The 115343-nt window shown below is 34.9% G+C and carries 94 protein-coding genes and 1 pseudogene (1 of these 95 cut by a window edge); 57 read left to right on the plus strand and 38 right to left on the minus strand.

Translation table 11 applies throughout. From position 1 onward, the window contains the following. The first annotated feature begins 256 nt into the window (after nucleotides 1-256). The 3 genes from metN (at nucleotide 257) to metQ (ending at nucleotide 2826) form a co-directional block, all read left to right on the plus strand. Nucleotides 257-1288, plus strand: coding sequence for a methionine ABC transporter ATP-binding protein MetN (gene metN, locus BD847_RS03560; protein ID WP_115886894.1), 1032 nt, complete (start codon nucleotides 257-259; stop codon nucleotides 1286-1288). After that, nucleotides 1281-1934, plus strand: a complete 654-nt coding sequence (locus BD847_RS03565; protein ID WP_115886895.1) for a methionine ABC transporter permease MetI — start codon at nucleotides 1281-1283, stop codon at nucleotides 1932-1934. Before metN ends, BD847_RS03565 begins: the two co-directional genes overlap by 8 nt. Before the next feature lie 73 nt (nucleotides 1935-2007). Further along, entirely contained in the window at nucleotides 2008-2826 is an 819-nt protein-coding gene (gene metQ / locus BD847_RS03570) for a methionine ABC transporter substrate-binding lipoprotein MetQ (protein ID WP_115886896.1), read from the plus strand. Nucleotides 2827-2899: 73 nt separating this feature from the next. Here the strand turns inward: metQ and BD847_RS03575 are convergent, their stop codons facing one another. The 4 genes from BD847_RS03575 to BD847_RS03590 all read right to left on the minus strand — a co-directional run bounded on the left by BD847_RS03575 (nucleotide 2900) and on the right by BD847_RS03590 (nucleotide 19512). Continuing rightward, nucleotides 2900-4369, minus strand: coding sequence for a glycoside hydrolase family 130 protein (locus BD847_RS03575; RefSeq protein WP_115886897.1), 1470 nt, complete (start codon nucleotides 4367-4369; stop codon nucleotides 2900-2902). A 241-nt stretch (nucleotides 4370-4610) separates the two neighbouring features. Next, entirely contained in the window at nucleotides 4611-6542 is a 1932-nt protein-coding gene (locus BD847_RS03580; RefSeq protein ID WP_115886898.1) for an OmpA family protein, read from the minus strand. A gap of 11 nt (nucleotides 6543-6553) precedes the next feature. After that, complete coding sequence (locus BD847_RS03585) at nucleotides 6554-7525, minus strand: PorP/SprF family type IX secretion system membrane protein (protein WP_394336439.1); 972 nt, start codon at nucleotides 7523-7525, stop codon at nucleotides 6554-6556. Then, nucleotides 7507-19512, minus strand: a complete 12006-nt coding sequence (locus BD847_RS03590) for a PKD domain-containing protein (protein WP_115886899.1) — start codon at nucleotides 19510-19512, stop codon at nucleotides 7507-7509. The genes BD847_RS03585 and BD847_RS03590 overlap by 19 nt, the downstream gene beginning before the upstream one ends. A gap of 361 nt (nucleotides 19513-19873) precedes the next feature. Here BD847_RS03590 and BD847_RS03595 point away from each other — a divergent pair, with 361 nt between their 5' ends. The 5 genes from BD847_RS03595 to BD847_RS03615 all read left to right on the plus strand — a co-directional run bounded on the left by BD847_RS03595 (nucleotide 19874) and on the right by BD847_RS03615 (nucleotide 25578). Then, nucleotides 19874-20464, plus strand: coding sequence for a 5'-methylthioadenosine/S-adenosylhomocysteine nucleosidase family protein (locus BD847_RS03595; protein ID WP_115886900.1), 591 nt, complete (start codon nucleotides 19874-19876; stop codon nucleotides 20462-20464). Nucleotides 20465-20727: 263 nt separating this feature from the next. Then, nucleotides 20728-21063 (plus strand): hypothetical protein, encoded by a 336-nt coding sequence (locus BD847_RS03600; protein ID WP_244201551.1) that lies wholly within the window; start codon nucleotides 20728-20730, stop codon nucleotides 21061-21063. A 102-nt stretch (nucleotides 21064-21165) separates the two neighbouring features. Continuing rightward, nucleotides 21166-22821 (plus strand): peptidase domain-containing ABC transporter, encoded by a 1656-nt coding sequence (locus tag BD847_RS03605; protein WP_115886902.1) that lies wholly within the window; start codon nucleotides 21166-21168, stop codon nucleotides 22819-22821. Between the two features lie 2 nt (nucleotides 22822-22823). Beyond that, complete coding sequence (locus BD847_RS03610; protein ID WP_115886903.1) at nucleotides 22824-24179, plus strand: HlyD family secretion protein; 1356 nt, start codon at nucleotides 22824-22826, stop codon at nucleotides 24177-24179. After that, nucleotides 24160-25578 carry a TolC family protein gene (locus BD847_RS03615; RefSeq protein WP_115886904.1) on the plus strand — a complete coding sequence of 473 codons (1419 nt, stop codon included), beginning with the start codon at nucleotides 24160-24162 and terminating at the stop codon, nucleotides 25576-25578. Before BD847_RS03610 ends, BD847_RS03615 begins: the two co-directional genes overlap by 20 nt. Nucleotides 25579-25668: 90 nt before the next feature. Here BD847_RS03615 and BD847_RS03620 read toward each other — a convergent pair whose 3' ends face one another. From BD847_RS03620 to BD847_RS03665, 10 genes are all read right to left on the minus strand, one after another. Then, nucleotides 25669-26115: a copper resistance protein CopD gene (locus BD847_RS03620; protein ID WP_115886905.1), complete on the minus strand. Its 447-nt coding sequence runs from the start codon at nucleotides 26113-26115 to the stop codon at nucleotides 25669-25671. Nucleotides 26116-26170: 55 nt separating this feature from the next. Further along, nucleotides 26171-26863 (minus strand): anaerobic ribonucleoside-triphosphate reductase activating protein, encoded by a 693-nt coding sequence (locus tag BD847_RS03625; RefSeq protein WP_115886906.1) that lies wholly within the window; start codon nucleotides 26861-26863, stop codon nucleotides 26171-26173. After that, nucleotides 26841-27008 (minus strand): anaerobic ribonucleoside-triphosphate reductase, encoded by a 168-nt coding sequence (gene nrdD, locus BD847_RS21035; protein WP_208641783.1) that lies wholly within the window; start codon nucleotides 27006-27008, stop codon nucleotides 26841-26843. The genes BD847_RS03625 and nrdD overlap by 23 nt, the downstream gene beginning before the upstream one ends. After that, a complete protein-coding gene (locus tag BD847_RS03635) occupies nucleotides 26989-29112 on the minus strand; it encodes a ribonucleoside triphosphate reductase (protein WP_115886908.1) in 2124 nt (707 codons plus the stop codon). The genes nrdD and BD847_RS03635 overlap by 20 nt, the downstream gene beginning before the upstream one ends. 11 nt (nucleotides 29113-29123) lie before the next feature. After that, on the minus strand, nucleotides 29124-29855 hold the full coding sequence (gene ric, locus BD847_RS03640; RefSeq protein ID WP_115886909.1) for an iron-sulfur cluster repair di-iron protein: 732 nt from the start codon (nucleotides 29853-29855) through the stop codon (nucleotides 29124-29126). A 36-nt stretch (nucleotides 29856-29891) separates the two neighbouring features. After that, entirely contained in the window at nucleotides 29892-31403 is a 1512-nt protein-coding gene (gene nadB, locus BD847_RS03645) for an L-aspartate oxidase (RefSeq protein WP_115886910.1), read from the minus strand. 30 nt (nucleotides 31404-31433) lie between these two features. After that, nucleotides 31434-32366, minus strand: a complete 933-nt coding sequence (gene nadA, locus BD847_RS03650) for a quinolinate synthase NadA (RefSeq protein WP_115886911.1) — start codon at nucleotides 32364-32366, stop codon at nucleotides 31434-31436. Nucleotides 32367-32554: 188 nt separating this feature from the next. Further along, the gene (locus BD847_RS03655) at nucleotides 32555-34552 is read right to left on the minus strand and encodes a TonB-dependent receptor domain-containing protein (RefSeq protein WP_244201552.1); all 1998 of its coding nucleotides are present in this window, start codon (nucleotides 34550-34552) and stop codon (nucleotides 32555-32557) included. Between the two features lie 60 nt (nucleotides 34553-34612). Then, nucleotides 34613-35464 (minus strand): hypothetical protein, encoded by an 852-nt coding sequence (locus tag BD847_RS03660; protein ID WP_115886912.1) that lies wholly within the window; start codon nucleotides 35462-35464, stop codon nucleotides 34613-34615. Between the two features lie 72 nt (nucleotides 35465-35536). Next, on the minus strand, nucleotides 35537-35908 hold the full coding sequence (locus BD847_RS03665) for a hypothetical protein (protein WP_115886913.1): 372 nt from the start codon (nucleotides 35906-35908) through the stop codon (nucleotides 35537-35539). A gap of 124 nt (nucleotides 35909-36032) precedes the next feature. On the opposite strand from BD847_RS03665, the gene BD847_RS03670 reads away from it, so the two are divergent. Genes BD847_RS03670 through BD847_RS03700 form a run of 7 tightly spaced genes read left to right on the plus strand, consistent with a single transcriptional unit; the run spans nucleotide 36033 to nucleotide 42708 of the window. Beyond that, on the plus strand, nucleotides 36033-36509 hold the full coding sequence (locus tag BD847_RS03670; protein WP_115886914.1) for a c-type cytochrome: 477 nt from the start codon (nucleotides 36033-36035) through the stop codon (nucleotides 36507-36509). Nucleotides 36510-36544: 35 nt separating this feature from the next. After that, a complete protein-coding gene (gene nosZ / locus BD847_RS03675; RefSeq protein WP_115886915.1) occupies nucleotides 36545-38518 on the plus strand; it encodes a Sec-dependent nitrous-oxide reductase in 1974 nt (657 codons plus the stop codon). A 54-nt stretch (nucleotides 38519-38572) separates the two neighbouring features. Next, complete coding sequence (locus BD847_RS03680) at nucleotides 38573-39577, plus strand: nitrous oxide reductase accessory protein NosL (RefSeq protein ID WP_115886916.1); 1005 nt, start codon at nucleotides 38573-38575, stop codon at nucleotides 39575-39577. 31 nt (nucleotides 39578-39608) lie between these two features. Then, a complete protein-coding gene (locus BD847_RS03685) occupies nucleotides 39609-40841 on the plus strand; it encodes a nitrous oxide reductase family maturation protein NosD (RefSeq protein ID WP_115886917.1) in 1233 nt (410 codons plus the stop codon). Next, complete coding sequence (locus BD847_RS03690) at nucleotides 40838-41560, plus strand: ABC transporter ATP-binding protein (RefSeq protein WP_026729682.1); 723 nt, start codon at nucleotides 40838-40840, stop codon at nucleotides 41558-41560. The genes BD847_RS03685 and BD847_RS03690 overlap by 4 nt, the downstream gene beginning before the upstream one ends. A 10-nt stretch (nucleotides 41561-41570) precedes the next feature. Continuing rightward, a complete protein-coding gene (locus BD847_RS03695) occupies nucleotides 41571-42311 on the plus strand; it encodes an ABC transporter permease subunit (protein ID WP_244201553.1) in 741 nt (246 codons plus the stop codon). Between the two features lie 25 nt (nucleotides 42312-42336). Further along, nucleotides 42337-42708 carry a group III truncated hemoglobin gene (locus tag BD847_RS03700; protein ID WP_115886919.1) on the plus strand — a complete coding sequence of 124 codons (372 nt, stop codon included), beginning with the start codon at nucleotides 42337-42339 and terminating at the stop codon, nucleotides 42706-42708. Between the two features lie 138 nt (nucleotides 42709-42846). Here BD847_RS03700 and BD847_RS03705 read toward each other — a convergent pair whose 3' ends face one another. After that, nucleotides 42847-43443, minus strand: coding sequence for a Crp/Fnr family transcriptional regulator (locus BD847_RS03705; protein ID WP_115886920.1), 597 nt, complete (start codon nucleotides 43441-43443; stop codon nucleotides 42847-42849). 308 nt (nucleotides 43444-43751) lie between these two features. On the opposite strand from BD847_RS03705, the gene BD847_RS03710 reads away from it, so the two are divergent. The 15 genes from BD847_RS03710 to BD847_RS03780 all read left to right on the plus strand — a co-directional run bounded on the left by BD847_RS03710 (nucleotide 43752) and on the right by BD847_RS03780 (nucleotide 62219). Continuing rightward, entirely contained in the window at nucleotides 43752-44390 is a 639-nt protein-coding gene (locus BD847_RS03710) for an NAD(P)H-binding protein (RefSeq protein WP_115887336.1), read from the plus strand. 141 nt (nucleotides 44391-44531) lie between these two features. Further along, on the plus strand, nucleotides 44532-46517 hold the full coding sequence (locus BD847_RS03715; protein ID WP_115886921.1) for a GAF domain-containing hybrid sensor histidine kinase/response regulator: 1986 nt from the start codon (nucleotides 44532-44534) through the stop codon (nucleotides 46515-46517). A gap of 74 nt (nucleotides 46518-46591) precedes the next feature. Next, nucleotides 46592-46957: a response regulator transcription factor gene (locus tag BD847_RS03720; RefSeq protein WP_115886922.1), complete on the plus strand. Its 366-nt coding sequence runs from the start codon at nucleotides 46592-46594 to the stop codon at nucleotides 46955-46957. Then, nucleotides 46957-48171 (plus strand): tetratricopeptide repeat protein, encoded by a 1215-nt coding sequence (locus BD847_RS03725; RefSeq protein ID WP_115886923.1) that lies wholly within the window; start codon nucleotides 46957-46959, stop codon nucleotides 48169-48171. Before BD847_RS03720 ends, BD847_RS03725 begins: the two co-directional genes overlap by 1 nt. A 2-nt stretch (nucleotides 48172-48173) precedes the next feature. After that, nucleotides 48174-48995, plus strand: coding sequence for a HEAT repeat domain-containing protein (locus BD847_RS03730; protein WP_115886924.1), 822 nt, complete (start codon nucleotides 48174-48176; stop codon nucleotides 48993-48995). 11 nt (nucleotides 48996-49006) lie between these two features. Next, nucleotides 49007-50437 carry a glycosyltransferase family 2 protein gene (locus tag BD847_RS03735; RefSeq protein WP_115886925.1) on the plus strand — a complete coding sequence of 477 codons (1431 nt, stop codon included), beginning with the start codon at nucleotides 49007-49009 and terminating at the stop codon, nucleotides 50435-50437. A 52-nt stretch (nucleotides 50438-50489) separates the two neighbouring features. Next, a complete protein-coding gene (locus BD847_RS03740) occupies nucleotides 50490-51620 on the plus strand; it encodes a DUF4861 family protein (protein WP_115886926.1) in 1131 nt (376 codons plus the stop codon). Nucleotides 51621-51876: 256 nt separating this feature from the next. After that, a complete protein-coding gene (locus BD847_RS03745) occupies nucleotides 51877-52239 on the plus strand; it encodes a BlaI/MecI/CopY family transcriptional regulator (protein ID WP_115886927.1) in 363 nt (120 codons plus the stop codon). Then, nucleotides 52236-54248: a M56 family metallopeptidase gene (locus BD847_RS03750; RefSeq protein WP_115886928.1), complete on the plus strand. Its 2013-nt coding sequence runs from the start codon at nucleotides 52236-52238 to the stop codon at nucleotides 54246-54248. The genes BD847_RS03745 and BD847_RS03750 overlap by 4 nt, the downstream gene beginning before the upstream one ends. Nucleotides 54249-54531: 283 nt before the next feature. Beyond that, on the plus strand, nucleotides 54532-54828 hold the full coding sequence (locus BD847_RS03755) for a hypothetical protein (protein WP_147298493.1): 297 nt from the start codon (nucleotides 54532-54534) through the stop codon (nucleotides 54826-54828). Between the two features lie 83 nt (nucleotides 54829-54911). After that, a complete protein-coding gene (locus BD847_RS03760; RefSeq protein WP_115886930.1) occupies nucleotides 54912-59291 on the plus strand; it encodes a CusA/CzcA family heavy metal efflux RND transporter in 4380 nt (1459 codons plus the stop codon). 4 nt (nucleotides 59292-59295) lie between these two features. Then, nucleotides 59296-60432: an efflux RND transporter periplasmic adaptor subunit gene (locus BD847_RS03765; RefSeq protein WP_115886931.1), complete on the plus strand. Its 1137-nt coding sequence runs from the start codon at nucleotides 59296-59298 to the stop codon at nucleotides 60430-60432. A gap of 189 nt (nucleotides 60433-60621) precedes the next feature. Continuing rightward, complete coding sequence (locus BD847_RS03770; RefSeq protein WP_115887337.1) at nucleotides 60622-60816, plus strand: hypothetical protein; 195 nt, start codon at nucleotides 60622-60624, stop codon at nucleotides 60814-60816. Between the two features lie 145 nt (nucleotides 60817-60961). Next, complete coding sequence (locus BD847_RS03775) at nucleotides 60962-61597, plus strand: hypothetical protein (RefSeq protein ID WP_115886932.1); 636 nt, start codon at nucleotides 60962-60964, stop codon at nucleotides 61595-61597. Nucleotides 61598-61772: 175 nt separating this feature from the next. After that, complete coding sequence (locus BD847_RS03780) at nucleotides 61773-62219, plus strand: hypothetical protein (protein WP_115886933.1); 447 nt, start codon at nucleotides 61773-61775, stop codon at nucleotides 62217-62219. Between the two features lie 71 nt (nucleotides 62220-62290). Here BD847_RS03780 and BD847_RS03785 read toward each other — a convergent pair whose 3' ends face one another. From BD847_RS03785 to BD847_RS03795, 3 genes are all read right to left on the minus strand, one after another. Next, nucleotides 62291-63898, minus strand: coding sequence for a class I SAM-dependent methyltransferase (locus BD847_RS03785; protein WP_115887338.1), 1608 nt, complete (start codon nucleotides 63896-63898; stop codon nucleotides 62291-62293). A 202-nt stretch (nucleotides 63899-64100) separates the two neighbouring features. Beyond that, nucleotides 64101-65474, minus strand: a complete 1374-nt coding sequence (locus BD847_RS03790) for a sensor histidine kinase (RefSeq protein ID WP_115886934.1) — start codon at nucleotides 65472-65474, stop codon at nucleotides 64101-64103. A gap of 324 nt (nucleotides 65475-65798) precedes the next feature. Then, the gene (locus tag BD847_RS03795; protein WP_115886935.1) at nucleotides 65799-66173 is read right to left on the minus strand and encodes a cupin domain-containing protein; all 375 of its coding nucleotides are present in this window, start codon (nucleotides 66171-66173) and stop codon (nucleotides 65799-65801) included. 410 nt (nucleotides 66174-66583) lie between these two features. On the opposite strand from BD847_RS03795, the gene BD847_RS03800 reads away from it, so the two are divergent. From BD847_RS03800 to BD847_RS03820, 5 genes are all read left to right on the plus strand, one after another. Continuing rightward, nucleotides 66584-69511 carry a glycoside hydrolase family 2 protein gene (locus BD847_RS03800; protein ID WP_115886936.1) on the plus strand — a complete coding sequence of 976 codons (2928 nt, stop codon included), beginning with the start codon at nucleotides 66584-66586 and terminating at the stop codon, nucleotides 69509-69511. A gap of 112 nt (nucleotides 69512-69623) precedes the next feature. Then, nucleotides 69624-70412, plus strand: a complete 789-nt coding sequence (locus BD847_RS03805; protein ID WP_115886937.1) for an SDR family oxidoreductase — start codon at nucleotides 69624-69626, stop codon at nucleotides 70410-70412. A gap of 811 nt (nucleotides 70413-71223) precedes the next feature. After that, nucleotides 71224-72210: a BstXI family restriction endonuclease gene (locus BD847_RS03810; RefSeq protein WP_115886938.1), complete on the plus strand. Its 987-nt coding sequence runs from the start codon at nucleotides 71224-71226 to the stop codon at nucleotides 72208-72210. A gap of 188 nt (nucleotides 72211-72398) precedes the next feature. Beyond that, nucleotides 72399-73667 carry an MFS transporter gene (locus BD847_RS03815; protein WP_115886939.1) on the plus strand — a complete coding sequence of 423 codons (1269 nt, stop codon included), beginning with the start codon at nucleotides 72399-72401 and terminating at the stop codon, nucleotides 73665-73667. Between the two features lie 94 nt (nucleotides 73668-73761). Next, nucleotides 73762-74838 carry a Ppx/GppA phosphatase family protein gene (locus BD847_RS03820; RefSeq protein ID WP_115886940.1) on the plus strand — a complete coding sequence of 359 codons (1077 nt, stop codon included), beginning with the start codon at nucleotides 73762-73764 and terminating at the stop codon, nucleotides 74836-74838. 205 nt (nucleotides 74839-75043) lie between these two features. Here BD847_RS03820 and BD847_RS03825 read toward each other — a convergent pair whose 3' ends face one another. Both BD847_RS03825 and BD847_RS03830 read right to left on the minus strand, forming a co-directional pair. Further along, nucleotides 75044-76309: a hypothetical protein gene (locus BD847_RS03825; protein ID WP_115886941.1), complete on the minus strand. Its 1266-nt coding sequence runs from the start codon at nucleotides 76307-76309 to the stop codon at nucleotides 75044-75046. A gap of 75 nt (nucleotides 76310-76384) precedes the next feature. After that, nucleotides 76385-76762, minus strand: coding sequence for a hypothetical protein (locus tag BD847_RS03830; RefSeq protein WP_115886942.1), 378 nt, complete (start codon nucleotides 76760-76762; stop codon nucleotides 76385-76387). 621 nt (nucleotides 76763-77383) lie between these two features. On the opposite strand from BD847_RS03830, the gene BD847_RS03835 reads away from it, so the two are divergent. The 3 genes from BD847_RS03835 (at nucleotide 77384) to BD847_RS03845 (ending at nucleotide 81042) form a co-directional block, all read left to right on the plus strand. Beyond that, a complete protein-coding gene (locus BD847_RS03835; protein WP_244201554.1) occupies nucleotides 77384-78610 on the plus strand; it encodes a glycoside hydrolase family 88 protein in 1227 nt (408 codons plus the stop codon). 62 nt (nucleotides 78611-78672) lie between these two features. Then, complete coding sequence (locus BD847_RS03840) at nucleotides 78673-79959, plus strand: DUF2264 domain-containing protein (RefSeq protein WP_115886944.1); 1287 nt, start codon at nucleotides 78673-78675, stop codon at nucleotides 79957-79959. A gap of 42 nt (nucleotides 79960-80001) precedes the next feature. After that, entirely contained in the window at nucleotides 80002-81042 is a 1041-nt protein-coding gene (locus BD847_RS03845; RefSeq protein ID WP_115886945.1) for a LacI family DNA-binding transcriptional regulator, read from the plus strand. A 2-nt stretch (nucleotides 81043-81044) separates the two neighbouring features. Here BD847_RS03845 and BD847_RS03850 read toward each other — a convergent pair. Then, nucleotides 81045-81341, minus strand: a pseudogene (locus BD847_RS03850) (helix-turn-helix domain-containing protein); the annotation flags it as partial. Nucleotides 81342-81377: 36 nt separating this feature from the next. Then, on the minus strand, nucleotides 81378-82310 hold the full coding sequence (locus BD847_RS03855) for an NAD-dependent epimerase/dehydratase family protein (protein ID WP_115886946.1): 933 nt from the start codon (nucleotides 82308-82310) through the stop codon (nucleotides 81378-81380). Between the two features lie 438 nt (nucleotides 82311-82748). On the opposite strand from BD847_RS03855, the gene BD847_RS20790 reads away from it, so the two are divergent. Together BD847_RS20790 and BD847_RS03860 are read left to right on the plus strand one after the other, a co-directional pair. Further along, nucleotides 82749-82904 (plus strand): hypothetical protein, encoded by a 156-nt coding sequence (locus BD847_RS20790; protein ID WP_167443814.1) that lies wholly within the window; start codon nucleotides 82749-82751, stop codon nucleotides 82902-82904. Nucleotides 82905-82978: 74 nt separating this feature from the next. Further along, nucleotides 82979-83491 (plus strand): PRC-barrel domain-containing protein, encoded by a 513-nt coding sequence (locus tag BD847_RS03860; RefSeq protein ID WP_115886947.1) that lies wholly within the window; start codon nucleotides 82979-82981, stop codon nucleotides 83489-83491. A 153-nt stretch (nucleotides 83492-83644) separates the two neighbouring features. On the opposite strand, the gene BD847_RS03865 is transcribed toward BD847_RS03860, so the two are convergent. The 4 genes from BD847_RS03865 to BD847_RS03880 are packed head-to-tail and all read right to left on the minus strand — an operon-like array spanning nucleotide 83645 to nucleotide 85930. Continuing rightward, nucleotides 83645-84517 carry an alpha/beta fold hydrolase gene (locus BD847_RS03865; RefSeq protein ID WP_115886948.1) on the minus strand — a complete coding sequence of 291 codons (873 nt, stop codon included), beginning with the start codon at nucleotides 84515-84517 and terminating at the stop codon, nucleotides 83645-83647. A 38-nt stretch (nucleotides 84518-84555) separates the two neighbouring features. Then, nucleotides 84556-85110, minus strand: a complete 555-nt coding sequence (locus tag BD847_RS03870) for a carboxymuconolactone decarboxylase family protein (RefSeq protein WP_115886949.1) — start codon at nucleotides 85108-85110, stop codon at nucleotides 84556-84558. Nucleotides 85111-85128: 18 nt separating this feature from the next. Beyond that, nucleotides 85129-85695: a cupin domain-containing protein gene (locus tag BD847_RS03875; RefSeq protein WP_115886950.1), complete on the minus strand. Its 567-nt coding sequence runs from the start codon at nucleotides 85693-85695 to the stop codon at nucleotides 85129-85131. A gap of 13 nt (nucleotides 85696-85708) precedes the next feature. Continuing rightward, nucleotides 85709-85930 (minus strand): 2TM domain-containing protein, encoded by a 222-nt coding sequence (locus BD847_RS03880; protein WP_115886951.1) that lies wholly within the window; start codon nucleotides 85928-85930, stop codon nucleotides 85709-85711. Nucleotides 85931-86148: 218 nt separating this feature from the next. Here BD847_RS03880 and BD847_RS03885 point away from each other — a divergent pair, with 218 nt between their 5' ends. Next, the gene (locus BD847_RS03885) at nucleotides 86149-86724 is read left to right on the plus strand and encodes a Crp/Fnr family transcriptional regulator (protein ID WP_115886952.1); all 576 of its coding nucleotides are present in this window, start codon (nucleotides 86149-86151) and stop codon (nucleotides 86722-86724) included. Nucleotides 86725-86794: 70 nt separating this feature from the next. Here the strand turns inward: BD847_RS03885 and BD847_RS03890 are convergent, their stop codons facing one another. From BD847_RS03890 to BD847_RS03900, 3 genes are all read right to left on the minus strand, one after another. Then, nucleotides 86795-87580 carry a DJ-1/PfpI/YhbO family deglycase/protease gene (locus BD847_RS03890; protein WP_115886953.1) on the minus strand — a complete coding sequence of 262 codons (786 nt, stop codon included), beginning with the start codon at nucleotides 87578-87580 and terminating at the stop codon, nucleotides 86795-86797. Nucleotides 87581-87634: 54 nt separating this feature from the next. Further along, complete coding sequence (locus tag BD847_RS03895) at nucleotides 87635-88405, minus strand: putative quinol monooxygenase (protein ID WP_115886954.1); 771 nt, start codon at nucleotides 88403-88405, stop codon at nucleotides 87635-87637. Between the two features lie 420 nt (nucleotides 88406-88825). Continuing rightward, nucleotides 88826-89392 (minus strand): Crp/Fnr family transcriptional regulator, encoded by a 567-nt coding sequence (locus BD847_RS03900; RefSeq protein WP_115886955.1) that lies wholly within the window; start codon nucleotides 89390-89392, stop codon nucleotides 88826-88828. Nucleotides 89393-90016: 624 nt separating this feature from the next. Between BD847_RS03900 and BD847_RS03905 the strand changes: the two genes are divergently transcribed. The 14 genes from BD847_RS03905 (at nucleotide 90017) to BD847_RS03970 (ending at nucleotide 102239) form a co-directional block, all read left to right on the plus strand. Then, on the plus strand, nucleotides 90017-90328 hold the full coding sequence (locus BD847_RS03905; protein ID WP_115886956.1) for a hypothetical protein: 312 nt from the start codon (nucleotides 90017-90019) through the stop codon (nucleotides 90326-90328). Between the two features lie 349 nt (nucleotides 90329-90677). Beyond that, on the plus strand, nucleotides 90678-90980 hold the full coding sequence (gene ureA, locus BD847_RS03910; protein WP_115886957.1) for an urease subunit gamma: 303 nt from the start codon (nucleotides 90678-90680) through the stop codon (nucleotides 90978-90980). Nucleotides 90981-90996: 16 nt separating this feature from the next. After that, a complete protein-coding gene (gene ureB, locus BD847_RS03915; protein ID WP_115886958.1) occupies nucleotides 90997-91368 on the plus strand; it encodes an urease subunit beta in 372 nt (123 codons plus the stop codon). Continuing rightward, nucleotides 91365-93086 (plus strand): urease subunit alpha, encoded by a 1722-nt coding sequence (ureC, locus tag BD847_RS03920; RefSeq protein ID WP_115886959.1) that lies wholly within the window; start codon nucleotides 91365-91367, stop codon nucleotides 93084-93086. The genes ureB and ureC overlap by 4 nt, the downstream gene beginning before the upstream one ends. Before the next feature lie 83 nt (nucleotides 93087-93169). Next, a complete protein-coding gene (locus BD847_RS03925; protein WP_115886960.1) occupies nucleotides 93170-93757 on the plus strand; it encodes a hypothetical protein in 588 nt (195 codons plus the stop codon). Continuing rightward, nucleotides 93757-94260, plus strand: a complete 504-nt coding sequence (gene ureE / locus BD847_RS03930) for an urease accessory protein UreE (protein WP_115886961.1) — start codon at nucleotides 93757-93759, stop codon at nucleotides 94258-94260. The genes BD847_RS03925 and ureE overlap by 1 nt, the downstream gene beginning before the upstream one ends. 1 nt (nucleotide 94261) lies before the next feature. Continuing rightward, the gene (locus BD847_RS03935; protein WP_115887339.1) at nucleotides 94262-94951 is read left to right on the plus strand and encodes an urease accessory protein UreF; all 690 of its coding nucleotides are present in this window, start codon (nucleotides 94262-94264) and stop codon (nucleotides 94949-94951) included. Nucleotides 94952-95006: 55 nt separating this feature from the next. Beyond that, nucleotides 95007-95645, plus strand: coding sequence for an urease accessory protein UreG (gene ureG / locus BD847_RS03940; protein WP_111376005.1), 639 nt, complete (start codon nucleotides 95007-95009; stop codon nucleotides 95643-95645). A 4-nt stretch (nucleotides 95646-95649) separates the two neighbouring features. Next, nucleotides 95650-96447, plus strand: coding sequence for an urease accessory protein UreD (locus BD847_RS03945; protein WP_115886962.1), 798 nt, complete (start codon nucleotides 95650-95652; stop codon nucleotides 96445-96447). A 7-nt stretch (nucleotides 96448-96454) separates the two neighbouring features. Continuing rightward, nucleotides 96455-97153 (plus strand): hypothetical protein, encoded by a 699-nt coding sequence (locus tag BD847_RS03950; protein WP_115886963.1) that lies wholly within the window; start codon nucleotides 96455-96457, stop codon nucleotides 97151-97153. Between the two features lie 33 nt (nucleotides 97154-97186). After that, nucleotides 97187-98080: an urea transporter gene (locus BD847_RS03955; protein WP_115886964.1), complete on the plus strand. Its 894-nt coding sequence runs from the start codon at nucleotides 97187-97189 to the stop codon at nucleotides 98078-98080. Nucleotides 98081-98091: 11 nt separating this feature from the next. Beyond that, nucleotides 98092-100134, plus strand: a complete 2043-nt coding sequence (locus BD847_RS03960) for a TonB-dependent receptor (RefSeq protein WP_115886965.1) — start codon at nucleotides 98092-98094, stop codon at nucleotides 100132-100134. 12 nt (nucleotides 100135-100146) lie between these two features. Then, nucleotides 100147-100950, plus strand: a complete 804-nt coding sequence (locus tag BD847_RS03965) for a DUF2490 domain-containing protein (RefSeq protein ID WP_115886966.1) — start codon at nucleotides 100147-100149, stop codon at nucleotides 100948-100950. A gap of 62 nt (nucleotides 100951-101012) precedes the next feature. After that, the gene (locus BD847_RS03970) at nucleotides 101013-102239 is read left to right on the plus strand and encodes a RidA family protein (protein ID WP_115886967.1); all 1227 of its coding nucleotides are present in this window, start codon (nucleotides 101013-101015) and stop codon (nucleotides 102237-102239) included. A gap of 300 nt (nucleotides 102240-102539) precedes the next feature. On the opposite strand, the gene BD847_RS03975 is transcribed toward BD847_RS03970, so the two are convergent. Then, nucleotides 102540-103424, minus strand: coding sequence for a helix-turn-helix domain-containing protein (locus BD847_RS03975; RefSeq protein WP_115886968.1), 885 nt, complete (start codon nucleotides 103422-103424; stop codon nucleotides 102540-102542). 345 nt (nucleotides 103425-103769) lie between these two features. Here BD847_RS03975 and BD847_RS03980 point away from each other — a divergent pair, with 345 nt between their 5' ends. Together BD847_RS03980 and BD847_RS03985 are read left to right on the plus strand one after the other, a co-directional pair. Then, nucleotides 103770-105194, plus strand: a complete 1425-nt coding sequence (locus BD847_RS03980; RefSeq protein WP_115886969.1) for an amino acid permease — start codon at nucleotides 103770-103772, stop codon at nucleotides 105192-105194. Nucleotides 105195-105338: 144 nt separating this feature from the next. Continuing rightward, the gene (locus BD847_RS03985; RefSeq protein WP_115886970.1) at nucleotides 105339-106520 is read left to right on the plus strand and encodes an MFS transporter; all 1182 of its coding nucleotides are present in this window, start codon (nucleotides 105339-105341) and stop codon (nucleotides 106518-106520) included. Between the two features lie 305 nt (nucleotides 106521-106825). On the opposite strand, the gene BD847_RS20795 is transcribed toward BD847_RS03985, so the two are convergent. The 8 genes from BD847_RS20795 to BD847_RS04020 all read right to left on the minus strand — a co-directional run. Next, nucleotides 106826-106990: a hypothetical protein gene (locus tag BD847_RS20795; RefSeq protein ID WP_167443816.1), complete on the minus strand. Its 165-nt coding sequence runs from the start codon at nucleotides 106988-106990 to the stop codon at nucleotides 106826-106828. Nucleotides 106991-107107: 117 nt separating this feature from the next. After that, nucleotides 107108-108058, minus strand: a complete 951-nt coding sequence (locus BD847_RS03990; RefSeq protein WP_115886971.1) for a polysaccharide deacetylase family protein — start codon at nucleotides 108056-108058, stop codon at nucleotides 107108-107110. Between the two features lie 204 nt (nucleotides 108059-108262). Continuing rightward, the gene (locus tag BD847_RS03995; RefSeq protein ID WP_115886972.1) at nucleotides 108263-109630 is read right to left on the minus strand and encodes an alginate export family protein; all 1368 of its coding nucleotides are present in this window, start codon (nucleotides 109628-109630) and stop codon (nucleotides 108263-108265) included. 2 nt (nucleotides 109631-109632) lie between these two features. Then, complete coding sequence (locus BD847_RS04000) at nucleotides 109633-110646, minus strand: MBL fold metallo-hydrolase (protein ID WP_115886973.1); 1014 nt, start codon at nucleotides 110644-110646, stop codon at nucleotides 109633-109635. Nucleotides 110647-111004: 358 nt separating this feature from the next. Beyond that, nucleotides 111005-112768, minus strand: coding sequence for an amidohydrolase (locus tag BD847_RS04005; protein ID WP_115886974.1), 1764 nt, complete (start codon nucleotides 112766-112768; stop codon nucleotides 111005-111007). A 212-nt stretch (nucleotides 112769-112980) separates the two neighbouring features. Continuing rightward, nucleotides 112981-114000, minus strand: coding sequence for an alpha/beta fold hydrolase (locus tag BD847_RS04010; protein WP_115887340.1), 1020 nt, complete (start codon nucleotides 113998-114000; stop codon nucleotides 112981-112983). Nucleotides 114001-114038: 38 nt separating this feature from the next. Continuing rightward, a complete protein-coding gene (locus tag BD847_RS04015; RefSeq protein WP_115886975.1) occupies nucleotides 114039-114836 on the minus strand; it encodes an alpha/beta hydrolase in 798 nt (265 codons plus the stop codon). Between the two features lie 193 nt (nucleotides 114837-115029). Beyond that, on the minus strand, nucleotides 115030-115343 hold the final stretch of the coding sequence (locus BD847_RS04020; RefSeq protein WP_115886976.1) for a sigma 54-interacting response regulator. 1636 nt of this gene lie beyond the right edge of the window; the window shows 314 of its 1950 coding nt (coding positions 1637-1950); its start codon lies off the right edge, out of view — the gene reads right to left on this strand; the stop codon is at nucleotides 115030-115032.

Below are 115343 nucleotides of genomic sequence, written 5' to 3' on the forward strand. Positions count from 1 at the left end.
AATAGTAGTCTATTATTTTGATAGGTTAATGAAAGTTTTTGAGTTTTTTGCATCAGAATTAAAAATATCTCTTTAAATTTGCAACGTCAATGAGAAAAAATACCCAGAATATGAATTATTGTAAATATAGCATGCGTATGTGCTGTGCTTTTTTTATGGTATTTAATGATCTGGCTTCTATATAAAATAATGTAATTTATTTCGAAAAGCCTTTCATGCAAATTTGAAAGGCTTTTTTGTTTTTAATTGAGTAAAAATGATTGAATTAAAAAATGTAACCAAAACGTTTCACCAGAAAGACAGGATTGTTACTGCCTTATCAGACGTTTCGTTAACGGTGCCACCAGGAAAAATTTTTGGTGTTATCGGGACTTCAGGGGCAGGAAAAAGTACCTTGATCAGATGCGTGAATTTACTGGAACGACCTACATCAGGCGATATAATTGTTGATGGAAAAGCGCTGATGCAATTATCTAATGCAGAACTAGCTATTGAAAGAAGACAAATCGGAATGATTTTTCAGCACTTTAATTTGCTTTCATCGCGTACTGTTTTTGAAAATGTGGCTTTTCCGTTGGAATTGGCGGGAACTCCTAAAACCGAAATCAAAACGCGCGTTCAGGAATTATTGCAATTGGTTGGTTTGGCTGAAAAAGCTTCCGATTATCCTGCAAGTCTTTCAGGCGGTCAAAAACAAAGAGTTGCCATCGCTAGAACTTTAGCTAATAATCCGAAAGTTCTTTTGTGTGATGAAGCCACTAGTGCGCTTGATCCGGCGACAACGCGTTCAATTCTGAATTTAGTAAAGGACATTAATAAACGTTTGAATATTACGGTTTTATTGATCACACACCAGATGGAAGTTGTAAAATCGATTTGTGATGAAGTTGCTGTAATAAGCCACGGAAAATTGATAGAGCAGGGAAGTGTTGGTGAAATTTTCGCAGATCCAAAACACGAGCTGACTAGAGAATTTATTTCGTCTTCATTACATCTTGATATTCCTGCTGTTTATCAAGAAAAATTGCAAAAAGAAAATAATGGAAATCTCAATCCTTTACTAAAACTGGAAATGACAGGGAAATCAGTAAATGAGCCTGTAATTTCAGAAGTTTCGAGATTATTTGATACCGATTTTAAAATTGTAAGCGCACAAATGGATCAGGCCGGTGATGTCAACTTTGGAGTAATGCTGATTGAATTATCAGGAAAACGTGAAAATTTTGATGCTGCTATTCAATATTTCAATTCAAAACATATTAAAACAGAAATTATAGGTTATGTCTGATTCAATTATAGATTTATTACTAAAAGGAACATGGGAAACCATTGTGATGACTTTTGTATCCGGTTTTTTTGGTTTTTTAATCGGACTTCCAACAGGAGTTTTACTTTTCCTGACCCGAAAAAATCAAATTTTAGAGCAACCCGTTTTAAACAGAACATTATCCGTTTTTGTGAATATTTTCCGTTCGATTCCGTTTATTATTTTAATCGTTTGGATGATTCCGTTTACAAGAGCTATTGTAGGAACTTCTATTGGAGTTAGTGCGGCATTGGTTCCGTTAAGTATTGGCGCAGCGCCATTTATTGCCCGATTGGTCGAAAACAGTCTTTTAGGTTTGCCTTCAGGATTAATTGAAGCTGCACGTGCATTGGGAGCAACACCATTTCAAATTGTTTATAAAGTATTGCTTCCTGAAGCATTGCCTTCTTTAATAAACGCTGCTTCTATTACTTTGATCACTCTTGTTGGTTACTCGGCAATGGGCGGTGCAGTTGGTGCGGGCGGTTTAGGACAGGTGGGTTATCAATATGGATATATTGGTTATGATGCTGTAACGATGAATTCGGTATTGGCCTTGCTTGTAATTTTGGTATTTCTTATTCAGTTTGCCGGAGATGCGTTGTCAAAACGTTTTGATCATCGATAGAAGTTAGTCGAAAAGTCGAAAGCTGTAAATAGAAAAAAGAAAAAAGAATAAAGAAAATTTAAAAAATATAAAAATGAATACTAGATTAAATAGTTTAAAAATTGCCGGAATTTTGGTTTTGGCACTTGTTTTATCAAATTGTGGAAATGATAAAAAGAACGATCCTCATTTTATTAAAGTTGGAGTAGCTTCAGGTCCTGAATTAAAAGTTGCAGAAGCGGCAAAAAAAGTAGCAAAAGAAAAATACGGATTAGAAGTAGAATTAGTTGCTTTTAATGATTATGTAATTCCAAATGAAGCATTAAGTCAGGGCGATATTGATGCGAATGCTTTTCAGCATAAACCTTATTTGGATGAACAATCTAAACAGCGTGGTTACAAGCTAGCAATTATCGGAAAAACGTTTGTATATCCAATTGCAGCTTACTCAAAGAAAATAAAAAACCTTTCTGAATTGAAAAATGAAAGTACTATAATTATTCCAAATGATCCGACAAATGGTGGTCGTTCGCTATTACTTTTGGAGAAAAACGGTTTATTAAAATTAAAAGCGGGTGTCGGTTTATTGCCTAAAGTTACAGATATAATCGAGAATCCTAAAAACTTGAAAATATTAGAATTAGAAGCGCCTCAATTGCCACGCGCTCTTGATGATGCCAATGTTTCAATTGCGATTATCAATAACACTTTTGCTTCTCAGGCTGGCTTAGTTCCTTCTCGCGATGCCTTGTTTGTAGAAGATAAAGATTCTCCTTATGTAAATCTTGTAGTAAGTCGTGAGGATAACAAAAATGAAGAAAAGGTAAAACAGTTTTTACAGGCTTTTCAATCAGCTGAAGTTGAGCAGGCTGCTCTTCGTGAATTTAAGGGGGGAGCTGTAAAAGGCTGGTAGTCTTATCATTTTTAATATAAAAAACACAAAAAGCCCGTTGAGGGCTTTTTGTGTTTTAAAGAATAAATTAAATTTATTTATTGCTGTTTTTTAAGGCATCTAAAAGCTCAATCATATCGACAACTGCATAAGTTGAGGAATAATCCGAAACTGCGTACGGAAGTATTAAACTGTTATTGTGAATCATGGCGCCACAAGAATAAACGACATTTGGTACATAACCTTCGCGTTCGTCTTCTAAAGGAGAAAGTAATGGTTCGTTAAGTCTTCCAATTTCTTTAGACGGATCGTCCAGATCAAATAATGATGCACCAATGCAATAACGACGCATTGCGCCCACACCGTGCGTGATTACAAGCCAGCCTTCTTCTGTCCAAAGTGGTGATCCGCAATTCCCTATATGTGTAAATTCCCATGGATATCTTGGTTCCTGCAAAAGCGTGGGATTATTCCATTGCGTAGCTCGTTCCGAATACATAATGTAATTATTGACACCATCAATTCTGGCGAGCATGGCATACTTTCCTTTTATTTTTCGTGGAAACAGGGCTAGGTTTTTATTTTGTGCGCCGGTACCATGCAGCGGCATTACTCTAAAGGTATAAAAATCTTCAGTAGAAATCAATTTTGGTAATATAGCATGTCCATTGTACGCGGTGTAAGTGGCCATGATTCTTGTTGAATTATCATCATCGGTAAAGCGTACAAAACGGGCATCTTCAATTCCGCGGCTTTCAGATTCTGATATTGGAAAAATAACGCGCTCCGTAATATCAGCATCGTGGTTAAACTGCAAATCATAAAAAGAGTTGGCTAGCCAGATGATTTCTTCAAGAGCTATTCTTCTTTCCTGACGAATTGTAGGGTCAGCTAAAGCCGTATTTACAATGTTTTTAAGAACGACAAATTCAAAATCATTTGGCAAATCCTGCATAATTTGTTCAATGTATTTGTCTTTGGTATGCATTTCAGACAACTTAGTCAGAAATCGTTCTTTATTTAAGAGTGTTTTGTGTTCAATTTCGGCCTTATCGATTTGATGACCGATTTTCATAATCTGCAAATCATTGTTTTTATCCAGAATTCCTCTTCGAAAAACAATAGATGAAATATGACCTTCACCCGTGGCACGAAAGGAAAGAATAACTCTTTTTTCTCCCGCTCCAAGTCCGGATTGATCAAAGTCTTCTACAATCGACGGATTAAAAATCGCCGCAGATTCTATAGCATATTCCATTGTACAATAAGAACCTATAAGCATTTTTCGATTAAGAGTCAGTTCTTCATAATTGATTTGCATGGCTTCGATTAAAGGTCTTATTATTTCGCAATGCCTGAAAAAGATAGCTGAAATATTTCGGTGTCTTCTGGCGAACTCACGAAGTGTCTGCTCTAAAGTTTCGGATACTTGTTTTTCGTTCAGCGTCATAATGCGACCAACCATTTGTTGGGTTCGTTCGTCGCCATTCATAAAATATCGCGCAACAACTCTTCTGGAATCTGGGGTAAATTTTATATTTTTTCGGACTACTGATACTCGCATAGGTATATTTTTAAATTATAAAAAGAAGCACATTGGTAAAATTATACCAGAGAAGTTGTGCTGGTGTTTTGCAAAAAGGTGAAAGTGTATTTGTTTTAAACAGAAAAACAATGCAAAATAGTATTGCTACAACAAGTTAATAAAAAAAAACGTCATAAATGTTATAAATCTGTTACAATGCAAAAACTCCATTACAGAATAATGGAGTTAGAGTGGTTGAATATTGTTTAAAAAAGTTGACCTATTGAATTTTTGTAATAATAAATTCGCTTCGTCTGTTGACCTGATGTTGTTGTTCAGTACAAGGTACACCATTAGAACAATTATTAAGCAGCTGAGTTTCACCAAACCCAATGGCACTTTCAATTCGTTCAGGCGCAATTCCTTGTGAAATGATGTAATCGCGGGTTGCTTTTGCTCTGCGATCTGAAAGTTCAAGATTATATTGATCATTTGCTCTCGAATCGGTATGCGATTCAATTTTAATAACCATATTTGGGTACTGCGTCATCAATAAAACAATTTTATTTAATTCGATAGCAGCATCATAGCGAATATCTGATTTATCAAGATCAAAGAGTATAATTCCGATTTTTATTTTTAAAATACCATCTTTACGCTCAATAAGGGCAGGATCAAGCCCGATGGGAACTTCAGTAATTCCGGAATTAGAAGGTATTATAACTGTTTTAGAAGCCGGTTTGAAGTTGTCTTTGAATCCTTCGATGATATATGTTGTGTTGCAATTTATGTTATCATTGAACTCAAATCGGCCATCAATTTTTGAAACCGTTTGCTCTATAGTCTCATTTTCACTGTTTTTTAGCGTAACTATGGCCCCAGGAATTTTGTTGTTTGAAACAGCATCAAAAACATAGCCCTCAACAGATTGTGCGCAGCTTCTTTCGAAAGAGTAAATATCATCATCGCCCTTTCCCGTGTTTCTGTTGGAACATACAAAACCTTTATTTGTTTCTTCTCTTATAATGAAGCCAAAATCATCCATACTACTGTTTAGCGGAGCACCGAGATTTGCAGGATCATCAAAAACACCATCAGTTAATCTACTTTCGAAAACATCAAGTCCGCCAAGTCCCAGAAATCCGTCAGAGGCAAAATACAAAGCCAGGTCAGTGATAAAAGGAAACATTTCGCGGCCGCTGGTATTTATTTTATCACCCAAATTTTTTGGATTTGAATATTGGTTTTCTCCCAAAATATCAACAACAAAAATATCTGTCGATCCAACTGTTCCTGGCATATCAGAAACAAAATAAAGCTTTTTCCCGTCTTTACTGACTGAAGGTTGTCCAACGGAATAGCTATCACTATTAAAAGGAAGTTCTTTCACATTTCCCCATTTTACGGTTCCATTATCGCCTTCAGTTGCAGTGGCAGAGTAAAGTTTTAAATTATTAACACCTTTACTGTCTCTTTTTAATTTTCCGTTGTAGTTGTTTCGGGTAAAATAAATGGTTTTTTCATCTGGAGAAAAGGCGACACAAGCCTCGTGATACTGCGTCGAAATTTCTTTTCCAAAACGTTCTTTAAAAGTGACATTGGTCTGAGAAGGACTTATTTTTCCGAGTTGTAATTTTAAATAAGGCTGATCGTTCCAACCGTAATTTGCTGTTTTTATGAAAGAGGAATCCGATGAGGTAGAGTAGACCAAATTATCTTTATAAAACATTGGAGCGAAGTCAGAATAAGCCGAATTGATTTCTAAATTTTCAAGAAGAAAATGCGGTTTTATTCTTTTGATGTCTTCGAGCGTCACTTTTTTTAATGAAAAATTCTGCGCTCTGGAATCGGTTGATTTCTTTTTCTCAGAGAAATTAACCATCCATTTTTTTGCAAGTTCATAATTTTTGATTCCCTGCAAAGACTGCGCATAACGAAAGTAATATTCAGATGAAACCTCATTTGGGTATTCAGCAAGGAGTTTTCCGTACCATTTGCTGGCATTTTCCATTTGTGTATTAAAGTAATGAGCATCGCCGGCACGCTGAAGAATTTCCTTAGAAACATCACCATTTTTTATAGATATCTCATACAATCTTGCAGCTTCGATGTAATACATTTTATCGAATAAAACATCGGCTGTTTTGTCTTTTGTTTGCGAGCAGACTATTTGAACAGCCAGAAGGATAAGTATAGTAAATCTTCTTTTCATAAATTTCAGTATTAGAAGAATCTTGGTGATTTTAAACCTTTTTTGCGAGAAACCAATTCAAAACGCAGGACAATTTCATGTGTACCACTGTTGTAATTTTGCAATTCTGTAGTCGAATAATCATAGGCATAACCCACCATCAACTGAGGTGCTATTTGTATCGATGCCAATGCACTAATAGCATCTGAAGTACGATAAGAAACCCCAAGTGTAAAAGCATCGTTGAACATAAAATTGGCCGAGAAATCTGCAATTATTGGTGCTCCGGCAACATATTTTACAAAAGCTGCCGGTTTGAATTTTGTATGTGCAGAAAGATCAAAAACAATTCCTCCAATAAGGTAAAGGTGCATTCTTTCATTTACAAGATCATCGGCTATATCATCATAATTGTATCGTTCTCTGGTCATAAAATTAGGAACAGAAATTCCGATATAATCGCGTTCTCCGTGCCAGTATAATCCGGCACCAACGACAGGCAGGAATTTATTGGTAATATTTTCACGAAATTGAACATCCGGATCTCTGTGACTTCCTTTGGTCCAGTCGATATTGATAACGCGTCCACCACCTTTTATACCAAAAGACAACTTATGCGTTTGACCGGAAGGAATTGTATAAGAGAAATTACCATCTATATATTGCTCTTCCGAAGGGCCAATTTTTTCGCTGACCACAGATAAACCAAGTCCAACATTTTTTCCAACAGGTGTATCCAATGTAAAAGACTGCGTATCTGGAGCGCCATCGAGACCAACCCATTGCGTTCTATATAAACCAGTTATTGTCATATGTCCTAACGAACCCGCATAAGCCGAATTGACAGTAAGCGTGTTATACATATACTGCGTGTACTGTGGTTCTTGTTGTGCAAATGCTCCGCAAGCAGAAAGCATTATTATAGTCGTGAAAACCTTTTTTATATTTTTAATCATAGCCAATTCTTTTTTGGTTATTCCTAATTTTATTTTAAATAAAGCCATCCAGAGGTTTTTGGAGAACCATCGCCGAGATCAAGAATATAGAAGTAAGTGCCTTCAGGAAGCGTTTTGGCAGATCCTTCTGCTTTTCCGTCCCATGTATTGTCGTAACCCTGTTTATAGTAAACTATATTTCCCCAACGGTTAAATATCTCCAGTTTATTATTAGGATATTGGGTGATACAATCAATATAGAAAGTGTCGTTTTGACCGTCGTCATTTGGAGAAAATTCATTCCATATTTTTAAGCAATTAGGTGATACTGTCGCACTGTCTTCATTATTAGTTGAATTAGTATCAATTTGATCCATAGAATTCAGATGAGCGATATTCAAATAATCTTTAAAATCAACTACTTTGACATTTAATGTCAGCACTTGGCTTTCTTTTGGGAGAACACTTGGAATTGTCCATATTCCGGTTGTACCGTTATAAGTACCAGATGTTGCTGTGGCACTTTCTAATTCGTAACCTTTTGGCAGCAGATCTTTTACCTCAACATTTGTTGCTGTTAAATTTCCTAGGTTTTCTGCAGTAACAGTAAAAATTACACTGCTATACATTGGAACATCCGTTTTATCGACTTCTTTATTTATTGCAATATCAGTCGATGGAATGTTGATGAATTCTGAATCTTCATCATCTTCACTTTGGTCTCCGTTATCGTTGTTTGGCTTACTGTCAGGATCAAACTGATTAGAAGCAGTAACCTGTGCCATATTTAGATAATCGTTATGATCAAGCCCAGTAGGATTAGCAACTGTAACCTGATACGTTAATGTTATGCCGCCAATAGGAACGGTCAGGTTGTCCCATTTTATGGTATTGTTACTGAAGATTCCTCCGTTGCTTATATTTGTAATATTTCGATAACCTAACGGAATTATATCATCAACATTAACGCCGGTTGCTGTACTTGGTCCTTCATTATTAAGCTGAAGCGTAAATGTTATAACTTCATCGACATTTGCATTTTTGTTGCTTACCGTTTTGTCTAAACTCAAGTCGGCAACAGCGATGTTAATTTGAAGACTGTCATAATCATCTTCGGTTACAACACCATTATTTGGAGTCGAGTCCGGATCCGGTAGATTACTTGCTATAATTTCGGTAGTATTGGTATATTCTCCCGCTGCGCCAGTTGGAGGGTTTACTGTTGTATAAATATCCAACGATTCATCATTACCAGCTGTGACAACTCCGACATTCCAGACACCGGTTATATAATTGTAAAGACCGCTGGTAGGAGAACTGGTTACGTACTTGAATCCAGGAGGCAATAAATCCTTAACAGATACACCGCTTGTGGTTGCCGGACCGTCATTTTTAACTGTTACAGTAAAAATAACGGTAGATCCAACATCATAAGTTGCATTGGCATTTAATGCTGTTTTACTGATTGACAAATCAGCCATAACAATTACCGGTGTCACAAAAATACTGTCATAATCATCCTCAGTAACAACGCCGTTTCCTGGTGTACTATCAGGATCAAATTGATCGGAAGTCATTATTTCAGCAATATTTAAGTATTCGTTTAAAGTATTCGTTGGAACTTTTACCAATGCATTTATCAATAAAGTATGACTGTTTCCTGATAGAATAGTTCCCGGTGTCCAAATTCCGGTCGTAGGATCGTAACTTCCGGATGTTGAATTGTAAAATAAGTACTGATAACCTGGCGGAAGAATATCTTTAATTGTTACACCAGTTGAGGTACTAGGTCCATCATTGGTAACTGTAATGGTAAATGCAATTTGTGATCCAATCGCAGGAGTAAGGTTATTGCCAACAACGCTTTTTTCTATCGAAAGATCTGTTACAGCAGGAACAGGTGTAACTAATTGTGCATCCTGATCATCTTCTCCTGCCACATTGTTATTTGGTGTACTGTCAGGATCATGTTCATTTGAAGAATAAATCTCTGCCGTATTATTGTAATCTCCAGTTCTGTTTACCTTAACGCCGACCAATAAAGTTTCTGATTCTCCATTCGGAATTGTACCAATATTCCATACTCCGGTTGAATTGGCATATTGTCCTGTTGTGGCGCTATAAACTACATATTCATAACCGCTTGGAAGTAGGTCTTTTACTGATACTCCAGTCGCATCATGCGGACCGCTATTTCTCACTGTTATCTCAAATGTTACCGTTGCACCAAATATTGGATTTAAATTACCTCCAACAACGAATTTTGTAAGAGATAAATCGGCAACAGGAGCAATAGGAGTAGTAGTCGCAGTTGCATAATCATCTTCAGTTACAACTCCATTGTTTGGAGTTGAATTTGGATCCAGCAGATTGCTTGCTGTAACTTCAGCAACATTATTATACGGGCCGTTCGGGTTTACAACAGCGGTAATTTGCAAAGTTTGAGCGTCACCATTAATTAAAGAGCCAATAATCCATTTTCCGGTAGTTGCATTATAAGTTCCTTTGGTAGCTGTATAACTGCCGAAAGTATATCCTGTAGGTAGTAGATCAGTGACTTCAACACCTGCAGTATCTTGAGGGCCGTTATTTGTTATAATTACTTCAAAAGTAACAGACGAACCTATCAACGGAATGGCATTATTTACCGTTTTGGTTAAAGATAAATTAGCCGATTGTGCAATTGGAGTTGTTGTGGCAGTTGCATAATCATCCTCAGTTGCAACTCCATTATTTGGGGTCGAATCAGGATCGGGAAGATTCGCGGCTGAAATCTCTGCAATATTGATATAATCACCAGTAATGTTGGCTGTTGCAGTTATTTGGAGTGTTTGAGACTGGCCATTATTTAAATTCCCAATTGTCCATATTCCTGTTGTTGAATTATATGTACCTGTTGAAACTGTAAATTCATTAAAGGTATATCCTGTTGGAAGTAAATCTGTTACCTGAACACCGGTATTATCCTGTGGACCATTATTTGTAACTACAACTTCAAAAGTAACCTGTGCACCTACAAGTGGTGTCGCATTATTTACTGTTTTAGTAAGAGACAAATCAGATGATTGCTGTATAGGAGCAGTTGAAACTTCTGCATAATCATCTTCAGAATTAGATCCATTGTTTTGAGTTGAATCTGGGTCAGAAATATCACTTGCCGTTACTTCGGCAGAATTAAGATATGTTCCGGTAGAATTTACAGTTGCAGTAATTTGTAACGTATAAGAGCCTCCATTGGCAATACTTCCAACTGTCCATAAACCAGTTGAATTGTTGTAAGTTCCGGTCGTTGCACTGTAAGAATTAAATGTATATCCTGTTGGAAGTAAATCGGTAACTGTAACCCCGGTTGTATTTTGTGGGCCATTATTCGTAACTACAACTTCAAAAGTAACCTGTGCACCTACAAGTGGCGTCGCATTGTTTACTGTTTTGGTCAGAGATAAATCGGCAGACTGTGCTATTGGTGTTGTAGTTGCAGTTGCATAATCATCTTCAGTTGTAACACCATTATTTGGTAACGAGTCAGGATCTTCAAAATCTGCTGCCGTTATTTCAGCAATATTTAGATAATCTCCAGTTGCATTTACTGTCGCTGTAATTTGCAAAGTTTCAGATTTTCCATTAATTATATTGCCAACTACCCATAAACCTGTTGCGGGAGTATAAGTTCCTGTTGAAACTGTGTATCCTGTGAGAGTATATCCGGAAGGAAGTAAATCTGTAACCTCAACATTTTCGTTATCATCTTTTCCACTATTGGTTATTATGACTTCAAAAGTAACTTGAGAACCCACCAAAGGCGTAGCATTATTCACTGTTTTGGTAAGAGATAAATCAGAAACTGGTGGTGGAGGAGGTGTATCCGCTCTTGTAGCAACTCTCGCAATTGCATAATCATCTTCTAATATCGCTCCATTGTTCGGTGTTGAATCTGGATCAGAAAGGTCTGCAGCAGTAACTTCGGCTCTATTTATAAAGTTTCCGACAGCATTTGCTATAGCTGCGATTTGTAATGATTCTGATTGGCCATTTCTTAAATTTCCAATGTTCCACAATCCTGTTGTTGCGTCATAAGTTCCTGTTGATACCGTATATCGGGTAAAAGCAAATCCTACAGGCAGTAAGTCGGTCACCTGAACGCCTGTATTGTCCTGAGGTCCGCTATTAGTGATTACCAATTCAAACGTAATCTCAGTATCAACAATCGGATTTGTATTGTTGACTGTTTTAGTTAATGATAAATCAGATGACAGTGCTGTTGGCGTTACCGTTGCAGTTGCATAATCATCTTCGGTTGTTACACCATTATTAGGAGTTGAATCAGGATCTTGTTGATTTGCGGCAGTTACTTCAGCAAAATTTAGATAATCTCCAGTTGCATTTACAATAGCAGTAATTTGTAATGTTTGTGAAGTTCCGTTATTTAAATTTCCAACACTCCATACACCGGTTGTCGAATTGAAAGTTCCTGTTGAAACCGTATATCCGCTAAAAGTATATCCTGTTGGAAGCAAATCACTAACCTGAACTCCGGTATTATCCTGCGGACCACTATTGGTTACCACAATTTCAAAAGTAACTGTAGAGCCAACTAAAGGAGTCGCATTATTTACGGTTTTGGTTAAAGATAAATCTGATGCCTGACTTGTTGGCGTTACCGTTGCAGTGGCATAATCATCTTCGGTTGTAACCGCATTATTAGGAGTCGAATCAGGATCTTGCTGATCTGCGGCAGTTACCTCTGCGATATTTAAATAATCTCCAGTTGCATTTACAGTAGCAGTAATTTGCAGTGTTTGTGAAGTTCCGTTATTTAAATTTCCAACACTCCATATTCCGCTTGTTGAATTGAAAGTTCCTGTTGAAACTGTATATCCGCTAAAAGTATATCCTGATGGAAGTAAATCAGTTACCTGAACTCCAGTATTATCTTGCGGACCATTATTGGTTACCACAATTTCAAAAGTTACGCTGGATCCAATTAATGGTGTCGCATTATTTACGGTTTTGGTTAAAGATAAATCTGATGCCTGACTTGTTGGTGTAACTGTTGCAGTTGCATAATCATCTTCGGTTGTAACACCATTATTTGGAGTTGAATCAGGATCAGGAAGATCACTTGCTGTTACTTCAGCAGAATTTAGATATGTACCAGTTGAGTTTACTGTTGCTGTAATTTGCAATGTCTGTGTGGCACCATTAAGTAAAGCTCCTGCAGTCCATAGTCCTGTTGATGGATTATAACTTCCGGAAGTTGAGGTGTAAGAAACATAAGTATATCCGGATGGAAGTAAATCCGTTACCGTTATGCCAGTTGTAGCTTGTGGTCCAGCATTGCTTACCTGAATACTAAAAGTTACCTGTGAACCTACTAAAGGAGTTGCATTACTTACTGTTTTAGTAATTGATAAATCAGCAGATTGTGGAACTGGAACTGTTGAAACTTCTGCATAATCGTCTTCTGTATTAACTCCGTTGTTTGGAGTTGAATCAGGATCCGAAAGATCAGCTCCGGTCACTTCGGCGCTGTTTGTATAATTTCCTGTAGCGTTTACAGTTGCAAGTAATTGCAATGTCTCAGAATCTCCATTAACTAAATTTCCAACATGCCAAACACCTGTAGCCGAATCATAAGTTCCAGTTGATATTCTATATCCGGTAAAGGTGTAACCTGACGGTAATAAATCAGTAACCTGAACAGCATTATTATCTTGTGGACCATTATTGGTCACAATAATTTCAAAAGTAACTTCAGAACCTACAACTGGAGCGGCATTATTCACGGTTTTAGTTAGAGACAGATCTGATAATTGTGGGACAGGAACTGTTGTTGCAGTGCCATAATCATCTTCAGTTGTAATTCCGTTATTTGGTGTTGAATCAGGATCTGGTGTATCGCTGGTGGTTACTTCAGCAATGTTAGTATAATCTCCTGTAGCGTTTACAATAGCAGTTATCTGTAAAGTTTCAGATTCTGTATTTTTCAGTATATCCAATGACCATATACCAGTTGTACTATCATAAGTTCCGCTTGTAGCATTGAAACTACTATACGTATATCCGGAAGGAAGTAAATCTGTAACCGTTACATTTGCAGCATCCTGAGGTCCACTGTTTGTGGTTATAATTTGGAATGTGACAAATGATCCCACAAGTGGAGTAGGATTACTAACGGTTTTTGTTAAAGATAAATCTGCCGCAGGTTGTATTGGTGTAATTGTAGCACTATCTTCATCATCTTCACTTTGGTCACCATCATCATTATTTGGAGCACTATTAGGATCCGGCAGACTACTGGCTGTAACTTGAGCAGTATTTACATAATTTCCTGTCGGAAGTACTTTAACATCAATAATAAGAGATTCTGAAACGCCAGAAGCAATAGTACCAACATTCCATATTCCAAAAGTATTTTCATAAAGACCGGCTGATGAGCTATAATTTACAAATTCATAACCAGAAGGTATAAGATCTTGAACAAGTACACCTGTTGTTGTATTTGGTCCACTATTCGTAATGATAAGTTCAAAGGAAATCTGACTTCCAATTACGGCACTTGTGTTTCCGGTAACGACTCTTTTGATAAGCGATAAATCAGCTGTTGGGCCAATAAAAGTAAATGGAGCGTTATCTTCATCGTCCTCGCTTTGATCTCCGTCATCGTTATTTGGTACACTATCCGGATCAGCGAGGTCACTTGCCGTTATTTGGGCAGTATTAAGATAACCGCCTAATGGATTTACAATAGCTCTAAATGTTAAGTTCAAAGTTCCTGCATTAGCTATCGTCAAACCTTGCCAGGTAATAGTTGCTGTTGCAATATTATAAAATCCATTATTTGATACCGAACCGGGAATTAAGGTGAAGCCTTCAGGAATAACATCTTGTACGCTAACTCCGGTCGCATTTCCAGGACCATTATTAAGGACTGTAACTGTAAATTCTACCTCATCTCCCGCAGCTCCACTTGTTGGCGCAACGGCTTTAGTAAGTTCTAAATCTGCAGATTTTAAGGTTATGTTGGCACTAGCCATATCATCTTCAGGCAATCCGTTACCAGGCGTACTATCGGGATCTTTTTGTTTTGCCGTTTGTATTTCGGCGGTATTAATATAATTTGATAAAGTAGATACTACGTTCACTTTAGCTGTAATTTGTAAAGCAAGAGAGTTTCCGTTATTTAGATTACCAACATTCCAAATACCTGTCGCATTGTTGTATTTTCCACCACCATTGTCACTTACATAGGTATATCCTGGCGGCAAATGATCTGAAACCGTGATGCCGGTCGCATTATTTGGACCACTGTTTGTAACTCGAATGGTAAAAATTACATTATCATTAATACTAACAGAAGTAGGAGAAACCGTTTTTTGAAGAGATAAGTCAGCTACATCCAGAATTATGGAGGCGCTATCCTGATCATCCTCAGTGGCGATACCATTGTTTGGTGTACTATCAGGATCAAATTGATCAGAAGCGATAACTTCTGCACTGTTTACATATGATGCTATAGGTGAAATTGTGGCTTTAAAAGTTAAATGCAAAATGCTTCCACTCGGAATTGTGAGACCAGTCCAAGTGATTGTATTATCTCCGACATTATATTGTCCTGCCGAGGTAACAGATCCCGGAACAATGATAAATCCGGTTGGAATATGATCTCGTACTGCAACGTTGGTTGCAGTAACGGTGCCACCTTGAGCATTATTATTGTTATAAACGTCTATATTGAAAGTTACTATATCGCCAACGCTTCCTGTGGTAGGTGTTACAGTTTTTGTTAATTCAAGATCTGCAACAGCGAGTATTGTAAGTCTCATCGTATCTGTTGATGGTGGACAATTTCCATTAGTAACACTCCATTGCAAAGTATAAATACCCGGAATAGTTCCGGTAACCGCTGAAGTTGGACTTGTAGGATCAGTAAATCCTATTGTGCTTGGGCCTGCAGTTTGTGTCCAGTTTCCTGTTCCTACAGTTGGCGCAACGGCATTTAGATTAATTGGTGTAAATTGAGGAACAACTTGATCAATGCCTGCATTAGCCGTTGATGGAGTGTCGTATACCGTTATTGTAACGGAATCAGTAGAAGTACAACCATTATTATTTACTGTAGTAGTGGTCCATTTAAAAACATAAGTTCCAGGAACAATTCCCAACATTAAAGAAGTTGGACTTTCTGGTGATGCAATATTAGCAGGTGGTCCCGAAGTCTGAGTCCATGTTCCTTTTCCTGATGTAACAGGTACGGCATTCATACTGAAACTGTCTACATCGCAATATTCCTGATCGGGTCCTGCATTAGCGATAGATGGTGGTGTATCATTAAAGATTATGGTTACTGTATCTGATGATGGCTGACATAGAGATGGACTAGTATGAGGTCCATTGGTAACCGTCCAAGTTAAGACGTAAGTACCAAGTATTACATTAGATAATGTTGTAACAGGGCTATTCGGATTGTTAATAATAGCATTTGAGCCCGCAGGCTGAGTTGTTATGGTCCATGTCCCGATACCAACCGCTGGCGGTACGGCAGCAGTTTGATAGCTGGTTTGACACGCAACAGTATCATCAGGACCTGCATTTGCAGTGCTTGGTGGTGCATTCATCTGAATTCTAACAATGTCAGAAAGTGTTCGGCAATTATTACTTTCAAAAACCCATTCCAGAATATAAAGTCCTGGAGTAGTCATTTTTGAGATAGTAGTTGTCGGCAAGTTTTCATCATCAATCTCGGCTTGACTTCCAGCGGGCTGATTGACAAAACGCCATACAGCTGTCGTAACATCTGTTGGTGGAGCGTTTCCAGCCATATTTACTACTCCAACAACCGGAAGGTCATCAATACATAAAGTTTGATCAGGTCCTGCATTAGGATCAATGCTTGCACCGCTGTAAATGGTAACATTTACAGAATCGGATGTTCCAGCGCAAGATGCACCATTAGGAAATGTTGTTGGAATAGTTGTAAAAGTGAAAACATAACTATTGCCCGGCACAACAGTTGCATTAGCAATATAACTGTCAGAAGGCGATTGTGTAATGACAACGTTTGGTGAAGGTTCTGTTTTGCTTGTAAGTGTCCATGTTCCTCTTGAGTTGTCACTTGCCTTAAGTTGGATACTCGTAACATCACAAGCGGTTTGATCGGGACCCGCATTAGCAGCAGGATCTACAATAACAATCATATCATCAAAAGAACCTGAACATAAAAAGATACTTTTTGCGGTTACTGTCCATCTAAAAGTATAAGTACCGGCAATAAGACCATTAATTACAGTATTTGGATTTGATGGATCAACAATTGTTGGCTGATTTGGAGCTCCTGTAAGTACAGACCATTGTCCAAGTTCAAAAAAGCTATCGTAAGCGCTTCCGGCCATTGTAACAGAACTATTATTACAGATATTTTGATCTGGTCCGGCTGCTGCCTGATTTGGTGGAATTCCAATGGTAAGATTAATATCATCAAAATCCTGACCGCAAATATTAGCGTCTACCGTCCATCTGAAAATATAATAACCACTATAACTAAAGGTAAAGACTGCATTAGGATCATGAATATCACTGATAGTATAATTTCCAACTCCCGAAATTCTGGTCCAGGTACCGGTTGATCCGCCACTTTGTGTTGCTGCCATTGTTAGAGTAGTACCACAAATTTCCTGATCTGGACCGGCATCTGCTGTTGGCGGTGTTTCTGCAACGGTAACTTTGACACGACTTTCACTAGGAAGACAAGTTCTAAATCTGGATACAATCGTCCAGGTAAATATGTAGGTTCCGTTGCCAGGAACTGTTACGGAAGTATTAGGGTCATTTTCATTGTCAATAATTACTCCATTTGATGGTATTACCGTCCAGGTACCAAATTCAGTAGGCAATGTTGTATTACCGCTTAGGTTAAAAGTAGTTGTTCCGGAAGAGTAACAAGTATCTGGTCCTGCATCCGATGGTGTAGGAGCAAGAAGATTACTGGTAGAAATGATTACATTATCTGTAACTGCTGAACCACATGATGGGCCGGGGTTTAAATAACCCACACTCCATTGTAATTCATATGTGGCATTTGGAGTCAAGAAACCACTAGCAATTGCATTAGGATCATTGACATTCGAAAATGTAATCGTATCGGGGCCAGAAATCTGACTCCAGGTTCCAATTTCACCTGGATCTGCCGGTATAGCCGAGAGTGGTACCTGAGAATCGGCACACACTACCTGATCTTGTCCCGCATTAACATTGTCTATAGAACTGGATGATACATTAACGGTGACTGTAGAGACCGAAAATCCACACGTGGCACCACCACCTTTTGTGATATATTGAAACACGTAAGAACCTGATATAAGTCCGCTTACTTGCGTATCAACAGCAAAATTGTCAGCAATAACCGCTGTGTTTGGGCCGCTGAGCTGACTCCAAAAATGTAAACCATCATCAGTACTTACACCGGAAAGAAGGGTAGAGGTATCACCGCAGGGCAAATTGACATCAGTTCCTGCGTTTGATGGTGTTGGATCTCCGGAAACAAGGATGTTTATAGTGTCAAAACCATAGTCACATTCAACAGTTAATGCTCCAGTTTGTTTTCTAATAAATTCTACAGTATAATCTCCGGGAGCTGTAAGAGTTAATGTTAAAGAGTTACCAGTATCTTGTAATGCAGTTGGGAATGGTCCAAGTGGAGAAAGCGCAGGACCGCTAACAATTCTATATTGATTTGATCCTGTTCCTGTGACTGTTAACGGAATTGTAAATACAGTAGCATTACAACTTCCTACAATATCATCGCCATTATTTGCTACAATCGTACGAGTCGGACCATTGTACTGAACAATATAATCTTTCGTAAAAACACAACCAGTATTGTTATTGGTTAACGTGTAACGGAAACGATATGGGCTACCTGCTTCAGAAATTCCCGTTACTAGTGTTGTCGGATTTGTTGGTGATACAATAGTAGCTGAGCCTCCGGATACTTTTGTCCATAATACTGTTTCACCCGCGTACAAAGGAGTTTGTGCAACAAGCGTAACCTGATTTATTGTATTGTCGCAAAAGAATATATTTTCGTCTCCACCAGGAAGTTGTGTAACATCTTGTGTTGCAGGAGGTACAATAATGACTACCAAATCATTGCCAGATGCACAAGGCCCGGTAACAGTCCATCGAAATGTGTAAGTTCCTTCTGTTAAATTTGAAACACTGGTGTTATTTGAATTCGGACTACCGATAGTAGGCGTATTTGGTCCTGTAACAAATGTCCATTGACCGTTTTGCCCATTAAGTCCGCAGCCGCCATAAGTAGCGTTGAGGTTAGTTGATTGTGTCGTGGTATAACAATTACTTAAAGTTTGATCCGGTCCGGCAGAAACCGGTTTTACTCCGCCATAATTGGTAACAGTAATTTGAGATGTTGTACGGCAACGTTGTCCAGGCGCAAATTCCGGACCTTCAATAACCCATTGCAATGTAGTAACACCGCAACTTGTATCCGGCAAAGTTATTGTTGAGGTAGCCAGATTTGGAAAATTAATTACCACTCCGGCATTATTGGCTCCAACTATTTCCCAGCGACCAGTTTCTCCTGTATTTTGAGGAGCGTTTCCAATAATTGCTAATGTACCGTTGCTATTTGGGCAACTTGCAATATTACCTCCGGCATTTGCTTTTGTAATAGGCTTCACATTGACCACTTTATCCTGATAAGATAAAATTCCGTCAGAACAGGTTGCACTATATCTAAATGTGTAAGTATTGCCTCCAGTATATCCGGAAATAGTTGTACTAGTGCTGTTAGGAGAATTGATTACAACAGCAGGTCCAGAGATCTGAGTCCATGAAACTGTACCAATAATTGGACTTGGAGTATTTCCTGTTAATACTAAAGCATCAGTTTCGCAAATAGTAGTGTTAAGTACTCCTGCATTAACAGTACAGTTTTGAGCGTTCACTTTAAAATTTGCCAAGACCAAAAGAAAAATGGTAAGACATGCTTTTCTTGAAAAATCTGTAATCTTCGGAAAAAAGTACAATTTTGCCATACGCAATCAGAATCTAAAGGCGGATATAAAGATTAAATAACCACCTACTATTATTAATTAATGATGATGTGTATTTAATTTGCTGATGCAACGATAAATGACTGGGGGATATCTCAAAGTTATTAAAACAAAGCGTAAAAAAACTTTTATTGATGTTTCATATTAGAAAATGAAACATGAAAATGCATAATGAAACAAAAAAAAGGCTCAAATTTTAACTTATCTGCATGAAAAATAGTTTTTGAGACTATTTTTTTGAAAGTTTCTAACCACCACATACGGAAGTCATTATTAGTTAAGGTAAACACAAGAGATTATCTTTTTAGTTCTATTTTTGTAGCTGAAAATTTAATAAAGAAGTATGATTAATATAAATGAGGAATTTTCATTTCCTTTTGAAAATGTACTATTTTCTTTTGCTTTGGAATCAGAAGCAGCCGATGTCTTTGAAAATTACAATTCATTAATAACAGGGATAGGAAAAGTAAACGCAGCTTATGAACTGACTAAGGCTATAAACTATAAAAGACCATCCTTAATCGTTAATTTAGGATCAGCAGGAAGCAATTTTTTTAAGAAAGGAGATGTAGTTTGTTGTACACGTTTTATTCAAAGAGATATGGATGTGCGACCATTGGGATATGAGCTATATGAAACACCGCTATCAGGATTACCACCAGTGTTGGAATACGGTTTAAAGATGGATGGATTACAGGAAGGAATCTGCGGATCGGGTGATAGTTTTGAAATGGGACATTCTACCGTTTTATATAATGTGGTAGACATGGAAGCCTATGTTTTGGCAATGATTGCAATGAAAGAGAAAATCCCGTTTTTATGTCTTAAATATATTTCTGATGGAGCCGATGATAACGCTGCTGAAGATTGGATTGTTCAGGTTCATAAAGCGGCAAAGGCGTTTGAAAGTATTTTAAACTTAAATGAAAAATAAACAGATTTAATACATTATTAAAAAAAAACAAAGGCTGAAATTTTGATTTCGGCCTTTGTTTTTTGTTGTGGATCACTACAAATCAGGGCATTTTCCTTTAAGAAAAAAATAACAGAAACAGATTCAATTCTAATGTTATTTTAATGTAGCTCCGACGATTTCGTCCTAACTTGCGCCCTCTTAAATACAGGAAAATGTTGCACACAATCAAAAATAGTATCTTATGCAAATGCGTACACGCATTGCTAATTGGGTACTTTTTAATGAGCAGCATTAACATGTCTGGTACTTTTTCACGATTAATAAATAATTATTCTGTAGAGAATACCTTTAAAGGAATGACCTGTAATTTGCTAAAAAAAATCTTCAAATGTGATGGTATTCCTGAAGAGTTAGACGACTATGAAACAAAAGATACCAAAACAACAAAACTGGCAAAAGGAATTCCATTATTAGAATACCTAGTGCCAATAGATGCTTCTGTACCTGGATTGTATTTTAAAATGGGATCAAAAGGTAAAAACTACATCGACAATCCAATATTTTCATTTGGGTTTCACGGCAAAATTCATTTGCGACCTCCGCGAGTTATTATATAAATGCTTAAATTTGTTTGTATTAGGATAAGTTCTTACATCCTTAATACGGTATTTACCGTATATTAATATCTATCATTTAATCTTGTATTTATATATAAATTTATGACACCTTTCAAACGTTTTATAAATTTACTTACACTGGAAAAGCGCGATGTTTATCAAATTATATTCTATGCTGCTTTTGCCGGGTTAGTAAACCTTTCTTTGCCTTTAGGAATTCAGGCTATTATTAATTTTATTCAAAGCGGACAACTTAGCGTTTCCTGGATTGTTTTGGTGATTCTCGTTACCATTGGAGTTGGGTTTGGCGGAGTTTTGAATATTTTGCAGCTTCGGATTGTAGAAAATCTCCAACAACGCATTTTTGTTCGCTCTTCGTTTGAATTTGCGTACAGAATGCCTTTAATTAAATTTAAAGAAATGTATTCTGAATATGCACCCGAAAAAGCAAACCGCTTTTTTGATACGCTGATGGTTCAGAAGGGAACTGCAAAGTTATTACTGGACTTTTGTACCGCTTTTCTTCAGGTAAGTTTCGGAATCATATTATTGGTTTTGTACCATTCTTTCTTTATGGTAATTGGACTTCTGTTTATTGCTATTTTGTATATCATTTTTAAATTTTCATATAAAGATGGTCTAGAAACGAGCCTTAATGAATCCAAGTTTAAATACAAAGTTGCAGCCTGGATTCAAGAGATAGCTAGAAATCGTGACAGCTTCCGCCAAAAAGGAGGATTCGATTATGCGCTTGAACGCAATGACGGTTATGTCTCACAATATGTAAATTACCGCGAAAAGCATTTTCAGGTAATGAAAAAACAATACATTCAGCTTACTATTTTTAAAATTATTGTTACTGCTGCCTTATTGTCAATTGGAGGTTTTTTGGTAATTCATCATCAAATGAACATTGGGCAGTTTGTAGCAGCTGAAATTGTTATTGTACTTTTAATTAATTCGGTCGAAAAAATAATCTTTGGTTTAGAATCATTTTACGATGTTTTGACTTCTGTTGAAAAGATCGGACAAGTTACAGACATGGAGATTTCATCTATTCCGCAAACGTCAAAAGTTAGCGAAACCGGAATTACAATTGAAACCGAAAGTATCGCCTACAATTATCCAAGCCACAATAAAAAGTCGCTCAAAAATATCAATCTGAAAATTAATCAGGGAGAGAAAATTTTGATAAGAGGAGCAAATGGCGCAGGAAAAAGTACATTATTACGATTACTTTCCGGTTTTCTTGAGCCAGAAAGCGGTACAATGTATGTGACCGATAACTTTATGAATCGTCTTGACGAAGAAAGCTACAGAGCGCAATCTGGTACTTTCTTGCAAGGAGATACACTATTTGCAGGAACAATAAAAGAAAATATTCTTTTTGGAAACGAAGCCATCAACAATGATGATTTAAAATGGGCTTTGGATAATGTTGGTCTGACACCGGATATTAAAACTTTTCCAAATGGTCTTGAACATCAAATTAACCCCGGCGGACTTGAGCTTTCGGCTTCAGATGTTCAGAAGATTCTTTTGGCAAGAAGTATTGTTCACAAACCTAATATCTTATTTCTCGAAGATCCTGTTGATAAAATGGACGAATTGACGTCAGGAAAAATTGTCGATTTCTTACTTGCCGAAGAAAATAACTGGACTGTGGTCGTAACTTCTAAAAATGATATTTGGAAGACAAAATGCGAACGCATGATCACAATCGATGATGGGAAAATTAGTAACGACATAAAGCTATAATCATGCTCAATATATCTAAAGATAATAATATACTTATAACTGAGGGCAAGTACAAATCTATAACCAGTGTTGCCAAAAGACCACATTACAAAATTCTGAACAGAGTAATCATCGGATTTTTATTGTTTTGCGTGGCCTGTTTGTTTTTACCATGGACCCAAAATATTTCAGGAATTGGTTCTGTTACAACATTAAAACCAGATCAAAGACCGCAGACTGTTCACAATACTATAGCCGGAAGAATCGAGAAATGGTACGTGCAGGAAGGTGATTTTGTAAAAAAGGGCGATACCATTGTGTTTATTTCCGAAATAAAAGAAGATTATCTTGATCCCAATTTGGTTGGCAATACTAAAGAACAGGTTGATGCTAAAAAAATGGCGGTTGAATCGTATGGAGATAAAGTAAGCTCTCTTGATGTTCAGGCGAAATCATTAAATACGGAACGAGAACTGAAATTGCAGCAGGCGCAAAACAAAATAAAACAAGCGCAACTAAAAATCAAAAGCGACAGTATGGATCTTGTGGCGATTAAAACACAATTACGAATAGCAAAAACACAATTCGACCGTTCGACAGCGCTTAACAAAGAAGGTTTAAAACCACTTACTGATGTAGAACAGAAAAGATTAAAACTTCAGGAAGCTGAAGCTTATATCATTACGCAGCAAAACAAACTATTGAGCAGTAAAAATGAATTGATTAATGCTAAAGTAGAAATAAACAGAATTACAGCAGAATATGCTGAAAAAATATCGAAATCAAGAAGCGATAAGTTTACAGCTCTTAGCACACAATACGATACAAAAGCTCAGGTAAATAAGTTGGAGAATCAATATACAAATTACCGTCTTAGAAATGGGTTGTATTATATTACGGCTCCACAAAGTGGTTATGTAAACCGTGCCTTATTGGCAGGTTTGGGAGAAACGATTAAAGAAGGAACTCCAATTGTGAGTATTATGCCAGCAAGTTACGATATTGCTGTAGAAACGTATGTTGACCCTATTGACCTTCCGTTAGTGCATCGTGGTGCAAAAGTTCGTGTTTGGTTCGATGGTTGGCCAAGAATTGTATTTTCAGGCTGGCCGGGATTATCGTACGGAACATACGGAGGAAAAGTGGTGGCAATCGAGAACTTTATAAGTGCAAACGGAAAATACAGAGTACTTATTTCTCCTGATGGCCCTGACAATAAATGGCCAAAAGAATTAAGTATTGGTGCCGGAGCACAAAGTATTGCTTTATTAGAAACGGTTTCAGTTGGATATGAAATATGGCGTAATCTAAATGGTTTCCCACCAAATTATTACAAGTCAGACGAAAAGGAGGCGAAAGATGGAAAGGATAAAAAATAAATTAAAGTACACTGTACAGCTGTTTACAGTTTTGTTTTTATTCTGTTTTTCAGTTTCGTACGGTCAGGATTTTAATAAAGAAGAACTCAGTTACAGTGAATTTTTAGGATATGTAAAAAAATACCATCCGCTGGTAAAACAGGCAAATCTTGAAATAACGAATGCTCAGGCAGCGTTGATGGTGGCGCGTGGTGGATTTGATCCTAAAATTGAAGTCGATTACAGTAAAAAGGAATTTAAAGGAACTGAATATTACTCGTTACTAAACAGCAGTTTCAAAATTCCGACTTGGTATGGAGTTGAGATAAAAGCAGGATTTGATGAAACCGATGGTCAATATTACAATCCGCAGAATAAAACGCCAGAAGCGGGTTTAACATCATTGGGAGTAAGTGTAGCATTGGGACAAGGTATGTTTATAAATCAGCGTATGGCCGATGTTAGAGAAGGAAAACTGCAGCTGAAATTAAGTGATGCACAACGAAAACTAAAAGCAATTGAAGTTTTATATAAAGCAAGCGAAGCTTATTTTGAGTGGCGAAAAAGTTATAATGAAGCACAACTTTACAGAAGTTATCTTGGCTATGCCAGTACACGTTTTGAAGGTGTAAAAAAGCTTATCGAACTTGGAGATTCTCCTGCGATTGATAGTGTTGAAGCCGGAATTACGGTACGAAACAGACAATTAAATGTGGAGAATGGTAACTTGAAATTAGCTAAAGCCAAATTGTATCTGTCTAATTATTTATGGATTGAGAATGTTCCCGTTGAACTGGATGATCTTGTAAAACCAGAACAAAATTTGATTCAGACTTTGGAAGGAACTCTTAGAACGGATGCCATGTTGGTAGATGTGCAATCATTAGAAACACATCCTAAAATTCAGGCTTTGGAAACCAAAATGGATATGTTGGAAATTGGCAGAAAGCTTAAAGCGAATTCATTGCTTCCAAAGTTAAATGTTGGCTACAATTATCTTTCCGAGCCTTCTTATTTTGGTACTTTCAACGCTGATGATTATAAATTTAATGTTGATTTCAGCATTCCGATTTTCCTGAGAAAGGAGAGAGGAAGCCTCAGAATGGCGAAACTGAAAATTCAGGATTTAAAGTTCGATATCGATCAGCAAAGACTGGAACTTAAAAACAAAATAAAAGCACAACAAACTGAAATTGCCTCTTTAAAAAGACAAAAAACGGTAATTGACAATTTGGTTAAAGATTATATGACAATGCTAAACTCTGAAGAGAAATTGTTTTCATTTGGTGAAAGCTCCATTTTCCTGATCAATTCCAGAGAAAACAATTTGGTAAGCGCAAAATTGTCACAGATTAGTATTGAGAATCAGTTTTATATCTCAAATGCCGAATTGTATAAAATCCTTGCAAATCCTGATTAAGCGATCACTTTAATTTTAGTTATTTAAAAAGAAACAGCAGCAAAATATTTTGCTGCTGTTTTGATTTATAGAAGTTTTAAATTAAAATTATTATAAACCTCCGTATCGTATTGTAGATCCTAAAACAAGCATTGTTACAGCGATTGTTGTAACCGAAATAATAATCACGGCCATTCTGTGGATATTGGTTTCATTAAGATTTGGAAGTACAAAAAATTGTGCGCAAATGGCACATATGAAAGTAAGAAACAACAATATTAATTTGATGGAAACCACTTTTTCAATTCCGCTGGAAAAACTAAACCAGGTTTCGAAAGTTACACCAAAATCATACGCCATCCAGATACCAGTAGCAATCAATATAACAAGTGATGACATTCCGAGAGCCTCATATTTCTTTTCAAAATTTAAAATAATCTGCGGATCTTTTTTCTTTAAAGCTGTCGGAAGATAACAAATAGCCAAAAGCAAATGGCCGCCCACCCAAACAGCAGCAGCCAAAAGATGGAGAATTAATACGAAGTGATGTAGTGTCATAATACAAGGGGTTTAGTTTTATCAATTGAGAACGAAAGCTGATAAATTGTATTAATTATTCTCTAAAAATAACTTTTATTTTTGAGGTCGAAAAGTTTTTATGACGTATTTCTCTGTCCGAATTGTCTAATTTATAAAGTGTTGAGACATTGTTCACAAAGTGTTGGACAAAATAATTGCCTTCAAAATTTTGAGTTTCCAAATAGGTGATCATTTTTGCAAAAGCAGCTTCACTAATTAATTCAGAATGAAAAGTAGTCCGAATTTCAAATGGTACAACAGCATTTTTTAATAACGAAAAACTTTCCTCAAACTCCGAAAATAACTGAGATTTCGTTATAGTTTCAAATGCCTCGGGAAGGCTCTTAAAATCCAATGCTACATAATCAATTAGTTTTTCCTGAAGTAATTTTTGCAGAACCAAAGGATGTGAACCATTGGTATCAATTTTTACAACAAATCCCAAAGCTTTAATTTCCTTTATAAAAGGGATAATATTTTTATGCATAGTACATTCGCCGCCGCTAAGAACAACACCGTCCAATAATCCTTTTCTTGAACGAAGAAAAGTTAGAACAGTATCAAAATCTATTTTCCCTTTTCCTAATACAATATCGGGATTATAGCAGTAAAGGCATCTCATATTACAGCCCGCAAACCAAATGATGCAGGCTGTTTTATCAGGATAATCTAATAAAGTAAAAGGAGTGATGCTGTAAACTGCTTTAGTAGATAACAGCTTCCTCAAAATGGGTACGTTGCTGGTGTTCACCTTTTTTTCCGATATTAAAACTTTCTACAGGTCTGTGGTAACCCATAACTCGTGTATAAACCAAACATTTGCTTCTTTTAGTTTGGTTTTCTTCTAAAATTTTATGCGTTTTTGTTTTCATAAGCGAGATTTTTTTGATTGTTTTCATTAAGTAAAATTTCATCACATTTAGGACAATATTCGTGTTCTCCGTTAAGATAACCGTGAACAGGGCAAATACTGAAAATGGGTGTAACCGTTATGTAAGGCAGTTTAAAGTTGGTCAGGACTTTTTTTACAAAGTTCTTGCAGGCTTCCGGACTGCTTATTTTTTCTCTCATATAAAGATGCAAAACCGTTCCGCCGGTATATTTGCATTGGAGTTCATCCTGAAGTAATAAAGCTTCAAAAGGATCATCAGTGTGATCGACAGGAATCTGTGAACTGTTGGTATAATAAATGTTTTCGTTTTGTCCGGCTTGTAAAATTTCGGGAAAACGTTTTTTATCTTCCTTTGCAAATCGGTAAGTTGTACCTTCGGCGGGAGTCGCTTCCAAATTGTATAAATTTCCGGTTTCTTCCTGAAATTCCTTCATTCTTAAACGGATGTGATCCAAAATTTCTGTAGCAAAACTAATTCCCGAAGCGTCTGTAATATTTTGTTTTCCTTTGGTAAAATTAATCACCATTTCGTTCATTCCGTTTACACCAATGGTAGAGAAGTGGTTTCTAAAATGTTCTAAATATCGTTTTGTATAAGGATAAAGTCCCTGATCGTACATTCTCTGAATAAAAACTCTTTTTTTCTCCAGCGTTGATTTTGCAATTTTAAGAAGTTCATCCAGATGCATAAATAAGTTGATGATATTTCCGTGATGCAAATAACCCAAACGGGCCATATTTATGGTAACAACACCGATACTTCCGGTCATTTCAGCACTTCCAAAAAGACCATTTCCTCGTTTCAGTAATTCTCTTAAATCCAGTTGCAATCTGCAGCACATACTTCGTACGGCGTTTGGTTTGTAAGCTTCGGGATTTTCAACTTTATTGCCATTTTCATCCAAAGTATATTGGCTTCCAATAAAATTCTGAAAATAAGACGAACCTATTTTTGCAGTATTTTCGAATAGCAAATCAACATTTTCGGCTTCCCAGTCAAAATCTTCCGTAATATTAACAGTCGGAATCGGAAAAGTAAATGGTTGGCCGTTTGCATCGCCTTCTGTCATAATAGTATAATAAGCCTTATTGATGAGGTTCATTTCCTGTTGAAAGTCGGCATATTTTAAGTTGGTCAGTTTTTCAACACCTCTTTTTTTCGCTTCAATTTGTAAGGCTTCATTTTCGGTATTTAAAAACAAATGCTCATTATTTCTGGTCGGAATTTGTTCTTTCAAATCTTCAGGAACATTCCAATCTAGTGTAATATTGGTAAAAGGCGATTGTCCCCAGCGCGCAGGCACATTCAAATTATAAACAAAACTTCTGATTGCTTTCAGAATTTCATCATAAGTAAGTTGATCTTTAAAAACATAAGGCGCAAGATAAGTATCAAAAGAGCTGAAAGCCTGAGCGCCTGCCCATTCGCTTTGAAGAATACCCAGAAAATTAGCCATTTGCCCAAGTGCTTCTCTAAAATGAGAAGGAGGTCTGCTCTCGACACGTCCGCGTACGCCATTAAACCCTTCATTTAATAGCACGCGAAGGCTCCAACCGGCGCAGTAGCCTGTCAAACAGTCGAGATCGTGAATGTGTATGTCGCCATTACGATGCGCAGCGCCTTCTTCTTTAGTATAAATTTTATCCAACCAGTAATTGGCGATTATCTTGCCGGCAGTATTGCTTACCAATCCAGCATTAGAATAAGAGATATTTGCGTTGGCATTGATTCGCCAATCTGATTGGTTAATATATTCGTCAACAGTTTGTGTACTGTCTACATAAGTTGTGTCATCATTTAACCCATTTACATGTTCGCGTTGTAATTTTCGGGTATGGCGATAAATAATAAAAGAACGCATGGTTTTGAAATAACCATTCTCAAAGAGAACTCTTTCAATTAAATCCTGAATTTCTTCGACTGGCCATGAATATTTCACTTCAAGACCTGAAAGAACGGTTTTATAAATTCTTTTATCGTAAGGCAGATTTACACTTTGAAACGCCTTTTGAATAGCATCCTGAATTTTGTAAGCTTCAAAAGGTTTGTAATCTCCATTGCGTTTGATGACATATTTTTCCATGATTTCATTTGTTATAAGACTTTTTCAAAGTTTTTTTCAAGACTGATGGCTTTTGGAAATAAAATATTGTTTTCCATGTGGACGTGTTTATGAAGGTTTTTTTCGAATTCATCAAGCATTCCAAATGTTACTTTATAAGTAGCACAGGCATCAGTTGGTGGTGTATATTTATTAGTTAAAGCCGCAATTTTTTTAAAACGGTTTCCTTCGGTATTGTGTTCTTCTTTTAAGAGAATAATTTGATTTTCAACAGATCCAAAAGGTGGTGTTTCGAGATTTAGCCCTTTACTATAAGTCCTTTTCATTTGTATGATAAAAGGAAACAAGGTTCGTTCTTCTTTTTCCATATGAAAATACAAATCTGAAACAGAATCTGTAAACAGTGTTTTTATTTCAAATAATTCAGGATGAAGATGACCATGAACTGCGCATAATTTATTTAAATATTCCTCTAAAACCGGAGCTTTTTCTTTGATATATCTATGGTGTGTTTTTATTATATAATCAGTTAGTAAATCTATCGGCCATGATTTGTAGTCAAAAGACTGGTTTTCGACATTGTTTTTTGCAATTTCAATATGATGAATAAGAAGATTTTCCTCGATGTCACGTTTCTTACAGACTTCTGCGATTGTACGATATCCTTTGCAGCAAAAATCAATGTGGTATTTTGTAAATATTACTGCAGTTCTGAAATCATCTGCTACAATTTCTCCAATGGTAGTTTTACTATTTATTTTCATTTTGGTAAGTTATATTCAGTTAAACTTTGATTCTTTTCAGCATGTTTGTTTTTCTTTCGTTTTGCACTGTTTTATAATGAGTAAAGCAGTTGCAAGCATATTCGAAAATTCGATAAAAGGAATTGTGATTTCATGCGTCTCAATTAAAGAGATAGCCGAATTGTTGAGCATTTTTATTTTTGCGAAAGCCAATTCAGCGTCGCGTTCGCTGCTGGTATAAAAAGTGGTCAACAGCGTCTGAAGTTCTTTTTTTAGAATATCAAAAGCATAGTAGTCATTTGACTGATGCGCTTTTGGAAATTTAGGAATTAGTAGTTTTGTCGAAAAAGTAAATTTAGCAATCGTTTTATTCACGTCTTCGGAGGCTTGATGTGCAAATACCAAAGCTTCAAGAAGTGAATTAGAAGCCAATCGGTTTTTACCGTGTAACCCTGTTCTGGCGCATTCACCAATGGCGTACAGATTCTCAATCGATGTCTTTCCGTTCGGATCTACTTTTATACCGCCACATTGATAATGAGCTGCCGGAACAATCGGAATTAAATCTCTTTCAGGCTTTATTCCAAGTGAATTGCAATGTGCCGTAATTACAGGAAAATGTGCATAAAAAGCTTTCTGATCAAGATGTCGGCAATCGAGATAAACATGCTTTTTAGACTGATATTTTATTTCATTGCTAATAGCTTCAGAAATAATGTCGCGTGTTGCAAGTTCACCTCTTAAATCATATTTAAAAAGAAACCTTTTTTGATCTTCGTTTACAATATAAGCTCCAAATCCGCGAACAGCTTCTGATATAAGAAACAACGGATTATCTTTTCCAGCACTTAATGCAGTCGGGTGAAACTGAATATATTGCATGTCTTCGATTTCGACACCAGCACGTGCCGCCATTGCGATACCGTCTCCGGTTGCGATTTTAGGATTTGTAGTGTTTTCAAAAAGCTGTCCGCATCCGCCGGTGCAAAGAAGCGTTGTTCTTGTTCGAATGTATTTGATTTTGTTGTGCTTTTTATCATAGTAAAAAGCTCCGGTACAAGTTGTTTTTCCTTTTTTTGTTTCGGTATTTAAATCAATAACCTGATGATTTTCCCAAATTTCGATATTGGGCATTTTTTTTATGATTTTCAACAGTTTTTCCTCAATTTCTAATCCAGAACTGTCTTTATGATGTAAGATGCGATTTTGTGAATGTCCGCCTTCCAAACCTAAATTCCATTGTCCGTCTTCATCTTTGTCAAATGAAGCTCCAATTTCTATTAATTCTTTTAGTCTTTCCGGAGCCTGTTCGATTACCATTTTTACAATTGTCTCATCACAATGTCCATCGCCTGCCTGAAGCGTATCTTTAATATGTTGCTCAAAACTATCCTTAAAAAGATTGGTAACAACTGCAATGCCACCTTGTGCTAATCGTGTATTGGTATTTTTGGCCGTTTCCTTAGTCATTATGACAATAGATAAATCGGGACGCTTTTTTGCCGTTTTCATTGCAAAGAATAATCCTGAAATACCTGAACCAATAATAAGTATATCTGTTTTGAGCATGGCTATTTTTGATTTTGAGTTATGATGGTTTTACGACAGTGCAAGCATTTTTTCAATAGGTTTCAGGGCATCGATTCGAAGATCCTCTTTTATTTGAATTTCCGGACTTTCATTTTTGAGACACCAATAAAGTTTTTGCAACGTATTGACTTTCATAAAAGCACATTCGCTACAAGCGCAAGTATTGTCTTCTGTGGAAGGAGCCGGAATCAGCGTTTTTTCAGGTACAGCCTTAGAAAGTTCATGCAGAATACCGGCCTCCGTAGCCACGATAAAAACGGTAGTAGGATCCGTTTTGATAAAGTTTATAATTCCGGAAGTCGAGCCAATATAATGCGCAATTTTTAGTATATGACTTTCAGATTCCGGATGTGCAGCTATTTTAGCCGTTGGATTCTTTAAATAAATTTCAAGTAATTTATCTAGGGAAAATGCTTCATGAACTACGCAGGAACCTTTCCATAAAACGAGTTCGCGTTTGGTTTCTTTTTGGAGATAATTCCCTAAATTCTGATCGGGCGCAAAAATGATTTTTTGGTCAGAAGGTATCGAAGCGATTATTTTTTTTGCATTTGAAGAAGTACAGACAAAATCGCTCATTGCTTTTATTTCTGCAGAACAATTAATGTAGGTTACCACAACATGATCCGGATATTGATTTTTGAATGCTTTAAAATCTTCGGGTCCACAGCCGTCAGCAAGTGAGCAACCGGCTTCCCAATCAGGAAGTATTACTTTTTTGTTTGGGTTTAAAATTTTTGCAGTTTCGGCCATAAAATGGACACCTGCAAATACAATAATGTCGGCTGTTGTAGTCTGAGCTTTTTTGGATAATTCTAGACTGTCTCCAATAAAATCTGCAATATCCTGAATGTCTTCATTTTGATAATAATGAGCCAGAATAACAGCATTTTTTTCTTGTTTTAATCGGAGTATTTCCTGTACTAAAAAGTTTTTATCCATGTCTTAAATCTTAATTTTTCTGCTGTATGACATTGAGTAAAATGTACTACAGAAAAAGGTTGTTTTTGATTACCCTGAAGTATATAATTTTAATAGGGTAAATATATCAGCATCAAATTTTTCAAATTATGATTATAGTCATACTGCATTATATTTATTTTTATATGTTACTTGTAAGTGGTTGAATATTAGTTAAAACTAAAAGCAAGATTAACAAAGAAGTTTCTTCCCATACGCGGAATTTTATTCCAGTCGGAGTACGTTGTGTAGTATTTATCAAAAATATTTTCGATACCGGACTGAATTTTTACAACATTCTGATTCCAGTTGAAAGTATATCCAGCATTTATATTAAAAATGATATAATCCGGTGTTTTGGTTTGCCCGTATGTCGAAGCAAATTCTTTTTGCGCCAAATTTCCTAAAGCTGCAACTGAAGCATTAAAATTTTCCTTTTTGAAAGATAAACCAGCACTATATTTTATCGGACTGATGAACGGAAGATTGTTTCCTTCATTATCTTTTCCAACACTGTAAGTAAGTTGCGATTTAAGCTGCCAGTTTTCCAAAAAGGCATATTCCATATTTAAATCGGTATTGAAGATTACGGCATTATCAATGGCTTCGTAGACTTTTACGCCCGCTGCGCCAATGGTCATTGGATTTATTTTTGGATCAATTTTTCCAATAATGTAATCTGAAAAGTAGAAGTAGGATCCGGTAATTTTTGTTGTAAAACGATTTGTTTTATAAGCTGCAGAAAAATTTCCTTCAATTGCTTTTTCATTTTTCAAATTCGGATTTCCAATATAATCGTAGAAATCATTACTGTTGTACAGATAGAATCCGTAACCTTCTGAAACAGATGGCGCTCTTTCGGCGTAAGCCAAACCAAATCCCAACTCAAAATTTTGGATATTCTTTGTGTAGTTTCCTGAAAAACTTTTTAAAAATCTGTTTTTTGTTGCATCCATTTCAGGATAAAAAATTTGCAAACTCTGCAATCCAAAATCATTGGCAACGGTATTAGAATGAAAACCGATATTTGTACTCACTCGTAATTGTTCAGAAGAAGAAAGTGCAATATTGTCTTCTAATGCCAATCCGTTATAAAAAGTTCGAACATCCGGCCAGGTATACATAAACATTAGATTTTCGCCCGGATTATCAGGATACATTGTCATTTCGGCAATCGACTTGTTGTAGAAAGAATTTAGGTCGACAAGAAAACTGTGTTTTTTAATTTTACCATTAATTTTAGAATAAAAACCATAAGTATCTGACCAGCCCGGCATATCCATATGAATGGGAACGTTCGGTCTTTTGGTATCATCCATTTTATGAGTAATGCTATTAAAATAAACTTTCGTTTCCCATTTTGAGATGAATCCCGAAGTGGGAATGTATTTATGACTCAAAGACATAATTTGAGCTTCCGCCAAAGAAACATCCATCGGAAGTGCCGGATATCCAACATTTGTCGCTCTGTCATAAATTGCAGATGCTTCAAGAATGTTTTTTTTATCCAAAAAATAACCCGCATTTGCAGAAACATTATATTTTGTGAATTGAGAAAAGGCTATTTCCTGATCATTTCCGGCTTTGTAATTATCGGCATCACGATACATAAAATCGACGTGCGCATAATAACGGTCTTCATTATATCCTAATGAACCGCCTATGATTTTCTGCAAATTATTACTTTCGAACCCCGAATTAAAACCACCGTTCCAGCCCGTTTTTTTTTGACTGAACTGATTGCGTTTTAAATCTACAGAACCTCCAATAGTCGCTCCGTGACAACTTCCTTGCTGACCGGATGCAACACTGGCTTCCGCTAAGTTAGAAACTTCAACATAAGAAGTAATCGGATCCATTTTGTCGGTACAGGCTCCAAAAATGCGCATACCATCTATTGTAATAACGGTGCGTTCTGTTGCCATGTTATTAATGACAGGTTCCCAGGCATAGGCACCTCTTTTTATCATATTTACTTTGGTAGAACCGGATAGATAATCTTCGACAGAAGTCAATGATTTGGCTTGTTTGAGATGTAAAGAAGTTTTTTTTCCGATGACTATTATTTCATTCAAATTTACGGTTCCAAGACTATCGTTTACTTTTTCCTGTGCCCAGCATATTGTTGAAAACACAGCTAGAAAGACGCTTACTATATTTTTCATCATCTGATAATTTTAAAGAAAGAGACAAAGAGGTTTGTCTCTTTCTTATTTAGGATTTTGAGCTTAAAATTCAATCTCGAAGTAGAGACTGCTGGCTGTATTTTCTGTAGTAATAGGTTCTCCTTTAAGAACTTCGTTTGCCGAATTAAGAACCTGTAAATTGATTTTCCAGTAACCGGTCATGGTCAAAGAAAGTTTTCCATCATAAAAACCTCCAATTTCAGATTGTAGTAAATCGGTATTATTTGGCGAGCCATGATTTGCCATACTTGGCATTCTCGGATCAATTTTAACTTTGAAATTGTTTACAACCGGAAAATTCATCATATCCTGCATTTTATAAACGCCTACTTTCATGTCATTAATCGCCACTTTTGGTGAAGATGGTGCGATGTAAGCGATAACATATTTACTGCCGTCACTACCGGTGAATGAGCTTACTGTACGTTTGGCTGTAGCCGGAACTGCTATTTTATCAGCCACTGTATACGAAACATTATTTATGGTGTAGGTTATAGAAAGTTCCCAATATTCAGTTTCGTTTTGTGCCATCTGAAAAATGATATCGCCTTCATATAAAGTTTTCTTGCCATCTGCTTTTGTAATAGTTGTTTTTGGGCAGGAATGCTGCATCATAGCCATGTGCATAAGTGGTGTCCATTCTAGTTTTGCATCGGTGCTATACGTACCGGTTTTTTTGTCTTTTATTCGAAGTGAGACATGATTATAACCTTGGACTAAAGCACCAGTGTTTGAAAAAAGTTCTATGGTATGATTGTCATTTGATATTTCCTGAATTTTTTGAAGTCCGATGGTTTCATCTAGTGGAATTTCGGATGTAGCATTATCATCTGAAGAGCAAGAGAATAGTGTAATTGCCATTACAAATATGGCTAAGTATTTTAAGGTTTTCATGAGATATTAATTTTAAAATATGGGTAATAGTAGTGCTGCCGAAGTGATTCGGAAGGCAATAGAACATTAAAATTAACAACTGAAAATGGGAGGTTTAAATACTGTATGAGGTTCTATATGTGAATATAGATTTTTGTAGTCTGAATTTACTTTAAGTACAGTTTCAGCATTTTTTTCAAAACTAAAAACCGGAATTTTTACAAGAAACAAAACAACGATTTCTGCTGTTTCGCTCTTTTTCTCATTAGAGGAAGGAGTGTCATTTTTATAAGCTTTTGCCAACTCTTTTTTCAAATGACATTTACCATTACAATGTTGTTCCGGAACATTTTTGTTTTCACACAGTTCTGTTGTAATGTAATGGTAATTTATAAGATAATCCAAAAATGGAAAAGCCGGTCTGAATACCACAGCAAAAAGAAATATGTAAACGCAAACTTTCATTACCTGTATTTTGAGATTACGAAGGTATCATGAACTTATTTTTATACTTATGATTTCAGTCATACTTTAAAAAATATATGTTTTAGAATTTTGATGCAAAGTTTAACATATAAAAAACATACCAATGAACAAACTACTCGTATTCACAATTTTTGGATTCTTCTTGTTCGTGTCTTGCGGAAAAGAAAAATCAAATACAGACCAGGATTTTTCTACACCTGCACCGGCTGAAAAAACGGCAGATGCAGAATCTTACGATCCTAAAAGAGGTCTTGGAAAATATTCAACAGTTGAATTGGGAGCCACTTTAGATAAAGCGATGGCAGAAAAAGGATTAAAAACCGCAGAGGTAAAATGTACTTCCTGTCATAAACCTACCGACGAAAAATTAGTTGGTCCGGGATGGAAAGGTGTAACAGAAAGAAGAACACCAGAATGGATCATGAATTTTATCACCAATCCTGATCCTATGATTGATAAAGATCCGGAATTACAGGCTCAACTGGAACTTTGCATGATTCGTATGCCTAATCAAGGATTAACAGATGAGGAAGCAAGATCTATATTAGAATACATGCGCCAGAATGATGGGGTAAAATAACTTCAAATCAAAACAGAATTTTAAATAATAACCTTATGAAAAATAAATTTTTAAAATCGATTTTCGTACTTACGTTAGGATGCGCTTTTTTTGTTTCCTGCAAACCAAAAGATTCAACAGATGCTGTTGAAGGTGATGCAGCTGCAAAAGTATATGTAGCGCCGGGTAAATATGATGAATATTACAATTTTGTATCAGGTGGTTTTAGTGGTCAGGTAAGTGTTTACGGGCTTCCGAGTGGAAGACTCTTGCGCGTAATGCCTGTATTCTCTGAAGATCCGCAAAGTGGTTATGGTTATAGTGAAGAAACCAAAGCAATGCTAAATACTTCTCACGGTTATGTGCCTTGGGACGATCAGCATCACCTTGATTTATCGCAGACAAACGGTGAAACTGACGGTCGTTGGCTTTTTGCGAATGCTAATAATACACCCAGAATTGCGCGTATCGATCTGAAAACGTTCAAAACTGCTGAAATTATTGAGCTTCCTAATTGTGGTGGAAATCACTCTTCGCCCTTTATAACTCAAAACACTGAGTATGTTGTTGGAGCAAGCCGTTTCAGCGTTCCTGCGGACAATGACGATGGTGATGTGCCAATTAATACGTATAAGAAAAACTTCAAAGGTCATCTTAGTTTCGTAAAAGTAGGTAAGGAAGGACAGTTGGATTTGGCTTTTCAAATTGTAACTCCAGGGGTTAATTTTGATCTTAGTCATCCTGGTAAAAAAGAGTCTCATGGTTGGTTCTTTTTCTCTTGTTATAATACAGAACAAGCTAATACTTTATTAGAAGTGAATGCTTCTAAAAATGATAAAGACTTTATCATGGCGGTAAACTGGAAAAAAGCAGAGGAATACATAAAAGCCGGAAAAGGAAAACGTGTTCCTGCGAACTACGCTCATAATACTTGGGACGAGAAAACACAAACTGCTAAATCGGAGATGAAAAAAGAGGTTTTAATCCTTGATGCTGCAGAACTTAAGGACATTTGTTATTTGATTCCTTGCCCGAAATCGCCTCACGGTTGTGATATTGATCCTACTGGTGAATATATCGTTGGAAGCGGAAAATTAGCTGCTTTAATTCCTGTATTTAGCTTTACAAAACTTAAAGATGCGATTGCGAAAAAACAATTTGACGGATCTTATGCCGGAATTCCGGTTGTTAAATATGAAGCTGCATTGCATGGTGAAGTTCAAAAACCAGGTTTAGGACCTTTACATACTGAGTTTGACGGAAAAGGAAATGCCTATACTACAATGTTTGTTTCTTCTGAAGTTGTAAAATGGAATATTAAAGATTTGAAAGTCTTAGATCGAAAAGCGACTTATTATTCTCCTGGTCACTTGATGATTCCTGGTGGAAATACAGAGAAACCGTATGGAAAATATATGGTAGTTTATAACAAAATTACAAAAGATCGTTTCTTAGAAACTGGGCCAGAATTAGCGCAAAGTGCACAATTGTTTGATATCAGTGGAGATAAAATGAAACTGCTTCTGGATTATCCAACGATTGGTGAACCGCACTATGCACAAGGTATCCCAGCGGATAAAGTTAGAAATAACGGACAGTTGAAATTCTACAAAATTGCTGAAAACAACCATGCGTATGCTACTAAAGGTGAAAAAGAATCTAAAGTCGTAAGAGAAGGCAATAAAGTTCATATTTATATGACAAGTATCCGATCTCACTTTGCACCAGATAACATTGAAGGAATTAGAGTTGGAGATGAAGTTTATTTCCACGTTACAAATCTTGAACAAGATTGGGACGTTCCTCACGGATTCGCAATCAAAGGAGCAAATACTGCAGAATTGCTGATTATGCCGGGAGAAACATTAACATTGAAATGGGTACCACAGAAAAAAGGTATTTACCCATTCTATTGTACCGATTTCTGTAGTGCGCTGCACCAGGAAATGCAAGGATATGTTAGGGTTTCACCTGCAGGAAGTAATGTTCCGATCAGTTATAGTGTAGGTACGAATTTACCAAAAGAATAGCCAGTAACCTTAAGGGAGCAAAGTATTCTTTGTTCCCTTTTATTTTGATTTATTATGAGAAATAAAACACTTTCTACATTTTCTAAATTGGCTCTTTTAGTATCCGGTTTTTTGTTGATTGGAGCCATTTTTTTTCCAATTTGGAGAATTGAACTTACGGCACCTCAATATCCTGAAGGTTTGGTTTTAAAACTTCATGCCAATAAAATTGCCGGTGATGTCGATATTATTAACGGTCTTAATCATTATATCGGAATGAAAACACTGCATACAGAAGACTTTATAGAATTTAAGGTGTTGCCGTATATTCTGGGAGCTTTCGGTATTGCTGCGATAGTTTCTTTTTTAAGAGCTAAGAAAAAAGCACTTTACACTGTCTTTTTTTCTTTTTTGGTTTTTGGAATACTATCCGCATGTGATTTCTACCGATGGAATTATGAGTACGGCCATAATTTAGACCCTAATGCAGCTATTAGAGTTCCTGGAATGGCGTATCAACCACCAATGATTGGCTATAAACAACTATTGAATTTTGGTGCTTTCTCCATTCCTGATACCGGAGGCTGGATGCTTATTGGAGCAGGAGTTTTGCTTGCTCTCGCAATTGCAAAGGAGAAATATACAGTAAAGAAATCAAGCCGTTTTTTGAGTATTCTGTTTGTTTCTGGTTTTCTTTTTTCATGTTCAGACGATAAACCGGTTCCTATTAAACTGAATGTTGATAATTGTGATTATTGCAAAATGGGAATTAGCGATGGCAAACACGGAGCCGAAATCATAACCCAAAAAGGAAGAGCTTACAAATTTGATGATATTGGTTGTATGGTTCATTATTGTGAAGAAAATCAAGAGGTAAAAATTAAAGCTTATTATGTTCACGATTACAATCAAAACAACGTATTAATTCCTATAGAAAAAGCCTTTTTGGTTTCGGGAGGTGCTGTGAAAAGTCCAATGAATGGAAATATTGCAGCATTTTCAGATAAAAGTCAGGCGAAAGCTTTTGAAGCTGCCTCAAGTGCAAAAGAAATAGAATGGACAGCAATTATTAAAAAGTAAAAAGTCTCAATTCTAACTAAAATTAAAAATTATGAAACTGCATTTTTGTCTTTCATTCTTATTGTTTTTTAATTGTTTCTGGGCTCGTACTATAGAAGTAGGCGCAAACAAACCGGTTAAAACGATAAAAGAAGCGATTACTCTGGCTAAATCCGGAGATACCATTACTGTTTATAAAGGGGTTTATCGTGAAGGCAATATTGTAGTAGATAAAAAAATAATTCTGCAGGGAAAAAACTTTCCAATTCTGGATGGACAAAATAAAGTTGAAGTGCTTTCTATAAAAGCAGATAGTGTCGTGGTATCTGGGTTTAAGGTTATTAATTCAGGGTATGCCTCCCTGAATGATCCCTGCGGAATTAAAATTTATAATAAAACGGGAGTTGTTGTAAAAGACAATGTTCTGGAGAATAACTTTTTTGGAATTTATGTTCAAAAAGGAACCAATTGCATTATAAAAAACAATACCATCAGTGCGCATCAAAAAGAAGAACAGCGTATAGGAAATGGTATTCATTGCTGGAAAAGCGAAAACTTGCAGATTACGGCGAACAAAATTTCGGGACACCGTGACGGAATCTATTTTGAGTTTGTTTCCAATTCGGTAATCTGGCGAAATATTTCTACGGCAAATATCCGTTACGGACTTCATTTTATGTTTTCTAATGATGATGCTTATATCTCCAATGTTTTTAAAAACAATGGTGCAGGTGTAGCGGTCATGTTTACGAAGAATGTGAAAATGTTCAACAATTACTTTGAAGAAAACTGGGGTGATGCTGCTTACGGATTACTGCTAAAAGAGATTTCGGACAGTTATATTATCGGAAATAAATTTATTCGCAATACGTCCGGAATTTATATGGAAGGTACCAGCAGAGTCCAGCTCGAAAAAAATGTATTTAAAGACAATGGTTGGGGAATGAAGATTCAGGCAAGTTGTATGGACAATCAAATTGCGTTTAATAATTTTCTCGCCAATACATTTGATATCAGCACCAATGGAAGTCTAGTTCTCAATCATTTCAATAATAATTACTGGGATAAATATGAAGGTTACGATCTAAATCGGGACGGAATTGGAGATGTTCCTTTTCATCCGTTAAGTCTCTTTGCCGTAATTACAGAAAACAATCCGTCTGCAATGTTGTTGTTTCGAAGTTTTATGATTACGCTTTTGGATAAATCCGAAAAAATACTGCCAAGTATAACGCCTGATAATTTTGTTGACGAAACCCCCGAAATGAAATCCCTTCAATTATGATTACTTTAAAAAATATAAATAAAAATTTTGGCAAGCTTAAAGTATTACAAGATGTCAATCTTGAATTTAAAGCTGGGGAATGTATAGCGCTTATTGGCCCAAATGGTTGCGGAAAAACTACTTTAATAAAGTCTATTTTAGGAATGGTTCTTCCGGACAATGGCGATATTCTGCTAAACAATGAATCTATTTTAAAGAAGTTCGATTATCGAAACCATATTGGTTACATGCCACAAATTGGGCGTTATCCGGATAATATGACAATCGAACAGATTATCCAGATGATTAAACAAATCCGAAACTCAAAAGCAACATTAGATGAAGATTTGATAAAAGCCTTTAAGCTCGATAAAATGAGTGACAAACAAATGAGAACGCTCTCAGGCGGAACAACACAAAAAGTAAGCGCAACATTGGCTTTCCTTTTTAATCCTGATGTTTTAATTCTTGATGAACCCACGGCAGGACTTGATCCTTTGGCATCTGAAATTCTAAAAGAAAAAATCATCAAAGAGAAAAACAAAGGAAAATTAATATTGATTACTTCACATCTTTTGAGCGAACTGGATGATATGATTACTCAGATTATTTTTATGCAGGATGGCAAAGTGCATTTTCATAAAACTATAAAAGAGCTTTTGGAATCAACGGGAGAAAATAAAATATCAAAATCGATAGCCACAATATTAAAAGAAAAGCAACATGAACAGGATAATTAAAATTGTCCTCTTGGACATACTTAAAAACAAGATTGTGGTAAGTTATGCTTTAATTCTGGCGTTGCTTTCCTGGGGATCTTTTATGTTAGAAAACAATACGGCCAAAGGATTATTGACTATTTTAAATGTCATTTTGTTTACGGTTCCACTGGTATCAGTACTCTTTTCTACAATTTATATTTACAACAGTGCAGAGTTTATTGAGCTTTTGCTTAGTCAGCCAATAAAGCGAAAAAAAATCTGGATCAGTTTGTTTACCGGGCTTTCGGTAGCAATGGTTTTGGCTTTTTTTCTTGGTGCTGGAATTCCGTTATTAATCAATTCTCCGGGAACGGCCGGATTAATGATGCTCTTAGCAGGAAGTTTAATTACGGTTGTGTTTGTAGGACTGGCTTTTTTAAGTTGCATTTTAACCCGAGATAAAGCAAAAGGCATTGGACTGGCGATATTGTTTTGGCTGTATTTTGCCATTCTTTTTGATGCATTGGTGTTGTTTTTATTGTTTCAGTTTTCAGAATATCCTATAGAAGAAGCAATGGTTGGAATAACAGCTTTAAGTCCTATTGATCTCGCGCGTATTCAAATTTTATTGCATCTCGACCAATCCGCAATGATGGGTTATACAGGTGCAATTTTTAAAGATTTTTTTGGAACTGCAGTCGGATTGTTGATTTCCTTTTTACTGTTGGTTTTATGGATCTCTATACCTTTTTTAGTTTCAGTCAGAAAATTTGAAACGAAAGACCTTTAATTAAATTTTAAATAAAAAAAGCACTATGAAAACAGATATCAAAAATAAGGGCGATATAAAAATATTGGTTGATGCTTTTTATTTTAAAGTTAAAACAGATCCGGTAATTGGCTATTTATTTACCGAGATTGCTTGTGTAAATTGGGAAAAGCATCTTCCTATAATGTATGATTTTTGGGATAATATTCTTTTTCACACCGGAAATTTCGATGGAAATCCGATGATGAAACACCGAATGCTGAACCAAAAAAGCAAATTAGCGGAAGCGCATTTTAAACATTGGACAAAATTGTGGAAAAAAACCGTAGACGATTTGTTTGAAGGAGAAAAAGCAAATGAAGTAAAAATCAGGGCCAATAATATTTCAAAAGCCATGATGAATAAAGTAATTGGTTAATAAAAAAACGGGAACTCAATTGAGTTCCCGTTTTAATTTTGAGATAGTTAGAATTTGAATTAATAATTATCCTTTTATCATTACAAAGGAACTAAAATGATTCCTTTTAAATTATGACTGGAATCATACCAGAATGAATTAGTAAAATAATTTGTGGTCTATAATTTCGAGTTTTTTATTCTTGCACATGATTGAAAGTGTGCGTATTACGGTCTCAACACGCAAACCTGTAAAATCGGCAATTTCCTGTCTGGTATATGGGATTTTCATTCTTTTTGATGAAGTAAAATTGTGCTGTTTTTTCAGATTATCCAAAAAATACTGAATGCGGTATTCCGGTTTGTGATTGATTATGTTTTTTGAAAAAACAATTTTGTTGTAAATTTTCCAGGCGAGTAATTTAATTACGTTGGTCTGTATTTCCGGATTTTCTTCGAGGCAAGAAAAGAAATTGGTTTTAGAAAGTTTTAGAATCACACAATCGGTCTGAGTAATAGCAGCGGCCGGGTAGGGCTGATTAATAAAAAGAGGCGGTTCGCCAAAACTATTGCCTTCCTGAAATACGCCAATGGTTAAATCTTTTCCGTCTTCGTTCGTATAATTCATTTTTACCGTGCCTTCTAAAATTTGATAAAAATAGAGCGGTGGATCATTCTCATAAAAGATGATGGTGTTTTTTGGGACTTTTTTTGCAACCGCGCCCCAGGTATAAAGTAGATCAGTATCAATATGCATTTTAGTAAACAATTAATACATTAGAAAGATTTGTTTTTGGTTTGGATTAGAAATATGCTTTTATTGTTAAGAATATCCTAATAATTTACGTTCTATCAAAGAAAGGAATTAAGGATCAAAAAAAACATGATAAATGTTATGTTTTGAAAAAAAATGAAAACATTTTTAAGTTAATTTTTGTTGTTTAATTTGTTGTTATATTGTGTTTTATGTTTTGTTTTTGATGCTTGTTACAGTTGAAAATTAATGAGGTATTGAAAGATTTTGGTTTAAAAGATCAGTATATTTACTTTCAAAATCATATAACTATGAAAGCATTGGTAATAGGCGCAACTGGAGCGACAGGAAAAGAGCTTGTAAACTTACTTTTGGAAGATAAAAACTATGAATCAGTTTCGGTTTTTGTGCGACGTTCAACAGGAAAAAGTCATCCAAAACTGAAGGAACATATTGTCAATTTTTCAGAAATAGAGCAATTTAAGGATTTGATCACTGGAGATGTTCTTTTTTCCTGTCTCGGAACTACTTTGAAAGATGCGGGTTCAAAAGATAATCAATGGAAAATTGATTTTGATATTCCGGCCGCTTTTGCAGTTGAGGCGAGAAAAAATGAAGTGTCGTCTCTCGTTTTGGTTTCTTCTTATGGTGCCTCGGCCAAAAGCAGTGTTTTTTATTCAAAGATGAAAGGTATGTTGGAAGATTACATTTCAGATCTGAATTTTTTGCAATATATAATTTTTAGACCCGGTCCGCTTATTCGTGAAAACACAGATCGTTTTGGAGAGAAATTTTCCATTAAAATCATTAAAATGTTTAATACAATTGGGCTTTTTAAAAACTTGAAACCTATTTCGACACTATTTTTAGCGGATAAATTGGTTAAAGCACCAGAAGCATTTCCAACGGGAAAACATATTCTTGAACTTCACCGTATTTTGGTTCTTTAACTTTTTATGATTAGGATAAAAAAAGCTTTCTTATAGAAGTTAAAATTGTTTGTAAATGGCGTTTTTCCTCGGAAACTCCTGAAAAATCAATACTTTTTTATGTTTATTTAGTTTATCTTTGTGTCTTATACGCACTAAGAAATGAATACAGATTTTCCCCTTCCAGATAACGAACTACAACGTTTAGCCGCCTTAAGACGTTATAATATTCTTGACACACTTCCTGATCATGCTTTTGATGATGCAACAAAACTTGTTTCCTACATCTGTGGAGTTCCAATTGCTCATATTTCGTTTATAGATGAGGCCAGACAATGGTTTAAATCTGAAATTGGAATTGGAGTTTCAGAAGTGCCACGTGAAATTTCCTTTTGTCAATACACCATTCTCGAATCAGAAATGGTCGAAATCAACGATACTTTTTTAAATGATAAATTTAAAGATGATCCTAATGTTACGGGCGGATTCAAAATCAGGTTTTACGCCGGAATTCCGCTTACAACGCCAGACGGATATAATATCGGAACTTTGTGTGCTTTAGATCATGTTTCTAAAGAACTAAATGAAAATCAGCGAAATGCACTCTCGATTATTGCAAAACACGTTATAAATCAGCTGGAATTAGGAACTAAAAATATAGAACTTGACAGACAGAAAAAAATAGCAGAGCGCGCAGTTCTGGCCAAAGACAGTTTTCTTGCCAATATGAGCCATGAAATTAGAACGCCTCTAAATGCGATTATTGGTTTTACAGATCTTTTGGCACAAACTAAACTGGATGAGGTACAAGAGGATTATGTAGACAGTGTGCAAATTGCGGGAGAAAATCTGCTTCTGATCATCAATGATATTTTGGATCTTTCTAAAATTGAATCAGGAAATCTGACTATCGAAGCAGCGCCGTTTAATCTGAAAAAGACATTAAAACATGTCTATAATTTATTAAAAGTCAAAGTTCCAAAGGACGTTGAATTCAATCTTTTTTTAGATGCTGATATGCCAGAGAATGTCGTAGGAGATCAGGGAAGATTAAATCAGATTTTGGTTAACCTTATTGGCAATGCGTTAAAATTTACGAATGAGGGAGAAGTAACAGTTTCTGTAAAAAATGTTGAAGAAACGGAAGACAGTTATGCATTGCGATTTTCTGTAAAAGATACCGGAATCGGAATTCCTAAGGATAAACTCAAGTCTATTTTTGAGAGATTTACGCAGGCAGAAGATAGTACAACACGAAGATTTGGCGGGACTGGACTTGGTTTGAGTATTGTAAAACAGCTTATTGAATTACACAAAGCAGAAATTCATGTGAAAAGCCGCGAAGAAGTCGGTTCTGAATTTTTCTTTGTATTTACTTATAAAAAAGCAACGGCAAAAGAAGCCGTTTCTAAAGCAGCAAGCGGAAATAATTTAGGAAAACTGAAGATATTGCTTTGTGAAGACAATATTCTGAATCAGAAACTGGCGGCAAGTGTTATTCAAAATTTTGGTTTTGAGCTGGATATTGCTACTAATGGAGAAGAAGGAATTGAGTTGCTTTCAAAAAATACTTATGATCTTGTATTAATGGATCTTCAAATGCCTGTGAAAGATGGCTACCAAACGACAGAATACATTAGGAATGAAATGAATATGACAATTCCGATTATTGCTATGACGGCGCATTCACTTGTAGGTGAGCAGGAACGTTGTTTTAAAGCCGGAATGGATGCGTATGTGCCAAAACCGTTCAAACAGGCTTTTCTTTTAAAAACAATAAAAACAGTCATGACTAAAGATGTTGATGCTCCGCAGAAAAGAGTAATCGATTTTTCTTTTTTGGAAGAAATGGCATGCGGTGATGAAAATTTCAAGAATGAAATGATTGGTCTTTTTATCGAAAAAATTCCGGAACAAAGTGAACAACTTTTAGAAGCTTTAAAAAATAATGATCATGAAACTGTTAGAAGAACCGCTCATAATATGAAATCCAGCATCGATATTTTTATGCTGACGGATCTTGCTCTTTGTCTTTCTATTATTGAAGAAGAAGCTTCAAAAGGAGAATTTACTACCGAAATCGCCGATAAAATAAATATAGTGCATTGTGGAATCGAAGAAGTAGTTAAAGTTTTAAAAGAGCTATGATAAAAAAGAAATAAAGAATAGCTTTACAATACAGACATTAAAAAAGTAGTTGCCCCAAATATAATTTATTACAAATGAGAATTATTTTAGCCGAAGATAATGATATCCTACGCAAATCATTATCGTTTTTTTTAGAATCAAAAGGATTTGTTGTTGACCAGTTTTCTGATGGTAAAGATGCTTTGGAAGCCATCGAATCAAACCACTATGATCTTATTCTGACAGATATAAATATGCCTGGCGTTAGCGGCATGGAAATTACGCAACATGTTAGACAAAGCATAAATTCTGATATTCCCATAATTATACTTACTTCATCCGGTGTAGAACAAACTGAACTGGATTCTTTTGATATTGGTGCAAACGAATTTATTGCCAAACCAATTAGTCCCGCTGTCCTTTTAGTACGAATTAACAAATTATTAAAAACACGTGCCTAATGAAGTTTTTATATTATTCCGTTTTCCTTATGCTCTTTTCGACTGCTGTTTTTGCACAGGAAGTTGATGTTGATGCCACGCTGATTGTTGTAAAAAATGAAGTAGAAAAAGGCAATTATGATAAAGCTTTATCATTGCTGGAACCACTGCATACTAAATTTCCTGAGAATGAAGATGTAACCATTTACATGGGAAGAATTTACAGCTGGAAAAAGGATTATAAAAAAGCGATCGAAATATTAACTCCAATGACCGACAGATCAAAGCCTAATGCTGAAGCTTTGTTTGCTATTGTTAACACTTACTATTGGTCGGAACAGTTTGAAAAATGTATTTTTTACTGTGATAAATATTTAGAAACAGATCCAAATTCTGCTGAGATCTTAAAAATAAAAGTTACTTGTCTCGAAAAGCTGAATCGTAACGAAGAAGCATTGGCGATTATTGAAAAAGCTGGCATTGTAGACAATAGTACGCAGCCATTTCGAGGAATACGAACGCTTATTGGTCGTAAGTCAAAAAATGCAATATCAGCTTCGTATTTAAATGTTTCCACTTCAAATCCGGGTCAATCTCCGTTTCATTACGGTTATGTGGAGTATTCTCATAAATTTAGCAAGTCGGCAATTGTGGGAAGAGCAAATGTGGGACATGTAAATAACGATACACAAATGTTATTTGAAACCGATTATTATCAAACGTTTTCAAATAAAAGTTATTTGTACGCCAATTCCGGTCTTTCGACAGGAGAAACAGTATTTCCGGTTGCCAAAGTTGGATTGGAGTATTATTTTGCTCCGCACAAAAAGTTTGATTATGCACTTGGTGTTCGATTTATGCATTTTGATTCAGACGATATAACATTGCTTACGGGCCAACTGGCTTACAATACAGGAAGTTATACTTTTGCTTATCGACCTTATTACGATACATCAAATGAATTGTTTTCGCACGTTTTAAGCCTTCAGAGAACCAATGAAGAAAAAGAGCGTATCCTAAGATTGGAACTTCAATACGGAAATGTACCTTATTTATATCTTTATAATGGTTTTACTCAACCACTTAAAGCGTATAGAGCCGGTATTCAATATCAGTATCGCTTTGGTGATTCCTTTTTTGTTCGTCCAGTTTTTCTGTATGAATATGAAGAATATTTGCCAGATGAATACAGAAACAGGTTTAATGTACAATTGATTGTCACTAAAAGATTCTAACTATGGAAAAACTCTGGAATCTATATAAAAGTGATGACTGGGTGCATCCTTTCCTGATTGTTTCGATTTATATCTTTATTGCAGCATCATTTATTTTATATCTGCTAATTATTGCAAGCCGAAACAAGAAAATTAGACAGACAAAACTCAAAATAGAATATGATGTTTTAATCGACACTTTGATGTCATCTGTTATTTTTGAAGACAGTTCATTTACGATTGTAAGCGAAAATCAAAAATTTAAAAAACTTTTTGAGAATACTTATTTCAGAGAGGTTCTAACCGAGTCGATTATAAATCTTCATAAAAATTACGAAGGTGTTTACGCTCAAAAAATAGAACAGTTTTATAAAGATTCAGGATTAATAAACGACTCTTTCAAAAAACTGAGAAGCCTGAAATGGGAAGTTAAATGTAAAGCGATTTCAGAACTTGCAGAATTTAAAATAACGGAGGCTTTTACTGATATTATTTCATTGTCAAACGCCCGAAATAAAACACTGAAAGTAACCGCAATAAGTGCAGCGATAAAACTAGCAGGCGCCGAAAGCATCAAATATCTTACATCTTACACTGATTCTATCGACGACTGGACGCAGTTAAATATTATTGGTGCTTTTAAAAAACATGATATCGGAGACACGAAAGGAGTAGAATTTTTATTAGAATCAGAAAATACAACTGTAGTTGCACTTGGATTAAAATTGATAAAAGAACTCAAACTGACGCAAAAAGTGCCATTTGTAGAACAACTTGCCAATAAAACCCCAAATTTAATGCTGCAAAATGAGGCACAAAGTGTATTGCAGACCTTAACCGTTTAACTTGCAGACAAATGACTTTTTTTACCTACGAAATAACAGAGTTTGTAGATCTCTATATAGTGCTTATACTGGCTTATGCGATACTAATTATGTCTTCGTATCTTATATTAGCTCATCTTTCTACCAAAGAACTTAGAAATTACCTTAAGCGAAATAGTTTTATAGATTATGAAGTTCTTCTTTCAAGTGAATTTGCTCCCAAACTTTCTTTAATAGCGCCCGCATACAATGAAGGTTTTACTATTGAAGAAAATGTAAAATCGTTACTTTCTTTAAATTATAATAACTATCAGGTTATTGTTGTGAATGATGGGAGCAAAGATAATTCCATGGAAATCCTTGCCAAGACTTACGATCTGGTTTTGACTGACCTTATAATTGACGCCAAAATTGAAACTAAAGAAATTAAAGGCGTTTACAAATCCAGAAATGCTGCATATAAAAAACTTATTGTTGTCGATAAAGAAAATGGTGGTAAAGCAGATGCTCTGAATGTTGGTCTTAATATAGCTGAACATCCCTATGTTGTTTGTATTGATGTAGATTGCATTTTAGACAAAGATTCGTTGCTTAAACTGGCAAAACCGTTTTTGGAATCTCATGAGAAACGAATTATCGCTACAGGCGGAGTAGTAAGAATTGCCAATCAATGTGTGATTAAAAACGGTCGATTGATTGAAGTAAATGTTCCAAATGTAATGCTTTCGCGAATTCAGGTTTTAGAATACCTGAGAGCTTTTCTTTTAGGAAGAATGGCCTGGGGAAGACTTGACGGATTATTACTTATTAGTGGTGCATTTGGTGCTTTTGATAAAGAAATAGCAATACTTTCTGGCGGTTATAGCACCAAAACAGTTGGCGAAGATATGGAATTGATCGTGAGAATGCGCCGTTATATGCTCGAACGAAAACTTTCTTATACGGTAAGTTACATACCAGATCCGCTTTGCTGGACAGAAGCTCCCGAAGATTTCAAGATATTCAAAAAACAGCGCAGCCGCTGGATGCGAGGCACGATAGAAACACTGAGTATTCACAGGAAAATGTTTTTAAATCCGAAATACAAATTACTGGGAATGTTGAGTGTGCCATATTGGACTTTGTTTGAATTTTTGGCTCCAGCCATAGAATTTATAGGTCTTGTTATTACTGTTTTATTTATAATATTCGGATTGATAAATTGGCATTTCTTCTTTCTATTGGCATTATTTGTTTACACTTTTGCTATTTTGTTTTCGGTTATAGCCTTGTTTAGTGAAGAAAAAACCTATCATAAATACCCAAAGCAAACCGATTTTTTCAAACTCTTAATGGCGGCATTTATTGAACCTTTGTATTTTCATCCTTTGGCTGTATATGCTGCATTGGTTGGTTATAAAGAAAAGATTATGGGAACGAAAGGCTGGGGAGAAATGACAAGAAAAGGTTTTACGAAGAAATAAGATGTAAGAACGACCAATCAATTTTATTAACAAATAACTAGAAAAAAACCGAATGAAATTTAAAAACAACTTTACATGCCTGCTTTTACTATTGCCGGCAATTTTCTTTGCCCAGACAAAAACAACGATTACAATAGAAAATAATTCGGTTTTGGACCGAAAAGAAACTGTCGTTCCTATAGAGTGGAAAATGATTCTAAACAGTTTTCCAAAAATAGATACAGCCAACTTCGTTGTACTAAATCCGAAAACGAAAAAGCAGGTTGCTTATCAATTGGAACACAAGACATCATCGAATATTCAAAACCTACTGGTGCAGGTTGATGTTAAAGCAAAATCAAAAGTGACGCTTTTGCTGCAAAACGGAAAACCGGAGAAATTTGTAGCAAAAACATACGCTCGTTATGTGCCGGAGCGTAAAGACGATTTTGCTTGGGAAAGCGATAAAATTGCTTTTAGAGCGTACGGAAAAGCACTTGAAGGTACAAATGAAAACGCATATGGTTTTGATGTTTGGGTAAAAAGCACGCCCAATTTAGTTGTAAATGAGCGTTACAAACGCAATGATTATCACGTAGATCACGGCGACGGAATGGACTATTATAATGTCGGATATTCGTTAGGTGCAGGAAGTATGGCGCCTTTTGTAAATGATACGGTTCGTTATTCTGCAAATTACCATGCATGGAAAGTTTTGGATAATGGCCCTTTGCGTTCTACATTTCAATTGAAATATGATACTTGGAATGCAGGTGGCGTAAAAGTAAGTGCAATAAAAACAATTTCAATTGACGCAGGTTCGCAACTTAATCGTGTAGAAAATGTCTATACTTTTGATGGAGACAAACCACTTCCTGTCGTAGTTGGAATAGTAAGAAGAACGACGGCCGGAACTATTTCTCTAAATGAACAACAAGGAATTTTAGCCTATTGGGAACCGACTTCTCCAAAAGACGGAACTACAGCAGTTGGTTCGATATTAACTACGCCAGTTGCTTCTATGTGGGTAGACAAATTACAATTATTGGCTAAAACGTCAGTTAAAAGCAACGAAACTATAGTTTACTATACAGGTGCAGCCTGGGATAAAGCTGGAATAATTACAAATGCAAAAAAATGGATTGAATATTTGGAAAAATTTAATGAAGAAATAAAAAATCCATTACTGATAAGTGTGAAATAAATAAGTAAAAAATAAGTAAGCAATTTAGCAAAAGCACTCTCTTAATTTTAGGATTAAGGGAGTGCTTTTTTTTATAATGTGACTTCTGAAAATAGTATTTCATAAATCTTTAAATTTTTAATATTGCTTTTAATTTGAATTAAATAGTTGTATTTCAGTTGTTTTGCGTATTAAAAACTAAGTAATTAGTAAAATTACTAACAAATTAGTTTGTCTACTAATTAATTAGTAGTATCTTGCATCAAAATTATTAGCCATGATAAAATTAGCGAAACGAGAAGAACAGATTATGCAAGTGTTTTGGGATTTGAACAAAGCATTTATTAGAGACATTATTCCGTTGTTGCCAGATCCGAAACCACATTACAACAGTGTGGCAACTATAGTAAAGATATTGGAAGAAAAAGGTTTTCTAAGCCACGAAACGGCAGGCAATATGCATTGTTTTTTTCCAGTAATCAGTAGAGAAGAGTACCAGCAATTTGCGTTGAAGGATATAGTGAGTCAGTATTTTGATAATTCGTACCCACGAATGCTCGCTTTTTTTGCAAAGGAGCAAAAACTTACCGAAAAAGAGCTGGATGAAATTGTTACCATTATTAAAAAGGAACAAATATGATACCTTACATTTTATATACAGCCCTTATTCTTTCTGCCTGTTTTGTGTTTTATAAACTGCTTTTGCAGAAGGAAACCTTCTTTCGCCTGAATCGATTAGTATTGCTATTCTGTATGATTTTGGCGTTTATTTTGCCTTTAGTTCCGGCGCCTTATCAATTATCGTTAAGAAAAGTAGCTGTTCATAAAACCGTTGTCGTAACGAATAATCAGAAAGAAAAAGACATTGCACCGCTGGTAAAAGAATCAAATACTCAGCCCACGATTGTAGAAAATACAGAGCAAATTATCAATTTTGACACCGTTGTTCAGGCATTGATTTATTTGTATTGGTTTGGTGTTGTTGTATTTGGAATTAACTTTTTGATGCAGATTATTATTCTGGTTTACAGAGCATATTCAAAGTCGTTTATTCAGGACGGAAAATTTCGTATTGTAGAAATTACAGACGATAAAGCGCCTTGTTCTTTTGCCAATAATATTTTCATCAATCCTGAAAAATATGAATGGGAAACATACAATCAAATTTTATTGCATGAAAAAATTCATATTGAACAAAAACACACGATAGATCTTCTTCTGGCTGAGCTTGTTCTGATTTTTCAGTGGTTTAATCCTTTTGCATGGCAATGGCGAAAAGCTTTAGAAATTAATCTTGAATTTCTGACGGATGATCAAATGCTGCAACAGCATACAGTCGAAAAAGAAAGCTATCAATTCAGCTTGCTAAAAGTGGCGGCGCCCCAATTTCCTTTGAGTCTCACAACCAATTATAATCAATCATTATTAAAAAAACGAATCATCATGATGAACTCAAAAAAATCAAATGTGAACACCACCTGGAAATATTTTTTCCTATTACCGCTTATGGTGTTATTTGTGTGCCTTTTTAATCAACCGGCAGCACAAAGTCAAATTCTTAGTTCCAAAGAAAAAAAGGAACAACGCAATGAAATTCACAATGAATTGAAAACAGAAGGCAACTGGTTTGCTGAAATTAAAGGTAATTACATCAATTTTCAATTCAAAAACGATGAAGACAGTAATTCTTCAAACACCTTTAAGCTTTCTGATTTTCCAAATCTTCCGAGAGACAAAAATGGAGAATTTTCTCTAACGCGTGAAGCTGGTACAATGAAATTTATCGGGAAGATTGAAGGTGACAAAGGAATGGGAACCTATAAATTTATCGCTAATAAAGAATATAGTTCGTCAATGTCTAAAGAAGGAATAGATATTACGAAGGACAAAGACGGCGATTTAATGGTTTTCTTTATCTTAGATATTAAAGTTTCTTATGTACAAATGCTTAAAAAACAAGGTTATACTAAATTAGACAAAGACGAACTTATTCCGCTTGCTGCATTGGGTATAGATGAGGCTTACATTACTTCAATCAAACAAGTTCTGCCAGATGTTGATTTGGAAAATTTAATTCCATTTAAATCATTAGGAGTTGATAAAGCATATATAGAAGAAATTCGTGCAGCAGGATACAAAGATGTGTCTGCGGATAAAATTATTACTTTAAAAGCTCAGGGTATTAGCGGAAAGTACATTTCTGATTTTCAAGCTTCAACTAAAGATGAAAAGAAAGATAAAAATCGTGAAAGTGATAGCGATGATGATGTAATTTCTTTTAAAGTATTAAATATTGACCAGGAATTTATTGATTCGTTTAAGAAAATAGGATATGATAATCTTTCAAATGATGAATTGATGGCTTTAAAAACACTAAATGTAACGCCTGATTATATAAAAAGTTTTCAGAAAGTAGGTTTTAAAGATGTTAGTATGGACAATTTATTTGCTTTGAAATCGCTGAATATTACACCAGATGTAATTACGCAATATAAGAATCTGGGTTTCACGGATTTAAAACTTGATGATATTTTTGGTGCGACTACAATTGGCGCAACACCATCTTTTATTAAATCAATGAAAGCTAAAGGACATAATTTTAATAATCTGGAAAAGTATATTGAATTAAAAGCTGTTCTGGGAAATTAATCAGTCACAGATAAAATCAGGTTTTGAGACTAACCTGAGAAAAAGTTTACACTCCTAAAGTGTAAACTTTTTTTTTGTCATTTACTCTTGGTAAAAAACTATTTAACTGATGTTGTTTCTTTTAAGGGAAGATTGCAAATAAATTACAAATATTTAACAGCTAGGTATTGCAGTAAAGGCGTAATCTTAATATTTTTGTACTGTGCGAAAAATTTCCCTGTACATCCTAATCCTTCTAATTAACTTTAATAATTGTTTTTTTGGACAATTATCTAAAGTTCCTGTGCTTGTACAACATTATATGGAGCATCAGGAACGATCAAACGGATTGGCTTTTAGAGATTTTATCGCTATGCATTATCTGGGTCAGGATATAGATGATAATGACGATGAACGGGATATGCAATTACCTTTTAAAAAAGTAGATCCACATTCTCAACATATTGTTTTTATACCGAGTCGCATTTATACTTCGACAGTATCTTTTGTACCATTAGATTCTCATTTTGTAAATAAGTACAAAACAAATTTTCATACAAATCCTTATTTAGGAAGTCTGTTCAGACCTCCAATTGCATAATTTCTTTTTATCGGAAATCACAATGCCATGCTGTTTAAGAACAGCGTGAGTATTGCATTTTATTATTCCTTAAAAATGAAAATATGCTTAATAAGATAATTCAATTTTCAGTTAAAAATAAACTGGTAATTGGTATTTTTACATTGCTGTGGATTGTCTACGGCGTGTTTGAAGTTACCCGTTTGCCTATTGATGCTGTACCTGACATTACTAATAATCAAGTACAAATTATAACTACCGCTCCGTCATTGGGCGCCGAAGACGTTGAGCGTCTGATTACTTTTCCTATTGAACAAGCGGTGAGCAATATTCCGCAGTTAAAAGAAAGCCGCAGTATTTCGAGATTTGGTTTATCAGTTGTTTCGATCGTTTTTGATGATGATACCGATGTGTATTGGGCACGTCAGCAGATAACAGAACGTCTGCAAAAAGTAGAAATTAATGAAAACGCTAATATGCCCGAAATGGCGCCTGTTACGACTGGTTTGGGTGAAATTTACCAATATGTTTTAAAGCCTCAGCCCGGTTATGAAAGTAAATATTCATTAGCTGATTTACGAACGATACAAGACTGGACAGTAAGAAGACAATTACTTGGAACTCCAGGAATTGCTGATGTTTCGACTTTTGGTGGAAAGCTAAAACAATATGAAGTTGGTGTAAATCCTGCGAGGTTAAAAGCACAGAATTTAACAATAAGTGATGTCTTTACTGCACTAAGTCGTAGTAATCAAAATACAGGCGGCGCTTATATTGAAAAAGGTCCAACTGTATCTTATATACGCAGTGTTGGTTTGGCTAAAAAGATTGAGGATATTGAGAATATTGTCATAAAAACAACTCAGGCCGGAACACCAATTTTAATCAAAAATGTGGCAGAAGTAAAACTGTCTTCCGCTATTCGATATGGCGCTTTGACTACCGATGATATTGGTGAATCGGTTGGCGGGATTGTGATGATGCTAAAAGGAGAAAACGCCAGCAACGTCATCGAGAATGTAAAAACAAAAGTAGCCGAAATCGAAAAAATCCTGCCCGAAGGTCTTAAAATAGAGCCTTTTTTAGATCGTACCAAAATGGTTGATAATGCTATAGGAACTGTTGAACATAATTTGATGGAAGGAGCATTGATTGTGGTTTTGGTTCTGGTTTTGTTTTTAGGAAATTTGCGAGCTGGGCTTATTGTGGCTTCGGTCATTCCGTTGGCGATGCTTTTTGCTATTATTATGATGAATGCTTTCGGCGTAAGCGGAAACTTGATGAGTTTGGGCGCTCTTGATTTCGGACTTATTGTTGATGGCGCCGTCATTATTGTCGAAGCGATTTTGCATCATCTTCATTCTTCAAAAAAATACAAAACAATAGACAACATTTCTCAGGAAGAAATGGATAAAGAAGTTTACGGTTCTGCTTCACGAATGATGAATGCAGCTGTTTTTGGACAGATTATTATTCTGATTGTTTATCTGCCTATTTTATCACTTCAGGGAATTGAAGGAAAAATGTTTAAGCCAATGGCACAAACAGTTGCCTTTGCTATTTTAGGAGCTTTTATACTATCGCTTACTTATGTGCCAATGGTGAGCTCACTTTTCATCAGTAAAAAAATAAATCATAAACTTAATTTTTCAGATCGAGTTATGCTGAAACTTGAAGGTTGGTACGAAAAGGTTCTTAGAAAAGCATTAGCCGTTAAAAAGACTATTATCGCTACGGCTATTGTTCTCTTTGGTTTGGCAGTATTTTTATTTGGTTTAATGGGTGGAGAATTTATTCCACAGTTAGAAGAAGGTGATTTTGCTGTTGAAACTCGCTTGCTTTTAGGAACAAATCTTTCTACAACTACGGAAACTATTGTGAAAATTTCGGCTGAGCTTAAAAAGCAATATCCCGAAGTCAAAAAGGTGGTTTCAAGAATTGGAAGTGCCGAAATACCAACGGATCCTATGCCAATTGAAGGTGGCGATATGATTATTGTTTTAAAAGACAAATCGGAATGGACAAGCGCTTCTTCTTTTTCTGAATTGGCCGAAAAAATGGCAAAAACGGTTCAGGATGTTGCGCCGGGTGTTACAACTGGTTTTCAGTTTCCGGTTCAGATGCGTTTCAACGAATTAATGACTGGTGCGAAACAAGATGTTGTGTGTAAAATATTTGGAGAAAATCTGGACAAACTAGATGAATATGCTGAAAAACTCGGTGCAATTAGCAGATCAGTAAATGGAACAGCAGATTTATACGTGGAGAAAGTTACCGGAATGCCACAAATTGTAATTGACTACAATTGGGCAGAAATGGCAAAGTATGGCTTGTATGTGCAAGATATTAACGGAACTGTAAACGCTGCTTTTGCCGGCGCGGTTGCTGGAAATATTTACGAAGGAGAAAAAAAGTTTGATCTTGTAGTGCGAGTAGAAAACAGTGGAAGGCAAGGAATTGAAAACGTGAGAAACCTTTTAGTAGCTACGCCTTCAGGAGCTCAGATACCATTATATCAGGTTGCTTCGGTAAAAGAAGTTGAAGGGCCAAATCAGATACAGCGCGAAAATGCAAAACGAAGAATTATAGTTGGTTTTAACGTAAGAGGGCGCGACGTTCAAAGTATCGTAAACGAACTGCAGAAAAAAGTTGATGCGCAAATAAAAATGGATCCGGGATATTTTATTACTTACGGAGGTTCTTTTGAAAACTTACAACAGGCTAAAAACAGACTTGGAATTGCAGTTCCGGCGGCATTGTTGATGATTTTCGGATTATTATATTTTGCTTTTCGATCGTTTAAAGAAGGAATTATCATTTTTACTGCTATTCCGTTATCGGCTATTGGTGGTGTTTTTGCTTTATGGATGCGTGATATGCCTTTTAGTATTTCTGCAGGAGTCGGATTTATTGCTCTTTTTGGAGTAGCGGTTTTAAACGGAATTGTATTGATTTCTGAGTTTAACCGAATTCAGAAACAAGGCGAAATCATTGATCCATTTCAAATTATTATAACCGGAACTAAAAACCGACTTCGACCAGTGTTAATGACTGCGGCAGTAGCTTCTTTGGGATTTTTGCCAATGGCACTCAGCAATGGAGCAGGAGCAGAAGTGCAACGTCCGTTAGCAACAGTAGTAATTGGCGGATTGGTGACAGCTACATTGTTGACTCTTTTTGTCCTTCCGGCCATCTATTTAATTACTTATAGTCTAAAACCTTTCAAAAAGAAAATGAAAAAGAAAAATGTAACGACGGCTGTTGTAACGTTGTTTCTGTTAATAAGTGTTAATGGAGTTTACGCACAAAAGACAGAAAAGATTTCGTTAGAACAATCTATTGCAATCGCACTTAAAAATAATAGCCGAATTAAAGCAGCGAAATTTAATGAAGCATCCAAAACTTTTTTGAGTAAATCAGCTTATGATCTTCCCAAAACACAAATCGATGCAGATTACGGACAATTCAACAGCCGATTGAACGATACGCGTTTTGGAGTTACTAAAATGATAAACTTCCCGACGGTTTATTCCCGTCAGAAGAAAGCGTATACAGCAGTTGCAGAGGCAGCAAAAGCGCAAAATCAATTGACTCAGCAGGAAGTAAAATCGTCTGTCAGCAAATTGTATTATGAATTAATATGGCTGGATAGTAAGCGAAATCTTTTGCATTATGCAGATAGTATTTATCGACTAATGGAAGAAAAATCGCAATTACGATTTAAAACCGGGGAAACGAATGTTTTGGAAAAAAGTGCCTCACAATCGGCAAGACAGTTTTATAGCAATCAACTGAATATGATTGAGATCGATGTCGATATTGCGCTTCGTTCTTTTAATGCTTTATTACAAGATGACATAATTTATGTTCCTCAGCAATCCAAAATCAAAATGGATTCAGAACAACTTACAGAAATTAAAATTACGGATGAATTGCCATTGATGAAAGTTTGGCAGCAGGAAGCTGAGGCTGCAAAATGGCGCTGGAAAACCGAAAAAGCTCGTTTAATGCCGGATTTAAGTTTTGGCTATAATAATTTGAGTATTACCGGTTTTCAAACCAATGCAGCAGGTCAGGAAACCTATTATGGTTCAGGAGATCGATTCAGTTACATTACAGCCGGAATCAGTGTTCCTTTATTTTTTGGAAGCCAAACAGCAAAAAGCAAAGCTGCAAAAGCCGAATACCAAAATTTGGAAGCGCAGTCAGAAGCCGTAAAAATTGAAGTTTCAACGCAAATCCAAAATGCTTCAAAAGAAGTTCAGAAATACAAACAAAGTCTTCAGTATTATGAAAGTGAAGGATTAGTAAATGCACAGACGATAATTGAAGCAGCAAATAGCCAATTGCAAAATGGGGATATCGATTATTTGCAATGGGTTTTGGTCGTAAATCAGGCGATTACAATTAAGAATGAACATTTGGATACGGTAAATAATTATAATAAGGCTTTAATAGCCTTGAAAACGATAACAAACTTATAAGGTAATGAAAAAGAAAATCATTTTTACGTTTATAACTGCCGTACTGATGCTGGTATCCTGCAGTAAAAAAGAAGAAAACAAGCAAACAGAAGCAGTAGGAGAGTCAGATTCCAGTATTATAACGTTATCTCCGAAGCAGGCAAAAAATGCAGGAATAGTGACAGGAAATCCCGAAGAAAAAGAACTTAGTGCTATTGTTCAGCTTCAGGGAGAAGTGACAGTACCACCCAATAGCCTTGTGAATGTAACTTTTCCGTTGGGAGGATATATTAAAAAGACGAATATCGTAACCGGAATGCATGTTAAGAAAGGACAAGTTCTGGCGGTAATCGAAGACATGCAATACATTCAATTGCAACAGGATTATCTTACTGCAAAAGAACAGTTTAAAGCTGCTAATTTAGAATTTGTGCGTCAAAAAGAGTTGAATGCTAAAAAAGCCAGCAGTGACAAAGTCTTTGAACAAGTGACAGCTGAACGCGAAACACAACGAATTGCAATGGCTTCATTAGCACAAAAGTTGGAATTATTGGGATTAAATGTAAATCGGCTTACAGCTTTAAATATTACCAAATCACTTAATGTGGTTTCTCCAATAAATGGTTTGGTTTCAAAAGTAAACATCAATAATGGAAAATACGTTGCACCAACCGAAATGCTTTTTGAATTAACAAACTTTCAAGACGTTATGTTGACTTTTAATGTTTTTGAAAAAGATGTGCAATCACTTAAAGAAGGACAAAAACTGGAGGTGTACAGCAATACAAATCCGGAGAAGAAATTTAATGCAGGAATTCAGTTTATCAATCACAGCTTAAATCAGGATCGTGCGGCTGAAGTTATTGCAAGATTAGATAATTATGATCCGATGTTCTTGCCGGGGCTTTTCGTAAATGCAGATATTCATTTTACAAACAAAAAGCAGTTGGCTGTACCTGAAGATGCCATTGTGAGTTGGAAAGGCAAGAATTATGTTTTTGAAGACATAGGAAACAACAGTTATAAAATAGTAGAAGTAAAAGATGGAATTGCCCAAAATGGTTTTAAGCAGTTTTCTTCAAATAATATAACTTCTTCATCTAAATTGGTTGTTAAAAATGCGTATACACTTTTAATGAAAACCATGAACAGAGTAGAATAAAAAAGTAAAAAAAATAAAATTATAGAAACTAAAACGGCGGTACAATTTTACCGCCGTTTGTTTTTTTTAGCCCTCTGATAGTTAATTTCAAGAATGTTTAGTAAGTGATTTTGTAATTTTTGAGGAGGATTCTATAACTCTAAATATTTGTTTTTCAATAATTTTAAAAAACATTTAAAAATTAGAATTATGAACACAAATAAGCAAACTCCGAAAAGTGCAAATAAAGAGGGACACGACCATCGCAGTGATACAAGAAAACATCAATACAAAGATCATGATGAAGTTTTGACCAATGATGGAAACTATGATGTTGACACTAAAAAGTTTAAAGGTAAAGAGCCAGACTTTGATGATAAAATGGACAATGAAGAAAAAAAATAACTCATTTATAACGTCTCAAATATTCTTTTTGAGACGTTTTTATTTGGTTTTAAGAGATGGTTGATTTTTTTTTATAAAAATTTAAAAGTAAAAGAAACTATGAATTGATTTTTTATAGATTTGTATATCTATTATATTCAAAAGCATGAAATCTGTTACTTCAATTTTTTTATTTTTAATGTTTATCTGCTCAAGTGCTTATGCACAGTTGAGTTCAGATAAAATATTCGAAAGCTTTAAACAAGGGGAGCGTACAAATTGTTCATCAATTGCTTTTATTAAAGCTTCTTTAAACATCTATGGTTTGGATAATCTTTTTCAAACAGAGAAAATAAGCGATAATCTGCAGAAAATAACTTTAAAAAATAATGAATCGTTTACACTTAAAAAGGAAGAAATAAGCAAAGCTAAAATATCAGCCGATTTTATTTGTATTAAAGACAATTGCGAAAGCGAGAAAATAATAGAATACGCAATACTGACTTATGCTGTTATGGCAAAGTACAAGCAAATTATAGATAAAGAAGATACTTTTGACAGAGCCCTTGAAGATTTAGAAAGTGGTGAAGTCTATACGCCAACAATCTATAAATACTTAGGATTTCAGAAAGGAAAACAAATAGAAAAACTTAAACGTGAGTCGGGTAGTGAATTTTGTGGTGTTGTGGCTTGGTCAACAGCTCACGCAGTTTTTGTTTGCGAAGATTTTATGGATTATTACGGCAATAAAAAAAGTATTTACATAAAATATCCAGGACGTTTTAGAATCATTAAATCCTAAAAGAGAGGTATTAAAAAAATAACATTAAAGTATTACTTTGTTGTTAGTTTTTTTAAAATCCTTGACAGCGAACGGTATAAGATTTTTTAAATCAAAAAAAGAAATCAATAAAGTTGTAATCTAAGTTAATTTATATATTTTTGTTTTTATCCAATAACCAAATCTACACTAAGAAATGAACATCAAAACTACTCTACTAAGTTTACTTTTCGTCTTGACTACTGCAGCTGTTTCGGCGCAGGCAAAAAATGCTCCAAAAAGCATCATCAGTACAACAGCCATTATCCGTAAATACCATGACCAGAAAGAATTGAGTGGTATGCAAAAAGGAGAACTTTTGGAATTGTATATTGAGCGTATCAAAGTTTTGGTTAAAACACTTCCGTATATAGCTTTGGCTACTAAACCGGGAGTAACAATGGCTGACTTAGGTATTCCGGATGATAACGAGAACAAAAAGTTCTTAGACGGACAGGCAGTTGCAACAACAACTTTCTTAGATACGACAGTCGATTTTCAAAGAAAAATGATGCCGTATTCTGATAAAGGAAATCTTATTGCTGCAATTTTGTTTTACGAAAGCACATTAAAATCGTTACATGAATTCAATGATATGAACTAAATGTAATCGTACATAATTTAAAAAGCTCCAAAGTCATTTGATTTTGGAGCTTTTTTGTTTGAATAAATTCTCTAGTTTCCTTTTAATAAATTGATGCTTACAGTTGCAGTATCAGCATCTGGAAAACGTCTGAAAATAGACGGATCTGGAAATAGTCCTGCTTCTTGGGCAATTTTATTGAAAACATCAATCTCCACAATATATTGATCAGAAAAACCATGTGTTGCGTCATAGGCAGTCGCGGGTGTTTTTCCTAGATTATTTGCGGTAAGTTTTGGATCAATAGTATGCAATTCAATCAGTAGAAGTCCAAATTTGCGAACGTAAGGCGACCATTTTTGCAAATGCTCCAACAGATTATCTTCAACAAGATTATTGCTTATTTTTTTTCCTCTAAAGGCAAATGCGCCCGTAGATGTACTGATTCTGCTTTGGTTAATGTTTTTTGGATCTTCCCAAATTCGGTTGTGATCCAGAAAGGTTCTTACATTAAGTAAATCCTTCAGATCGATATTGTAATTTTCTTTTAAATCTTCAGAAAGTAAGTTTGGCTGGCCAATATCGCCCCAAATTACCTTTGCCCAGATATCTGCTTTTATCAAATTAGCCCGTGTAACTTTCAGAGCAGCCTGATTATAATCGGCTCCGACCAAAAATAAAGGATATTCGTCGAGCATTTTTCCTCTTAAAGTCTGTCTGTCTATCACTTCGAAAATATGTTGCAGAAATGCGCCATTGCCACAGCCCATATCTAAAATTCCTTTTGGCTGTTCTTCAATGGGCAAATTGAAAAGTTTGATGATTATTTCGTCTACAACTTTAAAATACGTGTCATGTGCACCGCCGCTTCCCCAAACATTCATTTCTCGGTCAACATGTATTTCGTTTTCACCGTCGAGTACCATTCGTAAAGCGGCAGGATCGCCAAAAATTAGTTCTTCAATTTTTGCAAATGTTGGTAAATACGAAACGGTAACACCATATGCGCTGGCTCTTTTGGCATAAAATAAACCAGTTTCGGTGAATTGATAATTACCATTTTTTTCTGTAAACCATCCAAGATGTACAAAAAAGTCAAGTATTTTTTTGAAGTTTTCAGGCGATTTATGAAACTCCTCGGGTTTAAAAGAAGTTTCCATGAAGTACTTATGAAACATTCCGTTCATTGCAAGACGAACTATTGTTGGTCCAATAAGATTGCCTTCGATATGCTTTAAAATTTGATTCTGAATCTCATTTTTGAGTGGATCCTCAGCAGGTTTTAAACCGTAGTTTTGTTTGTGTTTTTCAAAAATAGCATTGAGTTTTTCAAATGGAGCATCTTCAAACAAACGTCGATGAAATAGTGTAGAAAACTGTAGTAGATCGACAACATCTTCATAGAGCGAAAACATTGAAAAGGCAGTTTCTGACTTTTCATTAACTGTAATTGTAATTTGCTGTGTGCTATTGTCTATATCATAATCTAAAAAGCCCTGAGAAGCCAAAATTCTCAAACCCACATTCAAATAACCTTCATTGGCTTTAAAAACGCTAACCAGTTCTGATAATTGGACTTGTTTTTTTTTCAGAATAAAATCTAAAATGGCTTTGTTTTTTAATGCAATTGCTACAGGAGCAACAGCCAAACCATCGAGATGTCTGAAAATGGAGCTTCGAAGTTGTGATGTATCAGTCATAGTTAAAGGATGAAGTTTAGTTAAAATTAGTGATTTTTTCGACTGATAGTTTATCAATTTTGTCATTTTTAATTCCATACAAAAAAGATAAACGCTTCATTTTTAGATATAACTCGATAATTTTTTTTTCAGATAAAAGAATAAAAAAACATCTGTGTAGAGTGCAGATGTTCATAAAAAGATGAAAATGAGAAAAAATATTTTAGAGCGAAGTAAAAAGGGGTAAAGTAAATTTAAAAGTGCTCCCTTTTCCGGGTTCGCTTTCTACCCAGATTTTTCCTTGGTGAATATTTACAAATTCATTGCATAATAACAATCCGAGCCCGCTTCCGGTTTCATTTTCTGTTCCTTTTTGCATGACTTTTCGATTGATCTTAAACAATCGTTCTTTAATGGAATCGGGAACACCAATTCCGTTATCAGAGATGGCTATTTCTACTTTTTGTTTTCTCTTTGTCAACGTAACAACAACTTCTCCTTTTTTGTCAGTAAATTTAATTGCATTGCTCAGCAGATTACGCAAAATGGTATCAATCATATTTTTGTCGGCTTCAACTTCTATGATTTCTGTTGATTCAAACACAAGATTTATATTTTTGTTTAATGCCGCATTTTTGCTCAGTTCAATATTTTCTTTAATAAGCGCATTGAGTTCTAGATTTTGCGGGCGAAACAGAATCATACCAGTTTGCATTTGAGACCATTCTAATAAATTTTCCAATAATTTATAGATGTTTTTGTTTGAATCGTGCAGTGTTTCTGAGACTTCTTTTATTTCATCTCGACTATAATCTTCAATATTTTCCACCAAAATTTCTGATAGCGAAACGGCCGATCCAAGCGGGCCTCTTAAATCATGAGAAATGATTGAAAAGAATTGGTTTTTGTCACTCAAAAGTTTCTGAATTTTAAGGTCTTGTTTTTCTTTGACTAACAACAAGAATCCGACAATTCCAATAAGAGAAAGCATAAACAAACTAATGCTGTACAAGCCATCCAGAGGATCGGTAGAAATAATTTGATTTTGCGGATTCTGATATCGGTAAATACTACGTATTAAAATTAAAACCTCAAATCCGATGTAGCAGAAAACATAGAAGGTCTTGAAAAAGCTTTTTGTTTTTTCGGCAAAATAAGTAATAGTTGGAGGTAAGTAAATGGCAAAAATTCCAACGCCACCAATTATCACACGCGTATTCATTGTTGCTTCTAATAGCGTTGCGAGATTGAAAATTATAATGGCGACAACTGTAATTCCTATTTGTAAATTGAAATGTTTTTTGGCGTTTGTTTTAATCAATGATAACATTGCTATTGTTTCAAAACAACAAGCAAAGAAAATCATCGAATTGGCAATGTTGATGGAGACAAAATCACTTATAATGTTTCGCAGTAGCGCAAATATCCAGGCAACTGTAAGTAATAATTTCCCTAATCCATACCATTTTAATGTTTTTCTATTGTCGCTTGTAGCATACGAAAATGAATAACTGAAAATAAGAATGCAGGTAAAAAAATTACCCCAAAAATAAAGAAGGAAAATCGTTTTAGGATCTACAGGTGCAAGTTCGAACATTATTGATTTTGGCTTATTAAAAAAACGAATGATCAAATATACAAAATAACGCTGTAATTGAGTTAATTTGCATAAAGGAAGCCAGTAAATACGGCAATTGTTCTAAAATTAAGGTATTTTTATTGTCAAATTTTTAAGCAAAAAGAATACTGTTTCTGAAAGAAAAATCTATTTTTTTAATCTTTTTGAGAAAATCTCATTTTCGAAATTAAGTTATGGTTTGCTATTTATATAAAACTAATTCCAAAACTGTTACAAATACCCAAAACTTTATCCATCTCTGGTGGACCCGGAGGAAGCTGGCTAAGTTGAACAAACATATCTTCAATTCCGGAAGGGACTACCGTAATAATTGTTTTGGCATTTTTTTTCTCCAATAACTCTAAACGAATGTGGCACTTGTCTTGGTAAAAAAATAGTATCGCCAGTTTTTAATATACTTGTATTGCCATCGACTACAAATTCCATTTCGCCTTCAAGAATTCTGAATACTTCATCTTCATTTTCATGAACATGCATCGGGATACCAACTCCTGGCGGATTGTCGTTTTCTATTATGGTAAATCTTCCTGCGGTATCTTTTCCTGTAAGTTTTACAGTTTGTGAATCTCCCAATATGTTTTGGTGTAAACCTTGGCCTTTATTTATAATTTTTGAAGTAATTGGAGTGGTTTCGTTACTTGAAGTATTTTTTGCCATAATTATTTCATTTTAATTTAAAGTTTTATTTGTTTTTGGTTTAGCTAATATATGGATTTTATTGGTAATCAGTTGATTGTGTTTTTTAATGTGAGTTTTTTGTTGTTTTTTTAAGACACAAAACAGGCATCATAAAGAATTTCAATTTTAATTTGTTTAAGTATTTGTAGCGGTTTTTTTCTTTGTCTATTTGATTAATCTTGGGTTTGTGGTAGATTTTAAAAGAATTGTATTTGAAGAAAAAGTAAACAAAATAATAGTTTGAGATTCAAAAATGATTAAAATAGTTTAAGTATTAGTTAACAAAACGTAATTAGTAAAAAGGGTAATACTATAATTTTGAACTTTCTGCGAAGTCGCAATTATATTGAAGTTTAAAAGAAAATTGATACTTATTATATAAAAAACAAATGAAAAAGATTTTTACTATTCTAATTTTTGCAGGTACATTTTTTAATGTAAATGCGCAACAATATATAGCTGAAGGCAGAAAAGCCCTGGCTGTTATTCCTACACAAACAACTGATGTAGAAAAAGCAAAAATCAGTTTAAACGGTACATGGGAAATTAATATGAGTCCTACAGATGAGATTTGGAAAACCAATTCCGGTCAATGGCAAAAGATTCAGGTGCCTGGAGAACCGGCGATGCAGGGTTTTACAGTAGAAAATGATAAAGAATTTTTCTATAGAACTACTATTACAGTTCCGGCAAGTGCGAAAAACAAAACAACTATGATTCGTTTTAACGGAGTGTACAGTTACGCAAGAGTCTTTGTAAACGGTCATTTTGTACGCGAGCATTTTGGAGGATTTACGGCTTGGGATGCTGATATTAGTTCTTTTGTCGAGCCTGGAAAACCCGCAGTTGTACACGTTGGTGTTACGGATCGTGCTGATGATATTTCGTATGCTTCCGGATATGCTTTTCATCCAATTGGAGGTATATTAAGAGAAGTTCAGTTGCTTGTAGTGCCAAACGATTATATTAATCGTTTCTATACACAAACCGATTTTACCAATGATTTCAAAAAAGCTACACTTTCTTTGAATATTGCGAAAAGTAAAACAACAGGAAAAAGCAGTATTAAATTTCAATTGTATGATGCGAATCAAAAAGCTGTTTTGAAAGAAGCACAAACTTTTAATTTGAACAATGGAGAAGGGAAATTTTCTGTAGATGTCTTAAATCCGATTTTATGGAATCAGGAAAAACCATATCTCTATACGTTAAAAGCCGAACTGCAAACTGCCGGAAAAACTCAGGAAAAAATAGAACAAAAAGTAGGTTTTAGAAAAGTTGTTGTAGATGGAAAAAGAGTACTTGTAAATGGAGATCCTATCAAATTAAGAGGTGGTTGCAGACATGATATGCATCCTTTGTTAGGAAGAAGCACCAATCGTATGTATGATAGTTTGGATGTTGTTATGGCCAAAAAAGCCAATTTGAATTTTATTCGAACTTCTCATTATCCGCCTTCGCAGGACTTTTTGGAGTTTGCTGATAAATACGGAATTTATGTACAGGAAGAAACTGCAATTTGTTTTGTGAATGATTGGAGAGAAGGAGTTTATAAAAAATTAGGAGAAACGCAGAATGATCCTGCATTTACATCCAGATATTTAGGACAGTTAAGCGAAATGATTGATCGTGATAGAAATCATGCTTCTGTTATTATGTGGTCTATTGGTAATGAAAGTAGCTACGGAATCAATTTTCAAAAGGAATATGATTTTGTAAAAACAATTGATTTGTCCAGACCCGTATCGTGGTCTTGGCCTGCAACAGCCTTCAAAGAAAATAAAAAATGTTTTGATATTGCCGTTGCTCATTATCCGGATTATGAAGGTACAGGAGAGGAAAATTTCGGTTTAGTGTATAAAAACATGGAACACGAAAGTCTTCCGTTACTTAGTGATGAGTGGGCGCATGTGGCGTGTTATAATACTACTTTATTAAAAACGGATCCTAATGTGAAAGATTTTTGGGGACGCAGTTTAGATATTATGTGGGCAAATCGCTTTGATGTACCGGGAAATTTAGGAGGTGCAATTTGGGGAATGACAGATGAAACTTTTCATTTGAAAGACAAAGTTACAGGATATGGACCTTGGGGATTTATAGATGTTTGGAGAAGAGAGAAAACAGAGTTTTGGAACACTAAAAAAGCATATTCACCTATTCGTGTTTTAAAAACAGAATTCGAAAATAATGCAACTGATCAATACATAAATGTACCGGTTAAAAACAGATACAACCACATTTCGCTGGATCAGGTGAAACTTAAAATCAGATCAAACGGAAAAAGTTATGAGCAGCAATTGCCAGCTTTAAAGCCACATGAAGAAGGCACAATTAAAGTTGCTGTTACTGATCGAAGTACTCCAATTGTTTTGGAATTTTATGACGCGCAAAATAATCTTATCGACGAAGAACAGTTAACTTGGAAAATTACGAGTCCAACTACAGTAGAGGCAACTAAACTTAAATGGAATGTTAAAAAGAGTGACAAGAACGTAGTGTTGGAAAGTCAGGGATTAATTATAAAACTAGACGCTTCGACAGGAGAATTGCAAAACGCAGATTTAAAAGGAGAAAAAGTATTGACAGCTGGCGCTAGAGTAATTGTAAATAAACCAAAACAGCCAGATGCATTTAAGGAAACAACAGGTATATATTCAGGTAAATATAAAGTAAAAAATGCTATAATAAATACCGAGAATAAAAGTGCAATTGTTGTTAATTCAGCGGGTACAATTGATGATTATTCCGTAAAAATGAAAACTACTTATCAAGCTGACGGAACAATTACAATTGAATACGAAGCGGATAATATTCCGGAATACACTTGGCAGATTGGTATTGCATTACCTGTAGCAAGTACTTTTGATGAGATGAAGTGGAAACGCAACGGTTATTGGAGTACATATCCTGCAGATCATTTATCTGCCAATATCGGAACTGCAAAACGTATTTCTGACATCAACGAAGAGTATCGCGTTCAGCCAGTTTATGAAACTTCTGAGGGTATGTATGATTACTATTTAAAAAACACAATTGATCCGAAAAAAGCGAACATGAATGGTACAGAAATTTTTAGAGCCACTAAAGAAAATGTATTGACTTTTGATTTGCTATCTGCAAAAAACGAAATTGAATTGTCTTCAAATGGATTGCAAGCTACGAAAGTTGATATTCTTGAATCTGGTGAAGAAGAGTTGCTAATTATGGATAAATGGGATTATTGGAGTTTGAGCTGGGGAAATTTTGCAGGAACCAAAAACAGTTCGAAAAACGTAAAAGGAAAGGCAGTTGTAAAATTAGCTCAGAAAAATTAGAAAAATATTTTCGAATCTTAGTTACGAGGGCATGTTTTTATATTTAAAATAATAAATTTATGCAATTGTAGCTTGTATGTAATTTTGAACAATTCTGCTAATAAATTTTAATATGGCTTTAGAAATAAATTTAAAGGATAAAGTGGTGTTAATTACTGGCGTAACATCAGGAATTGGGGCCAAAATAGCGATGGTTTTTGCTAAAGCTGGAGCAAATGTAGCGGGTTGTGGAATCGAAAAATCGGAATCTAAAGAAGCGGTCGGCTTTCTGGAAACAGTGAACAATTTTGAGCAGGAAGTATTATATGTTCAGTCGGATGTCACTGTTAAAGAAGAATTAGAAAACCTAGTGCAGCAAACAGTTGACAAATTTGGAAGATTAGATATTTTAGTTTCTAATGCCGGAGCAAATGTATTCGAAGGCGCTGAAACTTGTTCAGAAGAAGACTGGATTAGAAATCATGAACTAAATCTGGCATCACATTGGCGTTTAGCAAAATTAGCCAAACCGTATTTAGAGAAAAAAAATGGCACTATAATTATCATGACATCCAATCATGCTTATTCGTCAATTCCTGGATGTTTTCCGTATAATGTTACCAAAACAGCGTTAACAGGATTGGTGAGAAGTTTGGCAATCGAGTGGGGGCCATTGGTTAGAACGGTTGGTATTGCACCTGGATTTATTGATACTCCCGGAAACCAGAAGTGGTTTGACTCTTTTCCAGACCCGGAAGCAGAACGTCAAAGAACAATTGATCTGCATCCTGTAAAAAAAATTGGAACTTCAGAAGAAATAGGAGCCTGGTGCGTTTTCTTAGCAAGCGAATATGCTTCGTTTGCAAGCGGAACAACTTATTTATTAGATGGCGGACGGAGTGCTTTGATGCAGGATGAATAGAAAATCGATATGAAAATGAAAAGGTCGGAAATTAAGTTTCCGACCTTTTTTTATCTTATAGTTTGAAGTTGAAAAATAGCGAATGAAATTGTAGTTTCATAAAAAATAAAAGCAATAGCCCATTTCTTTTGAAATGGGCTATTGCTTTTATGTCTTCTTACAAAATGAGATTAGTCGGGCTGAATATTGAAAAGCGTAACTAATAGTATCATTTTGATAGTAATGTAAATGGTTTTGTCTCGTACTTATGTAAATAAAAATAGTTGCTAATAGCGAAAAAAAAGGCCTTACAAAGACATTAAACACTTTATAAAAAATCATGCTTAAATAGTAATATAATCCATCATAATAATAAGATAGTCCATTTATTTTGAGAGGTGAATAAAATAGATTTGTTATTTTGTTAACAAACGTTTAAGTGTTTAAACTTTATAAATTCCAGTGTTTTAGTAGAAAATAGATGTTTTTTTTGAAAATAATTCAATATTAATATCTTGATTTTTAGATTATTAAATAATTTTTAAAACACGAAAAAAAGTTTTTAAAAAGAACTGTTAATAAAAAAATGCGATTTTTAAAAGTTAATCAAAAAACGTTTAGCAATTTTACTGTAATTCGCAAAAAGATTAGATGAGAGAATGTAAGAGAAATATACGTAAGCTATATGATTTAAATATTTAATCATCTTTCTAAATTGTAAGTCTATTATTATTTTATGCCAAAAAACTAAGTATTATGATATCATTTACCAGTAGTATATAGACTTGCGCCCCCAATCTATAACAAAACTTAACCAACCTAACTATAATTTATGGCAAAAAGACTACCTAAACTACCTCCTTTACTGCAAAGCAAAATCTATAAAACCGGACAAACCCGAAGTTCAAATGATGATGTGATTTTTCAAAACAGAGCCAATAGAAATGGTACTGTTTTGATACCTTTTGAGTCAATACATTTATTTGATGCTGCTATTTTAACTTCGAACAAGTTTGAAAGTGGTTTTATAGTTGTTATGAGTCCCGAGGATTACTACACAAATCCTGAAGCATTAATCTTAATGAAGAACAAGAAGTTAAAGCTTGGCGTCAATACGATTTTGCTGTACGAAACAAGGACACAATGGAATACATTTAATCCATACAAAAACAAACTGTCCGTGGCCGAAAAGAGGACAAGTCCGATAGAAGGGCATTTTGTTGCAAGAATCTTGTCTTCAGGTTCAAAAGATGAAGAGAAAATTATCCTCGGATTTAATACCAGTAGTTGCAAAGGTGCAGGAATCAGAGTGCAAGAATATGCTTCTCTTCTAACGATAAAATCCTGTCACTTACAATTAGAATATTTATTCTGGCTCTGCTATGATTCCAGAGAAGTCGCACTTGGAGCCGGTATGACAGAGAATGAAATCGATAATCGTATGCTGGCAATAGCCACCGCTTGTAATAATCAAAAATTAGCGAATACGGAACGCCTTTACAAGACTCGCATTATTGATAGTTCTAAAAATACGATTTGTCCTCTTTGTCTAAAAAAGTTAAGTGCAGGGGCTTTTCTAATTAACTTCTTTGACTCTTCTGAAAAGTCATCAGATGTCGATAAAGATATTAGCCAGATAAACCTTTTTTACATCAATCAGCTGAAAACGGGAGAGTTCAATCACACTCCTTATAATTTAGCCTGGGGTCATCAAAACTGCAATATGATTTGTAAAGAAACTGGCGTAATTGAAACCATTAAATGGATGAAAGAAGTAGTGGTAAATACCATTATTTTCAACAAAGATTCTTCTAATTAACGTTTTAGGAAGTTGAGTTTTTAGATCGGTTTTTTATAAAAAAAATCCAATCTGGAAAGTAGCGTAAATCCTTAAAAGAAAGAAATCCACAACTTAAACAACAAGCTATTTGTGTTTAAAAGCAGGCTCAATGTGTTTGCTGTGGTATCAGATTATAAAATATAATTCACCCCAAAAAAAAAGAAAAAATGATAAGCGTCTTAAGAAAAAAATATATAGAAAATTTTAGTGGTTTCCCAAAAGAAATTTGGATTCTCGCATTAATAACCTTTATAAACAGAACAGGAACAATGGTTATTCCGTTTCTCTCCAAATACATGAGAGAGAATCTGCATTTTGAATACAATCAGATTGGTTGGGTTATGGTTTGTTTTGGTGTTGGCTCTTTTATCGGTACATGGCTGAGTGGCATCTTGTCTGATAAAATTGGATTTTACAAAGTTATGATAGGAAGTCTTTTTGGAAGTGGTATAATCTTTTTTATGCTGCAGTACACAACATCGTTTGAGGGCTTTTGCTTTTCTATTCTGTTATTAACAACCATAGCAGATATGTTCAGGCCAGCGATGCTTGTATCTTTAAATACCTATACCCGAAAAGAAAATAAAACTAGGGCTTTGGCTTTGGTAAGAGCGGCAACAAGTCTCGGGTTTCTGTTTGGTCCTCCCTTGGGTGGTCTTATAATTATATTAATTGGTTACAAATACCTTTTTTATGTTGATTCGGCTACTTGTATATTGGCAGTTCTGGTTTTTGTTATTTTAGTTAAAGAAAGAAAATTACCCTTTAAACTCAAAAAACACAATATCGGATTTGATAAATATGCGATATTAAAAGACAAAGCTTTTTTAACTCATATGTTCATTTCGCTGATAACAGGAATTATGTATTTCCAGGTATTTACAACTTTAACCCTTTATCATAGAGAACAGTTTAATTTATCGGAAGTAAACAGTGGTTTGATTTTAAGCTTTAGTGGTATATTGACCTTGCTTTTTGAATTGCCAATCGTTAATTATGTCGAAAAAAACAAAATCAATAAGTTGAATGTCATAATGGTTGGCCTTGGCTTTATGGTATTAAGTTACATTCTTCTTCTAACGAATGACAAATGGTACGGAATATTGTATGTAATGATGTTTTTTATGACTCTTGGCGTAATGCTAACTTTCCCTTTCGCAAATTCATTTGCCATGACCAGATCGCACAACAATCAGGAGGGAAGGTACATGTCTGTTTTTACAATGAGTTTTAGTCTTGCGCACATATTAAGTGCCAAAACAGGAATGGAAATTGTTGCCTATGCGAGTTACAGAGCCGATTTTATATTTATGAGTTTAATTGGAGTATTGGCTATTACACTTTGTTATTGGTTGGTTAGAATGGTTGAAAAAGAAACGGTAGAAACTAAAATAAAAATAGTGCAATCGATTTTCGTTGATAAAAGCAAGAAATAGCAATCAGCTTTAATAGGGCAATTGGTTTATAATTTTTTTTTCAACGTTTGATAAAAATGAATTACTCATAATTATTAAAAAAACACCATTTAAAATGAGAAAAAGTATTGCATTAAAAGCCATAATTCTTTTTGTTTTTTTAATTCCGTCGAGTTTAATTGCACAAGAACTTTTTGCCGGAATTGAAATAGGAAGTAAGGGAGTAAAAATGTCTGTAATAAATGTCCAAAATATTAAAAAAGGAAAATACGAAGTCGTTGATTTTTGGACAGAAAATGTTGCTATTGCAAAAGGTATTGCTATAGACGGAAAATTAGCCGCAAATGATATTGATACTGCCTTTGATGTTGTTGTAAAAAATTACACGAAACTACTCAAGGAATACAAAATTGAAGAAAAACATATCTTTATAGTTGTGTCTTCCGGTGTAGGGATGGCTAAAAACATTGATATATTACTCCAGAGATTATATGTGTTTACCAATATCAATGTAGCAATCATAACTTCTGAGACTGAGGGAAAATTGTTGCTAAAAGGATGTATTCCGCCAAAAGAATATTCGGATTCTTTGATTCTTGATATTGGCGGCGGAAACACAAAAGGTGGATATGTAGAGGAATTCAATAATGATGATATTCTCGTTTTTTACCCGCTAACATTAGATTTAGGAACAGTAACTTTTACAGAGAAAATAAACAAAAAAGCAAAGAACAATTCTATAAATGAATTTAACGAACTGCTTGTTAGTGCATTGCCAGAGTTAAGAGCAGAGACCGATCGTTTGTATCAGCAAAGTCCAAAACTTTCTAAAAAAGACAATATCTATATGTCAGGTGGTGCAGTTTGGGCATTTTATACACTTTATAAAGGAAAAGGTGCTGTCGAAAATTTTAATCCGTTTGAAATTAAGGAGGTAGAAGATTATAATACGATGATAAAAACGGATTATGCAAAATTTGAAGCGCTGGCATCACAAAACAAAGATGTTGAAAAGGTTTTGAAAACCTATTCACAGAAATATTTAATTTCTGCTAATGCGATATTATTGACATTATTAGAAAAAATGCCTGATGTTAAGTCTAAAAAGATTTATTTCACAAAACAAGGACAAATGGCGTGGTTGCTTTCTTATATTGCAGATTCTGCAAAAAGAGCAAAAAACATTCAGTAATACTGTTTTTATAAAAGGATTTTTTAAATAAGCGGAAAAGGAGTGATTTTAAAGTTTTGATTACTCCTTTGTAATGGATATTCAAGGCAGTTAGTTTAAGTTTTCTGCTTTTCGGAGGAATAATTAGAATAATAAGAAAAACCAGTAATCAATTAGATTACTGGTTTTTTTATTGATTTGTTTATAAAATCTAGTCAATCAAATTTTAGCTTTTAATTCTAAAATCAGGCTTTTTCTTCATTGACGAACTCGCGAATAATTGATCATTTTTAAGTTTTATAAACTCGATTCCGTATTGTTTTCCTTGATACCAATTACTGATGAAGGAGTTGTAGTCGGTATTTTGAGTTGTTCCAATAATCTTGGTGTCATTAACAAGCAAATCTTTTAAATTTATTTTTGCTAAATAATCATCGGAAATTGTAACATTGTCAGAAAATATAATAAGGTGACTAAATCCTGATATTACCGAATTGGTTAAGGTTAAAAAAGTATTTTCCCGAATTAGTATTGCTTCGTGTTTAAGCCCTTCAGTTTCAGTTCCAATATCTTCAGTATGCATCATCGTGATATTTGTCGCATTAACTCGGGTCATTTCTTTTTTTCCATCTAGAACTTCTCCTTTTCTAGTGTCGACGGTTTCCATTTCAAAACATCTTGATCCGTAACTATCAGATAAAAACGGACTTCGTATGGCGATACTATTAGAGAGATTGCATTGAACACCTTGGGTAAAATCAAAGTCATCATCTGCAGATCGTACAGATACTAAATTATTGGCATTTACGTATCCTCCATAAAACTGAAAAGAATCTTCATCAGATGAAGTAACCTGAATATATTCTAGTTTTGTTTTACTACCAACACCTGCCAATGACAGACCATTTATTGGTTTATTGGCAGATGTCCTTTTTCCTGAAAATTCAATTCTGACATATTTTAATATGCCAGAATCGCTGTCTTTGTTGTCTCCGCCATAAAGCGCTTTATGGGGATCAAGCTCGAAATCTAAAGTACCAACTCCACCTATTTTATTTATTGGTGCATCTCCTAAAATAATAATACCTCCCCAGTCTCCAGGATTTCTGTCACCGGAGTCTTTGTTGGAGGTAAAAATAATAGGATCGGTTTCGGTACCTTCGGCAATGATTTTGGCACCTTTTGTGACGACTAACGTAGTCAAAGTATCAGTGTCACATCGTATTAGTGTGCCTGGCTGAATGGTCAAAGTTACATTTGGAGCGACGTATACAGTACCGACTAAGACATAGACATTTTCTTTTTTTAATGTCATGTTTGTGCTAATGACACCGTTTATTATTATTGAAGCTTCATTATAGTTGGCCGTTTTAGGATTGAAGTTTGTCCACATATTCAACCAGTTGGTATCGCCATTTATACCTTTAATGTTTTGTGCGTTCGTTAGTATTGTGAAAATAAAAAATACAAGCAACATTAATTTCTTTTTCATAAATTCTCTTTTTTTAAATTATATTAAAAAAAAAGGCCAACCATTAAAAGTCAGCCATTTCACAATTTCAAGTCATTATAGTTTTGCAGCAATCTCTTTTTTGTACTTATTAAGAATTGCTTTTGTCATTCCTAAGTTTGCTTTGGTCGAGTCGACCGCGAGATAAATCATATATAAGTTATTCTCAGAGATATCGATAATGTGAATTTGAGAGGTCAGCGTAATCATGATGTCTGATACTACCTGATTTTTTAAACCTAAGGCGCTTACCGCGTTCATTTTTGCTTTTACAACTTCAAGGTTGAAAGCTGATGCTAATTCAGGATCAAAATCACCTATTACTGAAAGTGAAAAATAAGACATTCCTGTTTGAATTTCTGCAATTGAAACTGCGATGAATCCTGGTACATTTTTTTCTAAATCGTCTCCGAATTGTTTTAAAAAGTCTGACATAATTTGGGTATATTAAATTGGTTATAATTTGTTTTTTCAACTTCCTTGTTGACATTACAAATATATTTTGAAAAACATCTGACGCTCTTTTTTCGATGAATTGATTTATACCATTTTCTTACTTTTTTTTAGGTTTTGACCACTTTTTTACAGGTTTTTCTAAAAAAAGTCTGACAATGAGATGTTTAGAATTTCTTTTTTTACAACCATTTAGTGGGTGTTTTTTGAATATTTAAATAATTAGCTTATTTTGAGTTAATATATTGTTATTCAGTTGTTTGTGTTTTTAAAATTTTACCATGGGATGGTGTTTGAATTTTAAATTATACCCATTTTGGTTTTTGTAAACTTCTGTTTTATAGTTTATTGTAATCTGTTTCTTCTTTTTTTAGCCTTTTGATGGTTTTATTTTAAAGAAAAAGTTTTCGCATTAGTTTTGGTTACTATGACGAAATAAAAAGGCGTATAAAGTGAATTGTTTTTTATGTATAAAAAAGCTTTTCAACTTCTTTAAATAAAAATAATTGAAAAATAAGATTCGATTTCTGAAAACGTTTTCATAAATTTGATTTTGTCATTTAAAATTTGACTTTAACTAAATTAACTATTAACAAAAACCACATGAAACAACCAGTCCCAAAGGAGTCTGTTTTAAAAGTACTCCTGTGTCTCTTGATGACGTGCAGCATTTTTGCACAAGATAAGTCGCTAGAAAAGACATTCAGTAAAGATGAAATGAGCCAGCTTATAGATGAGCAATTCCGGTTTGCTGCCCAGCAATACAAACTATTAGATAAGAATGTTGCCGCGGATCGCATGCCCGTAACATTTAATCAAAAAGAAAATAAGGTAACTACAAGCGATACAAAATGGTGGTGCAGCGGTTTTTTTCCGGGAACGCTTTTATACATATATGAATATACACAAGACGCCGAAATTAAAGCTGAAGCTGAAAAACGATTGGCGATTCTGGAAAAGGAAAAGCATTACACAGGAAATCACGACTTAGGTTTCATGATGTACTGTAGTTTTGGAAATGCTTACAGACTCTTTGGAAAACCAGAAGACAAAGCTACAATCAATACAGCAGCAGCATCATTAGCAACGCGTTACAGACCTTCAATAAAAGCGATTCAAAGTTGGGACGGTAGTAAGAACTTCAAATGTCCTGTTATTATTGATAATATGATGAATTTAGAATTGTTGAGTTGGGCAACTGACAATGGAGCTGATCCTAAATTTAAGGAGATTGCTATAACACATGCAAACACTACAATTAAGAACCATTTTAGACCTGATTATAGTTCTTATCATGTTTTAGATTATGATTTAGAAACTGGTAAAGTTCTACGAAAAGTAACCTGGCAGGGAGCAGCCGATTCTTCGGCATGGGCGCGCGGTCAGGCTTGGGGTTTATATGGTTATACAATGATGTATCGTTTTACAAAAGACAAAAACTATTTGAAGCAGGCAAAAAATATTGCAAAGTTTATTCTCAACAATCCTAATTTGCCGGCTGACAAAATTCCATATTGGGATTTTAACGCACCAAATATTCCAAACGCTTTCCGTGATGCTTCGGCAGCTTCAATAATGGCTTCGGCATTATTAGAATTGGGACAATATGCTAATAAAAAAGAGAAAAAAGAATATGTCGATACAGCGCAAAAGATGATTCAGTCTTTAGCTTCCGATAAATACCGAGCTAAATTGGGAGAAAATGGCGGTTTTCTTTTAATGCACAGCGTGGGTGCTTTACCATTTAATTCAGAAGTTGATGTACCGCTTACTTATGCCGACTATTACTTTTTGGAGGCTTTACTGAGATATAAGAAATGGTATTTGTAAAATTTCTAAAATAAAAGAAAAATTCAATACGAGTAAAACAAACAAATTGCAATTCAAAATATATGAAAAATACAAGTATAAAAAGGATTTCCGGTTTAATTACTTTGATAGTATTGTTGTCGGTATGTTTGCCAATAACAAATGTATGCGCACAAAAAAGTAAAAATAAATCAAAAGAAAAACAGTCAATTACTACAACTGGCAAACAAGATCGTGAGTATTGGTCTGAACTTTTATATAAAATGTCATATCCGGTAATACACAATCTGGCCGAAGAGACTTTAAAGAAAAATATGCCCTTAGAGACCGGGCCAGATTATTATCTGCAGGTAAAAAAAGTAACTTATCTTGAAGCAGTTGGCCGTACAATGGCCGGTATCGCTCCGTGGTTGGCTCTTCCGGATGATAACACAAAAGAGGGTGTTATGCGAAAAACGCTGCGTGACGATTTGCTTAAAGGTTTAACACACGCGGTGGACCCAAATAGTGCTGATTATTTGAATTTTAGAAGTGAACATCAGCCAATTGTTGATGCTGCTTATATGGCGCAGGCTTTTCTTCGTGCTCCCAAAGCATTATGGGAACCATTAGATGCGGTAACAAAGAAAAGGATTGTAGAAGAATTTAAAGCACTTCGCAACCGATCTGCAGCTTATAACAACTGGTTATTGTTTGCCGGTATCAATGAAGCATTTTTATTGAGTATTGGAGAAGAACCAGATCCAGCACGTATTGATTTCGCCAAGAAAAAAATTATCGAATGGTATGAAGGCGATGGCTGGTACAGTGACGGACCTAATTTTAGTATGGATTATTATAATAGTTATGTTATTCATCCAATGTTGATTGACTTTTATAAAGTGTTGTTGGATAAGAACAAAATCAAGAAAGAAGAATACGATACGGCATTAAAAAGAATGGTTCGATATACGGAATTTTTAGAACGCATAATCGGGCCTGACGGAAGTTATCCTCCTTTTGGACGTTCAATTACGTATCGTACCGGGGCTTTTCAGGCTTTGGCGCAAACAGCATTGATGGAAAAATTACCAGAACACGTTCCGCCGGCACAAGTACGAAGCGGCTTAACAGCTGTTATGCATCGTATGTATGACCAGTGCAACAATTTTGATGAAAAGGGTTGGCTAGTACTTGGTTTCTGCGGACATCAACCTATGATTGCAGATCAATATACTTCTACGGGAAGTTTGTACATGGCAACATTAGGATTTTTACCTTTAGGTTTACCGGCAGACAATGTATTTTGGACAGGTCCAACTACCGATTGGACATCTAAAAAAGCTTGGAGTAGCCAGCCTTTTAAAAAGGATTATAAAGTAGAGTACTAGAAAATAAAAGCGAACCATTTCAACTTGTTATAGCAATATATTATGCCAAAAGGAAAAAAGCAGCTGGACAACACCATACTTGATATTGCAGCAGCTCTGAAATTATCTCCTGCTACAATCTCAAGAGCACTAAATGATGGTGTTTATGTGAAAGCGGAAACAAAAAAGAAGGTGCTGGATATGGCTCAAAAGCTGGGTTATCGTAGAAATCTTATGGCTTCGAGTCTGCGTAGCAACAAAACCAATACTATTGGTTTGATTGTGCCTCGTATTTCGATGTTTTTTCATGCAGAAGTGATTACCACTATACAAAATGAATTGCATAAAGTGGGCTATAATCTTATTATTTGTCAGTCTAACGATTCTCTGCAATTGGAGAAAGAACTGGCCAATACTATGTTTTCTTCCCGAGTTGATGGCGTGATTGCTGCTTGTACGCTTCAAACAGAAGATTTTAGTCATTTTGACATCTTTGTGAGTAATAATATTCCTGTCGTATTTTATGATAGAGTTCCAACAAAGCCTTATAACGCAACTATAATCAAAGGAGATGATTTTAGAGGCGGTTATTTAGCAACTCAGCATTTACTGGAATTGGGATGTAAACGAATTGCACATATATCAGGGCCTCTCATTTCTAATCTTTATATTGATCGTTCGATGGGATATAAAAAAGCTTTGGCAGAACACAATCTTCCCATAAATGAAGATCTTATTTTCTATCAGGAATTAACACATGAAAATGCCCGTAAAGCAATGGAAAAGATGTTTGAAAGGCCAATTAAACCCGATGCTGTATTTGCATCTAATGACCTTAGTGCAATTGCTGTATTAGAATTTGCCCGCGAGCACAACATTGCTGTGCCTGAAGATTTAAAAATTGTAGGTTATTCTAATGATGTTAGAACTGAGATCATCAGGCCGTCAATTACTACGATTGAGCAATTTCCTGTTTTAATGGGGATTGAAGTAGTCGAAGAGTTGATGAAAAAACTAAATGACAAAACAAGTGAGTCAGAAACAACTGAACAGGAAGAAGTGATAATAAAATCAGTGCAGCTGATAAGAAGAATGTCGACCTGAAATCAATTAAAAGATTTTCTGAATTCTAAAGGCGAAGAAGAAGTACGGTTTTTGAATAAACGGTGAAAAGATTGCGGATGCTCAAAACCTAAATAATAAGCAATTTCTGAAACTGATAGAGAAGTGGTTGACAGCAATTCCTTCGATTTTTCGATTAATCTATTTTGTATGTGTTGCTGGGTAGTTTGTCCTATTTGAACCCGCAACATATCACTCAAATAATTAGGACTAAGATGTAACGCATTGGCAACAAAATGAACGGTAGGAATACCCTTTGTTGCCAATGCATCATTTTTGAAATTCTGATTTACTGATAACTAAATTACAGTTTAATTTTATATAGATAATTGTTCAGACTTAATCTGTTCAATACCTTGATTGTACGTTGTTATACGAAAATCAGGAAAACGATTTCTGAATTTTGAGTCATCAAATAAATTATCATATTGATATCGAGGCAGTAATTCCTGCAATTCTTTCATTCTTTTATTGAATAGCGCACCAATTCTAAAAACAAGTTTTGGTACAACCGAATAGTTTAATTCTTTCCCGTAAATTTTTGATGCCAAATTAATAAACTCTTTATAAGTCAATCTAGTATTATCAACAGGTAAATGCCAAGTCTGACCAAAGGCATCAGGAGTGTTGCCAATTAAAGCTGTTGCACGGCTTGCGTCAGGTGTCCATATCAAACTTCTTTTTTTATTGTCTGCCAATGGCACTTTAAGTTTTTTGTTTTCTTTTATAGCATTAAAAATTAGAGTATTGGTTATACTTTGTGTTTTTCCGGAACCGTAGAATTCTGGAGCGCGACAAATAACAGCTCTCAATTCACCGGATTTGATTTCTTTTAAAACCATTTCGGCCATTTCTTTTCTTATTTTTCCTTTTCTTCCCACTGGAGCAAAAACAGTTTCCTCGGTAAGGAGACGATTATCTTGTGGATACATATAGGTATTATCAAAAAAAACTAATTTTGTTCCGTTGACTTTACAGGCATCGATAATATTTCTTGTAATCAATGGAAATTGTTTTTCCCATAAATCAGAATTCATAGGAAGACCTAAAGTAAAATAAGCAATTTCACTATCTTTTAAAGCTTCAATCGCATTCTGCTTAATAGATAAGTCTGCTGAAAACACAGTATCAGTATCATTGATCTTCTTTGCCTTTCTGCTTACGATTCGGATATCTGAAGTAAAATTTCTTTTCAATTCTCTTGCTAATTCTTCGCCTATCTGGCCATTGGCTCCTAATATTGTCTGCATATTTTCAGTTTAGTTATTTCTTTGTAGAGTACTTAATTTTTCCTTTCTCAATCCCTAAATAATATGTTAGTTAATTTACTCAAAATGCTTTGAGGAATTTATCATTTTCATATTTATAAATCCCTAACACAATAATTAATTACTTTAAAGTATTCTTTAAACATCTTTTTTAGTTGAAACAAAGTTCCAACATAATTTACAGAAGATGGTATCTCCATTAAATAAAATTGTAACACAATCTCTGTTGCAGAAATTGTAATGAAGTATAAAAAGAGATAAAGTTACTTTTTATAAAACAACCTCAATATTTGAAATGTTTTATTTTTTGAAGTCAAATCTACTGGGAATTTTATAACATCTTGTTGAAATTTAATACATCTAAATCTTATCTCATTTGTAATTTTAATAATGTATTAAACCATTAAAAATAAAAACGTTATGGCAGAAATTAAAATTGAGAAGAAGAAAACTGTATGGCCTTGGATTGCAGCACTGCTGATAATCGGCGCAGTTGTATACTACATCTATTTTGTAGATCATGAAGTTAAAAATGATAACAGTGTAGAAATCGAAAATACTACAAACGCACAATAGTACAGAATAACGGGGAGCGACTAAAAGTAAAACCAGCTGATAAAATAAAAGTACTTACATTTAATTAAGAAATTATGGAAAATAAACATAGAAATTTATATAGACTCAATGAGTTATCTGATTATAAAATTGCATCAAATTATTCAGATGTAAGAGGATGGAAAATAGTAGATGCTGACAACCGCACTATAGGTAAAATTGATAATCTATGGGTGAATAAGGATATGCAACGCGTTGTTTATCTTGATGTAAAATTAGATAAAGGATTATTAGAAGACAGTCATAATGAGGTTCGTGATCTAATAGCGAACGATAATGGGAAAGAGTTTATTTATAAAGAAGGAGACAGTCATATTATTATACCAATTGGATCTGTAAGTATAAATAAAGACACAAAAATTGTTATGGCAAACAATTTAGGATATGATGCTTTTAGAAATACAAGCAGATATAATCAACAACATAATTTCGACAGAGATTATGAAAGAAGAGTAATGAAGTCCTATTATCCTGAAAATGATCCTGACTCTGTCTATTATAGTGATGATGACGCTTTTTACAATCGCAGAGAATTTGATAACAGATAGTGCTTTTCATCAGATTATTTGTAAACGATTTTTCAGAGTTTTTTACTGAAACCGATTCAAATTTTCGAAAAGTAATAGTTAGAGTTTAAAATAATTAAGGTTCCTGAGATATTCAGGAACCTTAATTATTTATGAAGGGAAATACACTTAAGTTTATTTTAATAAAATTTCTTTTAAAAGTGTAGTCAATTCTGGCGATTTAGATATAAACGGGCTATGTCCTGAATTGATCGTATAAGTATTTGTGATACCGGCACTTTTTGCCATTTCCTGCTGAAAGTTGTAGGTTATCGTATTGTCTGCAGTGGTGAAAATATAATATTTTTTTCCTCCCAAATTATAATCTTCTGCTTTATAGTTCAAAGGTGTCCCTAGCGGAATTGTAGGTTCGGCTTTATAACGCGCTATAAGAAATTGTTTTTGAGCTTCTGTCGCATCCTGAGAAAAGATTTTAGGAAGATTAATTTCTGGATTTACAATTCCTGCTAAAGTTTGATCTTCAGATAATTGTAAAGATGCTGGCAAAAGGGAAGCTTTATCCATTTGAGAATAATCCAAAACGCTTTTTCCGCTTTGAGGAATAAAACCGGCTACATAAACCAGTTTTTTGATTTTCTGAGGAACTTCAGCTGCAGTTTGCGTAATTACTGCGCCACCTAAACTATGTCCAATTAAAATTACAGGTTCATTGTATGAATTAATTGCTTTCTTAACTTCATCAACATAAGTTTTAAACGAAACCTGATAAGCCGGCGTTGTATCATCTCCATGTCCAGGCAATTTTACCACAGTAACATCATAACCAGCAGCTTTTAAATCGGTTTCTGTCTGATCCCATACGTACGATGCCTGCCATGCGCCATGCACCAGTACAACAGGCGATTTTTTTTCAGCAGTAGCATTTTCATCGTTTGTACATGAGGCAGCTGAAATGGTTGTAAACAATAATAAGAATAGTTTTGAGATTGTTTTTAGGGGACTTTGAGCATTAATTTTTGATTTTTTCATTGTTTTAAAATTTTTCATTTTGTTTTATTTTTATAAAAATTGGATGCCTTTTTGAATCATGGAAGAACATCAAAACCATTTAAAACTGTTGCAAGAAGCGTGTAAGCGCCAACTAAAAATATAAGTTCAGCCAAGCCCTCTTGTCCTAATATTTCTTTTGCAAGATTGTAAGCAGAATCTGGAACAATGTGGCCTTTGGCTAGAATGGAAGCAATTTCATAAGCGATGGCTTCTTCTTGATTTAAATCTGCAGGACGAATTCCTGATGCTAATGATGCCACTGTTGTCGATGAGAAACCAAAATGTTTAGCCATAATTTCGTGAGCATAAAGTTCGAAGCGTGCGCCAAATGCAGCACCAACAGTAAGAATGGCTACTTCCCGAACTTTTTTAGGAAGTGTGGCGTGATTGTCTAAGGAACGGACAAAACTTAAAGCAGGAATTCCAAATTGAGGAAAAGCAAGCATTGGCGGAAATGGACCTGTTAAAGCACCTTCGTCATTAGTCATTACAACCGGGCCCTGACTATGAGTGATCAGTTTAAAAACTTCATCATGAACGTAACGAACTTCATCGTTCATCGTTTCTGGTTTTATTGGATTTACTCGCATGATAATTATTAGTTAGGTTTAACGAAGACTTTCTTCAAATTGTCCATCAATTAAAATGAAGACAATGCGACACACTTTTCCGGATTTGTTGGCCCAGGCATGATTTGTTCCTCTCTGAACAATAATATCTCCGGCTTTTGCTATTGTTTCGCCTTCGTCTACGATTAAGGTTAATTCGCCATCGAGAACAATTCCGTAATCAATTGTTTCTGTTTTATGCATTAAAGGGTGCGGTGCATTTCCTCCAGCTTTTGAAGCATGTTCTCCACTCATGGTTTTAAAATGTTCAAAAGCTTGCTCTTTGGTAAGATTTCGAATTTCATCGCTTTCTGGTGGAAAATCGATAACTCGTATTCTTGTTCCTTGTTTTGGAGGACCTAGAATAAGTCCGCTTTCTTCAGCATCTTTAGAAATAGGATCTATTAGAGCAGGAGTTTGTTTCGTATTCCAAACCTCATGAAATTTAGCTCCATTTGGTCCGCCAACCATATAAGTTCTTGTTGGAATTTCATCTGACACAATAATGGCTTTGCCTTCTGTATTATGTCCTGTCACGATTCGTCTGAATGTTGTATTTGTTTCCATGATTTCTTAGGTTTTAGATTCTATTTTTTCTGAATACAAATACACCCAAATAGTGAAAAAGAACTCCAATTGCCCATGAAGATGTAGACCACAATGGCCATGGATAAGTAGTATCTGTTAAATACCAAATAATAAAGATTATTGGAGTAACTAATAAAAAGACAAGTGCGTGAATTTTGAATCCTAATTTTGGATTTTTACTTGTTTTAGCTTCGAAGTTGAATTTAGTTTTCATGATTATGTTTTTTAATTATTAGTAATAGATTGTTTTTAAAAAGAAATAATTTAATTGGTTGATTATCAGTTTATTTACATGACAAAGGTAGAGCCGGCGTTTCGAAAACATCATTGACTTTGGTTAAGAACGAATCTTTGCTATTTAAAAAGAAAGAATTTTGTACTTAGCAGAATAAAATCTAATTTTAGGGAAGATATTTCACTTAACGTATTGTTATGGATGCTATTAAAACCGTTATAACATCATTTGTACCGATGTCTGATGAAGAGTATAATTCGATGCTTCCTATTATAGAAAGAAGGGAAGTGCCAAAAGATACAGATCTGCTTCAGCAAGGAGAAATCTGCCGTCATATCTATTTTATAGAAAGTGGTTTTTTTAGGATGTTTTATGTGGATTATAGAGGAAACGAAATCAATTGCAGATTCGCAAAACCAAATGATTTTCTGGTTGATTTCGCAAGTTTTATTACACAAAGAACGGCTCAGTATTATTGCAGAGCGATGGAAGATTCGAAAGTAATTGCGTTAGAATATGAGAAAGTAGAAAGTCTATACGATAGTTCGCCAAACTGGTCAAAATTTGGACGACTAATAGCTGAATCTGCCTATCTTATAATCATCGAAAGAGAAGAAATGCTGCATTTTCAAACTCCCGAAGAACGGTATAAAACCATCTTAAAAAAAGAACCTTATCTTTTTCAAATGGTATCACAGAATCAGCTTTCATCTTATATTGGGATTAAACCAGAATCGTTGAGCAGGCTTCGAAAAAGAATGATAGGGAAATAAAATCATTTTATTTTTTTATAACGGAAGACTAAATGGTCTTCCGTTATTTTTTTGATTGTAATTGAAGAAATTATTTTTTAGCCAACCAGCTTTCAACGGCTCTTGAGAAATCGGCAACATCAATTGGGTGTCTGCTTGTAATAATGTTTGCATCTACGACAACTGGCTGATCAGATACGATTCCGCCTGCATTTTTAAGATCGATTTGAATGTTCCAGTATCCGGTAAGTTTTCTTCCCTTCAGAATATCGGCGGAAGCCAATACAACCGGCGCGTGACAAATAGCAGCAATCAATTTTCCGGATTTATTAAAGTCCTGAATAAATTTTATAACATCTTTATCGTAACGAAGATTATCTGGATTCCATGCACCGCCGGGAATAAATACGGCATCATAATCACTTGTTTTAATCTGATCTGCTGTTTTGTCAAATTTGATCCATCCAACTGGCTGTAAATATTGAATGGCCATAATATGCGTTTTTGCCATTTCAGGAGTACTTAAACCATATCTTGCCGGAGCTGGATTGAATTTTGGAGCAACAATATCGACCTGAGCGCCAAGTTCTCTAAAGTACCAAACTGGGCCGGTTAATTCTATTTCTTCAAAACCGTCGGCGGCAAGTACCGCGATTTTTTTACCTTTTAAAATCGTTTTGTCTTTTACAGGATTAAAAAAGAAGTCTCTTAAAGCTTCATTTCCCGGAGCGTTTAGCAATTGTGAAACGGGCATCACAGAAACATGCGAAGGAGTTGCCAATTGATTCATTACATCTAACTGATGATCTTTTACTTGTGCGTTTAATGCTGTTGTACCTATAACACCTGCTGCAATAATTTGTTTTAAATTTTTCATGATTTCTAATTTTTAAAATATTTATAATGGTTTTTATGAATGAAATTCTTTTGATTATTCTCTAGTTAATGGTGCGAATTCAATTAGATTATGAATTCCGTTTTGAAAAGGCGGTTTTTTGATGCTTGTTTCCAGATATTCAATGACAGGTTTAATAGGAGGAAAGTCGAGATGATATTGAAAAGCATCTTGGCTTCTAAATTTTTCGTAGGTTACAAACTGCGTTTCATCTCCTTCAATTTCAGAAAGTTGATACGTTACTACGCCAGGTTCGCTGCGAAATTGTGGCATTGCTGTATGATAAGTGTCTTTAAAATTCTGTTCTGTTCCTTTTTTAGCATCAACAAAAAGCATTATAACAAGTTGATTGTCTTCTTTTTTAGAAGTTTTTCGCCACTGCTCTTTCGTTAAAGGTTCAAGATCTTTTAGATAATAAGTTTTAGGAGCAATTTTTAATTTTTGGGTTAAAGATTGTAAAGCTTTAGCTTCTGATTTTTTACTGAAATTTTCTAGTTGATTTTTTCCATTCCATCTTTCAATCAGCCATAGAATGTTGGTGTTATCTTGTTCATAAAATGCTTCAGCCATAATATTTTCTTTTGATGAAATTGAAGCTGTTACATAATCTGTCAAAGCTTTACGGAGTTGTGCTTCATTTTGTTTATTTACTTCATATCTTGTTAGTTTAGAAGTTGTTTCAGTCAAAATTCCCGTTTTTATTCTAATAGAATTTTGAGCTTTTGTCGTATTTGTAACAAGTGCAAAAGCGTAAACAGCAATGGCAAACGCTGTTTTAGAAACTGATTTATAAGCTGTTGTTTTCATAATTTTTTATTTTTTTATTATTTGAATTTGTGATCTATAATTAGCTTTATATCCAAGACAAAGTTCCTTCAACTCTGAAAAATAGAGGTTGCGTCAACTCACTTTAAAAGTGTGATTTGAATCACATTTTTAAAACAGTTTTTCGCACGTTAAGGTTTTAAAGACTTTGGGGTAAAAATCTGAATTGAGCGTTATTCTTTTCAGAATGGCTAATAATTCAGTTGATTTTACGAGGCAAAAGTAGATTCACAATTCTTTTGGAATCATTGACTTGGGTTAAGAAAAGTTTTTTCTTATTTTGAAGTAAAGGCTTATAGACAACAATGCATTGTACTTATAAGTAGGTATATTGTTAATTAATGTTTGTTTTTTATTGAAACAAAAAATTAAAACAAAAGCAGTAAGAGATTAATCTTCAAATTAATAATTAGAGTAAAGTCGGCTTAAAGTTTCTCTACTGACTCCCAGATATTCGGCGATATATTTTTTAGGTATTTTTTGCATAATGTTCGGATAAAGGCTGGCAAATTCTTCATACCTTTTTTTCGGATTGTTTGACAACAACGAAATAATCCTGCACTGTTGTGCGGAATAACCTTTGGTAAGTTTCATTCTAAAAAAATGCTCCATTTTATGAAGTTCAGCTGCCAATTGTTCCCTTCCGGAAAGTGTAAGACATAAAACTTCTGCATCTTCCATACAAACGATGTTGATGCCAGATTCTTTTTCATTAAAAAAAGCATTGTAATCAGAGAGCCACCAGTTTTCCAGCGCAAACTGCACGATATGTTCTTTTCCTTCTTTATCAATATAAAAAGCGCGAAAAATACCTTTTATGATCCAATATTCCAACGAAACTTTGTCTCCGTCCTGAAGAAGATATTGATGTTTTTTCACTTTTTTCTCAGTAAAAAAAGTTTTTATATAATCAAATTCTTCATCAGTAATCGATGTAACTTCTTCAATATGTTTTCGCAGTTCATTCATTAGCAATAAGTTAATTTCGATCTTTTATTAATAAAGTATACATTAAAATTAAAATAATTACTATTTCGTTTTTCAATTAGGAGTCTAAAATTGAGTTTTTTTATTTGAAATGAAATTTTTTTAAAATTTTGAGCTCAATTGTTTAATTTTCTGTATCGATTATCGCTTTTAAAACATTCGATGTAAAGCGATTTTTTTCCAGAACGCCTTAACCGTACCATTTTTATTACTGGGAAAACAAATGGAAAATTCTATGCTTTTTGTTTGTTTCGACTGAATTTGGTAATTATATGTGGTTGAAAGCAAATTGAATGTCTCAATTTATGCAACAAATTAGTTCCTGTATGGAATGATCTTTGGATTTGAGGAGGAAAAGTAAAGGTTCATTTAGCCAAATAAGTAAATAATAGAAAATAGTGTTAAAATTCTGTTATCTGCAAATTTGGAAAAGAAAAGTCAAGATTTGTGCTACTCAATTGTATTTCAACCCCACTAAATTTGCGAATATAAAAGAACAATTCTCTAACAATTGAAATCTTCTCGATGAAGTTAGCTTACATCTTATTCTTACAAATTTGTCTATTAACTATCCCAAGTAGTTATGGCAACTGCATTGTGAAGAGATTGAATACTCACATAGGAACGGAATCAGTTCTTGAGTCGTTAACTACTAATAAAGCTGTAGTTAATAAAGCACTTTCAGATTCTGATGAGTTAAAATTTGTTTTATTGGAGAATACTTCAGAAACGGAGAAATGCAACAGTTCTTTGCCTGCTTCTCCGCTTAATTTTTATTTCAAAAGCTTAAAGGATGATTGTTTTGTTTATATCGAAAATATAAAATTGAACAGTCAGGGATTATCGGAACGTAACATAATTCCTTTTAGAAACATGTCACGAAATATCCTATTTCACAGCTTGAAAATCCACATTTAATTTTTTTTAATTTTTATTGTCTACTAAATTGAAATTTAGTGCGTTGTGCTCATGGTAAAATGTAGATTTTTTATCATCAATAAGGAAGCACGCCAATATTTCAGCAGAAAATGTAAAACACTTAATTTCTATAAGTGATTATTACATATTTACATTTTGCTGTTAGATAAGACAATAGCACATCCTCCTTAAAAAATACCACTAAACTTATTCAAATAGAATACTATTTGGAAAGGGCAACTCTTGCCAAAAATTTAATCCATTTTTATTAATCTAAAGAAATCATTATTGATCTAAAAAAGAGATCAGTTATGCAGATTTCTATATACATAACCCAAAATATTTTACTATGCATTTAACACCAAGAGAAGTTGAGAAGCTTATGCTGCATACAGCTGGCGAACTAGCTCAAAAGAGAAAAGCCCGTGGCTTAAAACTAAATTATCCTGAAACCATTGCTCTTATTAGCAGTGAATTAATGGAATGCGCGCGAGACGGTAAGACCGTAGCAGAATTAATGCAATATGGTGCAACGCTGCTTCGCAAAGAAGATGTAATGGATGGCGTTGCGGAAATGATTCATGATATACAAATTGAAGCAACATTTCCTGATGGAACCAAATTAGTAACTGTGCACAATCCAGTGCGATAAATTTAAAAAAGTAACAATGATTCCAGGAGAAATTATATTAAAAGAGAGTGCTATTATTTGTAATGATAGCCGTGAAACGTTAACTATAAAAGTTACCAATACCGGAGACCGACCAATTCAGGTAGGTTCACATTTTCACTTTTTTGAAGTGAATAGAATGATGTCTTTTGACAGAGAAAAGGCATTCGGAATGCGATTAAATATTATTGCCAGTACAGCAGTGAGATTTGAGCCAGGAGAGGAAAAAGAAGTTGAATTGACTCAATTTGGAGGAAACCAACGTCTTTTTGGACACAACAATTTAGTAGACGGAGACTTATCTCCGCATAATAAAGCTCTTGCATTAGAACGCTTAGAAGAAGGAAAATTTAAAAATGTGAAATCATGAGTTTAGAAGTAACTAGAAAAAATTATACAAGTATTTTTGGTCCAACAGTAGGAGATCAGATACGTTTAGGAGACACAGACCTTATTATAGAAATTGAGAAAGATTTCTGTTCTTATGGAGATGAAGCAAAATTCGGTGGAGGAAAAACCGTTAGAGACGGGATGTGCCAATCTTCAACTGCTTTGCGTGATGAAGGTGTTCTAGATTTTGTAATTACCGGTGCAACGATTATTGACCACTGGGGAATTGTAAAAGGAGATATTGGTATTAAAAATGGGAAAATTGTTGGAGTTGGCAGAGCGGGAAATCCAGATACCATGGACAATATTACACCTGGGATGATCATCGGAGCTTCAACAGAAGTTCATGGCGGACATGGATATATTGTTACAGCTGGAGGAATTGATACGCACATTCACTTTATTAGTCCTACTCAAATAGAAACGGCTTTGTATAGTGGAGTTACTACGATGATAGGTGGTGGAACTGGCCCTGCTGATGGTACAAACGCTACAACAGTTACGCCAGGAAAACATAACATTAAGAGAATGTTGCAGGCTGCAGAAGCATTTCCTGTAAATGTTGGTTTCTTCGGAAAAGGGAATGTGGCTACGGAAGCTCCAATTGAAGAACAAATCGAAGCTGGAGCATTAGGAGTAAAAATCCACGAAGATTGGGGAGCAACTCCTGCGGTTATAGATGCTTCTCTAAAAGCAGCGGATAAATATGATGTTCAAGTAGCCATTCACACCGATACGCTTAACGAAGCAGGATTTCTTGAAGATACTATGAATGCTATTGCGGGACGTGTTATTCATACATTCCATACTGAAGGAGCGGGTGGTGGTCACGCGCCAGATATTATCAAAGCTGCAATGTATCCAAATGTATTGCCAGCATCTACCAATCCAACTAGACCTTATACAACAAATACTATAGATGAGCATTTGGATATGTTGATGGTTTGTCATCACCTGAGTCCAAAAATTCCGGAAGATGTGGCTTTTGCCGATTCACGTATTCGCCCTGAAACGATTGCAGCAGAAGATGTGCTTCAGGATATGGGAGTGTTCAGTATTATGAGTTCAGACTCGCAAGCTATGGGGCGTGTAGGCGAAGTAATTACTCGTACTTGGCAGACGGCAGATAAAATGAAGAAACAGAAAGGTCATTTGGCTGAAGACGCAGCAAACAAAAACGACAACTATCGTGCAAAAAGATATGTTTCTAAATATACAATCAACCCTGCAATCGCACACGGAATTTCTAATTATGTTGGATCAATAGAAGCAGGTAAAATTGCTGACTTGGTAATTTGGAAACCATCTTTATTTGGGGTTAAGCCAGAAATTATTGTAAAAGGAGGTTTTATTGCTGCAAGCAAAATGGGGGATGCTAATGCTTCTATTCCGACACCGCAGCCTATTATTATGCGTAATATGTTTGGAACTTACGGAAAAGCATTAACTAAAACGGTGTTCACCTTTGTCTCTCAAGCTGGTATCGATAATAATATTGCTGAAGAATATGGTTTGGAAAAGCAATTATTAGCGGTTTCAAATTGCAGAAATATTGGAAAAGCTGATATGATTCATAACAACGCAACTCCGGAAATTATGGTAAATGCTGAAAACTATACTGTGACAATCGATGGAGAGAAAATCACTTGCGAACCAGTCGATAAACTTCCATTAGCACAATTATACTATCTGTTTTAATTAATAACTGTTATTCTACTTCTTACTGCGACAATCTATTTTGTTGCAGTAAGATTAGAATAAAAACACCAAAAAAGAATTTTATGAATAATTGGAAAATTAATTTGGGTTTAATTCTTCTTCTAACATGTGCCAGTTTAACAACGGTTCATGCGCAGAAAGGATCTTTAATGCTTTACGGTTCTTTAACTTATAAAGACAATAATAATACTGGGAGCAGTTTTGGTGCAAACCCAATTGGAGTAGGATATTTTTTTAATGATCATGTCGTTGCAGGGATGAACTATGCTTTCGATAGAGAGAAAAACGGATTAGGAGATCTTACTGATTCCAAACACGAAATTGGTCCTTTTTACAGCGATTCCTGGAATATTGGAGATCACTTTGCCATCATCGCACAGGCTGATGCACATTACGTATGGGGAAATACCCTTATGAATACTGCAGGATCTTATAGCTACAATGGCTATCTGGGAAGAATCTATCCAATTGTTGCCGTATTTCTTGGTCATGGATGGGCGCTTAAAGCCAAGTTCTGTGAATTATCATATGAAAATACTACAGGAAACGATGCAAATAAAACGAGCAATCGAACATTTGTTGCTGGAATAAATGGTTCAACATTCGGATTAGGAGTTTCAAAAAACATTTCCCTTAAAAAATCGAAATAATGATTATACAACAGATAATAGGTAATACAAAAACACATTTAACTGAAGGTCTTGAGATAGATCTTCTGGAAATTGAGTGGTTTGAAACGACTAAGAGAATTCAGCGCAAGCGAACAAATTCAGGGACAGAAATTGCGATTAAGTTTATTCAGGAAGGACAGCGATTGAATCAAGATGATATTCTTTATCAGGATGATAAAAAAGCGATCGTTGTGAACATCAAACCTTGTGAAGCGATCGTAATGACACCTTCGTCTTTATTAGAAATGGGAACCATTTGTTATGAAATTGGAAACAAACATCTTCCATTATTCATTCAGAATGATCAGATCATGATGCCTTTTGAAATGCCAATGTTTCGATGGCTTGAAGCCAGTGGTTATAAACCAGAAAAACAAGAGATAAAGCTTTTGCATTTGCTGAAATCAAATGTAGCGCCTCACGGTCACGGAAATTCATCTCTTTTTACAAAAATCCTAAATATGGCTTCTTCAAATGACTAATATAGAAAATACTTATTTAGGAAGTCTTCTCCATCTGGCAGATCCTACTTTACCAATTGGAGGGTACACACACTCGAATGGATTGGAGACTTACGTTCAGGATGAAGCAGTAAATTCAGTGACTTCAGCAAAAGAATTTGTAATAAATATGTTAATGTATAACATTAAGTATAATGATGCATCTTTCTTAAAACTTGCTTATATAGCTGCAGCAAATAATGATTTAGAAGCGATTATTAAACTAGATCAGGAATGCAGCGCTTTAAAGAGTCCGCGTGAAATACGAGAGGCAAGTCAGAAACTAGGAATTCGATTAATCAAGATTTTTCGAAGACAGAAAGCTTTTGATCTTATTAGCGATTATGAACTTGCGATTACTAATAAAGAAGCATCTGCGCATTATTGCATCGCTTTTGGATTGTACGCACAGTTACTAGAAATTCCACTAGACGAAGCTTTATTCGCATTCTATTACAATGCCGCGATCGGAATGATTACTAATTCGGTTAAGCTAGTGCCTTTAGGGCAATTAGACGGGCAAGATGTTTTATTCGAATTACAACCGCTGATTAAAAAATTAGCAAAAGAAACCTTAACAATAGACAGAGAACTTGTTGGTCTTTGCAGCATCGCTTTTGATATTCGATGCATGCAGCACGAGAGACTTTATTCAAGATTGTACATGTCGTAGGAATAGAGAAAAGAAGAAAGAGAAAAGAAGAAAGAAAGAATAAAAAAACAAAGAAATGGAAACTAGAAAATATGTAAAAGTAGGAGTGGCAGGACCTGTAGGATCAGGAAAAACTGCATTGTTAGAACGTTTAAGCCGAAAAATGCTAAACGATTATAATTTAGGCGTAATCACAAATGATATCTATACGAAAGAAGATGCCGAATTTATGGTAAAAAATAGTCTTTTGCCAAAAGAGAAAATCATTGGAGTAGAAACGGGAGGTTGTCCTCACACGGCAATTCGCGAAGATGCGAGCATGAATTTGGAAGCAGTTGATGAATTGGTTTCACGCTTTCCAGATATCGAATTAATTCTAATTGAAAGTGGTGGAGATAACCTTTCAGCAACTTTTTCACCAGACTTAGCCGATGTGACAATTTTCGTAATTGACGTTGCCGAAGGAGAAAAAATCCCTCGTAAAGGCGGACCTGGTATTACAAGATCAGATTTGCTTTTGATTAATAAAATTGACTTAGCGCCATATGTTGGAGCAAGTTTAGAAGTGATGGAAAATGATGCAAGAAGAATGAGAAAAGGTGCTCCATTTGTGTTTTCAAACCTGAGATCTACTGAAGGAATTGATGAAGTTATTGGCTGGATCAAGAAATATGCATTGTTGGAAGATATCGAAGAACCAAATTTAATTCGCTAATCAAATGGTAAGTACCCTAAAAATAGAAATAGAAGAAAGAGAAGGGGAATCATTTTTAAGAGATGCATACGTAACACAGCCATTCAGGATTATGCCTGTGGGACAATACAAATCTGATGGCGCTTCGTATTTGATGATTATGAGTTCATCGCCGGGAATCTTAAGCGGTGATACTTATGACATACAGGTAAATGTAAAAGAAAATGCTCGTTTGCAATTGCAGTCACAATCCTATCAGCGATTGTTTAATATGGAAGGCAGTGCTTCGCAAATCATGGATGTAAAAATGGAGAAAGGAACTTCTTTTTCATATGTTCCTCATCCCGTAGTACCTCATGAAGATTCAACTTTTAAAAGTCATAATAAGATTAACATCGAGGATGATTGTGATTTGACAATAAGCGAAATTATTACTTGTGGACGTAAACATCATGGAGAAACTTTCAAATATGCTCATTTTCAAAATCTTCTAGAGGTTTATCATCACGATAGACTTATTCTAAAGGACAACGTTTTGTTAAGACCAGATATTATGCCTTTATCAGCTATGGGTTTGTTGGAAGGCTTTACGCATCAAGGAACTTTAGTATACATTAATACAAAAGGGGATGATTTGGAAGAAAATATTGAATTCTTTTTTAAAGAATTGGAAGAATTGGAAAATGTAACATTTGGAATCAGTAAGCTAGAAGCAAATGGTTTTGTGATTAGAATTCTGGGAAATGGAGGAGAGCAAATGTTTGATTTTTTCAGAAAAGTGCAGGATGTGCTTTGGGAAGAAAAAATAGCAATACAAATTTAGACAACTTATGGATTCAAATTTAATAGCATTATCAATTACAGCGATCAGCATCAGCTTTTTTCATACGGCTTCTGGTCCGGATCATTATTTGCCATTTATTGTTTTATCAAGATCGAGAAAATGGAGTATGTCTAAGACAATTATGCTTACAATAGTTTGTGGTTTTGGACATATTCTGAGTTCGGTAGTTTTAGGATTTATCGGTGTTTTTTTAGGATGGCAAATCAATAAAATAACATTTTTCCAAGATTTTAGAGGCAATATTGCAAGCTGGGCTTTGCTGTTATTTGGTGCCATTTACCTCTGTTATGGACTTTGGGCTGCATACAAGAACAAAGCGCACAAACATTTTGATGTGATGGGTGAAGATGTATTTGTGTTTTCACATAAACATGGCGAAGTGGTCATGCCAACAAATCGAGTTAGAGTGACGCCTTTGGTTTTGTTTGCCATTTTTGTGATGGGACCAAGCGAGCCATTAATCCCTTTATTATTCTATTCCGGACTGAACCGGTCAGTTATTGAAATTTCCACAATTATTGGTGTTTTTACACTAAGTACAGTTCTCACAATGCTCGGAATGGTGTTATTGGGAGTTTACGGCTACTCTTTTTTCAAAACCGAAAAATTCGAACGTTATACTCCCGCAATTAGTGGAGCGGTAGTTTTAGCTTGTGGTATTGGTATGGTCTTTTTAGGCTGGTAATTCAAATAATTTTTTATTTCTAGAAATATACAAATGAAAAAAATAAAAACAATAATAGAAACTGTGCTCAAGGGCATTGGTCAAATCATGCTTCAGGAAAGCGCCTGGACTGGTTTATTATTTTTAATTGCAATATCTTATGATTCTCTGCTTATGGGGCTTGCCGCTTTGATGAGTTGCATCGTTGCTACTGCAACAGCAAAAATCTGCAAGTTTAGTAACGAAAATATAAAAGCGGGTTTATACGGATTTAATGCAACGTTAATTGGAGTAGGATTGGCTTTCTTTTTTGAAACTAGTCCACTAATATGGTTTTTAATTGTAATTGGATCTGTAATGAGCACCTTGCTTATGGAATTTTCTATTCGTAAAAAAATACCCTTTTTTACCTTTCCTTTTATAGTAATTACTGTGGTTGCAGTGTTGAGTATTCAACACTTTGGATTAGCCGTTGCAAGAATTCCCGCAGTTAACGTAGAGATGGATGAACTTGAAGTTTTTGAGGTAGCAGCTCATGCCTATAGCGAAGTGATTTTTCAAGGAACTATTGCCGCAGGCTTACTGTTTTTTATAGGGGTTTTTCTAAATAATCCAACAGCTGCATTATACGGATTCGTTGCAGCGGTAATTGCAGGAGCAATTGCACATTTTGACCAGGATTCTGTAAAATTAATAGAAGACGGAATGTTTAGTTTCAACGCTGTTCTATGCGGAATTGCCTGTAGCGGAACAAAACCGAGAGATGGATTGTATGTATTACTATCAGTAGTCATAGCAACATACTTTGACATTTTTATGATGCATAACGGATGGATTACACTAACGTTTCCATTTGTTTTATCGATGTGGGTGATTGTGTCCCTAAAAAAACTAGTGAGCCATTTTGAAAATAAAAATCAGAAACAAGAGCCATCAATTATAAAATAAAATAAATCGTAATGAGAAACAAACTTTTTACAGCGATTGTAATAGTATTGTTAACAGTACAAAGCGCATTGGCTCAAGAAGCAAATAAATTAGAAGTAAATAAATCAGAAGCAGACACAGTGCATCTGAGCAAAATAGTTATCAGTAATATCGACTTCAGAAAACAAATAATGAAAGTTGATTTAAAAATGGCTCCCGTAAATTCTGCACAAGATTTATTGCGTAAAGTTCCGGGACTGTTTATTGCACAGCATGCTGGGGGCGGTAAAGCAGAACAAATATTTTTGCGAGGTTTTGATAATGATCATGGAACCGATATCAGCGTTATAGCTGACGGAATGCCAGTAAACATAGTTTCACATGCGCATGGTCAGGGATATGCCGATTTACATTTCCTAATTCCCGAAACGATTAAAGATATCGATTTTGGTAAAGGATCTTATTATGCCGATAAAGGAGATTTTAATACCTCGGGTTATGTAAATTTTAGTACGTATGACAAATTAGAAAATAACCTTTTTAAGATTGAAGGAGGTTCGTTTAATACGATGCGAGCAGTTACAATGCTTAATCTTATAAATAAAAATGACAAAGACAAAAGTTTCTATGTAGCGGGTGAATTCAATTATACCGATGGACCGTTTGATGTCAAACAGGATTTTACACGCATTAATTTTTTAGCGAAGTACAGTCAGTGGATTGATGAAAAGCAATATATCTCCATTTTAGGATCTTCGTTTAGTTCAGGCTGGAATGCCTCAGGACAAATTCCCGAAAGAGCAGTAGAACAAGGAATTATAAGCAGATGGGGATCTATAGATCCAACCGAAGGCGGAAGTACCTCGAGAACAAATCTTGCGGTAAATTATAGATACTTAGCTAATGAAAATGAAGAGTTTTCGAGCAATTTATTTTATTCTAAATACAATTTTAATCTGTTTTCGAATTTTACCTTTTATCTGAATGATCCTGTTTATGGAGATGAGATTCAGCAAACGGATAATCGTTCTATTTATGGCCTTGAAAATAAGTATGTCCGAAGATTTGCATTTGAGAACAGCAATATGACTTGGACCTCTGGAGCAGGATTTCGTTTTGATGACATTAAGGACTTACAATTAAATCATGTCTATCAGCGTGATTTATTGTTAGATAGATTGTCTGATGGATCTGCTACAGAAGTCAATGTCCATGGTTATACTTCACTTGATTATAGAGTGGGAAAATGGCTCATTAATCCATCGGCAAGGTTGGACTATTTTACTTTTAGTCTTCACGATCGTCTTGCTAGTTTACCTGCGGCGAAAGAAGCTTCGGCGGCTAGAGTAAGTCCAAAATTGAATATTTCGTATACACAGAACCAAAATGTGCAATGGTATATTAAGTCTGGTTTTGGATTTCACTCCAACGATGTTAGAGTTGTTGTGGCGCAAGACGGAAAAGAGATTCTTCCTTATTCTTTCGGGAGCGATCTTGGAGTCATTCTTCGTCCAACAGCCAATATGATTATTCAGCCAGCGATCTGGCATATGTATTTGCAACAGGAATTTGTATATGTTGGAGACGAAGCTGTTATAGAACCGTCAGGAAAAACACGCCGTTTAGGTTTTGATTTGAGTTTAAGATATCAGCCTATTTCTTGGCTTTATCTAGACGTAGAACTAAATTATGCCCACGCCCGTTTTATTGATGAACCAAAGGGAGAAGATTATATTCCATTAGTTCCAACCTTTACCAGCACTGGTGGCGTGGCAGTCAAACTTCCTTCGGGTTTCTCTGCAAATCTGAGATATCGCTATATGGATTCACGTCCAGCCATCGAAGATAATTCAGTCAGAACAAGAGGGTATTTCGTTAATGATCTTGTGTTGGCGTATGGCAAAAAAAGTTGGGAGTTAAATCTGCAGTTTCAAAACATCTTTAACACACAATGGAACGAAGCACAATTTGAAACAGAAACCAGACTTAAAGACGAGGCAAATTCGGTATCAGAATTATGTTTTACTCCCGGTACCCCTTTCGCTGTAAAAGCAGGAATAAGTTACAAATTTTAAACTTTAGAAAATATGAAAAACGTGTCTGCAAAAAGCAAATTGCTATTGGCAGTGGTCATTTTTGTGGTCACATTTAGTAAATCATTCGCACAGTTAAGTCCGCCAGGTTTGGGAGAAGGAAAGAACGCTTCTTGGTTTGCCTTTGGCGTTAGGCAATCTTTGGACTCACTAAAACAAAAAGAATCGACTACTTATGTAGGCTTTGGCCAAAAGAGTAGTCCAGATGAGAGTAATCCATTTTCTAAAATGGCAATTCTGGTAATCAATGAGGAAATTTCAAATCGTTACAACAAGAATTGGGAATACTCTTATGCGTTAAGCTACAGAAGATCTAATAATTACGATTCTGAAGCACCATATGAGGAATTGAATCCTGCAATTGAACAGGAATTTAGAATCTACGGCCGCTATTCTTATATCATGGAAGGTAATGGGTTGAAATGGAAAAACACTGTTAGACAAGAATTCAGGAAATTTTTCAATCCTGATTTTAGTAATACCGAAGAGAATTTTCAGTTGCGGACTCGTCTTAAAACACAGTTAAGCCTAGATTTAGGAAGCACTAAAACACATCATATTATTGGAGGTGCCGAAGTTCTTTTTGCAATCAGTAAAGAAAATGAACCGGAGAAGAAGTGGTCAAAATTTGATTACAAAGAAAGCAGGTTTACACTTTACTACTCACTCAGTCCACATGAAATTCCATTTATTTTCGACATAGGCTATATGTATAATCTTATCGGAAAAGGGTCTGACATTTCAGATGTGAATTATTTGGCTTTAGATATAATTTGGAAAAATCCTTTTGGGGTATGATAAGCTAATAAATAAGAAGTACATAAAAAAGTAATAACTAAAACACAAAAACAAACAAATTTATGAGCGAAATTAAAAAGAACTCGAGAAACACAGAGAAAGCGCCAAAAAGCCCATTTTCAACGCAGACAGTAGCATTTTCTCATTACAACAATTTTTCGGCGCAATTGCCTATCGATCCTAAAACTGGAGAAATTGTTAACGGCGGTATTAAAGAGCAGGCAAAACAATGCTTGACTAATATTCAAGCAATTGTAGAAAGCATTGGCCATGTTATGGATGATGCAGTAAAACTAACTGTTTTCTTAAAGAATATTTCTGATATAGAAGCAGTAGATGAGGTATATAAAACATTCTTCAAAAGCAGTCTTCCTACTCGCACAACTGTTGCAGTAGAGGCTTTACCTCTTGATGGTGCTTTATTGCAAATAGATGCTCTTATCTCAAACGGCGAGGGAACAACTCCACAAAAAGCATTAGATCTTGTTAAAGTGACTAGAAACGCAGAAAACGCACCAAAGAGTGTGCACGCACATAATGTAGCGTTTTCTCATTATAGTAATATTTCAGCTCAATTGCCTATTGATCCACAATCTGGTAAAATTGTTGCGGGTGGCGTAAAAGAGCAAGTTGAACAATGTTTAGAAAATATTAAAGCCATTCTAGAAAGTATTGGACATGTGATGAATGATGTAGTTAAAACGACTGTTTTTCTTAAGGACATTTCAGATGTTGAGGTTGTAAATGACGTTTTTACGAAATTCTTTCCAAACTATGTTCCAGCGAGAACAATTGTTAGCGCTTCGGCTTTGCCAATGAATGCTTTGGTGCAGATTGATACTGCAGTCTCACATGGTGACGGAACTCCTCCGCAACTTCCAGAAGATGCGCGTTTCTTAGTAATTGAGGCAAACAATACCGAAAACGCACCAAAAGTTCCATATTCGCATACTGTTGCTTATTCTCATTACAATCACATTTCAGGACAATTACCATTAATTTCAGAAACGAATCAAATCGTTAATGGCGGAATTAAAGAGCAAGCAGAACAATGTTTAAATAATATCAGAGCAATTTTAGAAAGCATCGATCACAAAATGGATGATGTTGTTAAAATAAATATTCAGCTTAAAAACATTGAAGATCTTAATGCTGTAAACGAAATCTATACTTTATTTTTTAATGGTGACTTGCCTGCAAGAACAGTTATTGGAGTTTCGGCAATTCCTTTGGATGCTTTAATCCAAGTTGATGCTGTTGTTTCTAACAGTGAAGGTACGCCAGCTTAATTTAAGAGGTAAAGTTTATATTTTTTAAGTAGAGTCTTTTTTAGACAAAAAACGCTTATAACAGGATTTTAAAACATCCTGTTTAAGCGTTTTCGTTTTTTTTTTAAGTAAAAGGGATTTATTAAATATCCGTATTTATCCGCGCGCTTAGACGAAATTATTTTTTAAACACATAGAATCATAATCTTTAATAGTGTATTAAAGGATTGTTACTAAGGATTATACATGTAGAACTATGTGTTAAAGTTAGCTTTTTCTTTTAATCTTCAACACAAGCAATAAACCTATGTTTCTATGTGTTTAAATATTTAAAAATTTTGATCGGTAGTCAGAAGGAGATTCTCCTGCTACTTTTTTAAACATGCGCGAAAAATAGGATGGAGATTGAAAATGCAATTCAAACGCTATTTCTGCTATTTCTTTCGAATTATCTTGCAAAAGAATTTGGCTGTGCTGAATGGTAATTTCGTTTATCCATTGTTTTGGTGCTTTTCCAGTAGTTTCTTTGACGCATTTGTTCAAATAATTATCTGATATTTTTAATAGATTAGAATAAAAATCTATGTTTTTCTGCTCAATATGATTTTTCTGTACCAATTCTCTAAACTGAAAAGAAATAAAGCTTGCACGACTGAGTGATTTGTTATTTGTGTTTTCTGTTCGTATAATTTTCAATAAAGCCGATTGAAGAAGCGATGTAGTGACCGCATTAATATGTTCTGCTTCATTTAATTCTTCTTCCAACAATTCAAATAAACGAATAAGCCAATTAATTTTGTTTGGATTTAAAATAGAGAAGGGAGAAGTGTAAAAGAAATTTAAATCGCTTGTTGTCAATGAAATTTCAGTAATGACCTCGTTTTCATAGATAACAAAAAAACCTTCAACATCATCTGAAATTTCTAATGTTGCCGTAAAATTTCCTTGTTTAATACTAAGCGCCTGATTAGCATTTATTTCAAAAACTGATGTTTCCAGCTGCTGTTTTACATATCCTTTTGTGACAAAAATCAGAAAGTTAAAAGTCGTTTGATACGGATTAACGGGGATTACAATTTTCTTTAGATAGTTTTCAATTCTGTAGAGCTGTACGTTGGAATTATTAAAGAGATTGTGAGTGGTTATATCAGGAAGAAAGAACTTCTTGTATTCATAATTACTAAGTAATTTAGGGTTGTTTTTCATATAAACCTGATTTTGTAATATAGCTTTGATTTAAACTGTATAGACTTAAACGCAGCCATTAAAAGTTAATTCTTAAAATGGAATATATAGTTAAAAGCGAAATACTAAATTAAGCTATTTTTATTGGCTTTTCTCTTAAAGTTATCCAAAAATATGACCGTAACCCTTATGTTTACTGATTTTGTTGGTTTTTAAAGTAGGACTCAGAATTTTGCTGAAAATAATGCTAAAATAATTATAAATCGTCTTTTCTTTATTAGTGCAGTTTGTATGATTCCTTTTTTAACTTATCTTCGCTTTTTATACATTTCTGAGTACATTTAACTTATTTTAAAAAACAAATTTGTGAAAGAAAAACATGAAGACGTAGAAGCAACTCAGCTTAAACGCGGGCTTACCAATCGCCACATTCAGTTAATTGCCTTAGGCGGATCAATAGGAACAGGTCTTTTTCTTGGTATTGGTCCAGCGGCCGTACTTGCAGGACCATCAGTTATTTTAGGATATGCTATTGCCGGAATTATCGCTTTTTTTATAATGAGACAACTTGGTGAAATGGTTGTAGAAGAACCTGTTTCAGGAAGTTTTAGCTACTTTGCCTACAAATATTGCGGTTCTTTTGCGGGTTTTGCATCCGGTTGGAATTATTGGATTTTGTACATTTTAGTCAGCATGGCCGAACTTACTGCCATTGGAGTTTATGTACAGTTTTGGTGGCCTGAAATTCCGCTCTGGGCATCTAGTTTATTTTTCTTTTTAATTATAAATGCTTTGAATTTTGCCTCTGTAAAAGTGTATGGAGAAACAGAATTCTGGTTTTCAATTATAAAAGTTGTTGCTATTATTGCCATGATTCTTTTTGGAACATACTTATTGATAAGCGGGACTGGAGGAGAACACGCTACTATTCATAATTTATATAACGATGGAGGTTTTTTTCCAAAAGGTTTCTTTGAAAAAAATGCTAATGGCAGTTTTCAAGGATTATTATCAGCAATGGCTTTAATTATGTTTTCTTTTGGTGGTTTAGAACTAATTGGAATTACGGCTGCTGAGGCCGAAAATCCAGAAAAAAACATTCCAAAAGCGACCAATCAGGTTATCTATAGAATCCTTATATTTTATGTTGGTGCATTGGTCATTTTATTTGCCTTGTCACCTTGGCGACAAATTACCACAGACAGTAGCCCGTTTGTAATGGTTTTTCAGAATCTAAACGGAATGGAATTTGAATTGTTTGGCAACAAAATATATTTTACTCGTCTTATTGCTAATGTGTTGAATTTAATTGTTTTAACTGCCGCTTTGTCTGTGTATAATAGTAGTGTATATAGTAATTCACGAATGTTATTTGGTTTAGCAGATCAAGGTAGTGCTCCAAAGTTTTTGAAGAAGCTAAACAAACAATCGGTGCCGGTTAATGCTATTTTAATTTCTTCCTGCTTTGCTGCTATCTGTATTTTAATCAATAAAGTAATTCCAGAGGAGGCTTTTAGTATTTTAATGTCTTTAGTAGTGTCTTGTTTAGTTATTAACTGGGTTATGATTTCGTATACGCACTTGCAGTTTAGACGCACGAAAGACAAGGAAAACGTAAAAACTAAGTTTGCATCCCTATTTTATCCAGTAAGTAATTACATCTGTTTTGTGTTTTTATTGGGTATTTTATCTATCATGTGGATGACTGATATGAAGTTATCTGTAGAATTAATTCCTATCTGGCTGATTATTCTTTTTATTTTTTGTAAGATTTTTAAAGCAAAAGAATAATAGCTTTATATATAGAGTTAAATTATTAAGATTGATTCTTAAATTTTACGCAATTGATTATCCGAGTAGTCAATTGGAATTGTTTTAATATTTTTCAATTTTAATACCTATTTGCTTTTGCAATGATTAAATTATAATTCAATAATGTTAGAAAAAGAAAAATCAATCTACACGTTTCAATTTATTTTACTTTGTTTAAGTTCTTTACTTTTTTCTTCAAGTTTTAATATGATGATTCCTGAACTTCCAAATTACTTAAGTAGTCTTGGAGGTGCAGAATATAAAGGTCTAATTATTTCATTATTTACCTTGACGGCTGCTATATCCCGGCCTTTTAGTGGAAAACTAACAGACAAATGGGGGAGAGTTCCTGTTATGGCAATTGGATCTTCGGTTTGTGTAATTTGCGGCTTTCTGTATCCAATTTTAAGTTCAGTTTCAGGATTTCTATTATTGCGTTTAGTACATGGTTTTTCTACAGGATTCAAACCAACATCGACTTCTGCTTACGTTGCAGATATTATTCCGCAAAAAAGATGGGGAGAAGCTCTGGGAATGCATGGATTATGTTTTAGTATTGGAGGTGCACTTGGTCCTGCATTAGGAAGTATGATTGTAAATGCCTACGGAATGAATGTAATGTTTTACAGTTCTTCTTTTCTTGCGTTTTTATCGATTATTATTGTATTTAATATGAAAGAAACGCTTATAGTAAAAGAGAAACTTAACAAATCGATGTTTTATATTGGACGAAAAGATATTGTAGATCGAAATGTTTTCCCCGCAGGAATTATCACTTTTCTTTCTTATACTGCCTTCGGACTAATATTAACTTTAATTCCAGATTGGAGCGAACATTTAGGAGCAGTTAATAAAGGTATATTTTTTACCGCTTTTACAGTCGCGTCAGTTTTAGTTCGTTTTGGTGCAGGAAAAGTTTCAGACAAACATGGGCGACCTAAAGTTATCATGGCGGGATTAATCGTAACTTCTATTGCACTTCTTGTAATAAGCGAAGGCAAAGATATTCAGATGTTATTGGTTGGAGCAGGAATTTACGGAATCGGTACAGGAATTTTGTCACCAGCAATCAGCGCATGGACTATAGATATGAGTAATCCTGAACACCGGGGAAAAGCAGTTGCTACCATGTATATTTCTATGGAATTAGGAATTGGAAGCGGAGCACTTTTGGGAGGAACTTATTATAACGATCAAATTAATCGTATACCACAGATTATTAGATTTGATATAGTAGTGCTATTTTTAGGAATTGTATACCTTGTTTTTTGGGCAAGAAATAAAAGAAAAATCAAATTAATATAACGCAGTAAAATATTCCTTCTACAAACTTTGCATTGACCAATGATTTAATCGCAAAGTTTGCTAAGATTCTTAGACATATTGGAATTTATAAAAACACAAAATTCGCAAAGCTTTGTATTGATTTCAGCCTTGCGAATTTTCGGTTAAATTTTAAAGCAAATAGCTTACGGGAATCAAATTGAAGCAATAGCTATTTTCTCATAAATTGTAAGGGTCAATTCGATTTGTTGATAAAACTAATTGCATATATTTTGACACATCAACATGCAGACATCTGCTAAGAATTACCATTTAAAAATAGTCGATTATAGATAAGGGTCATATATATCTGCATCCCATAAGTTGTCATTATATTCATCTGTATCTTCTTCTTCAGTTTCTAAATCAACTGTATTTTCGATGTAATCATAACTAATACCTTGTAAAAATTCGCGATCAAAATCTGGTTCGTCTTCATGCTTGTGATACAAGTTAACTAATCATCAAAAAATAATTTTAGAACCATCTTTGACCGCTTAATTTTTTTGTGCTGTCTTATCCTGCAAAACCTACATGATAAATATAATCTCTAGTTTCTTTTAATTTCGCTACTCTCGAATCGAGGTTTTGTCTTCTAAAGTCATTTTTGCAATTTCATCTTTCCTTTTAAAAGAAACTCCCTTATGACTTTTGATATAATTTAATAAATCAGATGTTGTTTTAACCATTTGAGGAGTTCCGCCAATCCTGTCGTGAAAGCTTATAGACATTTGTCTGCGTTTCGATTCACTTTCAGCATAAAGCTGATCAAATTCTGCTTTTACTTGATTGAAAAACTGATCCGTTGAGAAGTTTTTGCCCTCAATCAAAACAATATCATTAGAACGAATAGTGTAGGGTACAACCGCAAAATCTTTTTTATTGGCCTGAATAATAAAAGGTTCATCTCTGCTTAAATCATCGATGTGATAGGTAAAACCTAATTCCTGCAGAATTTTAATTGTATTTTCTCCACGTCTAAGCCAATTGGCATTATATCCAACAGCCGTAAATCCAGTAACTTGTTTTATGGCATCAACACCAGCTTTAATAAATTTTTTCTCTTCTTCATAAGACATAGCGTACTGAGAACTCCAATTCATGCCATGCGCCGCCGCTTCATGTCCTCGTTGTACTATTTCTTTTGCCAGTTGCGGATTTTGCAAAACAGCCGAACCGACCATATGCGAAGTAACTTTTATACCATGTTTGTCCCAATTGTCAAGCATTCTCGGAATTCCTTCTTTATAACCGTATTGATACCAAGTCAAAGCAGGCTGATCTATATAACCTTTTTGCATATTTTGCGGAAACGGACTTTCTGCATTTTCTGGTTGTCCGCCGGCTTCAAACTGCATAGAAACTGAAACAACCAACCGTGAACCGTCTAACCATTTATTTTGTACTTCTGATTCCATTTTTTCTTCTTTTATAGCATTTGAAAAAGTATCAACAGGATTTGCCATTACTGCGGCGCCCGTTAAGCCAGCCATTTTTATAAAATTTCTTCTTGTTGTCATTGTATGAATGTTTTAATTGTAACTAAAACAAAGAATTTGATTGAAAATAGGTTTAAACACAGAGAAACATAGATTTTATTTTTCTTATCAAAGTATATTGAAAGAAACTAGTTTCTAACACATAGCTATGTTTATTAATGTAAGTGAAACGCCTTTCACAGGTTATCAAATCTATGTTTCTATGTGTTTAAATTAATTGCATTTTTAAAACTTAAGTTGCATAGTAACTCCAGTAAAAAACATATTTTTTCCTGCACTTGCCGCTTTCAAAAAATCTCCTGCTTGAAACCAAGTTGCTTCAACTCTAAAATACAGATATTGATTTGGAGTGTAAATAATTTCGCTTTCCAGTTGTTTTCCAATTTCTTTCGCGGTTGTCGAATCTCCCGGATAAATCATAATTGTGTTGGGACCGTAAATTCCGTCTTCACTGCTGTATCTCCAAAACATGTCATAATCAATAACCCAATCGATGTTTTTTGACAATTCTAAACTTATAGAAGGATGAAAATCAACCAAATTGGAAGGACCAATAACCGAAGCCAAACCGAAATAAGCACCTCGCGGAAACAATGGATTAAAAGTGTTTAATTTGTTGTCTCCATTTGTTTTATCTCCACTGATTAATTCGACTTTAAAACCAAATTCAGGATGTAAAACAACCGATGTAAAGCGATAGCCAGTGTTTAGAGAAACCGTCCAAGCTTTGATATCCTTCGATTCAATATCGCCAAATTGATAAACCGCTTCGGCATCATAACGCCATTCGTCGTATTTTCCCCAAATTCGGGTTCCAACAGAATGCCGAAGTTCTTTTCCGCTTGCATCATCAAAATTCGCATTTGCTCTTTGGTAGCCTAAATAATAAAGGTCAATATTTTTGATGGCTGGAATTTTATTGATCACAAAATAACTTCCCCAAAACTGTCTTTTTTTATTCGAATAATCATCAAAAATGCCATCTTGCGCCACTACATAATGACTGTAAAATAAATCGGCTCGATAATTATTAAAACCTAAAATAGCTTTTGCACCATCAAACGACTGACGATTATTTGGTCCGTCCCGAACGGCAACTAAACGCTGTGAGCCATAACTTAATTCTTGTCTTCCAGCCCTAAAAACGAGCAGTTTGTTTTTTTCTGAAATCAAATTAAAATCCACAAAACCCTGATGCACTTCCAGCGGATCACTGTCAACCGGACTCGGATCAATTCGGCTGTTGGCATTGCTGCTTTGAAGTTGTACAAAAGCCCTGAAAAATTTGCTGGCATGAAAATCAGCATGAAGCAAAAATCGGTTTAAAATATAGCCGTCGTGATCAACAGGATCATCTCCCCATTTTTCATTTTTGGCGTAGAAATATTGATATCTTACTTCTCCTCCAAAACTCAAATACGTTTTCCCCGAGGAGGAGAGAGGCAGATATTTCATCGTTTTATACCAATTATTTTTAACGGTATCTTTTTGTAAAACTTCATAATTCTCGTCAAAACGCAATGGTTTAAAATCGGGATAGGATTGAGCATGAAGCTGTATACAAATAAGAAATAATAGAATAAATTTTTTCATGGCTATTTGCCTAAACTGTTTTTCTTAATATCGTTGTAAGCGTTCGGAATATTGAAATTGTAATGCAACCAGTTAAAAAGCACATAACCTTTGTCAAAGTCTTTCATGGTAACATTTGCTTTAACTTGTTCTAATGTTTCGCCTTTTTTAACCGCGTCTTCAACATTTTTCTTTAAAGCATTTACATAATCAATCGTAAATTTGATTCCCTTTTTATTGGTAATTCTTCCGTGTCCCGGAACCACGACATCATTGTCGCCAATCATATCATAAATTTTTTGAAGATTTTGAACCGGTTCCAAAAAATAACCATCAAAAAGCCACGGAATTGCTGGACTTTCGGCAATAAAAGGATTTCCCGCCCACAATACATTTTTGTCTGAATCTTTTAGAAATACAAATAAATCTGCTGGAGATTGTGCAGTTCCAACATTAATGATTTCTACAATTTTTCCTCCGCCTAAATCCAATTTTAAACTTTGATTAACGGCCAAAGTAAGATCTGCAGGACGATATACACTTTGCTCTATCCCGCGGTCTTTTCCAAAAAGCATAATCATAAATTGTTTGATTCCCTCGTAATTCTTGGAAAGGTTTTCTTTGCAGAATTCGTTTTGTATCAGAATAGTTTCCTTCGGAAGAAGATAATTTCCAAAACAATGATCGCCGTGATCGCTTGTATTTACAGCATAAACAATAGGTTTTTGCGTCACCGAACGAATCAATTTATACAGTTGATCGTATAATCTTTTGCTCAACATCGTTTCAATTAGCAAAACGCCTTTATCGCCCACAATAAACCCCGCAGAAGTTGCCTGCGGAATTCCCTTTGTAGTTTCTGTCTCAGTTGTTGATGGCGAAACAGCATAAACATTCTCGGATATTTTATGCAGTTGTAAAGTCACTTTATTAGCATCCCAAATTGGAACTTCGGGTGGCATTGGCATTTGTGCATACGTATGCTGTAATAGAAACAGCATAATCAGTAGTATTAAAATAGTATTTATCTTTTTCATGGTTGTTTTTTTTAGTGGTCAATTTTTTATTAGAAGCAAATGCATTTGGCTTTTTTGGATGCATGGTTCCTGCTCTCCGTTATATCTTTCCTTTTTTAAAGAAAAAAAGCAAAGGATATCACTGCGATCAGGGCTAAAGAGAAACAAATTGCTTTTTTGTTGTCATCTCGAACTATCATACTTAAAAAATAATCCGTTTAAATCTGCTCAAATCCGCGTTATCTGCGTGCAATTAGCAATTTGCCCACGGATTGAACGGATGAAACAGATTTTCGCAGATTAATTTTAAAAAAAATCAGTGTCAATCTGCTTAAATCCGCGTCATCTGCGTGCAATTCTCATTTCATTCAACATGCCATTATTTTTGGTAACCTCCAAAATATTTCACCGGAGACCAATCTGGAATTACAGCTGGAATTTCCGGACTCAACGCTTTATATTCCGCGGAAGCGTAAACAATCTTTCCGTTAACAACCGTCAAAACCGATTCGATTTTTCTGATATCATCTGGTTTTAGTGAAAAATAATCATCAGACAAAATCGCTAAATCGGCATACATTCCTTTTACTAATTTTCCTTTGTCTTTTTCTTCACCAGAGAACCACGCACTTCCAGAAGTATATAATTGCAAGGCTGTGAATTTGTCCAAAATCTGATCTTTTGGCCAGAACTGCATACCGCCAATTGTTATTCCTGTAAGAAGCCAATGCAATGACATCCACGGATTGAAAGTTGAAATTCGTGTAGCGTCTGTTCCCGCGCCAACCGGAATTCCGAGTTCGAGCATTTTTTTAATTGGAGGTAATTGTGTTTTTGGAGCGCCGTACAATTTGTTATACAATTCGCCTTGATAATACATTCTGAACTGCACTGCAATTCCGCCACCAAGTTTTTTAACACGTTCCAATTCCGAAGGTGTAATCGTTTCAGCATGATCAAAAAACCAACGCAATCCGTTAAACGGAATTTCCTTATTTACTTTTTCAAAAACATTCAACATTCTGTCAATCGATTCGCCGTAAGTTGCATGAAGTCTGAAAGGCCATTTGTTTTTAGCTAATAAGCGAATAATGGGCTCCAAATCTTTTTCCATTTCATCAGATAAAACAATTCTAGGTTCTAGGAAATTTTCAAAATCAGCAGCAGAAGCCACGATGTTTTCTCCGGCACCTTCTTCAACATAACCATTGGCAACAATCAAATTATCGTTTTTATTGATTTGAGTTGTAGCAACCCATTTTTCATAATCTTGTAATTCTTTGCCTTTTTGCTGTGCAAACAAATAATAGGAAATTCTTAAACTCAGTTTGTTTTGCTTCGCCAATTCTAGAGAAGTAACATAATCAGCAGGGAAATTTTGACTTCCGCCCGCAGCATCAATTACGCTTGTAAGCCCAAAACGATTGAGTTCGTGATTGTATTGAATCGAACTATTTACACGTTCTTCCGGACTTAATTTCGTTGTAAGTCCCATTGTCATATAAATCGCTTTCGGCGTTTCTTTGGCATACATTAACCCCGTTAAATTTCCGTTAGCATCCTGTTCTAAAAGGCTTCCTTCGTATTTAGTATCTTTTGTATAACCCAGAACTTCAATTCCTTTTTTATTCAAAAAAGCTTTTCCGTATAAATAGGTTATGAAGACCGGTTTATCAGGAACGGCAGCATTGATTTCATCGATTGTAGGCTGTCTTTTTTCTTCAAACTGAAATTCATTCCAACCGCCAATAACTTTTATCCAAACACCGTCGGGAGTTCTTGCCGCTTGTTCTTTCAGCATTTCCATGGCGCGTTTTAAGGTTTTTACACCATCCCAGCGCAATTCAGCATTGTAGTTTAAACCTTCTCTAATCACATGCATATGACTGTCATTCAATCCCGGAATTACTGTTTTTCCTTTGGCATCGATTAATTTTGTTTCCGATGATTTATAGACTGATAGTATATTTTTTTCGGTTCCTGTATCCAGAATAATTCCGTCTTTTATTGCAATTGCCTGAACAAATTCGTTTTGTTTTTGCATTGTTGCAATTTTTCCGTTGTAGATAATTAAATCTGCTTTTTGTTGGGCTTGAGATAAAAGCCCAACAAAAAACAATATTGATAATAGTAGATTTTTCATGATTTTAGTTATTTAATCCGTTGAGGGTAATTATTTCAACACATAGAAACATTCCCGATAGCTATCGGGATTGAAGGCTTAAAAAAGGCGTTTCACTTGCTTAAAATAAACATAGTTGGCTATGTGTTAGAAACTAGTTTCTTTTTAAGTACTTTTCTATATATAAAATCTATGTTTCTATGTGTTGAAAAATAATACACCCAAAGACTTATTTATTTAGCCAAGAAAAAGGCTAGTAAATCTTTTTGAACTTGTGCGGTATTTTCCTGAACCAACCAGTGACCAGAACCAGCAATTTTAGATTCTGTAACATTTTCAGCCACTAATTTTGAGTGATCTTTAAGAAAAGCCGCAGCAAAATATTCTCCACCCATTGCTAGTAAAGGCATTTTTAGTTTTTTCTTTGCGAAAATTAGGTTGTCTTTTCCGTCTTGGTCAAAAGCTCCAAACCATTTGAAAGCTGCAGTTGTTCCGCCTTCAACAGCATACGCTCTAATAAATTCTGCAGATTCTTCGGCAGTAAAAGGATCTTTTACATGTCCTACAACAGGCCAGAAATTGGTCAAGAATTCTTTTTCTTTTCCTTTTACAATATCTCCAGAAGCTGGCCATGCAAAAAATCCAAACCACCATGCTGATCCTTTTACATTAGACCAAACTGGCTCAATTCCAGGTAGAAGTGCATCCATTAGAGCGACTTTTTTAACTTCGCTTCCGTATTGAGCCGCGTAAGCATAAGCCACCATAAGCCCGATGTCGTGCCCAGCCAAATTGATATTGTTGTATCCTAATTTTTTCACCAGTTCGTGAATATCAGTCGCCATTGTTTTTTTATCATAACCGCTTTCTGGTTTATCAGATTCGCCAACGCCTCTTAAATCAGGTGCGATAACTGTAAAATGTTTTGATAATTCTGGCAATAAACGATTCCACATGTACCAGTTTTGGCCAAAACCGTGAACTAAAACCAGCGGATCGCCTTTACCGCCAATAACGTAATGAATTTTGATTCCGTTCACTTCAGCGGTAGCATGTTTAAAATTTGCAGGCGGATTTGCTGGTGCGACTTGAGCCGTTTCAGTCGTTTCTGCCGGTTTTGCTTCTGTTGCAGGAGTTTCTTCTGCTTTTTTATTACAAGAAATTAGAGTCAATACTAAAAGACCAAAGACTAAAAATTGTCTCGTTTTTGCTTTAAAGTTTAAAAAAGGGATGTTTACTAGATTCGTTTTCATGATTTTAAAATTTAAATTAGTTGAAAAATAATTGGTTATTATGAATTTTGAACTGGAAGTTTTTCGAGCCAGTTTTGGATATAAAGTGCGATTTCCTGCCATCCAGGCTGATTTAAAACATAGTGATTCCGATTTGGAAAAACTTTGAAATCGGTAATCGAATCTTTGTCGGTGTATTTTTTGTAATTGGAATAATTGAGTGATTCGGGAATTGTGTGATCAGTTGATCCTGCAATTAAAAGCAATGGTTTGTGCGGCGCTTTAAAATCAACTTTTGCAGCGGAAGTAATCGTGTCTCTAACGATTAATTTAGACTCGGGAATTACAGAATCGCAATACGCTTTATCCTGCCATTCTTCAGGCATTCCGTTAGTAAAGGCATATTGCCACTGGCTAAAACTCATTAAGAAAGTCTTTTTTGTAGAAGTAAAAAAGCCAAGCGGTCCCCATCCAGCTTTCAAAAATGAAAATTTGAAAGTCATAATTCCTTGAGGCGGAACCGAATGAATAGCAATTGCGGCAGACGCTAGATTGCGTTGTAAAAGTATTTGTGCTGTAAGTCCGCCAATAGAATGGCCAATAACAATAGGTTTTTGCGGAAGCCTTTTTGCAATATTTTCAAAATGCTCAATTAATTGAGTTAATCGAAGACTTGCAATTTGCGGATCGGGATGACGGTCCCGCAAAACATTTGCCGGCGCATCTTTGTATGGCCATGCCGGAGCCAGTGTTTTAAAGCCTTTATTTTCAAAAAAGACTTTCCATTCGTCCCAGCATTTATTACTGACAAATGCGCCAGTAATAAAAAGTATTGTAGTAGGGTTTTCAGTTAGCATAATACATTGTTTTAATGTTATGCCAAAGTGTAAACGAAAATCGAACCTATTTTTTAACTATTTGATTTTTAAGTATTTAATTGTAGTTTATTGATTTTGAAATAACTATATATCGTCGTACAACGAAAATAGGACAACGTAATAGCGTTTTTTATAAATTGACATTGATAATTATCCATTATCAATTGTTAATTTAAAAGTGACTTCTTTTAATGCCGAGTTTTTGCATTCTTGAAGCTAATGTAGTAGGAGGAAGTCCTAATATTTCTGATGCGCCGCCGGCTCCTCTGATTCTGCCGTTGCATTTTTCTAGAACATTAATAATATGTTCTCTTTCGTTTTCCTGAATCGTTTTAAAGAACCATTCATTTGAGTTGTTGTTTATTTTTACTTCATCAAAGGCAGGAAGCGGAATATGCTCAATTGTTTCTGTTTTTGCCAAAAGGACACTTCTTTCAATAAGATTTTCAAGTTCGCGAATATTTCCAGGCCATTGATACGATAAAA

Source organism: Flavobacterium cutihirudinis (assembly GCF_003385895.1).
GTDB classification, from domain to species: domain Bacteria; phylum Bacteroidota; class Bacteroidia; order Flavobacteriales; family Flavobacteriaceae; genus Flavobacterium; species Flavobacterium cutihirudinis.

Bases quoted from the DNA above. Each gene is read 5' to 3' on its own strand.
- BD847_RS04000 (WP_115886973.1), bottom strand. From the start codon at position 110,646: ATGAAAAAGATAAATACTATTTTAATACTACTGATTATGCTGTTTCTA.
- ureA (WP_115886957.1), top strand. From the start codon at position 90,678: ATGCATTTAACACCAAGAGAAGTTGAGAAGCTTATGCTGCATACAGCT.
- ureG (WP_111376005.1), top strand. From the start codon at position 95,007: ATGGAAACTAGAAAATATGTAAAAGTAGGAGTGGCAGGACCTGTAGGA.
- BD847_RS03620 (WP_115886905.1), bottom strand. From the start codon at position 26,115: ATGACACTACATCACTTCGTATTAATTCTCCATCTTTTGGCTGCTGCT.
- BD847_RS03685 (WP_115886917.1), top strand. From the start codon at position 39,609: ATGAAACTGCATTTTTGTCTTTCATTCTTATTGTTTTTTAATTGTTTC.
- nadB (WP_115886910.1), bottom strand. From the start codon at position 31,403: ATGCTCAAAACAGATATACTTATTATTGGTTCAGGTATTTCAGGATTA.
- BD847_RS03955 (WP_115886964.1), top strand. From the start codon at position 97,187: ATGAAAAAAATAAAAACAATAATAGAAACTGTGCTCAAGGGCATTGGT.
- BD847_RS03575 (WP_115886897.1), bottom strand. From the start codon at position 4,369: ATGCGAGTATCAGTAGTCCGAAAAAATATAAAATTTACCCCAGATTCC.
- BD847_RS03715 (WP_115886921.1), top strand. From the start codon at position 44,532: ATGAATACAGATTTTCCCCTTCCAGATAACGAACTACAACGTTTAGCC.
- BD847_RS03665 (WP_115886913.1), bottom strand. From the start codon at position 35,908: ATGAAAGTTTGCGTTTACATATTTCTTTTTGCTGTGGTATTCAGACCG.
- BD847_RS03735 (WP_115886925.1), top strand. From the start codon at position 49,007: ATGACTTTTTTTACCTACGAAATAACAGAGTTTGTAGATCTCTATATA.
- ureC (WP_115886959.1), top strand. From the start codon at position 91,365: ATGAGTTTAGAAGTAACTAGAAAAAATTATACAAGTATTTTTGGTCCA.
- BD847_RS03780 (WP_115886933.1), top strand. From the start codon at position 61,773: ATGAACATCAAAACTACTCTACTAAGTTTACTTTTCGTCTTGACTACT.
- BD847_RS03740 (WP_115886926.1), top strand. From the start codon at position 50,490: ATGAAATTTAAAAACAACTTTACATGCCTGCTTTTACTATTGCCGGCA.
- ureB (WP_115886958.1), top strand. From the start codon at position 90,997: ATGATTCCAGGAGAAATTATATTAAAAGAGAGTGCTATTATTTGTAAT.
- BD847_RS03820 (WP_115886940.1), top strand. From the start codon at position 73,762: ATGAGAAAAAGTATTGCATTAAAAGCCATAATTCTTTTTGTTTTTTTA.
- BD847_RS03840 (WP_115886944.1), top strand. From the start codon at position 78,673: ATGAAAAATACAAGTATAAAAAGGATTTCCGGTTTAATTACTTTGATA.
- BD847_RS03725 (WP_115886923.1), top strand. From the start codon at position 46,957: ATGAAGTTTTTATATTATTCCGTTTTCCTTATGCTCTTTTCGACTGCT.
- ureE (WP_115886961.1), top strand. From the start codon at position 93,757: ATGATTATACAACAGATAATAGGTAATACAAAAACACATTTAACTGAA.
- BD847_RS03770 (WP_115887337.1), top strand. From the start codon at position 60,622: ATGAACACAAATAAGCAAACTCCGAAAAGTGCAAATAAAGAGGGACAC.
- BD847_RS03800 (WP_115886936.1), top strand. From the start codon at position 66,584: ATGAAAAAGATTTTTACTATTCTAATTTTTGCAGGTACATTTTTTAAT.
- BD847_RS20790 (WP_167443814.1), top strand. From the start codon at position 82,749: ATGGCAGAAATTAAAATTGAGAAGAAGAAAACTGTATGGCCTTGGATT.
- BD847_RS03860 (WP_115886947.1), top strand. From the start codon at position 82,979: ATGGAAAATAAACATAGAAATTTATATAGACTCAATGAGTTATCTGAT.
- BD847_RS03670 (WP_115886914.1), top strand. From the start codon at position 36,033: ATGAACAAACTACTCGTATTCACAATTTTTGGATTCTTCTTGTTCGTG.
- BD847_RS03710 (WP_115887336.1), top strand. From the start codon at position 43,752: ATGAAAGCATTGGTAATAGGCGCAACTGGAGCGACAGGAAAAGAGCTT.
- BD847_RS03795 (WP_115886935.1), bottom strand. From the start codon at position 66,173: ATGGCAAAAAATACTTCAAGTAACGAAACCACTCCAATTACTTCAAAA.
- BD847_RS03635 (WP_115886908.1), bottom strand. From the start codon at position 29,112: ATGGAAAAATATGTCATCAAACGCAATGGAGATTACAAACCTTTTGAA.
- BD847_RS03805 (WP_115886937.1), top strand. From the start codon at position 69,624: ATGGCTTTAGAAATAAATTTAAAGGATAAAGTGGTGTTAATTACTGGC.
- nrdD (WP_208641783.1), bottom strand. From the start codon at position 27,008: ATGAAAACAAAAACGCATAAAATTTTAGAAGAAAACCAAACTAAAAGA.
- BD847_RS03825 (WP_115886941.1), bottom strand. From the start codon at position 76,309: ATGAAAAAGAAATTAATGTTGCTTGTATTTTTTATTTTCACAATACTA.
- BD847_RS03595 (WP_115886900.1), top strand. From the start codon at position 19,874: ATGATTAATATAAATGAGGAATTTTCATTTCCTTTTGAAAATGTACTA.
- nadA (WP_115886911.1), bottom strand. From the start codon at position 32,366: ATGGATAAAAACTTTTTAGTACAGGAAATACTCCGATTAAAACAAGAA.
- BD847_RS03810 (WP_115886938.1), top strand. From the start codon at position 71,224: ATGGCAAAAAGACTACCTAAACTACCTCCTTTACTGCAAAGCAAAATC.
- BD847_RS03655 (WP_244201552.1), bottom strand. From the start codon at position 34,552: ATGATGAAAAATATAGTAAGCGTCTTTCTAGCTGTGTTTTCAACAATA.
- BD847_RS03945 (WP_115886962.1), top strand. From the start codon at position 95,650: ATGGTAAGTACCCTAAAAATAGAAATAGAAGAAAGAGAAGGGGAATCA.
- BD847_RS03690 (WP_026729682.1), top strand. From the start codon at position 40,838: ATGATTACTTTAAAAAATATAAATAAAAATTTTGGCAAGCTTAAAGTA.
- BD847_RS03990 (WP_115886971.1), bottom strand. From the start codon at position 108,058: ATGACAACAAGAAGAAATTTTATAAAAATGGCTGGCTTAACGGGCGCC.
- BD847_RS03835 (WP_244201554.1), top strand. From the start codon at position 77,384: ATGAAACAACCAGTCCCAAAGGAGTCTGTTTTAAAAGTACTCCTGTGT.
- BD847_RS03580 (WP_115886898.1), bottom strand. From the start codon at position 6,542: ATGAAAAGAAGATTTACTATACTTATCCTTCTGGCTGTTCAAATAGTC.
- BD847_RS03830 (WP_115886942.1), bottom strand. From the start codon at position 76,762: ATGTCAGACTTTTTAAAACAATTCGGAGACGATTTAGAAAAAAATGTA.
- BD847_RS03895 (WP_115886954.1), bottom strand. From the start codon at position 88,405: ATGAAAACAACAGCTTATAAATCAGTTTCTAAAACAGCGTTTGCCATT.
- nosZ (WP_115886915.1), top strand. From the start codon at position 36,545: ATGAAAAATAAATTTTTAAAATCGATTTTCGTACTTACGTTAGGATGC.
- BD847_RS03985 (WP_115886970.1), top strand. From the start codon at position 105,339: ATGTTAGAAAAAGAAAAATCAATCTACACGTTTCAATTTATTTTACTT.
- BD847_RS03775 (WP_115886932.1), top strand. From the start codon at position 60,962: ATGAAATCTGTTACTTCAATTTTTTTATTTTTAATGTTTATCTGCTCA.
- BD847_RS03855 (WP_115886946.1), bottom strand. From the start codon at position 82,310: ATGCAGACAATATTAGGAGCCAATGGCCAGATAGGCGAAGAATTAGCA.
- BD847_RS03790 (WP_115886934.1), bottom strand. From the start codon at position 65,474: ATGTTCGAACTTGCACCTGTAGATCCTAAAACGATTTTCCTTCTTTAT.
- BD847_RS03765 (WP_115886931.1), top strand. From the start codon at position 59,296: ATGAAAAAGAAAATCATTTTTACGTTTATAACTGCCGTACTGATGCTG.
- BD847_RS03705 (WP_115886920.1), bottom strand. From the start codon at position 43,443: ATGCATATTGATACTGATCTACTTTATACCTGGGGCGCGGTTGCAAAA.
- BD847_RS03925 (WP_115886960.1), top strand. From the start codon at position 93,170: ATGAATAATTGGAAAATTAATTTGGGTTTAATTCTTCTTCTAACATGT.
- BD847_RS03760 (WP_115886930.1), top strand. From the start codon at position 54,912: ATGCTTAATAAGATAATTCAATTTTCAGTTAAAAATAAACTGGTAATT.
- BD847_RS03660 (WP_115886912.1), bottom strand. From the start codon at position 35,464: ATGAAAACCTTAAAATACTTAGCCATATTTGTAATGGCAATTACACTA.
- BD847_RS03970 (WP_115886967.1), top strand. From the start codon at position 101,013: ATGAGCGAAATTAAAAAGAACTCGAGAAACACAGAGAAAGCGCCAAAA.
- metN (WP_115886894.1), top strand. From the start codon at position 257: ATGATTGAATTAAAAAATGTAACCAAAACGTTTCACCAGAAAGACAGG.
- BD847_RS03590 (WP_115886899.1), bottom strand. From the start codon at position 19,512: ATGGCAAAATTGTACTTTTTTCCGAAGATTACAGATTTTTCAAGAAAA.
- BD847_RS03700 (WP_115886919.1), top strand. From the start codon at position 42,337: ATGAAAACAGATATCAAAAATAAGGGCGATATAAAAATATTGGTTGAT.
- ric (WP_115886909.1), bottom strand. From the start codon at position 29,855: ATGAAAATAAATAGTAAAACTACCATTGGAGAAATTGTAGCAGATGAT.
- BD847_RS03875 (WP_115886950.1), bottom strand. From the start codon at position 85,695: ATGGAAACAAATACAACATTCAGACGAATCGTGACAGGACATAATACA.
- metQ (WP_115886896.1), top strand. From the start codon at position 2,008: ATGAATACTAGATTAAATAGTTTAAAAATTGCCGGAATTTTGGTTTTG.
- BD847_RS03610 (WP_115886903.1), top strand. From the start codon at position 22,824: ATGCTCAATATATCTAAAGATAATAATATACTTATAACTGAGGGCAAG.
- BD847_RS03750 (WP_115886928.1), top strand. From the start codon at position 52,236: ATGATACCTTACATTTTATATACAGCCCTTATTCTTTCTGCCTGTTTT.
- BD847_RS03615 (WP_115886904.1), top strand. From the start codon at position 24,160: ATGGAAAGGATAAAAAATAAATTAAAGTACACTGTACAGCTGTTTACA.
- BD847_RS04010 (WP_115887340.1), bottom strand. From the start codon at position 114,000: ATGAAAACGAATCTAGTAAACATCCCTTTTTTAAACTTTAAAGCAAAA.
- BD847_RS03720 (WP_115886922.1), top strand. From the start codon at position 46,592: ATGAGAATTATTTTAGCCGAAGATAATGATATCCTACGCAAATCATTA.
- BD847_RS03960 (WP_115886965.1), top strand. From the start codon at position 98,092: ATGAGAAACAAACTTTTTACAGCGATTGTAATAGTATTGTTAACAGTA.
- BD847_RS03995 (WP_115886972.1), bottom strand. From the start codon at position 109,630: ATGAAAAAATTTATTCTATTATTTCTTATTTGTATACAGCTTCATGCT.
- BD847_RS03890 (WP_115886953.1), bottom strand. From the start codon at position 87,580: ATGAAAAATTTAAAACAAATTATTGCAGCAGGTGTTATAGGTACAACA.
- BD847_RS03870 (WP_115886949.1), bottom strand. From the start codon at position 85,110: ATGCGAGTAAATCCAATAAAACCAGAAACGATGAACGATGAAGTTCGT.
- BD847_RS03680 (WP_115886916.1), top strand. From the start codon at position 38,573: ATGAGAAATAAAACACTTTCTACATTTTCTAAATTGGCTCTTTTAGTA.
- BD847_RS03730 (WP_115886924.1), top strand. From the start codon at position 48,174: ATGGAAAAACTCTGGAATCTATATAAAAGTGATGACTGGGTGCATCCT.
- BD847_RS03950 (WP_115886963.1), top strand. From the start codon at position 96,455: ATGGATTCAAATTTAATAGCATTATCAATTACAGCGATCAGCATCAGC.
- BD847_RS04015 (WP_115886975.1), bottom strand. From the start codon at position 114,836: ATGCTAACTGAAAACCCTACTACAATACTTTTTATTACTGGCGCATTT.
- BD847_RS04005 (WP_115886974.1), bottom strand. From the start codon at position 112,768: ATGAAAAATCTACTATTATCAATATTGTTTTTTGTTGGGCTTTTATCT.
- BD847_RS03900 (WP_115886955.1), bottom strand. From the start codon at position 89,392: ATGAATGAACTGCGAAAACATATTGAAGAAGTTACATCGATTACTGAT.
- BD847_RS03880 (WP_115886951.1), bottom strand. From the start codon at position 85,930: ATGAAAACTAAATTCAACTTCGAAGCTAAAACAAGTAAAAATCCAAAA.
- BD847_RS03745 (WP_115886927.1), top strand. From the start codon at position 51,877: ATGATAAAATTAGCGAAACGAGAAGAACAGATTATGCAAGTGTTTTGG.
- BD847_RS03565 (WP_115886895.1), top strand. From the start codon at position 1,281: ATGTCTGATTCAATTATAGATTTATTACTAAAAGGAACATGGGAAACC.
- BD847_RS03600 (WP_244201551.1), top strand. From the start codon at position 20,728: ATGAGCAGCATTAACATGTCTGGTACTTTTTCACGATTAATAAATAAT.
- BD847_RS03975 (WP_115886968.1), bottom strand. From the start codon at position 103,424: ATGAAAAACAACCCTAAATTACTTAGTAATTATGAATACAAGAAGTTC.
- BD847_RS03605 (WP_115886902.1), top strand. From the start codon at position 21,166: ATGACACCTTTCAAACGTTTTATAAATTTACTTACACTGGAAAAGCGC.
- BD847_RS03815 (WP_115886939.1), top strand. From the start codon at position 72,399: ATGATAAGCGTCTTAAGAAAAAAATATATAGAAAATTTTAGTGGTTTC.
- BD847_RS03965 (WP_115886966.1), top strand. From the start codon at position 100,147: ATGAAAAACGTGTCTGCAAAAAGCAAATTGCTATTGGCAGTGGTCATT.
- BD847_RS03845 (WP_115886945.1), top strand. From the start codon at position 80,002: ATGCCAAAAGGAAAAAAGCAGCTGGACAACACCATACTTGATATTGCA.
- BD847_RS03885 (WP_115886952.1), top strand. From the start codon at position 86,149: ATGGATGCTATTAAAACCGTTATAACATCATTTGTACCGATGTCTGAT.
- BD847_RS03585 (WP_394336439.1), bottom strand. From the start codon at position 7,525: ATGGCTTTATTTAAAATAAAATTAGGAATAACCAAAAAAGAATTGGCT.
- BD847_RS03785 (WP_115887338.1), bottom strand. From the start codon at position 63,898: ATGACTGATACATCACAACTTCGAAGCTCCATTTTCAGACATCTCGAT.
- BD847_RS03865 (WP_115886948.1), bottom strand. From the start codon at position 84,517: ATGAAAAATTTTAAAACAATGAAAAAATCAAAAATTAATGCTCAAAGT.